At 63.6% G+C, this 115,343-nt stretch carries 95 protein-coding genes and 12 pseudogenes (1 of these 107 running past the window's edge); 59 read left to right on the top strand and 48 right to left on the bottom strand.

Features of this window, described 5'->3' with window-relative positions; genetic code table 11:
• The 17 genes from OKW37_RS36595 to OKW37_RS36515 form a co-directional block, all read left to right on the top strand.
• Nucleotides 1–333, top strand: partial view of an aromatic ring-hydroxylating oxygenase subunit alpha gene (locus tag OKW37_RS36595; protein ID WP_429402375.1) — the final stretch only. 981 nt of this gene lie to the left of the window's left edge; only the last 333 of its 1,314 coding nucleotides appear in the window; its start codon lies beyond the left edge, outside the window; it ends in the stop codon at nt 331–333.
• Between the two features lie 13 nt (nt 334–346).
• Nucleotides 347–754, top strand: coding sequence for a hypothetical protein (locus tag OKW37_RS36590; protein ID WP_184058835.1), 408 nt, complete (start codon nt 347–349; stop codon nt 752–754).
• Nucleotides 755–806: 52 nt separating this feature from the next.
• On the top strand, nt 807–1,211 hold the full coding sequence (locus OKW37_RS36585; protein ID WP_018422048.1) for a cupin domain-containing protein: 405 nt from the start codon (nt 807–809) through the stop codon (nt 1,209–1,211).
• Between the two features lie 12 nt (nt 1,212–1,223).
• Nucleotides 1,224–1,574, top strand: a complete 351-nt coding sequence (locus OKW37_RS36580; protein ID WP_429402376.1) for a cupin domain-containing protein — start codon at nt 1,224–1,226, stop codon at nt 1,572–1,574.
• Between the two features lie 9 nt (nt 1,575–1,583).
• Nucleotides 1,584–2,915: an NAD(P)/FAD-dependent oxidoreductase gene (locus tag OKW37_RS36575; protein ID WP_184058831.1), complete on the top strand. Its 1,332-nt coding sequence runs from the start codon at nt 1,584–1,586 to the stop codon at nt 2,913–2,915.
• Nucleotides 2,912–3,556: a nuclear transport factor 2 family protein gene (locus OKW37_RS36570; protein ID WP_184058829.1), complete on the top strand. Its 645-nt coding sequence runs from the start codon at nt 2,912–2,914 to the stop codon at nt 3,554–3,556. The genes OKW37_RS36575 and OKW37_RS36570 overlap by 4 nt, the downstream gene beginning before the upstream one ends.
• On the top strand, nt 3,553–4,422 hold the full coding sequence (locus tag OKW37_RS36565) for a dihydroorotate dehydrogenase electron transfer subunit (protein ID WP_429402377.1): 870 nt from the start codon (nt 3,553–3,555) through the stop codon (nt 4,420–4,422). Before OKW37_RS36570 ends, OKW37_RS36565 begins: the two co-directional genes overlap by 4 nt.
• Complete coding sequence (locus tag OKW37_RS36560; RefSeq protein ID WP_429402378.1) at nt 4,416–5,354, top strand: dihydroorotate dehydrogenase; 939 nt, start codon at nt 4,416–4,418, stop codon at nt 5,352–5,354. The genes OKW37_RS36565 and OKW37_RS36560 overlap by 7 nt, the downstream gene beginning before the upstream one ends.
• On the top strand, nt 5,351–5,776 hold the full coding sequence (locus OKW37_RS36555) for a non-heme iron oxygenase ferredoxin subunit (protein ID WP_429402379.1): 426 nt from the start codon (nt 5,351–5,353) through the stop codon (nt 5,774–5,776). Before OKW37_RS36560 ends, OKW37_RS36555 begins: the two co-directional genes overlap by 4 nt.
• 4 nt (nt 5,777–5,780) lie before the next feature.
• Nucleotides 5,781–6,857 carry an asparaginase gene (locus tag OKW37_RS36550; protein WP_429402380.1) on the top strand — a complete coding sequence of 359 codons (1,077 nt, stop codon included), beginning with the start codon at nt 5,781–5,783 and terminating at the stop codon, nt 6,855–6,857.
• A 32-nt stretch (nt 6,858–6,889) separates the two neighbouring features.
• Complete coding sequence (locus tag OKW37_RS36545) at nt 6,890–7,591, top strand: hypothetical protein (protein ID WP_429402381.1); 702 nt, start codon at nt 6,890–6,892, stop codon at nt 7,589–7,591.
• Between the two features lie 21 nt (nt 7,592–7,612).
• On the top strand, nt 7,613–8,317 hold the full coding sequence (locus OKW37_RS36540; RefSeq protein ID WP_184058822.1) for a maleate cis-trans isomerase family protein: 705 nt from the start codon (nt 7,613–7,615) through the stop codon (nt 8,315–8,317).
• A gap of 198 nt (nt 8,318–8,515) precedes the next feature.
• Complete coding sequence (locus OKW37_RS36535) at nt 8,516–9,430, top strand: LysR substrate-binding domain-containing protein (RefSeq protein ID WP_429402382.1); 915 nt, start codon at nt 8,516–8,518, stop codon at nt 9,428–9,430.
• 122 nt (nt 9,431–9,552) lie between these two features.
• Nucleotides 9,553–10,848, top strand: coding sequence for a dicarboxylate/amino acid:cation symporter (locus OKW37_RS36530; RefSeq protein WP_429402383.1), 1,296 nt, complete (start codon nt 9,553–9,555; stop codon nt 10,846–10,848).
• Nucleotides 10,845–12,311, top strand: a complete 1,467-nt coding sequence (locus tag OKW37_RS36525) for an aspartate/glutamate racemase family protein (RefSeq protein ID WP_429402384.1) — start codon at nt 10,845–10,847, stop codon at nt 12,309–12,311. Before OKW37_RS36530 ends, OKW37_RS36525 begins: the two co-directional genes overlap by 4 nt.
• Before the next feature lie 95 nt (nt 12,312–12,406).
• Nucleotides 12,407–13,825 carry an aspartate ammonia-lyase gene (gene aspA / locus OKW37_RS36520; RefSeq protein ID WP_429402385.1) on the top strand — a complete coding sequence of 473 codons (1,419 nt, stop codon included), beginning with the start codon at nt 12,407–12,409 and terminating at the stop codon, nt 13,823–13,825.
• 73 nt (nt 13,826–13,898) lie between these two features.
• Nucleotides 13,899–15,020, top strand: a complete 1,122-nt coding sequence (locus tag OKW37_RS36515) for an asparaginase (RefSeq protein WP_429402386.1) — start codon at nt 13,899–13,901, stop codon at nt 15,018–15,020.
• 36 nt (nt 15,021–15,056) lie between these two features.
• Here OKW37_RS36515 and OKW37_RS36510 read toward each other — a convergent pair whose 3' ends face one another.
• The gene (locus OKW37_RS36510; RefSeq protein ID WP_429402387.1) at nt 15,057–17,285 is read right to left on the bottom strand and encodes an SLC26A/SulP transporter family protein; all 2,229 of its coding nucleotides are present in this window, start codon (nt 17,283–17,285) and stop codon (nt 15,057–15,059) included.
• Between the two features lie 250 nt (nt 17,286–17,535).
• Between OKW37_RS36510 and OKW37_RS36505 the strand changes: the two genes are divergently transcribed.
• Nucleotides 17,536–20,829, top strand: a complete 3,294-nt coding sequence (locus OKW37_RS36505; RefSeq protein ID WP_429402388.1) for an adenylate/guanylate cyclase domain-containing protein — start codon at nt 17,536–17,538, stop codon at nt 20,827–20,829.
• A gap of 18 nt (nt 20,830–20,847) precedes the next feature.
• Here OKW37_RS36505 and OKW37_RS36500 read toward each other — a convergent pair whose 3' ends face one another.
• Nucleotides 20,848–21,153 (bottom strand): CPBP family intramembrane glutamic endopeptidase, encoded by a 306-nt coding sequence (locus OKW37_RS36500; protein WP_184058809.1) that lies wholly within the window; start codon nt 21,151–21,153, stop codon nt 20,848–20,850.
• A 285-nt stretch (nt 21,154–21,438) separates the two neighbouring features.
• Between OKW37_RS36500 and OKW37_RS36495 the strand changes: the two genes are divergently transcribed.
• Nucleotides 21,439–22,227 carry a class I SAM-dependent methyltransferase gene (locus tag OKW37_RS36495; protein WP_429402389.1) on the top strand — a complete coding sequence of 263 codons (789 nt, stop codon included), beginning with the start codon at nt 21,439–21,441 and terminating at the stop codon, nt 22,225–22,227.
• A gap of 34 nt (nt 22,228–22,261) precedes the next feature.
• On the opposite strand, the gene OKW37_RS36490 is transcribed toward OKW37_RS36495, so the two are convergent.
• The 11 genes from OKW37_RS36490 to OKW37_RS36440 are packed head-to-tail and all read right to left on the bottom strand — an operon-like array spanning nt 22,262 to nt 38,502.
• Nucleotides 22,262–23,833, bottom strand: coding sequence for an efflux transporter outer membrane subunit (locus tag OKW37_RS36490; RefSeq protein ID WP_429510090.1), 1,572 nt, complete (start codon nt 23,831–23,833; stop codon nt 22,262–22,264).
• Nucleotides 23,824–27,075: an efflux RND transporter permease subunit gene (locus OKW37_RS36485; protein WP_429402390.1), complete on the bottom strand. Its 3,252-nt coding sequence runs from the start codon at nt 27,073–27,075 to the stop codon at nt 23,824–23,826. The genes OKW37_RS36490 and OKW37_RS36485 overlap by 10 nt, the downstream gene beginning before the upstream one ends.
• A complete protein-coding gene (locus OKW37_RS36480) occupies nt 27,072–28,175 on the bottom strand; it encodes an efflux RND transporter periplasmic adaptor subunit (RefSeq protein ID WP_429402537.1) in 1,104 nt (367 codons plus the stop codon). The genes OKW37_RS36485 and OKW37_RS36480 overlap by 4 nt, the downstream gene beginning before the upstream one ends.
• A 2-nt stretch (nt 28,176–28,177) precedes the next feature.
• Entirely contained in the window at nt 28,178–29,848 is a 1,671-nt protein-coding gene (locus tag OKW37_RS36475) for a fatty acyl-AMP ligase (protein WP_429402391.1), read from the bottom strand.
• Nucleotides 29,849–29,880: 32 nt separating this feature from the next.
• Complete coding sequence (locus OKW37_RS36470) at nt 29,881–30,870, bottom strand: fatty acid desaturase (RefSeq protein WP_184033318.1); 990 nt, start codon at nt 30,868–30,870, stop codon at nt 29,881–29,883.
• Nucleotides 30,871–30,921: 51 nt separating this feature from the next.
• Nucleotides 30,922–33,666, bottom strand: a complete 2,745-nt coding sequence (locus OKW37_RS36465; protein WP_429402392.1) for a phosphoenolpyruvate synthase — start codon at nt 33,664–33,666, stop codon at nt 30,922–30,924.
• Nucleotides 33,667–33,681: 15 nt separating this feature from the next.
• Nucleotides 33,682–35,343 carry a nucleotidyltransferase domain-containing protein gene (locus OKW37_RS36460; protein WP_429402393.1) on the bottom strand — a complete coding sequence of 554 codons (1,662 nt, stop codon included), beginning with the start codon at nt 35,341–35,343 and terminating at the stop codon, nt 33,682–33,684.
• Between the two features lie 18 nt (nt 35,344–35,361).
• Nucleotides 35,362–36,444: an SDR family oxidoreductase gene (locus OKW37_RS36455; protein ID WP_429402394.1), complete on the bottom strand. Its 1,083-nt coding sequence runs from the start codon at nt 36,442–36,444 to the stop codon at nt 35,362–35,364.
• Between the two features lie 26 nt (nt 36,445–36,470).
• Nucleotides 36,471–37,388 (bottom strand): hypothetical protein, encoded by a 918-nt coding sequence (locus tag OKW37_RS36450; protein ID WP_429402395.1) that lies wholly within the window; start codon nt 37,386–37,388, stop codon nt 36,471–36,473.
• Nucleotides 37,385–37,714, bottom strand: coding sequence for an acyl carrier protein (locus tag OKW37_RS36445; protein ID WP_429402396.1), 330 nt, complete (start codon nt 37,712–37,714; stop codon nt 37,385–37,387). The genes OKW37_RS36450 and OKW37_RS36445 overlap by 4 nt, the downstream gene beginning before the upstream one ends.
• 17 nt (nt 37,715–37,731) lie before the next feature.
• Nucleotides 37,732–38,502 carry a Coq4 family protein gene (locus OKW37_RS36440; protein ID WP_429402397.1) on the bottom strand — a complete coding sequence of 257 codons (771 nt, stop codon included), beginning with the start codon at nt 38,500–38,502 and terminating at the stop codon, nt 37,732–37,734.
• Between the two features lie 591 nt (nt 38,503–39,093).
• Here OKW37_RS36440 and OKW37_RS36435 point away from each other — a divergent pair.
• The 5 genes from OKW37_RS36435 (at nt 39,094) to OKW37_RS36415 (ending at nt 44,378) form a co-directional block, all read left to right on the top strand.
• Nucleotides 39,094–40,203, top strand: coding sequence for a hypothetical protein (locus OKW37_RS36435; RefSeq protein ID WP_187611896.1), 1,110 nt, complete (start codon nt 39,094–39,096; stop codon nt 40,201–40,203).
• 161 nt (nt 40,204–40,364) lie between these two features.
• A complete protein-coding gene (locus OKW37_RS36430; protein WP_429510089.1) occupies nt 40,365–41,786 on the top strand; it encodes a B12-binding domain-containing radical SAM protein in 1,422 nt (473 codons plus the stop codon).
• A gap of 68 nt (nt 41,787–41,854) precedes the next feature.
• Nucleotides 41,855–43,282, top strand: a complete 1,428-nt coding sequence (locus OKW37_RS36425) for a tryptophanase (RefSeq protein WP_429402399.1) — start codon at nt 41,855–41,857, stop codon at nt 43,280–43,282.
• A gap of 9 nt (nt 43,283–43,291) precedes the next feature.
• On the top strand, nt 43,292–44,044 hold the full coding sequence (locus tag OKW37_RS36420; RefSeq protein ID WP_429402400.1) for a dTMP kinase: 753 nt from the start codon (nt 43,292–43,294) through the stop codon (nt 44,042–44,044).
• A gap of 136 nt (nt 44,045–44,180) precedes the next feature.
• Nucleotides 44,181–44,378, top strand: coding sequence for a hypothetical protein (locus OKW37_RS36415; protein WP_429290725.1), 198 nt, complete (start codon nt 44,181–44,183; stop codon nt 44,376–44,378).
• A 125-nt stretch (nt 44,379–44,503) separates the two neighbouring features.
• Here OKW37_RS36415 and OKW37_RS36410 read toward each other — a convergent pair whose 3' ends face one another.
• Nucleotides 44,504–44,977 (bottom strand): Lrp/AsnC family transcriptional regulator, encoded by a 474-nt coding sequence (locus OKW37_RS36410; protein WP_090811524.1) that lies wholly within the window; start codon nt 44,975–44,977, stop codon nt 44,504–44,506.
• A gap of 270 nt (nt 44,978–45,247) precedes the next feature.
• Here OKW37_RS36410 and hppD point away from each other — a divergent pair, with 270 nt between their 5' ends.
• The 3 genes from hppD to OKW37_RS36395 all read left to right on the top strand — a co-directional run bounded on the left by hppD (nt 45,248) and on the right by OKW37_RS36395 (nt 49,048).
• On the top strand, nt 45,248–46,321 hold the full coding sequence (gene hppD, locus OKW37_RS36405; protein WP_184011854.1) for a 4-hydroxyphenylpyruvate dioxygenase: 1,074 nt from the start codon (nt 45,248–45,250) through the stop codon (nt 46,319–46,321).
• A 94-nt stretch (nt 46,322–46,415) separates the two neighbouring features.
• A complete protein-coding gene (locus tag OKW37_RS36400; RefSeq protein WP_409259263.1) occupies nt 46,416–47,798 on the top strand; it encodes an amino acid permease in 1,383 nt (460 codons plus the stop codon).
• Nucleotides 47,799–47,842: 44 nt separating this feature from the next.
• Nucleotides 47,843–49,048, top strand: coding sequence for an amino acid aminotransferase (locus tag OKW37_RS36395; protein ID WP_429354995.1), 1,206 nt, complete (start codon nt 47,843–47,845; stop codon nt 49,046–49,048).
• 142 nt (nt 49,049–49,190) lie between these two features.
• Here the strand turns inward: OKW37_RS36395 and OKW37_RS36390 are convergent, their stop codons facing one another.
• The gene (locus OKW37_RS36390; protein WP_184058783.1) at nt 49,191–50,309 is read right to left on the bottom strand and encodes a patatin-like phospholipase family protein; all 1,119 of its coding nucleotides are present in this window, start codon (nt 50,307–50,309) and stop codon (nt 49,191–49,193) included.
• Between the two features lie 259 nt (nt 50,310–50,568).
• On the opposite strand from OKW37_RS36390, the gene OKW37_RS36385 reads away from it, so the two are divergent.
• Complete coding sequence (locus tag OKW37_RS36385; protein WP_429402401.1) at nt 50,569–52,602, top strand: ATP-binding protein; 2,034 nt, start codon at nt 50,569–50,571, stop codon at nt 52,600–52,602.
• 151 nt (nt 52,603–52,753) lie between these two features.
• Complete coding sequence (locus tag OKW37_RS36380; RefSeq protein WP_429402402.1) at nt 52,754–53,743, top strand: zinc-dependent alcohol dehydrogenase family protein; 990 nt, start codon at nt 52,754–52,756, stop codon at nt 53,741–53,743.
• A 251-nt stretch (nt 53,744–53,994) separates the two neighbouring features.
• Here the strand turns inward: OKW37_RS36380 and OKW37_RS36375 are convergent, their stop codons facing one another.
• From OKW37_RS36375 to OKW37_RS36360, 4 genes and pseudogenes are all read right to left on the bottom strand, one after another.
• Nucleotides 53,995–55,026: an Acg family FMN-binding oxidoreductase gene (locus tag OKW37_RS36375; protein ID WP_429402403.1), complete on the bottom strand. Its 1,032-nt coding sequence runs from the start codon at nt 55,024–55,026 to the stop codon at nt 53,995–53,997.
• Between the two features lie 142 nt (nt 55,027–55,168).
• Nucleotides 55,169–55,816, bottom strand: a complete 648-nt coding sequence (locus OKW37_RS36370) for a response regulator (RefSeq protein WP_090811511.1) — start codon at nt 55,814–55,816, stop codon at nt 55,169–55,171.
• A 455-nt stretch (nt 55,817–56,271) separates the two neighbouring features.
• A complete protein-coding gene (locus tag OKW37_RS36365; RefSeq protein ID WP_429402404.1) occupies nt 56,272–57,105 on the bottom strand; it encodes a universal stress protein in 834 nt (277 codons plus the stop codon).
• Nucleotides 57,102–57,356, bottom strand: a pseudogene (locus OKW37_RS36360) (universal stress protein); the annotation flags it as partial. The gene OKW37_RS36365 and the pseudogene OKW37_RS36360, both read right to left, overlap by 4 nt.
• 368 nt (nt 57,357–57,724) lie before the next feature.
• On the opposite strand from OKW37_RS36360, the gene OKW37_RS36355 reads away from it, so the two are divergent.
• Entirely contained in the window at nt 57,725–58,252 is a 528-nt protein-coding gene (locus OKW37_RS36355) for a flavodoxin family protein (RefSeq protein WP_429402405.1), read from the top strand.
• A gap of 36 nt (nt 58,253–58,288) precedes the next feature.
• Here OKW37_RS36355 and OKW37_RS36350 read toward each other — a convergent pair whose 3' ends face one another.
• A complete protein-coding gene (locus OKW37_RS36350) occupies nt 58,289–58,555 on the bottom strand; it encodes a hypothetical protein (RefSeq protein ID WP_429402406.1) in 267 nt (88 codons plus the stop codon).
• 120 nt (nt 58,556–58,675) lie between these two features.
• Here OKW37_RS36350 and OKW37_RS36345 point away from each other — a divergent pair, with 120 nt between their 5' ends.
• A complete protein-coding gene (locus OKW37_RS36345) occupies nt 58,676–59,557 on the top strand; it encodes a F0F1 ATP synthase subunit gamma (protein ID WP_429402407.1) in 882 nt (293 codons plus the stop codon).
• Between the two features lie 209 nt (nt 59,558–59,766).
• Nucleotides 59,767–60,048 (top strand): hypothetical protein, encoded by a 282-nt coding sequence (locus OKW37_RS36340; protein WP_429332408.1) that lies wholly within the window; start codon nt 59,767–59,769, stop codon nt 60,046–60,048.
• 111 nt (nt 60,049–60,159) lie between these two features.
• Here OKW37_RS36340 and OKW37_RS36335 read toward each other — a convergent pair whose 3' ends face one another.
• Entirely contained in the window at nt 60,160–61,821 is a 1,662-nt protein-coding gene (locus OKW37_RS36335; protein WP_429402408.1) for an AAA family ATPase, read from the bottom strand.
• A gap of 124 nt (nt 61,822–61,945) precedes the next feature.
• Complete coding sequence (locus OKW37_RS36330) at nt 61,946–62,125, bottom strand: hypothetical protein (RefSeq protein ID WP_429402409.1); 180 nt, start codon at nt 62,123–62,125, stop codon at nt 61,946–61,948.
• A 174-nt stretch (nt 62,126–62,299) separates the two neighbouring features.
• On the opposite strand from OKW37_RS36330, the gene OKW37_RS36325 reads away from it, so the two are divergent.
• A complete protein-coding gene (locus OKW37_RS36325) occupies nt 62,300–63,250 on the top strand; it encodes an acetyltransferase (RefSeq protein ID WP_429354986.1) in 951 nt (316 codons plus the stop codon).
• Nucleotides 63,251–63,481: 231 nt separating this feature from the next.
• Nucleotides 63,482–64,159: a phosphoribosyltransferase gene (locus OKW37_RS36320; protein ID WP_429402538.1), complete on the top strand. Its 678-nt coding sequence runs from the start codon at nt 63,482–63,484 to the stop codon at nt 64,157–64,159.
• Nucleotides 64,160–64,220: 61 nt separating this feature from the next.
• Here OKW37_RS36320 and OKW37_RS36315 read toward each other — a convergent pair whose 3' ends face one another.
• On the bottom strand, nt 64,221–65,942 hold the full coding sequence (locus tag OKW37_RS36315; protein WP_429402539.1) for a ShlB/FhaC/HecB family hemolysin secretion/activation protein: 1,722 nt from the start codon (nt 65,940–65,942) through the stop codon (nt 64,221–64,223).
• Nucleotides 65,943–66,357: 415 nt separating this feature from the next.
• Here OKW37_RS36315 and OKW37_RS36310 point away from each other — a divergent pair, with 415 nt between their 5' ends.
• Nucleotides 66,358–68,391: a glycoside hydrolase family 28 protein gene (locus tag OKW37_RS36310; protein WP_429402411.1), complete on the top strand. Its 2,034-nt coding sequence runs from the start codon at nt 66,358–66,360 to the stop codon at nt 68,389–68,391.
• A gap of 78 nt (nt 68,392–68,469) precedes the next feature.
• Here the strand turns inward: OKW37_RS36310 and OKW37_RS36305 are convergent.
• A pseudogene (locus tag OKW37_RS36305) lies at nt 68,470–69,719 on the bottom strand (putative bifunctional diguanylate cyclase/phosphodiesterase).
• A gap of 536 nt (nt 69,720–70,255) precedes the next feature.
• Here OKW37_RS36305 and OKW37_RS36300 point away from each other — a divergent pair.
• Nucleotides 70,256–70,825: a cytochrome b gene (locus OKW37_RS36300; RefSeq protein ID WP_311734856.1), complete on the top strand. Its 570-nt coding sequence runs from the start codon at nt 70,256–70,258 to the stop codon at nt 70,823–70,825.
• A gap of 140 nt (nt 70,826–70,965) precedes the next feature.
• On the opposite strand, the gene OKW37_RS36295 is transcribed toward OKW37_RS36300, so the two are convergent.
• From OKW37_RS36295 to OKW37_RS36275, 5 genes and pseudogenes are all read right to left on the bottom strand, one after another.
• Nucleotides 70,966–71,160: a hypothetical protein gene (locus tag OKW37_RS36295; RefSeq protein WP_260321064.1), complete on the bottom strand. Its 195-nt coding sequence runs from the start codon at nt 71,158–71,160 to the stop codon at nt 70,966–70,968.
• A gap of 101 nt (nt 71,161–71,261) precedes the next feature.
• Nucleotides 71,262–71,792 (bottom strand): cytochrome b, encoded by a 531-nt coding sequence (locus OKW37_RS36290; RefSeq protein ID WP_429402412.1) that lies wholly within the window; start codon nt 71,790–71,792, stop codon nt 71,262–71,264.
• Nucleotides 71,793–71,855: 63 nt separating this feature from the next.
• A complete protein-coding gene (locus OKW37_RS36285) occupies nt 71,856–72,293 on the bottom strand; it encodes a YeeE/YedE family protein (RefSeq protein WP_184058742.1) in 438 nt (145 codons plus the stop codon).
• 1 nt (nt 72,294) lies between these two features.
• Complete coding sequence (locus OKW37_RS36280; RefSeq protein WP_429402413.1) at nt 72,295–72,726, bottom strand: YeeE/YedE family protein; 432 nt, start codon at nt 72,724–72,726, stop codon at nt 72,295–72,297.
• 44 nt (nt 72,727–72,770) lie between these two features.
• A pseudogene (locus OKW37_RS36275) lies at nt 72,771–73,223 on the bottom strand (TSUP family transporter); the annotation flags it as partial.
• Nucleotides 73,224–73,244: 21 nt separating this feature from the next.
• Here OKW37_RS36275 and OKW37_RS36270 point away from each other — a divergent pair.
• A pseudogene (locus OKW37_RS36270) lies at nt 73,245–73,436 on the top strand (sigma 54-interacting transcriptional regulator); the annotation flags it as partial.
• Nucleotides 73,437–73,505: 69 nt separating this feature from the next.
• On the opposite strand, the gene OKW37_RS36265 reads toward OKW37_RS36270, so the two are convergent.
• The gene (locus OKW37_RS36265; protein WP_429402414.1) at nt 73,506–75,233 is read right to left on the bottom strand and encodes a tannase/feruloyl esterase family alpha/beta hydrolase; all 1,728 of its coding nucleotides are present in this window, start codon (nt 75,231–75,233) and stop codon (nt 73,506–73,508) included.
• Nucleotides 75,234–75,245: 12 nt separating this feature from the next.
• Complete coding sequence (locus tag OKW37_RS36260) at nt 75,246–76,388, bottom strand: porin (protein ID WP_184058736.1); 1,143 nt, start codon at nt 76,386–76,388, stop codon at nt 75,246–75,248.
• 369 nt (nt 76,389–76,757) lie between these two features.
• Between OKW37_RS36260 and OKW37_RS36255 the strand changes: the two are divergent.
• From OKW37_RS36255 to nirD, 9 genes and pseudogenes are all read left to right on the top strand, one after another.
• Nucleotides 76,758–77,179 (top strand): annotated as a pseudogene (locus OKW37_RS36255) (AraC family transcriptional regulator); the annotation flags it as partial.
• Nucleotides 77,180–78,077: 898 nt separating this feature from the next.
• Entirely contained in the window at nt 78,078–78,605 is a 528-nt protein-coding gene (locus tag OKW37_RS36250; RefSeq protein ID WP_429402416.1) for an SUF system Fe-S cluster assembly regulator, read from the top strand.
• Nucleotides 78,577–80,025: a Fe-S cluster assembly protein SufB gene (gene sufB / locus OKW37_RS36245; RefSeq protein ID WP_429402417.1), complete on the top strand. Its 1,449-nt coding sequence runs from the start codon at nt 78,577–78,579 to the stop codon at nt 80,023–80,025. The genes OKW37_RS36250 and sufB overlap by 29 nt, the downstream gene beginning before the upstream one ends.
• A 29-nt stretch (nt 80,026–80,054) precedes the next feature.
• Nucleotides 80,055–80,846 (top strand): Fe-S cluster assembly ATPase SufC, encoded by a 792-nt coding sequence (sufC, locus tag OKW37_RS36240; protein WP_429402418.1) that lies wholly within the window; start codon nt 80,055–80,057, stop codon nt 80,844–80,846.
• Entirely contained in the window at nt 80,843–82,165 is a 1,323-nt protein-coding gene (gene sufD / locus OKW37_RS36235) for a Fe-S cluster assembly protein SufD (protein WP_429402419.1), read from the top strand. Before sufC ends, sufD begins: the two co-directional genes overlap by 4 nt.
• The gene (locus tag OKW37_RS36230) at nt 82,162–83,415 is read left to right on the top strand and encodes a cysteine desulfurase (RefSeq protein ID WP_316251658.1); all 1,254 of its coding nucleotides are present in this window, start codon (nt 82,162–82,164) and stop codon (nt 83,413–83,415) included. The genes sufD and OKW37_RS36230 overlap by 4 nt, the downstream gene beginning before the upstream one ends.
• Nucleotides 83,412–83,867: a Fe-S cluster assembly sulfur transfer protein SufU gene (gene sufU / locus OKW37_RS36225; protein WP_184058729.1), complete on the top strand. Its 456-nt coding sequence runs from the start codon at nt 83,412–83,414 to the stop codon at nt 83,865–83,867. Before OKW37_RS36230 ends, sufU begins: the two co-directional genes overlap by 4 nt.
• A gap of 8 nt (nt 83,868–83,875) precedes the next feature.
• Nucleotides 83,876–84,244 (top strand): SUF system Fe-S cluster assembly protein, encoded by a 369-nt coding sequence (locus tag OKW37_RS36220; RefSeq protein WP_429402420.1) that lies wholly within the window; start codon nt 83,876–83,878, stop codon nt 84,242–84,244.
• Between the two features lies 1 nt (nt 84,245).
• The gene (gene nirD, locus OKW37_RS36215; RefSeq protein ID WP_090811477.1) at nt 84,246–84,566 is read left to right on the top strand and encodes a nitrite reductase small subunit NirD; all 321 of its coding nucleotides are present in this window, start codon (nt 84,246–84,248) and stop codon (nt 84,564–84,566) included.
• A 63-nt stretch (nt 84,567–84,629) separates the two neighbouring features.
• Here nirD and OKW37_RS36210 read toward each other — a convergent pair.
• The 5 genes and pseudogenes from OKW37_RS36210 to OKW37_RS36190 all read right to left on the bottom strand — a co-directional run.
• Nucleotides 84,630–84,840: pseudogene (locus OKW37_RS36210) on the bottom strand (DDE-type integrase/transposase/recombinase); the annotation flags it as partial.
• A 112-nt stretch (nt 84,841–84,952) separates the two neighbouring features.
• The gene (locus OKW37_RS36205; protein WP_429402421.1) at nt 84,953–85,294 is read right to left on the bottom strand and encodes a hypothetical protein; all 342 of its coding nucleotides are present in this window, start codon (nt 85,292–85,294) and stop codon (nt 84,953–84,955) included.
• A gap of 3 nt (nt 85,295–85,297) precedes the next feature.
• Nucleotides 85,298–86,096: pseudogene (locus OKW37_RS36200) on the bottom strand (alpha/beta hydrolase).
• Nucleotides 86,097–86,849: 753 nt separating this feature from the next.
• Nucleotides 86,850–87,158, bottom strand: a complete 309-nt coding sequence (locus OKW37_RS36195; RefSeq protein ID WP_184058723.1) for a hypothetical protein — start codon at nt 87,156–87,158, stop codon at nt 86,850–86,852.
• A gap of 196 nt (nt 87,159–87,354) precedes the next feature.
• Nucleotides 87,355–87,573: a hypothetical protein gene (locus tag OKW37_RS36190; RefSeq protein ID WP_429402423.1), complete on the bottom strand. Its 219-nt coding sequence runs from the start codon at nt 87,571–87,573 to the stop codon at nt 87,355–87,357.
• A 75-nt stretch (nt 87,574–87,648) separates the two neighbouring features.
• Between OKW37_RS36190 and OKW37_RS36185 the strand changes: the two are divergent.
• Nucleotides 87,649–87,774, top strand: a pseudogene (locus OKW37_RS36185) (IS30 family transposase); the annotation flags it as partial.
• A 231-nt stretch (nt 87,775–88,005) separates the two neighbouring features.
• On the opposite strand, the gene OKW37_RS36180 reads toward OKW37_RS36185, so the two are convergent.
• Nucleotides 88,006–89,085 (bottom strand): alcohol dehydrogenase catalytic domain-containing protein, encoded by a 1,080-nt coding sequence (locus OKW37_RS36180; protein WP_429402540.1) that lies wholly within the window; start codon nt 89,083–89,085, stop codon nt 88,006–88,008.
• Nucleotides 89,086–89,201: 116 nt separating this feature from the next.
• Here OKW37_RS36180 and OKW37_RS36175 point away from each other — a divergent pair, with 116 nt between their 5' ends.
• Both OKW37_RS36175 and OKW37_RS36170 read left to right on the top strand, forming a co-directional pair.
• The gene (locus OKW37_RS36175; RefSeq protein WP_184058721.1) at nt 89,202–89,975 is read left to right on the top strand and encodes a helix-turn-helix transcriptional regulator; all 774 of its coding nucleotides are present in this window, start codon (nt 89,202–89,204) and stop codon (nt 89,973–89,975) included.
• Nucleotides 89,976–90,402: 427 nt separating this feature from the next.
• Complete coding sequence (locus tag OKW37_RS36170; protein WP_429354970.1) at nt 90,403–93,429, top strand: ankyrin repeat domain-containing protein; 3,027 nt, start codon at nt 90,403–90,405, stop codon at nt 93,427–93,429.
• Between the two features lie 354 nt (nt 93,430–93,783).
• On the opposite strand, the gene istB is transcribed toward OKW37_RS36170, so the two are convergent.
• Both istB and istA read right to left on the bottom strand, forming a co-directional pair.
• Nucleotides 93,784–94,584 (bottom strand): IS21-like element helper ATPase IstB, encoded by an 801-nt coding sequence (gene istB, locus OKW37_RS36165; protein ID WP_266262193.1) that lies wholly within the window; start codon nt 94,582–94,584, stop codon nt 93,784–93,786.
• Nucleotides 94,577–96,100, bottom strand: coding sequence for an IS21 family transposase (gene istA, locus OKW37_RS36160; RefSeq protein WP_429402424.1), 1,524 nt, complete (start codon nt 96,098–96,100; stop codon nt 94,577–94,579). Before istA ends, istB begins: the two co-directional genes overlap by 8 nt.
• 117 nt (nt 96,101–96,217) lie before the next feature.
• Here istA and OKW37_RS36155 point away from each other — a divergent pair.
• From OKW37_RS36155 to OKW37_RS36140, 4 genes and pseudogenes are all read left to right on the top strand, one after another.
• Nucleotides 96,218–96,346: pseudogene (locus OKW37_RS36155) on the top strand (LysR family transcriptional regulator); the annotation flags it as partial.
• A gap of 470 nt (nt 96,347–96,816) precedes the next feature.
• Nucleotides 96,817–97,053, top strand: coding sequence for a hypothetical protein (locus OKW37_RS36150; protein ID WP_184058717.1), 237 nt, complete (start codon nt 96,817–96,819; stop codon nt 97,051–97,053).
• A gap of 310 nt (nt 97,054–97,363) precedes the next feature.
• Nucleotides 97,364–98,167, top strand: a complete 804-nt coding sequence (locus tag OKW37_RS36145) for a transglutaminase-like domain-containing protein (protein ID WP_090811454.1) — start codon at nt 97,364–97,366, stop codon at nt 98,165–98,167.
• Nucleotides 98,168–98,436: 269 nt separating this feature from the next.
• Nucleotides 98,437–98,685, top strand: a complete 249-nt coding sequence (locus tag OKW37_RS36140; protein WP_429354969.1) for a hypothetical protein — start codon at nt 98,437–98,439, stop codon at nt 98,683–98,685.
• Here OKW37_RS36140 and OKW37_RS36135 read toward each other — a convergent pair.
• The gene (locus OKW37_RS36135; RefSeq protein ID WP_429402425.1) at nt 98,682–101,132 is read right to left on the bottom strand and encodes a glycoside hydrolase family 15 protein; all 2,451 of its coding nucleotides are present in this window, start codon (nt 101,130–101,132) and stop codon (nt 98,682–98,684) included. The two genes, OKW37_RS36140 and OKW37_RS36135, sit on opposite strands and share 4 nt — an antisense overlap.
• Nucleotides 101,116–101,588: pseudogene (locus OKW37_RS36130) on the bottom strand (TOTE conflict system archaeo-eukaryotic primase domain-containing protein). Before OKW37_RS36130 ends, OKW37_RS36135 begins: the two are co-directional and overlap by 17 nt.
• 726 nt (nt 101,589–102,314) lie before the next feature.
• Here OKW37_RS36130 and OKW37_RS36125 point away from each other — a divergent pair.
• Nucleotides 102,315–102,413 (top strand): type II toxin-antitoxin system CcdA family antitoxin, encoded by a 99-nt coding sequence (locus tag OKW37_RS36125; protein WP_260331844.1) that lies wholly within the window; start codon nt 102,315–102,317, stop codon nt 102,411–102,413.
• Nucleotides 102,413–102,730, top strand: a complete 318-nt coding sequence (locus tag OKW37_RS36120) for a CcdB family protein (RefSeq protein ID WP_184058713.1) — start codon at nt 102,413–102,415, stop codon at nt 102,728–102,730. Before OKW37_RS36125 ends, OKW37_RS36120 begins: the two co-directional genes overlap by 1 nt.
• 340 nt (nt 102,731–103,070) lie before the next feature.
• Here OKW37_RS36120 and OKW37_RS36115 read toward each other — a convergent pair.
• Together OKW37_RS36115 and OKW37_RS36110 are read right to left on the bottom strand one after the other, a co-directional pair.
• Nucleotides 103,071–103,280 (bottom strand): annotated as a pseudogene (locus OKW37_RS36115) (helix-turn-helix domain-containing protein); the annotation flags it as partial.
• Between the two features lie 172 nt (nt 103,281–103,452).
• Nucleotides 103,453–104,867: pseudogene (locus tag OKW37_RS36110) on the bottom strand (ISNCY family transposase).
• A gap of 233 nt (nt 104,868–105,100) precedes the next feature.
• On the opposite strand from OKW37_RS36110, the gene OKW37_RS36105 reads away from it, so the two are divergent.
• From OKW37_RS36105 to OKW37_RS36095, 3 genes are read left to right on the top strand one after another with little or no spacing between them, the layout of a single operon-like run.
• Nucleotides 105,101–105,385 (top strand): type II toxin-antitoxin system Phd/YefM family antitoxin, encoded by a 285-nt coding sequence (locus OKW37_RS36105; protein WP_429402426.1) that lies wholly within the window; start codon nt 105,101–105,103, stop codon nt 105,383–105,385.
• Nucleotides 105,385–105,723 carry a type II toxin-antitoxin system RelE/ParE family toxin gene (locus OKW37_RS36100; protein WP_429402427.1) on the top strand — a complete coding sequence of 113 codons (339 nt, stop codon included), beginning with the start codon at nt 105,385–105,387 and terminating at the stop codon, nt 105,721–105,723. Before OKW37_RS36105 ends, OKW37_RS36100 begins: the two co-directional genes overlap by 1 nt.
• Nucleotides 105,724–105,741: 18 nt before the next feature.
• Entirely contained in the window at nt 105,742–106,851 is a 1,110-nt protein-coding gene (locus tag OKW37_RS36095; RefSeq protein WP_429510086.1) for an oxidoreductase, read from the top strand.
• 227 nt (nt 106,852–107,078) lie between these two features.
• On the opposite strand, the gene hydA is transcribed toward OKW37_RS36095, so the two are convergent.
• The 5 genes from hydA to OKW37_RS36070 form a co-directional block, all read right to left on the bottom strand.
• Nucleotides 107,079–108,536 carry a dihydropyrimidinase gene (gene hydA / locus OKW37_RS36090; protein ID WP_429402429.1) on the bottom strand — a complete coding sequence of 486 codons (1,458 nt, stop codon included), beginning with the start codon at nt 108,534–108,536 and terminating at the stop codon, nt 107,079–107,081.
• Nucleotides 108,537–108,578: 42 nt separating this feature from the next.
• A complete protein-coding gene (locus tag OKW37_RS36085; protein WP_090811229.1) occupies nt 108,579–110,081 on the bottom strand; it encodes an NCS1 family nucleobase:cation symporter-1 in 1,503 nt (500 codons plus the stop codon).
• A 53-nt stretch (nt 110,082–110,134) separates the two neighbouring features.
• Nucleotides 110,135–111,415 (bottom strand): NAD-dependent dihydropyrimidine dehydrogenase subunit PreA, encoded by a 1,281-nt coding sequence (gene preA, locus OKW37_RS36080; RefSeq protein ID WP_429402430.1) that lies wholly within the window; start codon nt 111,413–111,415, stop codon nt 110,135–110,137.
• A 39-nt stretch (nt 111,416–111,454) separates the two neighbouring features.
• Entirely contained in the window at nt 111,455–112,849 is a 1,395-nt protein-coding gene (locus OKW37_RS36075) for an NAD(P)-dependent oxidoreductase (protein WP_429402431.1), read from the bottom strand.
• A gap of 127 nt (nt 112,850–112,976) precedes the next feature.
• Nucleotides 112,977–114,242, bottom strand: a complete 1,266-nt coding sequence (locus OKW37_RS36070) for a Zn-dependent hydrolase (RefSeq protein WP_429510084.1) — start codon at nt 114,240–114,242, stop codon at nt 112,977–112,979.
• Nucleotides 114,243–114,585: 343 nt separating this feature from the next.
• Here OKW37_RS36070 and OKW37_RS36065 point away from each other — a divergent pair, with 343 nt between their 5' ends.
• Nucleotides 114,586–115,305: a TetR/AcrR family transcriptional regulator gene (locus OKW37_RS36065; RefSeq protein WP_429402432.1), complete on the top strand. Its 720-nt coding sequence runs from the start codon at nt 114,586–114,588 to the stop codon at nt 115,303–115,305.
• Nucleotides 115,306–115,343 lie beyond the last annotated feature (38 nt).

The following is a 115,343-nucleotide window of genomic DNA, read 5'->3' as shown; positions in this document are numbered from 1 at the left end:
GTGTTCCCGGACTTTTACGTTTCGCTGCGTCCGAACTATTGCCAGGCGTACAACTTCCGTCCGATCTCGCACAACCAGACGCTCGTCGACGCACGCGTGTACTACCCCGAAATGACGACGCCCGGCGGCCGCTTCTTCCTCGAATACATGAAAGTCGCGCTGCGCGACGTGCTACTCGAAGACTTCAGCACGCTCGAACGCACGCAACGCGCGGCCGAAACGGGCGCGAAAAAAGTGATGGTGTTGCAGGACAACGAACTGCTGGTGCGCCACGCGTATCACGTCGTCGAACGGATGCTGGCGCAAGGCGTCGCGGCCAGTGCGACGGTTTAACCAGGAATCGAACATGAGCACCGCAATGCCTACCCAGCCGGTCAATTTCGTCAGCAGAAAAGCGCCCGTCGCCCGCACGTTGCCCGCGGGTTTCGAGTCGCTCGCGCCGTTCGTCGACATCTGGGCGCTCGAGACCGAAACCGCACGCAACGCGCAACGCCACGCGGTCGGCATGGAAGCCATTCTTGCGTTTCGCGACGCGATCCTGCCGCAGGTCGACGACGTCGTCGCATATCTGAACGGCTACGCGCTCGCGACGCTCGACGAGCATCCCGAAGCGATGACCTTGATGTACCTGCTGCTGTCGCTGGCCGAGATCGCGCCTGCAATCGAGTTCTATAACCAGCCGGCCGTCATCGACGGATACGAGTCCGCGCGTTTTCGCGCCGACGAGACTTTTGTCATGCGTCCGCTGCCCTGAGCGTTGACGCGATCGGCCGGTGCGTCCGGTCTGAACCTGAAGGAGACAGCAAATGGCGAAATGCCGCGTGTTTGGCATCGATCACGGCCTGAAGACCGTGGTCGAAAACGGCCTGTACATGAAGACGATGATCGGCGCGACGATGAGTGTTGCGGTGATCAAGTTCGTCGAGCAGGAGGGTACGAATCTGCCCGCGAAGGCGCACGATCACGGCGAGGAAGCGTCGCTGCAGGTGCTCGGTTCGTGCTCGATCTTCGAGGTGCGGCCGGACACGCCCGACGTCGAGCGCACGCTCGCGCAAGGCGACGCGATGATCATTCCCGCAGGCCTCAGTCACTACGGCAAGAACTGCTACGGCGCGCAAGGCGTGAGCATGCGCTTGAACGTGGTATCGCCACCGCGCGCGGAATATGGCGCGCAGGACGACACGCCGTATTACCCGCTCGCCAATCGATGATGAGGGACGCAAATGAATAATCGCACTGACAATCTGGCCGGCGACATCGCGCAATGCACGGCAGTTCAGGCAGGTGAGCGCTGGCGCGATCCGCACGCGGAGAGCCAAACGGTGCGCGCGCAAGGCGCGCTGTTGAGCACGGAGTTCGCGGTGTTCGAGCCGAGCGAAGTGCGCGACGAGGTAGCGGGAGCGCGCGGCGAGGAAGTCGTCGCGATTCTCGAAGGCCAGTTCGATATCGATGCGGCCGGCGAGCATTACCGGCTCGTCGCGGGCGAGGCGATCCTGATTCCGCCGCGCGAGCCGCGTCGCTTTACGTGCATCGGCGCCAAGGGCGTGCTGTATCGCGCCGGGACCAGTGTGTGAGATCGAATCATGAAGCACGATCCATTTGAACCGGATGATGTGAAGCACGTCGTCGTCGTCGGCGCGGGCCATGCTGGCGGACGCGTCGTGCAGCATCTCGTGTCGCTGGGCTTCGCGGGGCGCATCACGCTCGTAGGCGACGAGCGTCATCCGCCCTACGAGCGGCCCGCGCTCTCGAAGGAATGGCTGACGAGCGAAACCGAGCCGACGCTCGCGGCGTCGCCGCTCGTTCTGGCGCCCGCAGCGTTCTGGGAGCCGTCGGCGTTGCGCGATGCGCGCATCGACCGCCTGCACGAACGTGCGGTCGCGCTCGATGCGACTGAGCGCGTGCTGACACTCGCGAGCGGCACCCAGGTGCGGTTCGATCGCCTGGTCGTGGCGACGGGCGGCGCGCCGCGCGACGGCGCGATTCCCGGCGCGAACCGGCCCGGCGTACACCTGCTGCGCACGGTCGACGATAGCCTCGCGCTGCGCCGCGCGCTGCGCGAGAGCCGTGGCCTCGCCATCATCGGGGCAGGCGTGATCGGCATGGAAGTGGCGTCGTCGGCGCTCGAGCTTGGCGTGCCGGTGACGGTGCTCGAAGCGGGCGAGCGCGTGCTCGCCCGCTGCCTGTCCCCCGTGATGTCCGAATGGCTGCTGCGCGAGCATCGTGCGCGCGGCGTGCGGGTGGAACTGGGGGTCGCCGTCGAGTCGATCGCGGACGCAGCGCAAGCGGCGCAACTTGCCACCGACGGCACGCGCTATGTCGTGCGTTGCAAACTCGTCGACACCGCGCAAACGCGATCACGCGAAGCCTTCGACGTCGCCGCCGACACGATCCTGATCGCGATCGGCGTCGATTGCGCGCCGGCGTTTCTCGCGGGCACGGGGCTCGCGGGACGCCAGGGCGTCGACGTCGACGAAACCTGCCGCAGTCCGCATGCGCCGTGGCTTTACGCGGTCGGCGACGTCGCGCATGTGCTCGATGGCGAGAGCGAGCGCGGTGGTCTGCGTCAGGAAACGTGGCGCAATGCCGAGAACCAGGCGCTCGCGGTCGCGCAGACCCTGATCGGCCGCGCGCAGGCGTATCGCGAAACGCCATGGATGTGGACCGATCAGCTCGGCAACAACATCCAGGTCGTGGGCCAGCCCGATCCGCGCGACGAGGTCGTGCTGCGCGGCGAACCGGGCGCTGGACCCTGCGCGGCGCTGAGCATGCGCGACGGTCGCATCGTCGCGGGTGTGCTCGTCAACGCGGGCCGTGAGCGGCGCTTCCTCGAAAAGCTTGTCGCCAGCGCGATGCCCGTGGACGTCGCGCGCCTCGCGGACCCCGGCACGTCGCTCAAGGAGCTTGCCGGATGAGCGCGATTTCGATGGGAATGGCCGACGCACGTACCCGCAACGACACGCCCACATACAGCGGCGCGCAGATGGCAGCGCTTGCGGAACGCGTCGAACGGCTCGAAGCGATCGAAGCGATTCGCGCACTCAAGGCGCACTACGGCGCGCTCGCCGACGCGAAGTACGGTGGCGACTACCGCAAGCTCGACCGCGAAGCGCTCGCGGACATCGCACGCCAGCAAGCGGCCTGCTTCACCGGCGATGCCGTCTGGGCGGGCGGCAACGGTTTCGGCGGCGACCTCGTCGGACGTGAAGCGATCGAGCGCTGGTTTCTCGATTCGCCGTGGCGCTTCGCGATGCACTACTACGTCAGCGAGACGCTCAAGGTGGATGTCGCGCGCGGCGTGGCGCAGGCGAACTGGCGGCTGATGCAGGTGGCGCTGCGCGAGGACGCGGACACGCGCGCAGGCGCGGTGTGGCTGGGCGCGGTCACGACCGAACACTACCGGCGCGACGCGGCGAGCGGCCTCTGGTTGATCAGTTACATGAAATTCGAAGCGCTCCACATGATGACCCTGGCGGATGGGCCGCTGCCGATCGCCAGCAATTTCGCGGACCTCGACGCGCTGCGCGTCGACCGCACCGAGGACAATCAGTCATGACAGAAGTCATTGCGTCGCCCTGCGCGACCCATACGGATTCTTGCCGCGGTACTGTCGCGCTCGATATCGCCGAGCACGCGTGCCGCGTGCTGCAGAACATACCCGTCAACGCGGAGTATCGTCACATGATCGTCGCCGCGCCGATCGGGGCCGCGCTCGCGCAACCGGGCCAGTTCTTCCATCTCGCGTGCCCGCCGGGCGCCGCGGGCACGTCGTTTCTGCGCCGGCCGATGAGCGTCTACGGCGCCGATCCGCTGCGGCACACCGTCGAGTTTCTCTACAAGGTGCAGGGTATCGGCACGCAAGGGCTGGCGACGTTGCGGCCAGGCGACACGCTCGATGCGCTCGGACCGCTCGGTCGTGGCTTCGAATTGCCTGAAGAGACGCGCCATGTCTTGCTGCTGGCGCGCGGGGTAGGCCTTGCGACGCTCGCGCCACTCGCGGCGCATGCCACCGCGCGGGGCGCGTGCGTGAGCGCCGTGCTAAGCGCGCGCAGCCAGGCCGTGGTGATGTCCGCCGAGCGTTTGCGCGTGGCGGGCGCGACGGTTCATATCGTCACCGACGAAGACGGCAGCAGCGATCCCGCGCGCGTCGCAGCGCAACTCGAAGCGCTGCACGCCGAAGCGCCGTTCGACTTCCTGTCCACCTGCGGCTCGAACCGGCTTCTGATGCTGCTCCAGAAGCTCGGCAAGTCGTGGGGCGTGGCGGGACAAACCGCGATCGAGCAGCACATGGGTTGCGGAATCGGCTCGTGCTATGCGTGCGTGCGTCCATTCCGCGCGCATGCCGATTCCGACCGTCTGACCTTCCGGCGCGTGTGCTGGGAGGGCCCCGTGTTCGATTTGCAGGAAACGACATCATGGTAGATCTGAGCGTCAAGGTGGGCGGACTCACGCTCGCCAATCCCGTCATGCCCGCGTCCGGCACTTTCGCGGACGGCAACGCGCGCGTGTTCGATCTCAATTGCCTCGGCGCGATCGTCACCAAGACGATCACCGCCGACATTCGCGAAGGCGTACCGCCGCCGCGGGTCGCCGAGTTCAAGGACGCGACGCTGTTTTCGATCGGCATTCCGAGCAAGGGCGCCGACTATTACATCAATACGACGGTGCCGTTCTACCAGCGCTATACGCCGCCGATCGTGGGCAGCATCTCCGCGAATTCGGCGGCCGAGTTCGGCGAGCTGGCGGAGCGCATCGGTACGAGCGGCATTGCGGCGATCGAGGCGAACGTGTCGTGTCCGAACCTGAAAAAGAACGGCAAGGCGTTCGGCATGGACCCCGAGGCGACGTATCAGGTCGTGCGCGCGATGAAGTCGAGCATCCGCGTCCCCGTGTGGGTCAAAATGACGCCGAACGCCGGCAACCTGGTCGAAGTCGCGCTCGCCGCGCAAGCCGCCGGCGCCGATGCACTGGTGTGCTGCAACGCGATTCTGGCGATGGCGATCGACGTGCGGACCTTCAGGCCGCGCGTCGCGAACGTGATGGGTGGCCTGACCGGCGCCGCGACCAGGCCGATTCTGCTGCGCATGGCCCACCAGTGCGCCGAGGCCGTCGAGATTCCCGTGATCGGCTGCGGCGGCATCAGCACGGCGGAAGACGCGATCGAGTTCATGCTCGCGGGCTGCGCAGCGGTCCAGGTCGGCACCGCCAACTTCATTACGCCGAACGCGATGCCGCGCGTGATCGATGGGCTGCGTGCGTTCTGCGAGCAGCGCGGTCTCGCGCGCGTCGCGGACCTGATCGGCGCGATGCAGCGTCATGACGTGATCAATCTGCAAAAGGACTATGCGCTATGAAGGTCATTCCTATTGCCTCGGTATGCGGGCGCACGGTTCACGCGCCTGCGCACGCGGCTGAGGCGGCGCTCGCGAGCGGCGGGGCGCCGGCACTATCGATGGCCGCCGACGCGTGGCATCTGGTCGGCGAGCTCGATCGGTGTTTTGACGGAAACGATTGTCTGGGCGTGACGATCGACACCGTGAAGGTCGGCTTGTTTCGCGTCGCCGGCGCAATCCATGCGCTCGACGATATCTGCACGCACGGCAACGCGTTGCTGAGCGAGGGCCTGCTCGACGGTCACGAGATCGAATGTCCGTTGCACGCTGGCCTCGTCGACGTGCGCACGGGCAAGGGCACGACCGCGCCGATCGTGCGCGATACGCGGCGCCATGAGGTCCGGATCGACGGCGGCAATCTCTACGTTCGGCTGCGCCGCTGAGACGATGAGCTTTTTATCGACTGCAACCAAAACCGCGCGCGGGCCGAAAATCGCCGTGATCGGTACGGGCGGCACATTTGCGATGCACGCGCGTGGCCCGTTCGACTGGGTCGAGTATTCGGAAAGCGGCGTCGTGCATCCGCTCGACACCCTGCTCGCGACGCTCGGCGAGCTCGCGCCCGACGTCGAACTGCTACCCGTCACGTTTCGCAGCCTCGGCAGCGTGGCGATCCAGCCGGCGGACTGGGTGGAACTCGCTCGGCTGATACGGCACACGGCGCTCGCCGATCCGTCCATCACAGGGTTCATCGTGACCCACGGAACGGCGACGCTCGAAGAAACCGCGTGGTTCCTGCAACTCGTGCTCGACATCGCGCGGCCGGTGATCGTCACGGGAGCGCAGAGGCCCGCAAACACCGCGGGCAGCGACGTGCTCGCGAACCTGCGCGGCGCGATTGCGGCAGCGCGCGATCCGCTGAGCGCGGCACACGGCGTGCTGGTCGCGATGGACGGCTGGCTGTTCTCGCCGCGCGACGTGACCAAGGCGGCCAGTTTCGAACTGAACGCGTTCGAGTCGCCGGGCTACGGTCCGCTCGCGCGCATCGAGCCCGACGCGCGTGTTGCGTGGCGGCGCGGTGCGATTGCAACGCGTCGCGGTAGCGAATCCGCATGGTTCTCACGAGCGCTGCTGGAAGCGGATGCGCCATTCGCGCTGCCGCGCGTCGATATCGCGATCTCGTATGCGGGTGCCGACGGTGTGGCGATCGACGCGCTGGTCGCGGCAGGCAGCGCCGGCATCATCAGCGCGGGACTGGTGCCGGGACGGCCGGCGGCAGCCGAGGCGGCCGCATATCGCAAGGCGGTTGAGGCCGGTGTCGTGGTCGTGCAGTCGAGCCGCGCGGCGCGTGGCGTGGTGCCGCCTCAGGCGTTTCTGGCACGCGACGGCGTAGTCGCGGGCGGCGATCTCGCGCCGCACAAGTTGCGCATTGCGTTGATGCTCGCACTCACGTTCGATGGCGATTCGCGAGCCGATTTCGCGCAACGGCGCGAACGCATTCAAACCATTCTGCTCGCGTTGTGAACGCTTCGGCACGCAAGGAGGCATTTCGAATCATGCAGTTCTCTTACCTCGTGACCTGGGTGCATCCGGACCCGGCGGCATGCATCAGCGCCGACGACCTCGAACGCATCGCCGCGATCGTCAACTCGACGCCCGCGCTGCGCCGCTCCCGCCTTTACACGCCGGAATCCGCCGAGGATTACTACACGCGGGACGGCGCGTCGCCGATCTTCGCGATGCAACTCGACTACGACTCGGTGTTCGATCTCGAAGCGCCGATCGCGGCAGGCGGCCATTTGCAGGCGCTCGCCGCGGCCAATCTCGCGAGCCTCGCCGGATGCCGCGTGGAGCAGCAGGCGATGCTGCGCCGTCCGTTTCCGGTGGCCGATGCCGACGCGCGCGTGCCAGCAGGCAGCCTGCCATGCCAGTTCCTCGTGCACTACCCGGGCCACGCGCTCGACTTCGACGAATGGATCAACTACTACCTCACGCATCATCCGCAGATCATGTTCGACTTTCCGGGCGTGCGCGAGATCGAGATTTTCACGCGCATCGACTGGCTCGACGCGATGCCATGGACACGCGTGCACTACATGCAGCGCAACAAGCTGATGTTCGACAGCGCACGGGCGATCACCGAGGCGATGCACTCGCCGGTGCGCCACGCGATGCGGCAGGACTTCGAACGATTTCCGCCGTTCGAGGGCAGCAACATCCATCATCCGATGGCGGCGCGCACGACCTTCTTCGACTAACGCGATTCGCAAGGGGCAAGCATGAGCATCGGGTTCGGTCATCTCGCGCGTATCGGGCATCTGTACCCGTCGGGTGGACTGTGCGACTTCGAGATTCAGGCGATGGCGCCCGACGGCGTGCAATTCGTCACGACGCGTTTGCCGTTTCGCGACACGTCGATCGAATCCGATCGCACGTTGATCGACGACATCGAACAGCACGCGCAACTGCTCGCCGACGCGAAGGTCGACCTGATCGCGACGAATTGCACGGCGGCGGGCGTCGTGAACGGACCTGACGCGATCAATGCACGGGTGACGGCAGCGACGAACATCGCGGCGGTCACGACGATCGAGGCCGTGCTCGCCGCGTGCGACGCGCTGGGCGCGAAGAAGCTGGGACTCGTGACGGCTTACGGCGAACGCGTCGTCGCGGCGGAGCAGGCATTTTTCGAGCAACGCGGGCTGAGTGTCGTCGCCGAAGCGAGCCGCGCGTGCCGCACGCCTTTCGAGCAGGGCACGGTGCAGCCCGAGGTCTGGTCCGACATCGCGACGCGACTACCGGGCGATTTTGACGCGTTGCTGATCAGTTGCGCGGGCATTCGGGTGAGCAGCGTGATCGCTTCGATCGAGACGGAAGTCGGACGCCCGGTGATCAGCAGCAATTCCGCGCTGTTGTGGTACTGCTTGAGGAAGCTGAACATCTCTGCGAAGTCGCCGGGATATGGCGTTCTGTTAAGCGATTGAGACGGTCCCTTTCCTGCCTGCTGCACCTGGCGCGCCAGGGCGCGATATCGGCCGCATCTGGCGCGTGGCGGAGCAACTCGAAGTACCTGTGCATGGCGGTTTGACGCAGGTCCGATAGTCAGCGTGCGGCACGGCCAGGCGTAGAATCGCGGGCGCAGCGGCGAGTCCATTCGTCGCCGGACCGGAGACCGATGGCTGATGGAAATCAAGTGGATCGAAGACTTCATCGCGCTCGCCCGCTATCAGAGCTTTTCCCGGGCGGCGGAGTTTCGCAACGTCACGCAGTCGGGTTTCAGCAGACGGATCCAGTCGCTCGAACAATGGGTCGGCGCCGATCTCGTCGATCGCAGCGGCTTTCCGCCGACCCTGACCCCGGCAGGGCAACTGTTTCGTGACGCGGCCGAAGACATCCTCGACAAGCTGTTCGACACGCGCGCCATCATTCGCACCGAACAGCGCATCGCCGGCACGAGCCTGCAGATCGCTGCCGGCCACACGATCGCGCTCAACTTCCTGCCCGCGTGGCTGCGCACGCTGTCCAAGCATGTCGGCGAAGTGCGCGCGCGCGTGATTCCGGCGAACGTGCACGATTCGATACTGATGCTGGTCAACGGCAACTGCGAGCTGATGTTCGCTTATCACCATCCGCAGCTGCCGTTGCATCTCGATCCGACCAGGTATGAATGCGTGACCGTGGGCGTCGATACTTTCATGCCGGTATGCAGGCCCAATCAGCGGCTTGCGCACGTGTACCGTTTGCCCGGCGTGATCGAACATCCGATGCCGTTCATCGCCTATACGGAGACGAGCTACTTTGGGCGCTGCTTCGCGTTGCTGATGGAGCAGAGCAAAGCGTCGCCCGCCTTGCAACTTCACTATGAATCCGACATGGCCGAGGTCGTGAAGAAGCTCGTGCTGGAAGGCGAGGGTGTCGCCTGGCTGCCGAAGAGCTCGATCGCCGCCGAACTCGACAGCGGCCAGCTTGTCGACGCCGGCCGCTCCGAATGGCAACTGGAGCTGGAGTTGCGCGTGTATCGCGACCTCACGGACCGCACTGAACTGCTCGATACGCTGTGGCGGCATCTGCGGGCCTCGTCGGGGTCAGCCGAATAGCGCCGCTAGGGTTATCCCGCGTTATGCGAAACTTGCATAGCCGTATGCAACACTAGCATTCACGTCTTTTCTGCCGTCTCTAGAATTCCGTCCAGTCACAAATAATCTCAGGACGGAGACACATGAAGAATCGGCTTACCCTCTACATCCTCGCCGGCATGCTGCTCGGCGTGGCCGTCGGTTATGTCTGCCATCGCACGGCGGCCGATGCCGCGCAGGCGAAGGAGATCGCCGGCTACTTTTCCATCGTCACCGATATCTTCCTGCGGCTCGTGAAGATGATCATTGCGCCGCTGGTGTTCGCCACGCTCGTGTCAGGTCTCGCCGGCATGGAAGGCACGAGCGACGTGCGCCGCATCGGTCTGCGCTCGATCGCGTGGTTCCTGTGCGCGTCGCTGTTCTCGCTCGCGCTCGGCCTCGTGCTCGCGAATCTGCTGCAACCGGGCGCGGGCTTGCACATGTCCCAGACGAGCGCTGACGTGGCCACCGGCCTCAACACGTCGAGCCTGAACTTCAAGGACTTCGTCACACACGCGTTCCCCACCAGCATCGTCGATGCGATGGCGCGCAACGATATCCTGCAGATCCTCGTCTTCTCGGTGATGTTCGGCATCGTGCTCAGCGTGATCAAGTCCGACCCGCGCGTCGCGCCGCTGATCGCGGGCGTCGAAGGGCTCGTGCCCACCATGCTGAAACTGACCGACTATGTGATGCGTCTCGCGCCCGTCGGTGTGTTCGGCGCGCTGGCATCGGCGATCACGGTGCATGGCCTCGACGTGCTGACGACGTACGGCAAGCTCGTCGCCAGCTTCTATACGGGGCTCGCGCTGCTGTGGACGGCGCTGATCCTCGCCGGCTACGCGTTTCTCGGCAAGCCGGTCTGGGCCTTGCTCAAGGCGATCCGCGAACCCGCGATGCTGGCGTTCTCCACCGCGAGCAGCGAGGCGGCGTATCCGCGCCTGACGGAGAAGCTGGAGGAATTCGGCGTCGACAAGAAAGTGGTGGGCTTCACGTTGCCGCTCGGCTATGCGTTCAATCTCGACGGCTCGATGATGTATCAGGCCTTCGCCGCGATCTTCATCGCGCAGGCGTTCGGCATCGACATGCCGATCGGCACGCAGATCGTGATGCTGCTCGTGCTGATGGTGAGCAGCAAAGGCATGGCGGGTGTCGCACGCGGCTCGGTGGTGGTCGTCGCGGCCGTGGCGCCGATGTTCCATTTGCCGCCATCGGGCGTCGTGCTGGTGCTCGCGATCGACCAGATTCTCGACATGGGGCGCACGGCGACCAACGTGATCGGCAACAGCATCGCGACGGCAGCCATCGCGAAGTGGGAGGGCCAGCGCGTGACGCGGCAGGAACGCCGCACGGCGATGGCGACGGCTTCGTTCGGCCAGCTCGAAGGCGAGACGAAATGAGCGGCATCGACGCAACGTCTGCCACGAGCGCGCGCAAGTTCGGCGTGGTGGGCGGGCTCGGCCCGCTCGCGAGCGCGGACGTGTTCTTCAAACTGATCAAATCGACGCCGGCCACGCGCGACGCCGAGCACTTCGATGCGATCTTCGAGCAGCAGCCGTTTCGCAGCGCCGATGCCGACAGCGAGACGTTGACGCAGCGCAAGCTGTACATCTTCGATCTGATCAGCAGCTTCGAGAAGCGCGGCGTGACGACGGTCGTGCTGCCGTGCTTCCTGAGTCACACGTTCATCGACGAACTGAAAGCCAATTCGCCGCTGCAGATCGTCGACATGATCGATGCGGTGCGCAGCCACGTGCGCAGAAGATTTCCCGCGGTGCGCCGCGTGGGCGTGCTCGCGTCGGCGCATACGCGGCGCAGGCGCCTGTTCGAGAAGTACTTCGCGGCGCCCGAGTTCGAAGTGATCCACCCGCGCATCGGCGACGGCATCGATTTCGTCACCGAGGCCGTTTATGGCGAGGATGGCGTGAAGAGCGGCAATCTGCGTGGCCGTCCGGCCGAGTTGCTGCGGGCGGCGTGCGAGGACCTGATCGAACAGGGCGCCAACGTCATCGTGCCGGGGCTCACCGAGATCGCGCTGGTCGCGGACGAACTCGGTGCGTTGCGCGTGCCGCTCGTCGATTCGAACCTGGCTTATGCGCAGTACGTGGTGTCCGGCCAGTACCACACGCCCGAGACGATCTTCAAGGTCGGCGTGGTGGGCGGCGTGGGTCCGGCGGCCACCGTCGATTTCATTCACAAGATCGTGCGCGCGACGCCCGCGCGGCGCGATCAGGACCACCTCAAGCTGCTCGTCGAGCAGAACCCGCAGATCCCGGATCGCACGGAGAATCTGATCGGCGATGGACCCGACCCGACCATCTCGCTCTATGCGACCTGCAAGAAACTCGAAACGGGCGGCGCGGATCTGATCGCGATCCCGTGCAATACGGCGCATGCCTTCGTCGAGCGGATACAGCCTTATCTCGGCGTGCCGATCGTCAATATGCTGACGGTGACGGTGCGTTATCTGCGCGAGTCGTTTCCCGCGCTGCGCTCGGTCGGCGTGCTCGCGACTTGCGGCACGCTCGCGAGCGGCGTCTACGAAAAGGCGCTCGAATCGCACGGCTTGCGGCAGGTCGTCCCGGCACCCGCGCTGCAGGCGCGCGTGATGGACGCGATCTACGGCAAGGAAGGCGTGAAGGCCGGATTCACGGCGGGGCAGTGCCAGCAAGACCTTGCCGCGGCGATCGACGGGCTTATCGCCGACGGCGTCGAAGTGATCGTTCTCGGCTGCACGGAACTGCCGCTGTTGATTCGCGAGCCGTATGTGATCGGCGCGAACGGCGCGCGCGCGAGCGTGGTCGATCCGACCGACGTGCTCGCGAAGCAGTGTGTTGCCTGCGCGACAGCGCCGCCTCGATAACCCAACCGCATCACCCAGTCAATGCGACGGACCTGCACACGAGGTGTGCCGGATGACCCCGCTCGCCTGTCGATTTCAGAACCTGAGAGGTAATCATGCTTGCACCGACCGAACGTATCGAACACGACCTTCTCGGCGATCTCGCCGTGCCCGCGACCGCGTACTACGGCGTACACACGCTGCGCGCGCTGCAAAACTTTCCCATCACGGGTATTCCGATCTCCGTGTATCCGAACCTCGTCAACGCGCTGGCGAGCGTGAAAGAAGCCGCCGCACTCGCGAATTACGATCTCGGCCTATTGAGCGCAGTGAAAATGCAGGCCATCGTGCACGCATGCAGGCAAGTGCGCTCAGGCACCGCGCACGAGCATTTCGTCGTCGACGTGATTCAGGGCGGCGCGGGCACGTCGACCAACATGAACGCGAACGAGGTGATCGCCAATCTCGCGCTCGAACATCTCGGGCAACAGCGCGGCGAATACGCGGTTCTCCATCCGAACGAGGACGTGAATCTCGGCCAGAGCACCAACGACGTCTATCCGACCGCGCTCAAGATCGCCACGTACGCGGGCATCATGCAACTGGTCGACGCGATGGGCGTGTTGCGCGCATCGTTCGAACGCAAGGCGGTGGAATTCGGCAACGACCTGAAGATGGGCCGCACGCAGCTTCAGGACGCCGTACCGATGACGCTCGGCCAGGAGTTCAGCACCTTCGCTGTGATGCTCGGCGAAGACGAAGAGCGGCTGAAGGAAGCGGCCCAGCTCATCTGCGAGATTAATCTCGGCGCGACGGCGATCGGCACCGGCATCAATACACATCCGGAATACGCGCAGCTTGCATGCAGGCACTTGAGCGAAATAACCGGTATCGCGTTGACCACGTCGCCGAATCTGATCGAAGCGACGCAGGATGTCGGTTCGTTCGTGCAGCTCTCCGGCGTACTGAAGCGCGTCGCCGTAAAACTCTCCAAGACCTGCAACGATCTTCGCCTGCTTTCGAGCGGTCCTCGCGCGGGCCTCGGCGAAATCAACCTGCCGCCGGTGCAGGCGGGTTCGAGCATCATGCCGGGCAAGGTGAATCCGGTGATTCCGGAGGTCGTCAACCAGATCGCGTTCGAAGTCATCGGCAACGATGTGACGGTGAGCTTCGCCGCCGAAGCGGGGCAGCTCCAGCTCAACGCGTTCGAGCCGATCATCGCGCACAGCCTGTTCAAGAGCGTCGCCCATTTACGCGCAGGGTGCCTCACGCTCGCGTCGAAATGCGTCGACGGCATTACCGCGAATCGCGAGCGGCTGCGCGCGATCGTCGAGAGCTCGATCGGCATCGTGACCGCGCTGAACCCGTACATCGGCTATACGCACTCGACCGAAGTCGCGAAGGAAGCGCTTGCGTCGGGCAAAAGCGTCGCGCAGATCGTGATCGACAAAGGGCTGTTGAGTCAGGCGCAGCTCGACGAGATCCTTCAACCCGCCATGCTGACGCAACCAAGAAAGATGTCGTCGGCGGCGTGAGCGACGAAGGTTGTTCCGGTCACAGGTCGCGTGCATACGCACGCGACTCTTTTAAACGATGGAGGAGAGAAAGATGAACGGCAACACGATCAATCGAAAAGCAAGGCGGCTGTGCGGTTCGGCGGCACTGCTGATCGCGGCACTTGCCGCGGGTACCCGCGCACAGGCTGCCGACGCGCCATCGCAACAGGCAAGCGCCGTCACGGCAACGCCGCGTGTTCTGGTGCTGGCCACCGGCGGCACCATCTCGGGAACCGCCGATCCCCGTTCGGCGATCGGCTACAACTCGGGCAACGTGAAGGGGCAGGAACTGGTGCGCGGCGTGCCGGGCATCGAGAAGCTCGCGAGCATCAGCGCGGAGCAGATCTCGAACGTCGGCTCGCAGGACATGAACGACAAGATCTGGTTGCAGCTTGCGCGGCGGATCGACGAGGTCTTCGCGCGGAACGAGGCCGACGCCATCGTGATTACGCACGGCACCGATACGATCGAGGAAACGGCGTTCTTCCTGAGCAACGTGCTGCGCTCCGACAAGCCGGTGGTGCTGGTCGGCTCGATGCGACCGGGCGGTTCCGCGAGCGCCGACGGTCCCGGCAATCTGTACGAAGCCGTCGAAGTGGCGGCGAGCCCGCAGTCGCGTGGCCGAGGCGTGATGGTCGTGATGAACGACCAGATTCACGCGCCGCGCTGGATCACCAAGACCAATACCACGGCGGTACAGGCGTTCGCGTCGCCGAATGCCGGCGCGATCGGTTATGTCGATCCGGCGAGCGTGCGCTTCGTGATGCCGGCGGTGCAATCGACGCGCGCTGCGCTGAGCCTGCCCGCGAGTGGGCAATTGCCGCGCGTCGATATCGTCTACGCGCATAGCAACATGGATGGCCGCCAGATCGATCATGCGATCGCCGATGGCGCGAAGGGCATCGTCGTCGCCGGCGAAGGCGATGGTGACATGTCGAAGGAAGCCCTCGCGGCGCTCGACCGCGCGGCGGCAAAAGGCATCGTGGTGGTTCGCTCGACGCGCCTGGTGTCGGGGTTCGTGAACCGCAACGTCGAGGTGGACGACGACAAGCGCGGATTCGTCGCATCGCTCGATCTGAATCCGCAGAAGGCGCGATTGCTGACGCAATTGCTGGTGGCCAACGGCGTGACCGATCCCGTCAAGGTACAGCAGGCATTCAGCGGGACGTGGTGACGGGTTGGGGGCGCCGCCGGTCAGGGGCGCTGCCGCTTACAAAGCCGCGCGTAATGCCTCGTCGGCAACGGCAAGACGCAACGCAATGGTCTTCACGAGAAACCGATGCAACTGTTGCGCCGTCGCCGGATCCTGCTGTTCGAGTTCGAGCAGCCGGGAGATCGACAGGCGGTACACGCGCGTCGGTGCCTCGGCAATCACATCCGCGCTGCGCTGTTGCTGCGTGTACACCGCCATTTCCCCCACGACCGTGCCCGGGCCGAACGAGCGCAGACGCGCCGAGCGGCCATCGCCGAGCGGCAGCGAGATCGCGACACGTCCTTGCTCGACGAAATACAGCGCGTCGCCCGGCTCGCGATGACGAAACAGCGCCTGCCCCGAAAGCAGATCCTGCACCTCCAGACACGCGATCAAGCCGTTCAACGCGCCCGCCGTGAAATGCGGCTCGAGCATCGCCCGCAGATCGCCGCCATGCGCGATCGCGAGCGAGTTCGACGCGAGCAGTTTGTCTTCGATCCATTCGAGACCCGCATCGAGCGTATCGAATTCATGGATCTTCAGGTTGAGCGTGCCGGTCTTCACGAGCAGATCGCGCGAGCGCGGCGGCAGCGCGGTCAACACGAGGTCCACGCTTCTTGCTGCGCAGAGCTGCCTGAGTTTGACGAAGCTGATCGATACGGATGCATCCATGCCATGTGTCGCCGCAAAGTCGAGCACGACGAAGCGGACCTGCGACGGATCCCCGGCGCCGAATCGCTCGCGAAGGCGCTGCAGAATGGAATTGGCCGTGCCGAAGAAGAGAAACCCTTGCAGGCACATTCCGCATACCTGGGGGCCGATTGCGCGCAGAGCCTGGGTGTCTTCGATGCTGCGCTCAACATTCGAGGTCCGCGCGCGCAGGTCGAACTCCATGCGTATGCAGCCGACCCGACCGTAGAGCAGCGTGAACATCACACATGCTGCAACGACGCCCACCCCTACGCCGACGATCACGCCATACGCCGCGATAGTGCCGAGAATCACGGGCACGAGCAGATACTCATACCAGTTGAGCTTCGTCCAGGCGCCCGCGAGCCAATGCACGAGCAAGCGCAGCCCCATGAAGAGCTGAAGGCCGACCAGCACCGGCACCGGAAAGAGCGCCACGATGCCCGGCGAAGTGGCGAGCACGACCACGCACGCGAGCGAGGCGAACACGCCCGCCACCCGGCTCGTCGCGCCCACCCGCGCGTTGAGCATCGAGCGATTGAACGACTGGTAGCCGACCATGCCGCCCAGCAGTCCGCTCGCGAGATTGGCGAGGCCGGCGGCGCGCATCTCGCGATTGAGGTCGACGTCCTCCCCGGTGGCCGCGCCGATCGCCGTTGAATTCATCAGGATCGTCACGGCCGATACCGAGGTCACCACCAGACTCTCCGGAAGATGCGCGCCGACCGCCGACCAGTCGATGCCGCCCCGTCCGAGCCTAGCGGCCAGGTGCAACTCCGGCAGCCCGGCAAGGTGCAGCTTGACGCGCGGCAGCAGCAGACCCATGCCGCGCGCGTCGTCGATCGAAACTCCGGCAACCTGCAGCAGAACGTAGAAAAGCACGACGCCGAAGGCCAGCGTGAGCGGCAGCGCGGCAATGTGCTGCCACGTGCGCATCAGTACCGTGGCCAGCACGCCGACGACCAGCGCCGGAACCCATGTGAGCCAGTGAAGGTGCGCGAGCAACGCGAGCGTGTGCCACTGCAGCGGCTGGCCCGTCAGCACGCGGAACGCCCCGGCGAGCAGCAGGTAGCCCGTGCCCGCGAGAAATCCACCGAGCACCGGATAGGGCAGGAACTGCAACGATCGGCTGCGCTTCGACGAGCCGATCGCATAGAGCACGATGCCCGTCATGAGCGAACAGAGCGCGATGGCGATCAGCACAGTGAGGATCAGCGTCTGCGGTGAACCGCCGTCCGCGCGCACGCTGCTGGCCACCCCCGCCGCCACGCCGGCGAGAAAGGCGGCGGCGTTGCTGTCGGGGCCGCCAATGTTGACGCGCATCGAACTCGTCAAGGCGATCACGAGCGCCGTGACGACGCAGCTCACGAGCGCGGTGGGCACGCCCAGCATCGCGTAGCGGGCAAGATCGGCGCTAAAGATCATCGTGCCGAGGCTCATCGCATAGCACAGCATGACGAGCGTCGAAACGGCGCCCGCCGCCACGTCGCCTGGCAGACCCGCCAAACGCGAGCGCAGCGGAATCTCGGAGACGGAAACGGTCTTGCCCGGCTTCACATGGATTCCCGGTCGAATGCAAGGGCGCCGTGAGGCGCGCCAGCCAGTATCCTGCGCGGCTCGAACGGCTGTCAAACGCGATGCAGCGTGCTTATCGGACACCTACACTGGTTATTCATCGGCCCCGTACCTGGCGAGCTCCACGCAAAGGCCGTGCAGTTCCGGAGCCGTTCACACCGGCGGTCGGCAGGCGCGCTATTCGTCTGAGCTTTTGCCCGCGGGGCCACGCATCGGAGGCGGGGCGACGAACATGGATATCGAGAAATGGCTGCGGGACCTCGGGCTCGAGCAGTACGCCCAGGCGTTCGCGGCAAACGACATCGACATGTCGCTGCTCGGGCAACTGACCGACGTTGACCTGAAAGAGCTGGGGGTACAGTCGCTCGGCCACCGTAAGCGCATTCTGGCCGCGGCGGCAGGCGCCCTAACGGCAGCCGCGCCGCTACCGTCCCAGACCTCCGCCGACAACGAGGTGCCCGCGGACGAGCGCAGGCAGGTCACGATTCTGTTCGCCGATCTCTGCGGCTACACGATGCTGTCCCGCTCGCTCGATCCCGAAGACTTGCGCGCGCTGATCGGACGCTACACGGCGCTGGTCGACGGGATCGTGCTCGCCTATGGCGGCACGATCGACAAGCACATCGGCGACGCGGTGATGGCGCTGTTCGGCGCGCCCCGCTCGCACGAGACGGACACGCTGCGCGCCGCCCGTGCCGCTCTCGACATTCACGACGGCCTGGCGCGGCTGGCCGCGCAGACCGGGCGGCCGTTGCAGGCGCATATCGGCATTGCGAGTGGCGAGGTCATCGCGGGCGCGCTGGGCCGCGCCGACGCGCAGGACTACACCGTGCATGGCGATCCGGTGAACCTGGCCGCTCGGCTCGTGGCAGCCGCGGCCGCCGGCGAAACCTGGATATCCGACGACGCGGCGCGCACGCTCGGCGACGCCGCCAGTTGCGAAGCAATCGGCGAGCGGCGCTTCAAGGGCATCGACACGCCGGTGCGGGCATGGCGGCTCGTCGCGCTTGGCAGCGAGCCCGTCAGGACGAGCCGCAGCCGCTTCGTCGGACGCGAAGCCGAGCTCGAACAGTTTCACGGCATCCTTCATGCGTGCATGGCAAGGCGAGCAGGGCATGTCGTTCATGTGCGAGGCGAAGCCGGGATCGGCAAGACGCGGCTCGTCGACGAGATGCGCCGCCATGCGCAGGCACAGGGCTTCACGCTCCATCGAAGCCTCGTGCTCGATTTCGGTGTCGGCAAGGGCCAGGATCCGGTGCGGACCATCATTGGAAGCCTGCTCGGCTTACCGGCCGGTGCATCGAGTGAAGCGCGGCAGGCCGCCGCCGCAGAGGTCGCGACCCAAGGTATCGTCAAGGCCGAGCAGATCGTGTTTCTGCACGACTTCCTCGATCTCCCGCAGAGCGCCGAATGGCAAACCATCTACGAGGCCATGGACCACGGCGCGCGCAAGCGCGGCAAGCAGGCGCTCGCCGTGAGGCTGACCGAGGACGCTTGCGCCCATGCGGCGACGCTCATCGTCGTCGAAGACCTGCATTGGGCCGATGCCGAAGTCATCGGCTACCTGTCGGCGTTCGCGTCAGGCATTGCCAACGGCACGGGCCTGCTGGTCACGACTTCGCGCGTGGAAGGCGATCCGATCGATGCAGGCTGGCGCGCACGTTGCCGCGACACCCCGTTCGCCACGATCGATCTCGGACCGCTTCGCAAGGACGAGGCCCTGAGCCTGGCGGGCAATTTCATCGATGCGACCCAGCGCGTCGCGGTGGCCTGCATCGAGCGCGCGGGCGGCAATCCGTTGTTTCTCGAACAGCTGCTGCGCAACGCTGAAGAAGGCAGCGGCGGCAACGTGCCCGCGTCGATCCGCAGTCTCGTGCTCGCGCGGATGGACCGGCTCGCGCCCCGTGACCGCCTGGCGTTCCAGGCGGCCGCCGTGATCGGCCAGCGTTTCGATCTCGCGCTGCTGCGAGAATTGGTGGACGATCCTGGCTACGTCTGCGACGGCCTGCTCGTCAATGCACTCGTGCTGCCGGAAGGCGAGGACTTCCTGTTCGCCCACGCATTGATCCAGGAGAGCGCTTACTCGACGTTGTTGCGCGCGCGCCGCCGTGAACTTCATCTGCGCGCGGCCGAATGGTTCGCACAGAGCGATGTCACGCTGTACGCCCAGCACCTCGACCGCGCCGAAGACGAGCACGCGCCGCACGCCTACCTGGGCGCGGCGGCCGCACAGCGTGCCGCCCATCGTTTCGAAGCCGCGCTGCGGCTGGCCGAGCGCGGCATCGAAATCGCGCAGTCAGAGGCAGACCGCCATGCACTGAGCTGCTGCAAGGGCGAACTTCAGCGCGACCTGGGCGACATCGCAGGATCGATCGTGACGTACCGCACTGCACTCGCCGCCGCCACCGGCGACGCCGCCCGTTGCGACTGCCAACTCGGGCTCGCGGAGGGTCTGCGTGTCAGCGAGGGTCTCGACGAAGCACTCGGCTTACTCGCGCAAGCGCAAAAGATCGCGGAGCGAGACAACCGGCTGGCCGAGCTTGCAAGCCTCCATCATCTGCGCGGCAACATTCTCTTTCCGCTCGGCAAGATCGACGCCTGCAGCGCCGAGCATGAGCGCGGTCTTGGCTACGCGCGGCGCCTCGGTCTGCCCGAGGCAGAGGCTCGCGCGCTCGGCGGTCTGGCGGATGCGGCGTATGCGCAGGGGCGCATGCGGACCGCGTTCCATCATTTCAGCGAATGCGTAGCGATGAGCCGCGAACACGGGTTCGGCCGCATCGAGGTTGCCAATCTGTCGATGCAGGGCTTCAGCCGCATTTATCTGAACGACGCAAGTCAGGCTCGCGAGGACGCAAGCGCCGCCGCCCGCGCCGCCGAGTTGATCGGGCAGCCTCGCGCGCAATTGCTGGGGGAGACGCTGGGGGTGTTCGCCTGCCAGGAACTAGGCGATGCGCAGGCGGCCGGCAAGCATCTGGTGCAGGAAATGCGTGTGATCCGGCAATTGGGCGCGCGCCGCTTCGAAGCGCAGAATCTGGAGATGCAGGGGCGCCTGTTACTGGACGAAGGATGCCGTAGTGAAGCAGTGGTGGCGCTGCGCGAAGCACTCGCCATCTCACGCGAGGTAGGGACTCAGTTTTCCGGGCCAAAGGCCTTGAGCGCACTGAGCCGTGCGGTTGACGATAACGGCGAGCGTACGCGGCTACTAGCTGAAGGCGAGGCGCTGTTGCGCCTCGGCGCGGTCGGCCACAATCACCTGTGGTTTTATCGCGACGCCGTCGAAGCGATGCTGGGGGCGGGCGATCCTGCTGGCATGCTGCACTACGTGGACGCACTCGAGGCCTATACACAGCGCGAACCGTTGCCGTGGTCCGAGCTTTTCGCGGCGCGCGGCCGTGCGCTTGCACTCGCGCTTCAGGCGCCGCTCAGCGAAGCCACGCGACATGAACTGCTGCGACTGCGAGAGGCGCTGCAGCAGGCCGGCTTTCGCAATTACGTAAGCGCGGTCGAAGCGGCCCTTGCAGCTTGAGGCGCGCGTAGCCGATCCTCAGCGTGGCGCGGAATCGTCGTCGGGCGGGTCCTTGTGGACGACCTCCATGTCGATGGTGCGGGCGTCGTCGCCATACGAGACCGTCTGCCGGCGCAACGCGCGCATCTTCCACCACAGATACCCGACGACGATCGTGCCGACCGCGAACAGCACGGCGAACAGCACGATCGACAGCATCGCGGCCACCACGAACAGGATCGCGCTCAGGGCGACGGCCAGCAACCGGCCGAACCAGCCGGGGCCGCCGATCCGGATCCCTTTCTCATATGTCACCCGCCGCGGCGGGGGTCTGTCGTTTTGCATCGCTCGTCTCCCGGCCGCCGTCCGGCGGATGATGCGGGTAAATCCTCATGCGTGGTCATTATGCAGGATGCGAACCGCTAACGTCGCCGGCGCGGCTCAGCGTATAGTCGACTGACGTCGTTAAGAAGCCCACGCGTTGGCTCGTTTAAGTTCGGTAGCAAGTTGCCGCTCGCCAAGGCTGACAGGCCCTAGCGTGCAGGCCTTCTCTGTCTACCCGGTTGCACCCCTGCCAGGGCACGTTATGAAATCCGCCGGTTTTCAGTTACCTCGGTTGCCCGCGTGATCATGCGACGCCTGCATCTGCTCGAAATCGAAGACCAGCCGTGGTGCCCACGGGCGATCCGTGACGGCGGGACGGACTGGCTGCATTTCCTGGCCAATACCCTCAAGGGTTTCAACGTCATCGCGGGCAAGCTGCGCGAAGCGATGCGGCGGGTCGGCAACGACCGGATCGTCGATCTATGTTCGGGCGGCGGCGGCCCGTGGCTGACGCTTGCACCGTTGCTCGCGCAGTCCGGACGCGTGACGGTGCAGCTGACCGACTTCTATCCCAATCGCGCCGCGTACGAGCACGTATCCGCCGGGGCAGCCGGCCGCGTCACCTATGTGAGCGAACCGGTGGACGCGATGGACGTGCCATCGGGATTCGACGGTGTGCGCACGATGTTCAACGCTTTCCACCATTTTCGGCCGGACGATGCGCGGGCGATCCTCGCCGACGCGGTGACGAAGCGCCGCGCGATCGTCATCGTCGAGGGTGCCGACCACCGGCTGCTCGGCGTCGTGTTCATCCTGGCGATGCCGCTGATGATGCTCGCGCTGACTCCGCTGATCCGACCGTTTCGCTGGTCGCGACTAGCGCTCACCTATGTGCTGCCGGCTATCCCGCTGCTGTGTCTGTTCGACGGCATCGTGTCGATGCTGCGCATCTACAACCCCGACGAATTGCGTGAGATGGTGGCGCGTATCCCGGACCAGCAGAGCTTCGAATGGGACATCGGCACGCTGCCGGTGCAGGGCTCGCCGATCGGTCTGACTTACCTTGTGGGCGTTCCGCGTCGACGCGCCGGCTGAACGCAAGCGGGCGCCGTCGGCAGCGGCGGGCCGATCACTCGCCGGCCAGATGGTCAGGTGTCTGGCTGCTGCCCGCCGGCAGTTCGCCCATCGCCTGAAACAGCGTCGCCGTATCGGCCAGGCGCCGGCCGATCAGGCGGATTTCTTCGAGCCTCGCTGCTTCGTACTGCTGCTCGCCGCCGCGGGCGGATGCAGCGGGCAGCGCGCCGAGCCGGTGACGCGACGTGGCATCGTCGAACGCCTCGCGTGCCTCACGGGCAGCGCCGCTCGCCGCGTCGAGCGCCTGCGCGTCGTGTTCGAGCGACGCAAGCGTGTCCGCGACGTTTTCGAACGCCGCCAGCACGGTCTGCTTGTACTCGAACACGGCGGCCTCGTAGGTGTCGATTGCCGCGCGCCGCTGTGCGACGAGCGCGCCGCCATGAAAAAGCGCCTGCGACATCGTCGCGGCGATGCTCCAGATCGCGCCTGCGCCCGACAGCGCGAGCGGCCAGTTGAAGCCGCCTTGTCCCATCGAAGCGTTCAGCGTCAGGCTCGGAAACAGCTGTGCCGTCGCGACGCCGACGTCGTCTGCGGCGGCCTTCAGCGCCGACTCGGCGGCCGCGATATCGGGCCGCGCGCGCAACAGGTCCGATGGCAGCACGACGGGCAGGTCCTGCGGCAAGTGCAGGCTCGCCAGCTCGGGCTCGGGCGGCGCCGCGTCGGGCGTGCGGCCGAGCAGCACCGCAAGCGCATGTCTCGTCACCGTCAGCCGTTGCCGCAGATCGGCCACGCTGACCTCGAGCGCGGCGATGCCTTGCCGGGCAGTCGATACGTCGCCGCGCGTCAGCGATCCGAGTTCGTAATGCCGTTCGGTATCGTGAGCCTGATCGCCCGCAAGCGCGATCAATCGCTCGGTCGCGTCGATCTCGGCGCGCAACATCGCCGCCGCGATCGTCGCCGTGACGATGTTGGTGGCCAGTGCGCGGCGCGCGGCTTCGCGTTGATACGCGTCGATCTCGACACGCGCTGATCGGGCCGCGTTGGCTTTACGCACCGCGCCGAACAGGTCGAACGTATATTGCGCCTGGACTACGCCGATGAACTCGTTGTAAAGCAGCGTATTCGGGCCGCCGGGAACCGGAATGCCGAGATCGCGCCCGCGCGAGGCCTGCCCCACCAGATCGACCGACGGCAGCAGCGAGGCCCCGATCTGCGCCCGCAGTTGTTCGTGCGCGGCGGCCAGGTGCTTGTCGGCGGCGGCGAGCGTCGGGCTGTTGCGCAGACCTTCTTCGACGAGGTCATTCAACGCTGTCGATTCGAACAGCCGCCACCATTGCGGCACAGGCTGCGCGCCGGTGGCGAAGTGCTGCGCGACACCGAGCGCGGCGACCGTTTGCGTGGGCTGAGGCTCGACGCCGTAATGGGCGGGAGAGGGCATCGCGGGCGGCTTGCCGCCCGGACCGAACGAGCATGCGCCAAGCGCGATCGTCGCGGCCGCGCCGAACGCCGCGCGCCAACCATGGATCGCCGCTGCCCGCGTTCGACCCGGCGCGCCGGCGAAATGCGGCGCGCTCGCGAGCGCCGGCCCGTCGACGGGGTTGCAGTCTGTGCCCACGATCAGCTCCACGTAGATTCGATTGTCGGGGTCGCGGTTCGCACACCGCGTTCGAAGTGCCGCACCTTGAATGCGGTCGCGTACAGAGCGGGAACGAAGAACAGCGTCAACACCGTGGCGCCCGTGATGCCGCCCATCAGTGCGGTCGCCATCGGTCCGAAGAAGGCCGAATGCAGCAGCGGGATCAGCGCGAGCACGGCCGCCGCGGCGGTCAGCATGATCGGGCGGAAGCGCCGGACCGTGGCACCGACGATCGCATCGAAGCGCCCCTGGCCCGCGGCGATATTGCGTTCGATCTGATCGACCAGAATCACCGAGTTGCGCATGATGATGCCGGACATCGCAATGACGCCGAGCATCGCCACGAAGCCGAACGGCTTGCCGAACAGCAGCAGTGCGGCGACCACGCCGATGAGCCCCAGCGGCGCGGTGAGCACGACCATCAGCACGCGCGCGAAGCTGCGCAGTTGAATCATCAGCAGCGTCAGCACCACGACGAGCATCAGCGGAAGCTGCGCGATCACCGACGCCTGCGCCTTGCCGCTGATCTCGCCCGCGCCGCCGGTCTCGATCCGGTAGCCGATCGGCAGCGACGCGCGTAGCGGCGCGAGCGTCCGATCGATCGCCTGGGTCACGTCGATGTCCAACGCGTTGCCGCGCACGTCGGCCTGGACCGTAATCGTCGGTTGACGGTCGCGGTCCCAGATCACCGCGTATTCGAGTTCGTTGTTGAGGTGGGCGAGCGCGCCGAGCGGCACCGGGCCGTTCGGCGTCGGCATCGCGAGGTTCACGATCTCGTCGGGGTCGACCCGCTCGCGCTGGGGCGCACGCAGATCGACACTGATCAAGCGGTCGCGGACCCGGTACTGCGTGAACGTATAGCCCGACAGCGTCATTGCGAGGAAGCTCGCCACGTCTTCCGACGTGACGCCGAGCTCGCGCGCCTTCTGCTGGTCGATCTCGAAGCGCACCGAGCGTTCGCCGGGTTCGTCCCAGTCGAAATGGACGCCCGTTGTGCGGGCATCGGCTTTCATCGTCGCCGCGACCTTTTCCGCGATCTCCCGCACGGTGGCGAGGTCGCTTCCGCTGACACGAAACTGCACCGGATAGCCGACCGAGGGGCCCGTCTGGAGCGGCGAAACGCGCGCGCGCACGGCGGGAAAGCTGTTTTGCAGCGTGCTCGCGAGCCAGCGTTCGAGCTTTGCGCGATCGTCGACGGACTTCGCGGTGATCACGAGCTGCGCGAAGTTGGGCTGGGGCAACTGCACGTCGAGCGGCAGGTAGAAGCGGGGGGCGCCCGCGCCGACGAAGTCGACCAGATGATCGATCTCGGGCCGGCCGGCCAGCGTCTGTTCGAGGCGCGCGGCTTCGCGCAGCGTCGCTTGGAACGACGCGCCTTCGGGCAGCCGCATGTCGACGAGCAGTTCGGGCCGCTCGGAGCTCGGGAAGAACTGTTGCGGCACGAACGCGAAGCCGGCCAACGCGGCAACGAACAAGGCGGCCGTGACGCCGAGCACGACGAGGCGCCGCTTCACGCACCACGCGATGCAGTCGCGCAGGCGGTCATGAAAGCGGCTGGCGCGCGGCGCCGCCACCGGGGTCCGGCGCGTCTGCGCGTCGTCGCGCCGGCGGAGCTTGCGAAGCGCGCGCCGAGGCGTCTCGCGTGCGGTGTCCTTGCGTTCGGGTAGCAGGTGATAGCCGAGCAACGGAATCAGCATGACCGCCGCGAACCACGAAGCGATCAGCGCAATCGCGGACACCTGAAAGATCGAGCGCGTGTATTCGCCGGTGGCCGATTTTGCCAGCGCGATCGGCAGGAATCCCGCCACCGTGACGAGGGTTCCCGTCAGCATCGGAAATGCGGTACTGCTGTAGGCGAACGCCGCGGCCCTCGCGCGGCCCCAGCCCTGCTCGAGCTTCACGGCCATCATCTCGACCGCGATGATCGCATCGTCGACGAGCAGGCCCAGCGCGAGGACCAGCGTGCCGAGCGAGATCTTGTGCAGGCCGATGTCGAAACCGTTCATGCATAGCGCGGTGACCGCGAGCACGACCGGGATCGAGATCGCCACCACCACGCCGGCGCGCCAGCCCAGTGAGATGAGGCTCACGGCCAGCACGATCACGATGGCTTCGGCGGCGGCCCGCAGAAAACCGTTGACCGAATGCGAGACCGCGTGCGGCATGCTCGACACCTCGACGAGTTCGAGCCCCGCGGGCAGACGCGCACGCAATTCCGCTGTCTGCGCATCGAGCCGCTTGCCGAGCTGAATCACATCGCCGCCTGCCTGCATCGTGATGCCGATGGCGAGCACCGCGCGGCCGCCGGTGCGAACCTGCGAGACCGGCGGATCGTCGTAGCCGCGCCTGATCGAGGCAATGTCACCGAGACGAACCAGGCGGTGATTGATGTCGATCAGCGTGTCGGCCATCGCCTTCAGGTCGGTGAACTGGCCGCTTGGACGTACGTACACGCGGTCGAACGCGGTGGTCAGCGTGCCGCTCGGCGTGACCGCGTTTTGCGCGTTGATCGCCCGCGCGAGCTGTTGCGGCGTGATACTGAGCCGCGTCAATTGCGCGTTGGGAATCTCGATCGTGATGTGCTCGTCGGGGTCGCCGAAATAATCGACTTTCGCGACCCCGGGCACGCGCAGCAGCACGCCGCGCAGTTCGTCGGCATAGTCGTGCAATTGCGCCGGCGAGAACCCGTCGCCGGCGAGCGTATAGATGTTCGTGTAGACGTCGCCGAACTCGTCGTCGAAGTACGGCCCCCGCACGCCGGGCGGAAGCGTATCCGCGATGTCGGCAATCTTCTTGCGTACCTGGTACCACGTCTCGCGCACTTTGTTCACCGGCGCGGAGTCTTTCATCGTGAAGACGATCAGCGATTCGCCGGGACGCGAGTAGCTGCGCAGATAGTCGAGATGAGGCGTTTCCTGGAGCTTGCGGCCGATCCGGTCGGTCACCTGTTCCTCGACCTGGCGTGCGGTCGCGCCGGGCCAGAAGGTCCGGATCACCATCGCGCGGAACGTGAACGGCGGGTCCTCGGATTGTCCGAGCCGGGAATAGGCGAGCACACCGAACAGCGTCGCGAGCACGACGGCGAAGATGACCAGCGCCTGGTTACGGATCGCCCACGCGGACAGATTGAAGCGGCCGGTATCGTCCGCTGCCGGCCGCCGCGGTCCGCCCGCTCCGCCGGGTCCGCCGGGTCCGCCCGCTCCGTCGGGCCCCTGGCCGAACGGCGCTCTCATGATGCGAAGTCCTCGGGATGCAACGGCGCTACCGCGCGCACGGTTTCGCCGGCGCTGACGGTATGCACCCCTTGCAGCACGACGCGCTCGCCGTCGTTGAGGCCTCGCGCGACCGAGATCGTGCGGTCGTCGTAGCGGCCAACCTGGACCCGGCGCAGTTCCAGCGCCTGGTCGCCCGGCCGAACGACCCAGACGGCCGGCGCGTTGCCGTCGTGAAAGAGCGCGCTCGCGGGCAGCGTGATCGGGTCGTCCGCTTGCGCCTCGCCGGCCGCGGCGAACGTGACGATGGCCGTCATGCCGAGGCGGACCTCGGGGCCTGGCGCATCGAGCGTCAGTTTCGCGCGATAGGTGCGGCTACCGGGGTCCGCAGCCGGCGACAGCTCCCGCACGTGTGCCGTGAAGCGTCTGCCCGTGGCGGCCGGCAGCGAGACGCTGGCCGCGCTGCCGATCGCCAGCGCGTTCAGCAGACTCTCGGGCACGTCGCAGAGAATATCGAGCTCGCCGGACCAGGCGAGATGGTAGACCGCTTGTCCCGCCGCGACGTTCTGCCCGGTATCGGCGTCTTCGGCGGTGATGACGCCGGCATGGTCCGCCGTGAGGACCGTGTACTGCGTCTGATTCTGCAGCAGCGCGAACTGTTGTAGCGCCTGATCGCGCTGCGCGGCGGCCGCCACATACGCATCCTGGGTCTGCTCGAGCTGCGCTGTCGAGATCAGCTGTTCCTGCGCCTGCGCCCGGTCGCGATCGAGTTGCTGCTCGGCGAAGGTGAGCCGATGCTGCGCCGCCATCAATTGGGCCTGCGCGCCCGCGAGGCTGCGTTGCGCGTCGTCGGCATCGAGCCGCGCGATCGCCTGGCCGGCCGTGACCGTATCGCCGAGCCGCACCTTCCGCTCGATCAGCTTGCCCGCGATGCGAAACGACAGCGGCGTCGCATAGCGCGCGTTGACTTCGCCCGGCAGCGTCGCGAGCACGGGCTTGCTGTCCCGATGCACGATCACGGCGATGACCGGGCGCGGCAGCGTCACCTCGGCTTCTTTCGCGTGACAGGCGGCGAGCGAGAGCGCGCCCGACACCGTCAGCATGATCTCGCGCCAGCGCATGCTCACGAGTGTTCCTCCAACTCGCCGGCTTCGAACTGTGCCTTGGTCCGGCGGCGCTGCACCTTGCCGCTCGAAGTCCGCGGCAAGCTGCCCGCCTGCACGATCGCAACGTGACCGACCTGCAGGCCCGCGCATTCGGCGACCTTCTGCGCGATCGCACGCCGCAGCGCCGTGGCCTCCGCCGGCTTGCCCTCGGCACAGACGACCAGTGTCTCGTCGCCGTCGCGCATCACGCTGAACGCGATGACACCGCGGCTTTGCACGCTCGGCAACTCGGCCACCGCCCATTCGATGTCCTGCGGATAGAGGTTCGAGCCGTGAATGACGATCAGGTCCTTGCTGCGGCCGCAGATATACAGCTGGTCGCCGGCGAGGTAGCCGAGATCGCCGGTCTGCAGCCAGCCGTCGCGGTACGCGTCGGCGCTCGCGTCGGCCTGGCCGTAATAGCCCACGGTGATGCTGGGCCCGCGCGTGACGATTTCGCCGACACAGCGTTCGGGCAACGCGCGCCCGGATTCGTCGACGATCCGCAACTCGTGGCCGGGAAAGCAATGGCCGCAGCCGACCAGTTCGATCGTCCGTAAGCCGTTATCACGCGCAGCCGGTATCGCTCGACCAAGCCCCAGCGCGGCCGCATAGACGACGTCGGTGACGAGCGGCTGGCCGTGGTCGTGAAACGTGATCGCGAGGGTTGCTTCGGCCATCCCGTAGCACGGCAGCAGCGCTTCGGCACGAAAACCGGCCGGCTCGAAGCGCGCGCAGAACTGGCGCAGCGCTTGCGCGTTGATCGGCTCGGCACCGCAGCCGGCGACGCGCAGCCGCCGCAGATCGAGGCCTTCGAGGTCCTGGTCGCGGCTACGGCGAGCGGCGAGCGCGTACGCGAAGTTCGGCGCGAAGCTGATGGTGCCGCGGTATTTCGTGATCGCCTCCATCCAGAGGCCGGGCCGGCGCACGAACGCTTCGGTTGCCAGCAGCACGCACGGCAAGTCGCAGATCAGCGCGCCGAGCACGCTGATGAGCCCCATGTCGTGGTGCAGCGGCAGCCAGCTGACATAGACGTCCTGCTCGCGCAGATCGATGCCGCGGGGTCCGAGGAACGCCGTCGCATTCGCGACCAGATTGCGATGCGTGACCATCACGCCTTTCGGCAGCGACGTGCTGCCCGACGTGTATTGCAGGAAGCACAGGTCATCGGGATGCAGCGTGGGCAAATCGCACGCGGGAGGCTCGCCGTCGAGCAGCGCTTCAATGGTCACGATACGTTCGAGACCGGTGTCGACGGCGAGCACGTCCTCGATGGTCTCTCTTGTCGAGTTCGACGTGAGCAGCATCCGGGCGCCTGCCGAGCGCACGATGTGACTGACAGTTTCGGCGTAACGTGTGCGGGTCCTGAAGTTCAGGCTTCCGCGCGGAAATATCGGTACCGGGACGAGACCGGCGAACGAGGCGCCGAGGAAGCTCAGGATGAACGCTTCCGGGTCGAGGACCACGAGCGCGACGCGCTCGCCCTTGTTCAGCCCCAGTGCCACGAGCTTTTTCGCGTGGTTGCGCGCCTCGCGTTCGAGCGCCTCGTAAGGATAGTAGTGCTCGTCACCGTGCGTGGAGACGAAGCGAAGGCCTCGAGCGTCGCCGCGCGGCAGCGCTGCAACGGCATCGACTAGCGTCTGGTTCATGGTGACGGGGTCCCCTGTCAGGTAATCGAGATTCAGTGATCGAGCGAAGCAGCGGGCGTCCAGTCGCGGATCGGCTGCAGACGGCGACGCAGCAGCGCGATCACCTCGTCGTCGCTGCGCACCGGCGCGCCCGGCAAGCGCACGAAATGCGTGGCGAGCTTGCGGTGCTGGCGCGTGACGAGCAGCAGCCAGATCTGCGCGATGTCGATGCGATCGAACACGACCGCGTCCTCGCGACCGTACTTCTCGAGGTTCGCCGCGAATTCCTTCGTGAGCTCGCTGAAGTGCGTGCCTTTGCGGACGTGGTGGTAGATGTGATAACCGGCGTTGAAGACGCGCGCATTGAAACGCGAGTCGATCGTATTGGTGCTGCTCGTGTACGGGTTGTCAGGCTGATCGGGGTCGATGAACGCGTGCTGGACCCAGTTGCCGATCATCATCATCAGCCGCACGAACACGAACGGAAACACGAACACGACCAGCGTCGCCCGCAGGTTCCAGTACGCGGCGGCGGCGACCGCCGCGTAGAACGCGACCTCACCCACGAGCAGTTGCCTGATCAGCTTCGTATTGCGCGAGCGCCACAGATAGACGGACAGATCGAGCGGCACCAGCGCGGCGAAGCGCAGGTAGTAGTGCAGAAAGCCGATGACGCTATCGCGCTGAAACCGCATCGTGGAGCTCAGGTCGCGTGGCAGGTTGTCGTCGATGTGATGCATGCCCATGTGATGGACATAGAACGTGCCCGGCGTCTGACCGAAGAACGGACACAGCACCCAGTCGAGCAGGATTTCGAGCGCGCGGTACTGCTTCCTGAAGAGCCGCCGATGCAGCGTGCAGTGGTAGCTCATCGTGAAACGGTCGCCGAACGCGTTCCAGACCAGCACGTATGCAACGCCCAGCCACCAGGGAAAGCGGCCGAGCCCAAACAGCACGGCTGCGGCGGGAATGAATATCAGCGCGCACTGGAGGTAGAGCCGCAGATGCGGCAGGTCGCGGCGATCATTGAGCAGGCGGTACATGGTGGTTTCCTTCAGGGGCGGTTTCAGTGGTCAGCGGGCGGTCAATTCATGTCAGGTCGGCTCGGGCAGCTCGATCACGCCGCTATGGCCATCGACCTTGAGCTGCATGCCCGACTGCACGCGCGTGGTGAGGCCCGGAATCTGGACGACGGTCGGGATGCCGATTTCGCGGGCGACGATCGCGGCGTGGGTCAACGGACTGCCACGCTCGATCAGCAGTCCGGTCGCCGACGCGAATACGGGCACCCAGCCGGGGTCGGTCCGATAGGTGACGAGGATCCCGCCGTCGAACTCGTTCGCTTCGCGCACGACCTTCGCCCGTCCTTCGGCGAAGCCCGGCGAGCAGGGCGTGCCGCGCAGCGTCGCGCCGGCCGCGTGGGCAGGCGCCGCGCGCAACGCGGCGAGGTTCGCCGGGTTGCTGAGCCAGGCCGCTACCGGGCCATGCGTGACGAAGCGTGGCGGCAGGTCAGCCATGTCGCGATAGCTGGCATCGTCGCGCTTGCGCTGCTCGATGAGCGGGCGCAGTTCGCGGTGGGAGACGGTGCCTTCGAAGCACCCGCGAATTTCCTCGAGGCGCAGATGGAAGATGTCGCGGCCCGTCGCCAGCACGCCGTCGGCGGCGAGACCCTCGCCGATTGCGCGGAACATCCGGCGCGCGACCCCGAACGCGCGCGAACGGCAAAAGCGCACGGTCTCGCGCGCCCGGATCGCGGCGCGCACGCGGCCGCGCGCGCGTGCAAAAATCCAGCGCTGCAGCGGATTGAGCCGCTCACGCAACAACGCGTCGATGCGCGCTTCGGTGGCGCTGCGATCGATCGATACGGCACCATGCGCGAGCGCGGCCTTCAACATATCGAACAGCACGCCCGGGTCTTCGCGCAGGTCGGGCTCTTCGAGCTTCAGTTCGTTGTTGCTGCGGTACGCGAAGTCGGCGAGGTAGCGCTCGATGTCGGCGACGATCTCGGGCGCGCCGCATCCGCGCAGCGCCGCATACGCAACGGCAGACGGCGTGTTGCGGATCAGCGCTTCGACCTGAGGCTTCGCCCGCACGGCTTGCGCAATTGCGCTCAGCCTGCGGACCGGCTCGATCGACTCGATGTCGTCCATGCCGCCGATCACCGCCACTTCGAGCCAGTCGGGCGCACCGGGCATCCACCGCTTGATCAGCCGCCGGACGACGCCGTAACTTAGACCGATCGCCGATTCGAGCACGATCATCATGCCCCAGCGTGCTAGCAGCGCCTGCTCGAAGCGGCAGTAGTGCGCATAGACCGCGTCGGCGGGAAGCGAGCGATAGTCGAGCGCGTTGAACTCGTCGTAGACCGGATAGAAAAACGCGCGGAAGCGCTCGACGTTGCGCGCGAGACGCGCGAAGTGCCACGCGAACTTCGTGCCGCTCAAGGCCCGGATGCAGGCGAGTCCGGCGCGCGAGCCGGTCTTGTACGGCGCGATCAGCGCGGCGAAGCTCGCCAGATCGAGCGGCTCGTCGACGCCCATCTGGACTTCCATCATCTTGCGCCCGAGGTTTTGGAACGGCGCGAGCCCGGAAAGCTTGTACCAGTGCAGCAGGTTGTAGTACACGCGCCCGTTCAGGAACGCGAGCGTCGAGCCGAGGAAGCCATCCATCTCGCGGCGCTGCTTGTGCGGAATCGCGAGCAACCGGCAGAACTCGCGGAACACCTGCGCATAGACGTGCTGCGCGAAGGTGAAGGTCAGTTGCGTCGTCACGCCGGGATAGTTCTCGACGATGTTGGAGTTGTCCCATAGCTGAAATTCGCCGGTCCGCGATGGGGCCGGTGCGATCGGCGTGGTCACCGGGCGCGCCTGCAGAATCCACAGCTGGTGCTCCGCGATACACCATTCGATATCGAGCGGCTCGCCGAGCTCGCTTTCGAGCGTGCGGGCCGCCGCCACGACGCGCTCGATCTCGTCGTTAGAGAGGGCCGCTGCGTCGCGCAGCGCGGCCGGCACCTCGCGGATGTGGCGGCCGTCATGACGCTCGCGTTTTTCACCGATCACCACCTGCCTGGGCTGTCCGGTGTGGCGGTCCACGGTGATCGTGTCGGCGTCGACCGCGCCCGACACGAGTCCCTCGCCGAGCCCGTAGACGGCGCTCAGCACGAGCTCGTCGCGGTTGCCGTTGGCCGGGTTGATCGTGAACACGACGCCGCTCGTGTCCGCCTGAACGAGGCGCTGCAGGATCACGGCCATACCGGCGCCGGCGATATCGAGTCCGTGCTGATGCCGGTAGCGCAGCGAGCGCTCGGAATACGCGGAAGCCCAGCACCGGCGTACGTGTTCGAGCGTCGAGTCGAGCCCGCGGACGTCGAGGAACGTGTCGAACTGGCCTGCGAACGAGAAGCTCGCGCTGTCTTCTTCGATGCCGGACGAGCGCACCGCGAGCGGTCCGTCTCCAATGATGTCGTGCGCGCGAGCGATGTCGGCGCGCAACGCGGCGCTGATGTCGCATGTCAGCACGGCCTCGCGGATCGCGCTCGCGATCGCGGCGGCGTTCGCAGGCGTGAAGTCGCGCAATAGCGCGGCGATGGTCTGATCGAGGCCGCCGTCGCGGCGGAACTCCGCGAAGCAGTCGGTGCCGAGAATCGCCCAGTGCGGCACCGCCACGCCGAGGTTGGCAAGCCGATGGAGCGATCGCCCCTTGTTGCCGGCGAGCCGCTCGATCGTTTCGGCCGGACTCGCCGCGGTCAGGATCACGCGTGGCGATGCTGTCGGGGCGGCGCAGCTTTCGGCCGATTCGAATTCGCCGCGTGCGCGCGTAATGGTGTCGAAAGTCATTGAGGTCCCCGTTGCTCAGGTGCTCGACGAAGCGAGCAGGTCTCTTGCTTCCTCGGCTGTACCGCGCCCGCCGTGAGCGGTCTGCGGGAAGCGCGCGTGCAGATGCGCGCCGAGGTTGATCCAGTCGTAGGCGGCGTGGATCGTTCCGCGCCAGCCCGACGCCGTATCGAAGCTCGCCGGAAACCGCGGGTCGCCGCCGAGGTCGCGCAGACGCTGCGCGAGTTCATCGGCGAGCGCGACGTAACGCTGTGCATCGCGAGCCGATCCGATCGAGCACTGTTCGAGTTCGCGGATGCCGTCGATCAGCGCCGCATCGAGCGGCAGCAGCCGGATCGCGTCGAGCGTCGCTTCTTCCATCGTCGACTGCGGCGTCACGCCATGCGCGCCGAGCGTGACCATGCAGGCGGTCTGCATCATCCGTTGCAGCGCGTACTCGAGCACCTTCCATTGGCCGCGCTGGAGTGCGCCCTGGGCATCCTCTCGCGCGTTCTCGAGACCGATGTTGGCCCAGATCATCTCGAGACCCGCTTCGGCGAAGCGCCCGGCGGGCATCGGGAGCAACTGGGCACCGCTCGCGCGGCCGCCCGCGAGGCGCGCGCCGTCGATCGAAATCAACGGCGCGCGCGACGCCGGCATCGACGTCGCCTGCTGACGTGCGTGGATTTCTCCGCTGCCCTTCCAGCGCAGGCTGACGAGACCCAGCCGGCTGAAGTCCGCGATCAGCGCGCGCTGCCGGCTCGCCGTTTGCGCGTCGCCACGGCTGGCGATGGCCTTGCATGGCGTGTCGAATGTGATCACTCGCCAGGCCTGGGTCGCTTCGTCGTCGAGCGCAAAGACGTCGCTACCTCGCAGCACGTGGACCCGTTCGCCGATCTGCCAGGTCGTCGTGTCCTTGCCGGGGCCAATCAGCACGTTGTCGGCCATGAGGCTCACACCGTTGACGCCGAACTCGCGGATCAGCGCGACCCCCGCCGCGAGGAACCCGCTTTCGGCGCCATGCTCGCGCGGCGCGTGCAGCAGGCTCCACAGACGGCCGACGCGGCCGGCGTCGACGGCCGCGCGTTCGAGTTGCAGCGACAGCCATTTCGGACTCATGTAGCACTCGCCGAGGCGTGCCACGTGACTCTTCGCCGCATGAAACGCGGCGGTCCTGATCCAGGCGCGTGCGTAGTCGGGCTCGCCGAGCGCGAACATCGCCACCGCATAACGGCCGGTCTGACGCGCGAAATCCTCGAACCACAGCGCCACCGCCTCGCAGAGCGCCTCGCGGCCAAGCTCCGCTTGCAGCGTCTCGATCAACGCCGGGTTGTCGATCGGCAGCGCGCCGATAAAGCGCTGGCACCGTTCGAGCAGATTCCACGACAGACGCGCGACCGCGCGCCGGCCTTTGCCGAGCGCTGCGCGAGCCTGCGCGAGTTCGCGGCGCAGCCGCGCCGGACTCAGCAACCTGACCTCGACGCGGCGGCCGTCGATGAACAGGATGTACGGCATCGTGGCTGGCTCCAGCCCGCTATCGACGATCGCGACGAAGTCGACGTCGGAGCGCTCGTTGCCAAAGCCTTCGGCGATCGAGCCTTCGAGAAACACGGCGCTCGGTGCCCGCTGTTCGAACTGGGTGCCGAGCGCGGCCCGCGCTTTTTGCCAGAGTTCGGCGAGCATCGGATCAGTCATCAACATGGTTAGGCTCCCTGAGCGTCAAGCCGTGCGCGGCACGAAGTAGCCCGCCGCGATCCCGTAACGAAAGATCCTGCGCAGCAGCGTTTTGCCCGTCGCGCGAGGCAGGGCCGGCAGGATCGCGGCGGTCGCGTCGCGTGCAAAGCGCACCTGGCGCGTCAGGTACGACTCGTACAGTTTCACGACCTCGTCGTAGTAACGCCGCTCGAGCGGTTTCATCGCGGCGGCGTCGAAGACATGCCGCGGCACATAGCGAGGCACGTGAAACGAGGGAAACTCCGCGCAGACGTCATTGATTTCGCGCAGCGTCGTCGGCGTGCCCGAGGTCAGATGCAGCGTGCGTCCGCGCACGAGCGGAAACTTCGCCAGCGCTTCGACGACGCAGTCCGCGACCCAGTCGATCGGCACGATGTTCAGCGTCGCGCCGTAGTCGCCCGGCATCGTGCGCACGAGTCCCGCGGCCGTCAGGCGCACGACGGTGTACAGCGTGTCGAACTTGCGGATCACGCCGCTCGCCGAGTCGCCGACGATGATCGACGGGCGCAGCACCGCCGCCGGCAGACCGCTGCGCATCGCCGCTCGCACCGACTGTTCCGCGCGGTACTTGCTCTGCTCATACGGGTTGCCCAGACGCTGACCGAGTTCGAGGTCGTCCTCGCTGAATACGCCGGGGCGCTCGCCGCAGACATAGGCGGTGCTGACGTAGAGCAGCGGAATCGGCGCGTCGCCGCTACCTTGCGCGAACTCGACGATGCGCTCGGTGCCGCGAAAGTTGATCGCGTCGTAGACCTCGGGCTTGCGCCCGAAGCTGGTTAGCGCGGCACAGTGCACGATCGCGCCCGTTGCCGCGCGCAGTGCCTCGTAGGTGTGTGGAACGAGTCCAAGCCTGGGCTCGGCGACGTCGCCTCGCACACATGCGAAGGTTCCGGCAGCGGGCGTGTGGCCGCCGTACGGTGTTGCCGCGAGCGGTGTGCCGTCGTTGCGGACAACCGGTCCATCGGAGCGCAAGAATGCGACGACCGGGTACCCCATTGCCGTCAGCCGGGCGATCACTTCGGCGCCCAACAGACCTCGCGCACCGGTGACGAGAACGTGCTTATCCATCGTGGGTGACCATCCAGGGTTGCGTGTCATTTGAGGAGAAGCCCGGCCAGCAGTCCGAGCTCGACGGCGACGATGAAGCGGGTGCCAGCCCAGCGTGGCCGGCCCGGTCTGCTCGCGGGGCCCGGCCAGCTCGCGTTGAGCCACACGAGCCACACGAGCGGCAGCGTTGCGGCATAGATCGAATACGTTTGCGACAGGCTTGCCAGGCGCGAGAGCGACACGTTGATGCCGAGCGCCAGAATCAGCAGGGCATTCAGCGCGACCCGAATGGCGCGCGCCGACAGGAGATAGGGCTGCAGTGCGGTGGTGCCGACCTTGCGCGAGAACTTCCAGAATTCGTAGCCGGTCCACATCGAACCCGCTACGCACACCACGACGTAGAAGCTCAGTTCGCGCCTAGCAACGTCGCGCCACAAGAAAAAGCCGTACATGAAGATGGCGAAGGGCGCGCCCTCGAAAACGGGTAGGCACAGCAGCGGGTGGGTCGCGAGCAGCCGCTTGAAGACGAACGGCGCAGCGAAGGCCAGTGCGGTAGCGGCAGCGGCGGCCGTTCGCGCGTGCCCCATGCCGGCGTTCAGCGCAACGAGCAGGATCGCGCTTGCCGCGAGGCTGGCGACGAGGCGTGTGCGTCGCGCCTCGCGTCGCGCCAACAGCGCGTGCCCGGCGGGATAGTCGCGTTCGAGGTCGTCGAGGTCGTCGATCAGGCGAAGCTGGACGAACAGCAAAAAAAACGACGCAAGACCGGCCAGCAAGCGCCAGCCCGGTTCACTGGCGACGCCGGCTATCCGTCCGTATAGCAGCAGCGAGCAGACGAACGCGCCGGCGATCGGCACCGCGTCGGCCGCCAGAGGCAAGCGGCCGAGCGTGTGACCGAACGCGGCTGCCGCAGTGGCGAGCCGGCCACGTCTCGCATGCGCGGTGACCAGCGAAAGGCGCGGGCTCATGTGCGCAACCCGTCATTGGCGTCTACACGGACGGCGGCGTGCCGGATGCACAGGTCCACTAGCGAGCCGACCGTGAAATACGTTTCGGCGCGTTCTTCGTTCAACGCTTCTAGAGGCAGACGCTCGATGCCAAACGCCTGCTCGATTGCGACCACGGCTTCGACGAGCGACAGCGAGTCGAGGCCAAGATCGGCGATCAGCGAACTGTCGAGGCGAATCTCCGTGTTGAAATCACGCTGATGCTCGCGGCAGACGCGCAGTAACTGCGTGCGTACGACTCCGAATACGGTGTTGCGCGTCGACGCATTTTTCGATGTGCTGGCCATGCTGGATCCCTTTCCGTTCACGCGTTGCTCGACGCGGCGTAGCGCCACGGCAGTATCTGGCCGCCGGCCAGGATGCCCTGTGGATGCGCGAGCGCGACAGGCTCGATCGCCAGCTCCAGGCGGACGGCTTCGAGTGGCCGCTGCAACGCTTCTTCCCAGCGGTAGGAAAGGGGAATGCGCGCGCGCTTGCCACGCAGCCACGCGCGGCGCAGAAAACGATGGACCCAGAAGTTCGGCCACCACGGCGCAGTCAACGCGGTGCCGAGCAGACCGACGATGCGCGCGCGCATCGGTTCGAGCCCGCAGTCGAATGCGAGAAGCGAGGTCTCGCCGGCCCAGTCCTGGCCATAGCCCGTCAACACGTGCAGCAGGTCATGAATGCAGCCGGTGCGCTCGATGAACCACTGACGGTCCGGGCCGGGGAGGATTTCTTCGAGGCCCGCGGCCAGCCGGCTCGCCTGCAGCAGACCATCGGCGCTGTAGCCGCTGTGCTCCATCATCGCCATGTAAGCGCAGCCGAACGAGCCCGGCGGCAAGCGCAGCAGCGTGTCGGAATCCGCGAGCGTGCCGAGCAGTGACGGCTGCTCGGCAAGCAGCGCGCCGGCGCCGGGCTCGCCGAGAAAACGCTGGTACATCGCCTCCATCTGGCCGCCGTCGAGCGCGATCATCACTTCGTAGGCATGCTGAATATCGTCTACGTTCGCCCTCAACGCCTTGATCGCCCGCAAGGCGCGCGGCCAATCGATGTGGCGTCGCGCCAGCGCGTCGTCCTTCAAGGTTGCTGTCATCTGCGGCTCCCGGCAAAGATCAAGAGGGCGAGTCACGAGTGGCAATCGACCGGTGCCTCGCGATTCGGGTTCGGCTACGGCAAGAAGGAATCGAGGCAGGCCGGCCACCAACTGTGGATGCTTTTTGCAGGGTTCATGCCAGTCGTGCGTCGGCAGCACGAAGGTCCTCCTCATTCCCTGCAAGAACGGACCGAGGTGCCCAGATCTCAAAAGGCCGCGCGGGTTTCGCGCCGATTGAAGCGGAGTCTGCGATTTGCCGACGCCCGTTCGGGGCGAGCCCGTCGCAGCCTGCTGGTTGTCGGTGCCGGGCCAACAGGTGAAGCGCATCTGTTGGTTGAGATCGACTGCGGGACGTTCGATACCGGCCCGGTACGCATGCCGACGTCCAAACATCTAAACGTGCGCATGTATCGCGCTGCCCTTTGAAATCTGGCTGCCCGCTTGCGTCATTGCTTCTGACGAGGACTCACGTCGCGCTGCAAGAGCGTGCCTGGCACGAACCGTGCGCCAGGAGCGCGAACAGTGAGTGGTGCGTATTGATGGTCGCGAAACGTATCGCTTGGGAATACTCACGAGGATGGAGGTAGAGCAATGAATCAGGCATGGAAGGCGAAAGCGGGGCAGTTCCTGCCGGGTGCGAATCTGACTGTGCTGCCGCACTGGGAGCGCGACGCGGTACCGAGCTACGATCGTGCCGAGGTCTCGGTGCCAGGGCGCCTTCACTTCGCGGTATTCGACTTTATGCAAATGGCGCCCGGCTTCGGCGGCGGCGGACTCGGCGTATCGACGAGCACGGTCGGACACCGGATCACCGTCACGAAGACGACCAACGGCGAGGGCGGCTGCGACGTGCCGAGCGGGCGGCACATGCTCGAGTTGTTCAAGCGAGCCGTCGGCTACGCACGTGACGACATCCGCGTCGATCGGGTGCGCAGCATCCAGCACCAGCACAGCGGCTTCGGCTCGAATGTCTCGTTCAATACCGCGACGCTCGCCGGCTTGAACGCGTTGTTCGGCTCACCGTTTTCGCCGCACGACATGTGGGAAATGATCACCCGCAACTACGTCGAGACCGCGAAGGATGACGAGCACGTGTATTTCGGACTGGAGACCGGCGTTGGCGAAGCGTGCCTGTTCTTCGGCGGTCTGGTCTGGGTCGACGAGAAGCACGGCAACGGCCGTTTTCTCGGCAACCTGAGTTCGGAAAACCTGTGGGTGACCACCGCCGTTGGCAACTACGACACGCTATCGACCGAAGCGCTGCGCGCCCATGGCGAAGGCGCGGACATGTCCGGCACCACCGAGGCAGGCTTCGTGCCGACGCATTTTGTCGAGTGGCAGAAGCGCTACGGCATCGCGTGGCGCAACTTCATCGAGCAGAAGTTGCGGCCAGCACTGCATCGCAACGACCTGTTCGCGTTTCTGAAGCACGGCTGGGAACTCAACAGCATGAGCAACATGAAGGTGCTCGAAGGCATTTTCCGGACCGACGTGATGCGTGAGTTCGACGAGACGATGCAACGCGAGGGCGCGGTGTACGCGGGGATGAGCAGCGCGGGTCCGGGCTTCTATGCATTCTCCGACTGCGAGGACAAGGCGAAGCACCTCGCGGCGGTGATGATGCATCGGTTCAGTGATTTCATGAGCGAGATGACGGTGGCCCGCGCGGGCCAGAAGCTGTCCATCGACGTCGCCGTCTAGGCGCATTCCTGCGAGCCCTCGCGAACCTTTCCACCGAGACCGATCGAACATGGCCAAGCGCGTCACCTTCGTCAACACGAACCAGATCAAACCGGCGATTGCGCCGATTGCGTTCGACTACCTGTCGGCGCCGATGGAGGCGAGCCGGGTTCGAGCTCGATTTGCTCGACCTGTGCTTCTCCGACGATTGCGAGGCGGCCATTGCCGCGCACTGCCGCACCGCCGCGCCGGATTACTGGGGGGTGACGCTGCGAAATACCGACGACGTCTATTTTTCCAGCGGCTACAGCTTTCTCGACAGAATCAGGGACATCGTCGCGTTGCTTCGGCGCGCGCGCGCGGTTCCGGTCGTGATGGGCGGCGCGGGCTACTCGGTGATGCCGGAAAAGCTGCTTGCTTACCTCGACGCCGACTTCGGCATCGTCAGGGAAGGCGAATTCAGCTTTCCCGAGTTGCTGACCTGCCTCGAAGAAGGCAGGAGTTTCACGCACATACCCGGCGTGGTCTACCGCGATACGGCCGGGGTGCGCGCTACGCCGCTCGCCCCGAACGCATGCGGACCGCTGGCCAGCATCGGGCCTCACAAACGCGAGCTGGTCGACAACCCCCACTACTTCGCCAAAGGCGGCCAGATCGGCATCGAAACGAAGCGCGGCTGCAATCGCTCCTGCATCTATTGCGTCGAGCCGCTGATCAAAGGCCGCACGGTGCGCATGCGCGAACCCGATGATGTCGTCGCCGAGATGGCATCGCTCGAAGAACGCGGGGTCAACGTCTTTCACATCAACGACTCGGAATTCAATCTGAGCGTCGCGCATCCTCTTGCGCTGTGCGCGGCCATCATCCGGCACGGGCTCGCCGGCAAAATCCAGTGGTATGCGTACGGTATGCCGCGGCCGTTTCCCGATGAACTCGCGGCTGCGATGAAAGCAGCCGGTTGCGTCGGCATGAACTTCGGCGTCGACACCGCCAGCGAAACGATGCTGAAGATACTGCGCCGCACCTTTAGCGCCCACGACATCGAGCATGCGGTCAATACGGCGAAGCGCCACGGCCTCGAGCACATCATCGAGCTGCTGTTCGGCGCCCCCGGCGAGACGCAGGAAACCGCGCGCGAGACGATCGAGTTCATCAAGCGGGTCGATCCGGAGCGCGTTTCGGTGACGGTCGGGCTGAGGATTTTCCCCGGCACCGAACTCGAGCAGATGATTCGCCGCGAAGGCCTGCACGTCGGAAATCCGAATCTTCACGGCCATATCGAAGGCAACGACGATCTGCTGCATCCGGTGTTCTATCTGCCGACCGCATTGGGCCCGGACCCGCAGCAATTCATTGCCGAACTGATCGGCAATGATCGGCGGTTCTTCGGGACCAACGCGAGTCTGTTCAACTACAACGCGAACGACGCGCTGGTCGAAGCGATCGCGCAAGGCGAACGGGGCGCGTATTGGTCGATCCTGAACCGGATCGAGAAACGCTTCGAAGCGGCCCACGACGCTCGCGGTTGTCACCGCACGTCCGCGGCCGGCGGCGATGCGGATCGGGCACCGATCGAGGTTGTGCCGATCGAGCAAAGTGCCTGATGCGGTGTGCGATGCCCGAAGCGGCCAGTCATCCAGTGGCCTGCGTACTTTCAACCCAGGAGGAGTGCATGCTTTTAGAAAACAGCCAGCCTGAGCCGTACAGAATCAAGATGGTCGAGCCGATCAGGCTGATCGACCGCGAGCAACGGCAGGCGCGGCTTGTCGCCGCCGGGTACAACGTCTTTCGCCTCGAAGCAGACGACGTCTACATCGATCTGATGACGGACAGCGGCACCTCCGCGATGAGCGCGAACCAGTGGGCCGGCATCATGACCGGCGACGAATCATATGCCGGTTCCCGCAGTTTCACGAAGTTGACGCAGGCCGTGCGGGACATGCTCGGCTTCGACTACGTATTGCCAACCCATCAGGGCCGGCCGGCCGAGCACTTCCTGTTTCGGACCCTCGTGCGCCCAGGCCAGGTGGTGCCATTCAACGCGCCGTTCGATTCGACCGAGGCACACGTATCGATTGCCGGCGGGACCGCGATACCGTGCGTCGCCGAAATCGGCTACCAACCCGCTGTCGAGCACCCGTTCAAGGGCGACGTGGATGTGCAGAAGCTGCGCAACGTGATCGAAAGCGAAGGGCGCGACAATATTCCGCTGATCATGGTCTCGCTGACGAACAACGCGGGCGGCGGCCAGCCGGTGTCGATGGCGAACCTGCGCGCGGTGAGGGCGTTGGCCGATGAGTTTGCGATTCCGGTCTACTTCGATGCGGCGCGCTGCGCGGAGAATGCTTACTTCATCCAGCAGCGCGAGAGCGGGTATGCGAACCGGTCCGTGGCGGAAATTCTGAAGGAGCAGTTTTCCTATGCCGAGGGCTGCACGTTCAGCTGCAAAAAGGACGCACTGGTCAACATCGGCGGCTTGCTCGCGACACGGTCGCGCACGCTCTATGAGCAGGTCGTGCCGCTGCTCGTGCTGTACGAAGGTTTCGTCACCTACGGAGGGATGGCGGGCCGCGATCTCGAGGCGCTCGCGATCGGTCTGCGCGAGATGGTCGACGACCGATACCTGCAACACCGCGTAGGTCAGGTCGAACGGCTAGGGGACACACTGCTTGCCGGCGGCGTTCCGATACTGAGACCGACCGGTGGACACGCGGTGTACGTCGATGCGGCCGCCTTCCTGCCGCACCTGCCGCGCTCGCAGTTCCCGGCCGAGGCGCTGGCTGCCGAGCTTTATCTGGAGGGCGGCGTGCGCGCCGTCGGTCTGGGCTCGTTGGCGTTCCTGAAAGAAGATCCGTCGACGGGCAATGTCAGCGCCCCGAGGCTGGAACTGCTGAGGCTGGCCATTCCTCGCCGCGTCTACACCGATAGCCACCTCGCGGCGGTTGCCGCCGCGTTGATCCGGGTCTACCAACGACGCGATGCGATCCGGGGAATGCGCATCGTCTCGGCACCGTCGATGCTCAAGCACTTCACCGCGGTCCTCGCGCCGATCGAGGCCCGTGACGAGATGCTCGCGGAGTCTCGGGAAGTTATGGTCTGAGGTGATTTCATGTCGAATGGTGTCTTCGAAACGCTCGAGCTCAAACCGCATGCTTATCCGGGGGTTCTGGTCACGTTGTGCGGTGTGGATGGGGCAGGGAAGTCGTCACTGATGGAAAGGCTCGAAAGCGCGTGCACGCGTGCGGGGCTCAACTGCGTGACGACGTTTACGCCGACCCGTCGAATCCGCAAAGATGCGCTGTTCCGGGATATGGTGGACAGCCACTGGCATACATCGAGCGCCGGTGCCGGACTCGACGTAAACCGACGGCGCGTCGACATGCTGGGCATTCTGCTGTCCATCATGGGAGACCTCGTCCAGCATCTGACCGACACGGTCATACCGGCACTGGAACGCGGCGACGTCGTTTTCTGCGACCGCTACGTGTTCACCTCTCAGGCTGAAATCGGCACGCGTTCCGATCCCGCTGAGACTGCGCCTGTGCTCCGCAGCATCGCCGGTCACTTGCTGCGTCCCGATGTCGCCTTTGGTCTGAACGTTTCCGGCGCGACTTCACACCGTCGCGTGCGGGCAAGGAACGACAAGAACGACCAGCCGCCGCCGATGAGCTTTCTGACGCGTCAGGTGGCGGCCTACCGCGCCGTGTTCGAGGTCAACGGCGTTGTCGCGCTGGATGCGGAGCGCAGTCTCGACGAGACGTTCTGTCAGGCACTCAGTCATCTCGTGGCGATCGACCGTGTTGCGGGGCGGTTGGGCTCTATCGGGGCGGAACCTCCTGCACGAAGCGTGGCGGCATGCTGAGGCTTCGACCTGCGCCCGGGAAGCCGGAATCGGGCATCGAGGTATGCGACAAAATGCGCGTCGACACGTTTTGATGAGCATCTATCCTTCGAGGAAGGACCATGATGCATGGAACATCAGAGCCAGGGAGACGACGATGCTTAGCCCACATGAGATCGCAACGCTCATGCTTCTCGAGACAAACCCCCGTCCAGAAAATTTCGATCCCGGCGATCTCGACGCGTTGTGCGAGCGCCAACTTGTATTTCTGGAAAAGCTCGCGTCTGGATACGCGCGAGGGCGTCTGACCGCGCAAGGACGCTCGGTATTGCGGTCGGTCGGGAGGGTGAACTAGTGCCTCGCTCTGCATCGCCTGGGAACTGTGACCTTCAGGAGCAAAATGATCGTTGAAGCGCACGCACGCATGCGGGAATAGTGGGCAGCACCGGAATGTGACGGGCGACGCTCGCGCTCAGCGGGCTAGGCCGCCAACGGGACAGCGCCCGTACATTTGATTTCATCGAGGCAAACGCTGGACTTGACTCCGCTCACGCCCGGAATGCGCATCAGCGTATCCAGCAGAAACTCCGACAGCGCTTTCAGGTCTTGCGCCACGACCTTGAGCATGTAATCGATATCACCCGTTACGACGAAGCATTCCTGAACCTGGGTGAGTTCCGAGATCATTCGCTTGAACTTCGACAGGTCGCGGACATGGCCTCGCTCCATCGTCACCTGGATGAAGGCCACTACGCCAAAGCCCAGCAGCTGCGCGTCGAGCCGCGTCTCGTAGCGTTTGATCACACCCATTTCCTCGAGCCGGCGATGCCGCCTCAGCGTTTGCGCGGGCGACAGTTTGATCGCCTCCGCAAGTTCGAGATTGGAGATGCGCCCCTGGGACTGAAGAATCTCCAGTAGACGCACGTCGATACGGTCGATGTCGATTGCCTGCACTTTTATTTCCTCGTTCTCCAGTGAAATGAAATATTAATGCACAAATCAGGGTTTGTCTGCGTCTGCAAGGAAATCCAATTGCGTCGATAAAAACTTACACTGAATCCAAATGGCGCTGCGACGACGCCGGAAAATGCGTTGAGAGAGTGGTCCGAGGACGCTGCCTGCGTGGCGATTGGAGAAATTTGCTTTCATTTTTCCGACACCCGGCACCACTCGGTGCCGGTTGCTCGCCACAAATCATTCACCCTCTGCTGAACCTGAGAGATCATGGCCGACCTGTTTGACAATCCAATGCAACTGATGGGCTTCGAATTCGTTGAATTTGCCTCGCCCGTACCCAATGTCCTTGAACCGCTGTTCGAGCAGATGGGCTTCACACTGGTGGCTCGCCACCGTTCGAAGGACGTGCTGCTTTACCGCCAGGGCGAAATCAACTTCATCGTCAATCGCGAGCGCAACAGTGCGGCCGCTTACTTTGCCGCCGAGCATGGCCCGAGTGCGTGCGGCATGGCATTTCGCGTGAAGGATTCGCACAAGGCCTACGCCCGCGCGCTGTCACTAGGGGCTCAGCCGATCGAAATCGCAACCGGTCCAATGGAGCTGAGATTGCCGGCAATCAAAGGCATTGGCGGCGCACCGCTTTATCTGATCGACCGCTTCGAGGACGGCAAGTCGATCTACGACATCGATTTCGAGTTCATCGAAGGTGTCGAGCGGCGGCCGGCCGGTCATGGCTTGCGCCTCGTCGACCACCTCACGCACAACGTCTATCGCGGCCGCATGACGTATTGGGCCAACTTCTACGAGACGCTGTTCAACTTCCGTGAGCTACGCTACTTCGACATCGAGGGCGAATACACGGGTCTCACGTCGAAGGCGATGACGGCGCCGGACGGCAAGATCCGCATTCCATTGAACGAGGAATCTGGCAAGGGGAGCGGGCAGATCGAGGAATTCCTGATGGCCTTCAATGGCGAGGGCATTCAACACATCGCGTTCCTGACGGACGATCTGATAACGGTTATCGACAACCTGCAGATGGCAGGCGTGCCGCTGATGACGGGGCCCAACAGCTACTACTACGATGCGCTCGAGACGCGCTTGCCGGGCCACGGTCAACCGGTGGGCGAATTGCAATCGCGCGGCATCCTTCTCGACGGAACGACGGCAGACGGGTCGCCGCGCCTGCTGCTGCAGATTTTTTCCAAGCCGCTGCTTGGCCCTGTCTTTTTCGAATTCATCCAGCGCAAGGGTGATGAAGGTTTCGGCGAAGGCAATTTCAAGGCGCTGTTCGAGTCGCTCGAACGCGATCAGATCGAGCGGGGCACGCTGAAGGTTTGACGCGCGTACAACCCCGTTGATAGCTCTCGACCAGAGCAGGCGAAAAGCGAGGCGTGGCGTCCAGAACCAACCGCAGGACAGAGGAGACAACATCGTGGCACACCAGCAACAGGGCACGCTACAGCGCGGCCTGAAGAATCGTCACATTCAGTTGATCGCGCTAGGAGGCGCAATCGGCACCGGCCTCTTTCTCGGCATCGCGCAGACCATCAAGACGGCAGGGCCGTCCGTGTTGCTCGGGTACGCGATCGCGGGCATCGTCGCCTTCTTCATCATGCGGCAACTCGGCGAAATGGTCGTCGACGAGCCGGTTGCGGGATCCTTCAGCTACTTCGCAGGCAAATACTGCGGCCAATTCTCCGGCTTCGTGTCCGGCTGGAACTACTGGGTGCTGTACGTTCTCGTGTCAATGGCAGAACTGTCGGCCGTTGGCATCTACATGCAGTACTGGTGGCCCGGTCTGCCCACGTGGGTCTCCGCGCTCGTCTGCTTTTGCGTCATCAACGCGATCAACCTCACCAGCGTGAAGTCGTACGGCGAGCTCGAGTTCTGGTTCTCGATCGTCAAGGTCGCGGCGATCGTCGGCATGATCGGCTTCGGCGGCTACCTGTTGATTTCGGGCCACGCAGGCCCTGACGCGGGCGTGGCCAATCTCTGGCGCCACGGCGGCTTCTTTCCGAACGGCGTGTCGGGCCTCGTGATGGCGATGGCTGTCATCATGTTCTCGTTCGGTGGACTGGAACTCGTCGGCATTACGGCCGCCGAGGCGGAAGATCCTTCGCACACCATCCCGCGCGCGACCAACCAGGTGATCTACCGGATCCTGATTTTCTACGTCGGCGCACTCGGCGTGCTGCTGTCGCTGTATCCGTGGGAAAAAGTCGTTACGGGCGGTAGTCCGTTCGTGCTGATCTTTCACGCGATGAATAGTAACTTCGTCGCCAACGTGCTCAATGCGGTGGTGCTCACCGCCGCGCTGTCGGTGTACAACAGCGGCGTCTACTGCAACAGCCGCATGCTTTACGGCCTCGCAGGCCAGGGCAATGCGCCGCGCGCTCTGCTGAAGGTGAACGCCCGCGGGATTCCGCTCGTCGCGCTGGGTGTTTCCGCCGTGGCGACGGCCACCTGCGTGGTGATCAACTACCTGATGCCCGGCAAGGCATTTGAACTGCTGATGGGGCTCGTCGTCTCGGCGCTCATCATCAACTGGGCAATGATCAGCATCATTCATTTGCGCTTTCGCAGCGCGAAAGCGCGAGCCGGTGAGACGACCGTATTCCGCAGCCTGGGCTATCCGCTTACCAACTATCTGTGTCTGGTGTTCCTTGGCGGCATCCTGGTGGTGATGTGGCTGATACCGGATCTGCGCATGTCGGTCTACCTGATCCCCGTTTGGCTCGTTGCGCTGGGCGTCGGCTATCGCTTGCGCAATCGACGCGCGGACGCCTCGGTACCGGTTGGTGTGCCGATGCGCTAGACACCCCGTTTCTGCAACCATTTGGCCTAATCCAGGGAATCAGCATGTTTGAACACATCGATGCCTATGCGGGCGACCCGATCCTCACCTTGAACGAGAACTTCGCGAAGGATTCGCGCGACCATAAGGTCAATCTGAGCATCGGCATCTATTACGACGATCAAGGCCGCTTACCGGTGATGCAAGCCGTACGCGAGGCCGAAGGACAACTGCTCGCCGAGCTCGGTCCAAAGCCGTACCTGCCGATGGCGGGCTTCGCCCACTACCGCGATGCCGTGCAATCGTTGGTGTTCGGCGACGACTCGCCGGCACGTACCGAGGGGCGCATCGCGACTGTGCAGACCTTGGGCGGCTCGGGCGCGCTCAAGGTCGGTGCGGATTTCATCAAGCGCTATTTTGCGGGCTCACGGGTATGGGTCAGCGATCCGACGTGGGAAAACCACCGTTTCATCTTCGAGCGCGCGGGATTCGAAGTCGACACGTACCCGTACTACGACGAATCGAGCGGCGGGCTCAAGTTCGAAGAGATGCTATCGGCCATCGACGCGCTGCCGGCGCGCAGCGTCGTCCTGTTGCACGCGTGCTGTCACAACCCGACGGGCGTCGATCTGAACGACGCGCAATGGGTGCAACTGATCGAGGTCATCAGGAAGCGGACCCTGCTGCCATTCATCGACATGGCGTATCAGGGCTTCGGCGCGGGCATCGACGCGGACGCATTTGCGATTCGTGAACTCGTGCGCCAGAACGTGCCGGCGTTGGTGGCCAATTCATTCTCGAAGAACTTCTCGCTGTATGGCGAGCGCTGCGGCGGACTGTCGGTGATTTGCGAGTCGCCGGATGTTGCCGGGCGCGTATTGGGTCAATTGACGAGCGCTGTGCGCGCGAACTACAGCAATCCGCCGACGCACGGCGCAAAGATCGTAGCGCGCGTGCTGACAACACCGGCAATGCGGCAATCATGGCAACAAGAGCTTGCATCGATGTGCCGGCGCATCATGCGTATGCGTGCGGAGATCCATGAACGCCTGCGCGGCAAGGTGCCGGACACGATGCTCGCGCGCTACCTCGAGCAGCGCGGTATGTTCACGTACACCGGGTTGTCGGCAGACCAGGTCGACACGCTGCGCGAACGGCACGGCGTCTACTTGATCCGGTCCGGGCGCATGTGCGTCGCCGCGCTCAATGACAACAACGTTGCGACGGCTGCGGAGGCCATCGCGAGGGTCATCTCGCGGGCAGGCGATTGAGACTACTGCCGCAAGCCTGGAGCCGCGGCTGGACACGCGATCAGTCCGGCTAAGGTGCGCGCGATGGCGGATCGGTTCCAGACCGACGTCGAAGCCGTCGCTAACGCTCTCGATGCGGTGCGCAGCATGGAAATCGTCCTTTTCAGTTTCGTCGCGCGCTCGCGTTGCCGCTGTGCTTGAGCGTCGGATCGAGCAACGAACCCTTGACATCGAGCGAAGACGCTTGCCCGAGTTTCGCGTAGTCGTTCTCGAGCCATACGTTCGCCACTTCGCGGCCACGCTCGAAGAGCGTTTTGAGCAATGACCAGGACGTGCTGCTCTTGGAAACAAAACCGAACTTCGCGAGAAAATCGTCGTCGCGAATCAGGTGAAACCTGACGGGCTTGAAGCGGCTTTTGCGCGCCGCTTCCTCGCCGACCGAGTCGAGCACACGGTTGACCGCTTCGATCGCGTTGATCTCCAGTACGACGGACGCGTTGAAACCGATTTCATTGAGCCGGTCGAGAATGCCGCGCGCGTCTTTAGGCGGCATGTCGTGGCGCACGAACGGATTCGCGAGAACGAGAATCAGGTCCTGGGCATGGGCGATCAACGGCGCCAATGGCGGGTTGCCCAGATAGCCGCCATCCCAGTACGGTATGCCGCCCACGCTGATGGTGCGAAACTCGCTCGGCAGGCATGCGGAAGCGCGCAATACGTCAATGGAAATCTCGGGGCGGGTGAAGATTGCGCGTTGGTTGGTTCGTACGTCGGTTGCGCAAATGAACAGTTGCGGGCCATCGCGCGTGGTATTGAGCGCGGCGAGATCCTGTTCGGGGAGGGCGGAACGAATCACCGGCCCGAGCGGATCGCGGTAAAACGGATTGCCGTAAGGCGAAGCGACGAGTCCCACGGCCTCCAGCATGATGGCGGCGGGATTCCAGTCGATATTCCAGCCGCCGAATGGGCCGGGTTCGGAAAAGCCGAGGAGCGCGTTGCCCGCCAGCGCGCCGGCGCGCGATACCGCTTCCCAGAAGGCGCGCAGCATCTCGCGTGCTTTCGGTGCGCCGCTGGTTGCGAGACCCGCCGCGCACAGCGTCGCATTGATTCCGCCCGCGCTTGCGCCGCTGATCGCCGCGATATCGAGCGGGGTTGCCTGCGACGAAGCCTCCAGCAGACGGTCGAGCACACCCCACGTGAAGGCGCCGTGCGAACCGCCGCCTTGCAGGGCAAACGCGACCTTGGGGCCGTTCTGTCGCGTCGGGTTCCGGGGTTCCTCCATCGCCATGGCTCCTTCGCGTCTTCATCGCGTTCCCGGCAATCTTACGCGCACGCGAGGATACTTGCGTCGGAAACGTCTAGCTTTTAATGCTTCGTCCTGTCCCGCATGCCATGGCGGATCGCCCTGGATGCTGCGATACTATTTATAAGCGCGCGCTGCGTAACCTACTAAAACGGTCCATGACAAAGAGGTTGACTGACACAAACCGGTGTGCCGCGACGGCATCGCGAGCTCACAGCTTTTGTCCGGGGGTACCTGGATGAAACGGCATCTCGATCTGGATTCCCGAGGCGCGATCACGCTAAACGGGCTGGCGCACAGGCTGGGGCGTGCCCGTGAGCAACTGATGCATCGCTGGATCGCCGAGACCTCGGAGCAGGCCGCGCACACCGATGCGGACAGCGGGCAGGAACTCATTGGCTGTTTCGCCTATATGCTGGCCGAAGTTTGCGCCGCCCTGCTGGTCGCCGAGAGCGACGCGTCACTATCCGCGCATGTGGCTGTCGCGTACCCCGGCAGGTTCTGGCCAGAGAGCTGGCGGGTCACGGATCTGTTTCGCAACATCGATCTGATGCAGCGCTTTCTGAAAGACGAGATCCGCGCGTATTTCGGTCCGGTTGCGGCTTCCGTCGACGTTCACATACGGGCACACGACATCGTCGAGCGCACGTTTCGCGCGATGATCGAAAACGCCATCGAGGCGCAAATGCAACGTCAGGCGGCCGAGGTGGCGGCGGCGCAGGACAGCCTGCACACGGCGCTGACCGCGCTGAAGCTCACCGAGGAGCGGCTGCGTGTCGCCACGAGCGCGGCCGGCATCGGCATCTTCGAGTGGTGTGGCGCCTCGCGACAAGGCGTGTGGGAAAACCGCCAGATGTACGACATCACCGGGCAGCCCGAGGAGAGGGGGCCGTTGACGGAAACCGAGTTCATGACGTCGGTCGTTCATCCCGACGATGTCGAACTGCTGAAATGCCATTTTCAGTCCCGGCTGGTCTCCGGCGAGCCGGTGCATGTCGCGTTCCGGCTGCACCGCGTAACCGACCGCGCGCTCAGGACCGTCGAAATGTTCGGGTATCTGCGTCCGCCCGTTCAGCAGGACGATTACACGTTCATTGGCAGCTTGTGCGACGTGACGGAGCGGACTGACGCAGAGGCGAAATTGCAGGACGCCGATCGCCGCAAGGACATCTTTCTGGCCACGCTCGCGCACGAGCTGCGCAACCCGTTGGCGCCCGTGCGCAACGCCGCGCATCTGCTGGGCCACGGCGCGGGAGCCGATCCCGCCAAACGTGAGTGGCTGCGCAATGTGATCGAACGCCAGACCGGCCACCTGTCGCATCTGATCGACGACCTGCTCGATGTATCGAGGATCACCACCGGCAAGATCGAGCTGAAGCGCGAGGTCTTCGATATCAGGCTGGCACTCGACCACGCTCTCGAGATCACGATGCCGGCTGCGTTGCAGCGGCATCACGACATCGTGCGTCTGCCGCTCGCGCACCCAGTGTACGTCCACGGTGACCCGGCGCGGATCACCCAGACATTTGCCAATCTGCTGGATAACGCGATCAAATACACCGACGAGGGCGGCCGGATCGTCGTATGCGCGACGCTCGTCGGTCAGGAGGTATCCGTTACCGTGTCGGACACGGGCACGGGTATTTCGGGCGACGCACTGCCTCACGTGTTCGATCTGTTCGTACAGGGTTCCTGCCACGGCGAGCCGTCCAGGGGCGGTCTTGGGATCGGGCTCTCGGTGTGCAAGACGCTGACCGAGATGCACGGCGGGACCATTGTCGCCAGGAGCGAAGGCAAGAACAGAGGCAGTGAATTCGAAATACGTCTACCCGTTTGCCAGGGCAGCAACCAGCAGGCGAAAGACGGTGCCGAAGCAGGTCGACCGCCGTCCGATCCATTGCGTGTTCTGATCGTCGACGATAACAGCGATGCCGCGCTGTCGCTCGCAATGATTCTCGACGCGCACGATGTGCGCACCGCACACAGCGGGGAAGAAGCGCTTCAGATTGCCGCTGCCTTCGAGCCGCAGATCGTTTTCCTTGATCTTGGTCTGCCGGGAATCAGCGGCTATGAGGTTGCGCGTCGGCTGAGGGACCGTCAGGCGGCCGGCAAGCGCCTTGAAATCGTCGCCGTGTCGGGCTACGGACAGCCTGAGGACGTGGCTCGCTCAGCGGGAGCGGGGTGTGATAGTCATCTCGTCAAACCCGTCGATATCGAAGAACTGCTCGCGATCATCAGGCGAATGACCAGCGAAAATCCGTCCACCGCGTAGTTTTCGATCGACCCTCTTTGTGCGAGGCGGCGTTCTGGGGCGACGACGAAAAGCACTGTTCGGATTTCCCCGCTTATCAGTCGAATTCCCTCGCGGGAACGACGTGGCAATTTTCGCAATGCTCTACCATCAATCCATCCAGGAGGTAGTGATGTCACGGACTGTCAGGTTTGCCGAGGCCGGTGGGCCGGAAGTGCTTCGATTCGTCGACGAATCGGTCCGCGGCCCCGGCCGCGGTGAAGTTCGCATCAACGTGAAAGCGATCGGTCTCAATCGCGCGGAATCGATGTGGCGCACCGACCGGTACATCGAACCAGTCCGCTTTCCGGCCGGACTCGGGTACGAGGCGGCCGGCATCGTCGACGCGGTGGGCGAGGGCGTCGGCGGTTTCGCGCCCGGAGACGAGGTCAATGTGATCCCGTCGTTCTCGATGAATCAGTACTTCACCTACGGCGAAGTCATCATCGTGCCGGACCATGCAGTCGTCAGGCATCCGAAATCTCTTTCCTTCGCCGAGGCCGCGTCGGTGTGGATGATGTTCGTCACCGCATATGGCGCGCTGATCGAAGATGCGAAGGTGGGCGCCGGCGACTATGTCGTCATACCGGCCGCTTCGAGCAGCGTTGGACTGGCAGCGATCCAGCTAGCGAATTACGCTGGGGCGACGTCGATCGCGGTCACGCGCCATGCTGGCAAGCGACAGCAGTTGCTCGACGCGGGTGCCGCACACGTGGTCGTCACGGACGAGTCGGACCTTGTCGAAGCGATCATGCGGATCACGAATGGCAAGGGGGCTCGCGTCGCTTTCGATCCGGTCGGCGGCCCGAACTTCGCGAAACTGGTCTCGGCGCTGTCCTTCCAGGGGATCGCGTATCTGTACGGCGCGCTAGACGAACGTGCCACGACGCTGCCCGTGCTGCAGATGATCGCCAAAATGATTTCCGTGAAGGCGCACAACATCTGGCTGACGAGTGGCGACCCGACGCGCCGAAAGGCTGCGGTGGAGTTCGTGCTCAAGGGGCTCGAAAGCGGCTCGCTGAAGCCGGTCATCGATCGCACCTTTGGGTTCGACGAGATCGTCGACGCGCACCGCTACCTCGAAACCAACGGGCAGTTCGGAAAGATCGTGGTAACGGTCTAGCCCGCGAACCGACATTGAGGTGAGGCAACGCGCTGCTTTTCCGCTTGATATTGTCGCTGGCCGCGTTCGCTCAGGCGCGGCCATCGCGAAGTGCTGAGGTCCAGTTCATGCAGCATGTGGCGGCATTGGGGTAGCGCATGACATGGCGATTCTTCGGTCGGATCGCGCATGCCGGCGTTGGTCTGGCTGTCGCGCGACCTTCATCACGGGCCCATCGGTACCGTTTCCACGCGTGCCCGGACTCACGCGTGTCAGGACACCACATCGGCCAGCGGCCGCCTCGGCGCATGACTGACGCGCGGGCCGCGGCCGACGCGGAGCAGAAGCTGCGGAATCGCCTCCGTTCCCAGCAGCGTCCGGAGCCGCTCACGCAGCGGGTCCACTTCGATCGGCTGGTTCAGGTAGGAAGCGGTCAGTCCCGCGGACGCCGCGACCAGCAGCATCCGCTCGAGCGCCTGTCCCGCCGCGAGCCATGCCTCGCGGTCGTCGCGCATCGTGGCGATGCCGACCATCAGCGGCGAGCCTTGCACGAGGTGCTGATGCGTGGCGGGCTGTCCCGCGCCCACATCGAATACGCGGACGGCCAGGCCGACGAGCGGCGCCGCGAAGTCGAGCAATGCTCCGAGAGCGGTACCGTAAGCCGGCATGCCATCGTCGCGCCGGCGCGGGTGGATCCAGCTGGCGAGCTCGCGACGGAAGCGTGGGTCCGCGAATTGCGCGTGATCGGCGTCGGCGATCAGTTGCGCAAGCGCCTCGCGCGCGGTCGTTTGCTCCACGCAACAGGCAATCGCGCCCTCGTCGTCGCAGGCGTCGCTGAGCTTGCGTTGCAGTGCCGCCGGAACGGCTTCGTCGACGAACGGCGCACGCGTGGTCACGCGCGCCGTCAGCGCGTCGAAGAGTTCGCACAGGTGGGGATCGCGGAGCCCGTCGCGCGACACGCGCACGAGCGCCACGATGTCGGGGTCGGCTTCCGATGGAAACAGCGTGATCGCATAAGCGAGACCGAGACGGCACAGCGCCACGCGAAGATTGAGCAACGCCGCGCCGCAGCTCATCAGAAGTTCGCGATCGAAAGGATCGACCACGGGAAGCGCGCGCATGCGGTCGGCGCAGATCTGTACGGTCTCGCCGTCGACGATGAACCGCCACGGTTGCGTGTTGTGATTCGACGGCGCGAGCACCGCATAATGCAGCGCAAAGCGCAGCTGCTGTTCCAGTGGCGTGGAGGCGTGGAAGTGCGGTTCGCCGATTTCCCACGCGTCATGTTGGGCGGCATCGTTCATCTCGAAGTCTCCTTTCGGATCGTTCCCGCGAGCACGCGGTTCGTGTCGTCATCGTGTCGCCGGGTACCGTGGCAGGTTTGTGGCAGGTCGACGTTTCAGATGTCTCGCGTACGCTTTGCGCGGGTCTCGCAGCGGAGAAGCGCTACAGGTCGTTTCCGTCGTCGAACAGCTTATGGCGGATCGCATAGCGAACCAGCCCGTTCTCGTTCGGCATCTGCATTTTTTCGAGGATGCGCGTCTTGTGCGTGCTGATCGTCTTCACGCTGACGCATAGTTCGTTGGCGATCTCGGTGATGCTCTCGCCTTCGACCAGGCGCCGGAACACGTCGAATTCGCGATCGGACAGCCGCTGGTGCGGCAGCGCGTCGGCAGGCTCGTTCAGGTTCTGGGCAAAGCGTTCGGCCATCGCGAGGCTGACATAAACGCCCCCTGACGCGACTTTCGTCACCGCGCCGACCAGTTCCGCGCTCGCGCTTTCCTTGGTCAGATAGCCGGACGCGCCCGCCTTGAACGCTCGCACCGCGTATTGCTGCTCGGCGTGCATCGTCAGCACCAGAATCCGCAGGCCGGGTTTTTCCTCCTTGATCTGCTTGATCAGTTCAATGCCATTGCGCCCCGGCATCGACAGGTCGAGCACGAGCACGTGGGCCTGCGTCGCGCGAATCAGCGCGATCGTCGTCGCGCTGTCGCAAGCTTCGCCGGCCACTTCGAAGCCGCTCGCCTGCTGCAGGATATGGCGCAGTCCGTCGCGCACGAGCGTGTGGTCGTCGGCCAGCAACACCTTGATCATGGGGTGATCTCTCCCGGTTGCATCCATTGCCAGGGAAACCTGACCGCAATCGCGAAATCGGCGTTTTGCGCTGTATCGATCCGCATGGAGTCGCCGAGCATCGGCGCGTGTTCGCGCACGCCGACCAATCCGAACGGCATTTTGTGACCGCTGGCTCCAACCGTCTCGCGATCGGCGTCTCGCGATCGGCGTCTCGTTCACGATCCATTATCCGCTATCCGTGGCGGGCAGTCGGGCCGTTTGTGTGAGATGTCACTTCGGCCGTGTTTCGCCTTCGCATGGCGGCGACCTTATTCAGCGCTTCCTGAACGAGGCGGAAGGACGGTGTCGCGTTTCGCCGTGAATGGTTCGCATTGAGCGGACCGAGGCGGCGCGGGAGTTGATGCGCGGCGCGCAGGCGCGCGGCGTGTACCGCCCCACGCCGCGCAGCAGCGTTCGTTCGGCACGGCGTCCTGTCAATGCGCCATTAGCACGGGCACCGTCATCGATTCGAGCATCGTCCGCGTAACGCCGCCCCACACGCGCTCACGCGCACGCGCACGCGAATGGCCATACGCGCCCATCACGAGCAGATCGGCATGTAGATCCGACACCCGGTTCAGCAGCGTCGCGCCCGTGCCGGCGATGCCGAGGCGCGGCGTCGTCGAGAACGACGCGCGCACGCCGTGCGCTTCGAGCCATGCCGCGACGTCGATCGCGCTGGGTCCCGCTTCATGGTCGTGCGTGGGCTCGACGACGGCGACGCCAACGAAGCGCGCCCGTTCGAGCAGCGGCATCGCGTCGGCGATCGCTCGCGAGGCTTCGCGGCTGCCGTCCCACGCGATCAGCACGTTCTCGCCGAGCGTCGGCACGGCGCCCGCGCGCGGGATCACGAGCGCGGGACGCCCCGCGCCGAGCACGACCTCGCCGACGAAGTGCCGGTCGACGTAGCTGGCGGGATCTCGCGGGTCGGGCTGGCCGAGCACCAGCAGGTCGGCGTGCCGCGCGTGAAGCGTCGTCACGGCGACGGGGGAGCCCTCCGGCGCGCGCCATTGCGCTGCGCGGCCGGCGCGCTCGGCCGCGGCGAGAAATGCATGCCGCGCCGTCTCGCGGCGATCGGTCGTCAGTGCGGCGCGTTGGGCAACGAAACCGTCGTCGGTGCCGAACAGCGGTTTCGCGAGGCCCTCGCACACGACATACAGACCGATCAGGTGTGCATCCCAACGCTGCGCAAGATCGAGCGCGAGCGCGACGCGAGTGTCGCAGCGGCGGCTGTCGTCGATGTGAACGAGCAGGGTCTTATAGCTCATGTCAGTTCCTTTTCGGCTGAGGCCGGGACGGAATGGTCGGCTGGTTCGACGCCTGCATGGGCCGGGATCGTCAGAACCGGGCAGCGGGCACTGCGCAGCACGCGCTCGGCGACGCTGCCGAGCATCAGTCGTTGAACACGACGGCGGCCGTGCGTGCCCATCACAATCGCGTCGGCGTGCCATTCGAGCGCCGCCGCGACGATGCGCTTCGCGACGTCTTCGCCAGGTGTCGAGGCTTCCACCGTGCGTGGCTTGTAGCTCATCGCCAAAGCGCCGTGACAGAACGTGGGGACACCGGCGTAAGCCCGTTGTCAAATGGAGTCTATGGGCCGGCCCGGCGCGACTATTGACGCAGATCAAGCGCGCCGATGCCGCACGCCAGTTGATGTAGGTCAAGCTCTGCCGGCTGCGCGCAAATACAGTGATAGCAGCGGACGTCGCGCCGTAGCGGTGCCTGCAGTTGCGTGCCGTCTGTGGAGGGCAACGATCACGGCCAGGGAATGTTCCGGTTAATCCGGGCTGAGTCCATACCCCGGCTCGGCGTGCGCGCTTCGCGCACGCAACGAGTGACGCCCAATTGGCGGACGGAGCGCCCAGTGTCTGCTGCCGGAGAAGGAACATGACCGAGCGTTGCAGGATTCTGATCGTTTACTACTCGCGAACCGGCACCACGCGACGTGTTGCCGAACTGCTCGCGTCCGAACTCGACGCCGACATCGAACCGATCCGCGAACGCGCCGGGCCACGATCGCGTGATGGCGCACGCGGCTACGTCAGATCGGTGATCGATGCGCTGTGCCATCGGCGCGCCGCCGTGATGCCGGCGGTGCTCGACGTCGCCGCGTACGACCTGGTCATCGTCGGCGCGCCCGTCTGGGCAGGCGGCGCGTGCGCGCCGGTTCGGGCGTGGCTGGAATCGAACGGAGGACAGATCCGTCACCTGGCGCTGTTCTGCTGCGAGGGCGCGCGCGGCAGCGGATCGGCGCTGAAGCAGATGTCGGAGGCGGCGGGCAAGACGCCGCTTGCGGCCTGCGTGATCAGCGGCAGCGATCTGTACCGCCGCAGGGACGCGAACAAACGCGACGCGTTCGCGCAGAAGATCAGGCAAAGAATGGCGGCGCGGCGGGAGACGGAGTGGCTGGTGTAGCTCGGGCGGTCGCACGCGCGGTCGGGAAGGATGCAACTAAACCCGCAGCGAACCGCGCAACGCGCCGAAGTCGGTGCGTGGATGACGGTGCACCGGCGTTGCGTCCGGTACCGTGAAAGCCGGCTTGTCGAGCTCCGGACGAATGACATTCGCGAGGTCGAAAGGAAAACGGTGACGCGCCGCGTCGTAGCGCCGTGCCGCTTCGTCATAGCGGTCGCACGCGGTTTGATCGTAGTCAATGGAACGTGGATCGGCATTGCCGTGCGGATGTCTCCGGAGGCCGTGGCTACGCGTCGCTCGCAAGGTTTGATCCGGAGCAGCTTGCATGCTGGGCGGGCCGCTATCGTGAGGGAGTTGCGGAGCCGCTCGTCGAGCGCGCGATGCACGAACGTGCGCGCGCGGCGCAAGCAGCAGGGAGTCCCGATGAGCAGCAAGCTCAGTGAGATCGAAAGCCGCACCGCTTCGGCGAGGCAACTCGAAACGGTGATTGGCGCGATGCGCGGCATCGCCGCCGCGCGCGAGCGCGAGGCGCAGGCGCGGCTCGCGGGCATCCGCTCGACGGCGGCGACCGTCGGCGAGGCGATCGGGATGGTGCTGGCTGCCGCATCGTCGGCACATGCGGCGCAATACGCGCCACCGGAAGGCACCGCGCGCATTCTGATCGTGCTATGCACCGAGCAGGGTTTCGTCGGCGGCTTCAACGAGCATCTGCTGGCGCGCGTCGAACGATTGAAGGCGGACGAGCCGGGCGAGATTTTCATCGTCGGCACGCGCGGCGTGATGCTCGCTCAGGAACGCGCATTGCATTACGGCTGGTCCGTGGGAATGGCCTCGCACGCGGAGGACGTGATGCGCGTGGCCAGTCAGCTCGCGGACGCGGTGTTCGCGCGCTTTCGCGATCAGGCGTCGTCGCAGGTGTGGCTCGTGCACGCGACGCCCGGCCCCGGACTCGACGAACGCATCGTGACGCGGCGGCTGGTGCCGTTCGATTTCACGCGCTTCAGGGTGGCGTCGCGCGGGCAGGCGCCGCTTTTGAACCTGCCGCTCGACGGCTTGCTGAGAGGCCTCACCGAGCGCTACGTGTACCTCGAACTGTGCGAAGGCCTGATGCAGTCATTCGCGGCGGAAAGCGCGGCGCGCGTCGGGGCGATGCTGGCGGCGAGCCGTCATGTGAAGGACCGGCTGCAGGAACTCACGCGCGACTATCGGATCGTCCGGCAGGACGAGATCACCGCCGAAATCGCCGAACTGGCCGCGACGGGCGCCTGCGTGCCGCCGGCTACGTCGTCACAGGGGCAGTCGTGAAGCGCGCCGCGTGCTGGCTCTGCGTGTCGCTGCTCGGTTCGGTGACGTGCGTTTGAGCCTCGGCGGTGGAGCACGGACCGTGTCGTCCGATCGTTCAACTGGGGTCAGCCGATTCCTACGACCGGCGACGACGGACTAACCCCGTTTCCGCCGTCGCTGATTTAGATAACGCCAGCCGTTGCCGATAATAGATTCGACGACACGCCGCGATGTCCGGCGCCAAGGTCGGCGAGTCCAGGGAGGCGGCAATGAACGACACCATCATCCCGCTGCGCGCACTGGTCGAGAAATGGCTTGCGCCGACCGGCACGACACCGGCGCACGTGGTGCGCACGGGCCGCCTGGCGATCACCCGGGCGCGGTATGTCTGGCTCGAAGGCGCGATTTCTTCGAGACCGCTGACAATCGTATTTTTCCGGCACGGCAAGGGTTCGTGGGACGTGTTTCCGCCCGTTGAACAGGCACCGGCAATGAGCGCGCGCTACTTCTAAGCGCCCACCGGTATCAACGGATCTGGTGAAGCATCGGCCAGCCGTGATCGACGCGGACGCGACCTCGATCACGCGCGCAGATCAATGACCCCGCTTCGCGTCGGAACACGATCAGCGGGTCGCAAACGGCGCTGACTGCATCAGTGCAAGCACGGGTCGCCAGAACGCGGGGGAGTCGAACGCCGCCATCGGTACCGCGGTGTCGAATGACAAGGTCAACGCCTGTTCCGCCGGCGTCAGTGCGTCGGCGCTCGCGAGTTGACGCGCGAGCGTCGCGGTGTCGGCGTCGGATAGATCGCGCGGACCATGCCGGCGCGCTTCGATGCGTTGCGCGAGCACCGTTGGTTCGGCACGAAAGTCGAGAATGCGGGCCGGTACGCCAAGCCGTTGGGCGAGCGCGAAAAACGTGTCGCGGTGACGGAACTCGAGAAAGGTCGCGTCGACGATCGCGCTGTGGCCGCTTTGCAGCACGCGGTGCGCGAGTCGAAGAAGGTGGTCGTAGATCGCGTGACGTGCGGCTGGCGTGTAGTGTTCGGCGCCAAGCGAGGTTTGCGCGTCGGGCGCCGGCCGCGGACGCTTGCGTTCGGCATCGCTCGACACTCGCACCGCGCCGCACAGGTCCGCAAGGGCCCGGCTCGCGACCGATTTTCCCGAACCGGAATAGCCATGACACAGCAGCAAAACGGGTCCCGGCTTCTGCGTTTGCGCGCGTGCCACCTCGAGGTAGCGCAGGGCCGGATCCGGGATGGCGACGCTGCGGCCCGCTACGTATCCCGCTTTCAGGCACGCGACCCACGCCCGCACCAGCGCGCGATAGGCGACGTACAAAGGCATCAGCGACAGCGCCGCATAATCGCCCGACGTTTCCAGCCAACGGTTCAACAGTCGATTGGCCAGACGGGGCTCCGCTCGCGCGCACAGGTCCATCACGAGAAACGTGACGTCCGCTGCGACGTCGATCCAGCGTAGCGCATCGTCGAAGTCGATACAGTCGAACATCGCGATTGCGCCGCGCCAGCGAACCACGTTGTCCAGATGCAGATCGCCATGGCAACCCCGCACGAAACCCTCGGCGCGGCGCCGCCCGATCAGCGGCGCGAGTTGGTCGAGCTGTCGCGCGCACCACGCGGCAATGCCGGGCAGCGCGGGATGGCTGCAATTGGCCAGCAGCGCCGCGTTGATCGTTTCGATCTGCGTTCGCACCAGCGTGGCGCTGCCGTAGCGCGACGACGGCGCGTTGCGGGGCGCCCTCAGGTGATAGTCGGCGAGCCGCTTCGCCGCGCCGTCGATGTCGCGCGGCGTCAGTGCTCCCTTCGCCGCGAGACTCGAAAAGAGCATCGCCTCGTCGAAGCGGCGCATCTTGACCGCGTGATCGACTGTCACGCCGACGTCCCCGAGTGTCAGCACGCCGGCGTGGCGCGCAATCGGCAGCACGCCGGCGTAAATACCTTGCGCGAGTGGCCGGTTCAGACGGAGCTGGGCTTCGCAGCAGCGCTTGCGGGTCGCGGTGGCGGTAAAGTCCGCGAAACCCGGGGCGACGGGTTTGATGATCTTGTACGCGAAGCGCCCGGCGAGATACACGACGGATATGTGCGTTTCGACCCGGACGATCCTGCCCGCCGGATGACGGTACGTGCCCGGCCTGCGCAGCGTCGCGTCGAGTCCGCGCACGCTGCGGCGCGCGGCGCGGACCCGGTTGGCGAGATGCTGGATGCCGCGCATGCCTGCATTGGCGCGTGGTGAAGAAAGCTTGCGGCTCCGTGGCGAACTCATGCCGGACTCCACCTCGCGGGCAGCTGCGCGCCCATTTCTTCGTGGCGACCGCTCAAGTCGACCGAGCCCGCGACAACCAGACCGGAATTCGCGAAGAGCGGCACGCCGGGCGCGCGTTCGACGATCACGCCGCGGCCGCCGAAACCAGGCTGACCTTGACGGCCTCGGCGAGCGCATTGATGCCATCGAGCAGCCATTGCCGGGCGTCATGGTGAAGCACGAGCGTCTCATTCGGCACGGTTGACCTCCGCGTGGTGGGACGGCCGGCGCCCGCCTTGCGCGCGAGCCGGAATCGTCTACTCATTTAAGCCATCGGGTATGGTAACCGGCTTGATCTGTATCAACGAGGCGGTAGCCGGGCATCGCCAGTCGCTCGGCAACTGCCTGCACGCTTCCATACGAAATGGAGCGTGGGTCACCGATTGACCGCAGTCAAGCCGCGTGCGATCGTGGCAGCAACGCGCCGGTGGAGCAGCGGATGAAGCGATTCGATATTTTCAATGGCGATGCCGACGGCATCTGCGCGCTGCATCAGTTGCGGCTCGCCGAGCCTGCCGACACCATCCTGATCACGGGAGCCAAGCGCGAGATAACGCTTCTGCAACGCGCGAACGCGCAGCCGGGCGACAGCGTGACCGTGCTGGATATTTCGCTCGACTCGAACCGCGAGCCACTCATCGCGTTGCTGGATCTTGGTGTAAAGATCGACTATTTCGATCATCATTTCCCCGGTCCCATCCCCGCACACGCGCTGCTGACGACGCATATCGATACGTCACCGGATAGGTGCACTGCGCTGATCGTGGACCGCCATCTTCAAGGCCGGTACACGCGATGGGCGGTGGTCGCGGCCTATGGCGACAACCTGCATCGGGCCGCGCATCGGGCCGCCAGTGCGTGCGCGGTGAACTCGTCCGATGAGCGCAAACTGCGCGAACTCGGCGAAGCGATCAACTACAACGCCTACGGGGACAGCGTCGTCGATCTTGCCGTCGATCCTGTCGAGATGTATCGCGCCATTCAACCCTATTCGGATCCGCTCGAGTTCATTGCGTCGACCGGCGTGCTGCCCGAACTGCAGGCGCGACGAACGGAAGACCTCGAACTGGCCTTGGGACTCGCGGTAACGCGGCGGCTCGCCAATGGAACGCTGCACATTCTTCCCGACGCGGCGTGGGCGCGGCGCGTGCGAGGCGATTTCGCCAATCTCGTCGCGCGACGCGACCCGGCGCGAGCGCACGCGGTGCTGACGGCCGGCGCCGATGGCCGATACACGGCGAGCGTACGGGCTCCGCTCGATTGTCCGCGAGGCGCCGACGTCCTTTGCAGGAAGTTCGGAGGAAACGGCAGGGTCGCTGCCGCCGGTATCGACGGGCTCGATCGCGCGCGGCTCGACGAATTCGTGACAGCGTTCAGCGTTGCGTTTTGACGCGACGTTCGTGGAGCGCGTGACCGGTAATTCACCGCCGCATCGCAGTCGGCAGTGCGAATTCGCCAGGTGACGCATCGAGCGCGAGGTAGCGGCCATGGAAGCATGCCCCTGTACCGGCATCGCCGGCGAGACCCGTGAAAACTTCTCCGTTCAGGAGGACGCTTGCTGCGGCCGATTGATGGCATAGTGGCTCTGGCAACGCGCACCGACGTTGCGGGAGGAAAAGCGATGGGCAACCTGTTTCGCGACCGCGCCGACGCTGGCAGACAGCTGGCCCACGCACTGCGCGACTATCAGGGTCGCGGCGATCTGGTGGTGCTGGCTCTGCCGCGCGGCGGCGTTCCTGTCGCGTTCGAAGTTGCACGGGCATTGCACGCGAAGCTCGACGTTCTCGTCGTCAGAAAGCTTGGGGCGCCGCAAGACGAGGAACTGGCGATGGGCGCCATCGCGACGGGGGGCGCCCTTCATCTGGAAAGGTCGGTGCTTCGCGAACTGCAAATCAGTGACGCCCAATTGGCCGACGTGATCGCGCGCGAAACAGCCGAACTCGCGCGCAGGGAACTGGCGTACCGTGGGGAATGCCCGCCGGTGCCAGTACAGGGCAAGACGGTGATCGTGGTCGACGACGGCATCGCGACGGGGGCATCGATGCATGCGGCGCTCGACGCACTCCGCAGCAGACATCCCGCTCGGATCGTGGTGGCGATCCCGGTGTCGCAATCCGATGCGTGCACGGCATTCGAAGGAATCGCGCACGCGTTCGTGAGCGTGCTGCAGCCGGATTGGTTGATGGGGATCGGCGGGTTCTATGTGAATTTCGACCAGACGACCGATGAAGAAGTCCGCGCCTGTCTCGCCGCCGCGCGCGATTGGGAGCCCGAGCAGGGCTCGGACTCGGCCGGATGACGGCGCAACGAAGGCAGACACGGCGGCGGGCCGTGTCGAACATGGGGCATCTATCGACGGCTCACGTTCCGACCGACACGTACAAGAGCACGATCGGCGCCTTCGAACCATTTGGTGTCGCCGAGCGTAACGGCGCGCCATAGGTGCAGCGCAAATCCACGAATCTCGACCATTGGACGCGCACGCCCGCGCCGATGCCCGCGAGCAGACCGGGGTTAGTTTCGGCTGGCTGGTCGATCGTGCTCCATACGCGGCCCGCATCGAAAAACACAAAGGGTTGCACGACTGCGTTGCTCGCGCCGAGCGAGATCGCAGGCGTGCGCACCTCGGTCTGAATGTTCCAGCCGCGATCGCCGAGCGTGACGTATGGGTCGTAGCCTCGCACACTGGACTCCCCGCCGAGCCCCATCTCCTCGCTCGGTAATAACGTGTTCGGCGTCCACTGGAACGTTCCGTTCGTGATCAGCGTGAAGCCAGCCCCAAGCGCGGTGGCACGAGACGCTGTCAATTGCATATAGACGTAGCGGGCCGTCGCGCCCTGCCGCGCGGCGTTAAATGCCGAATCCTGATTGTTGCCATCCAGTCCGCCCGGACTGGCGACGAGTGTCGCCGCGGCGTGCGCCGTGCCAGCCTCGGTCGGTTTGCTGATGTCGTAAGACAACACGAACTGATGTATGTGCGTATTCGAGTTGAAAACCTGGGAGCCGCCAAATTCCAGATCGTTGTTGCTGCGCTTGAAGTCGTATCCGATCTGGATCAACTGTGTCGTGTCCGTGATGGTCGGCAGACGCAAGTCGTAGCGAAAGCTGAGCTGCGCAGAAATGCCCGTTTGCCCATACGTGTCGGGCAACCGTGGCGTGCTCTGCGCGTAGACGCCGAACAACTCGATACTGTCGAGCCAAGGCAGCGGCGCCGTATAGTTCAGCGCGTGCGCGGTGAAGCGGGCGCGGTTCGGGCGGCCTTCGATATTCGGATTGCCGCTGAAAAAATCGTTGCTGGCCGTGAATTGATAGGCGATCTGCTGATCGAGACCAAGCAGGTTGCCGTAGCCTATGCCTGCAAAGAACCGATCACGACCGAGCTCCGGCACGCCTTCATTGTCATAACCCGCGCTTACGCGAAGCGGCAGCCGGTCTTCGGTTTGCAACACGACGTCGGTCGTGTCGGCGGCCTCACCGGGCGCAAAAACAGCATCGACCCGTCGGTAAGGATTCGCGTTGAGCACCGCAAGTCCCTTCGAGACCGCCGATTGCAGGATCGGTCCGCCGGGCTCGAGCGGCATTTCACGTTCGAGAAGCCTGCTCGAAAAGTAGGTGTTGCCGCTGGCGTGAACCCGACCCAGTTTGAATTCGGCAATGGCGATACGCACGACACCCGAGCTCACGTCCTGTTCCGGCACGTAGACGTCGACGAGCGGCTTTCCCGCCGCCCGATAACGCGCGACCACGGCGCGGCGTATCTCGGCGAGGCGGCCGAAGGTCAGCGGCTTGTCGAGGTCCGTGGCGAAGCTCTGCAGGAAGGCGGCGTCGAGTACGGGCAATCCTTGCGCGACGATACGACCTTGCTGCCTCGGCGATGCCGCCGCGGACGCGCCGGCTGGTTCGAAGACGAGCCCGGCAAGCCGCTCGACAGCGACCCGTGCAGACTCGGCCTGCGCTTCCGGGGAGGAGGGTGACGACGCGCTTCGCGGCGCCTGCGGTGCGGGTTGCGGCGCGAGGTCGCGCCATGCCTGTGCCGCTACTGGTGAGGTCTGCATGATGCCCGCAATGCACGTTGCGATCATCAGGACAGCAGTGCAGGCGGCGGATCGCGATTTCATCGATCGCTTATATGCAAAGCGCTGTGCCTATTGGCAGGCTGGCCGCAGGCTGCGGCGACCAGCAGGCCGCCGCCCTCAACCCGATGTCGCGCATGCAATACGAGCCTTCCGTCGTTCATGGCGATACCTATTAACGGGTGTGGTGCATCGAATCCGGAGCCGCACGTCGAAATTATTCTAGTCGAAGCGCCCGCGCCAGTTTCCAAAAGCGATCCGAACCCTCTTCACACCTCGCGAATGCTATCGAGGAAACATTTAGTAAGGGTTTCCACGATATGTACTGACCCGCGTCTTGTCTTTACTCTTCTAGACTTGTCATACAACATGCGCGATGACGATTCTCTCGTGCGCCTACAACTATTTGTCCGGAGGGGACTCCATGTCCAAGCTGTCGTGCGATCTTGATAAAAATGCGCCCGCAACGGGCGACACCTTGCGCATTTCGCGCCGTGGCTTCATTGGCCTCGGAGGCGCGCTCGCCGGCAGCGCACTCCTGCAGGCTTGCGGCGGCGGAGTTTCCGCTTCCGCGGCAGGCGGAAGCAGTAGTTCCACGCCAGCGACGGGAAGCACGCCGTCAACGGCTGCGGCCGACCCGATCTGGGGTCCCAACGGCTCAGCGACGAACATCATTAATGCGCTGCAGAAGATCACGCAGAGCGCGTTCCCGGCCGTCGATTTCCAGGTCGAGCAGTACGGTGCGCAACCGTGCGCGGTCATTGCCCAGGCCAACCCCTACACCGGCAGTTCATCGCCCCTGAGTACGGGGGCCGGCGCGACCAACGCACCGGGATCGTTCGATTCACGTCCCGCTTTCCTCGCGGCAATCGCGGCCTGCAGTGCAGCCGGTGGCGGCCGGGTCGTGGTGCCGGCGGGCACGTGGTATTGCGCGGGTCCCATCGTGCTGCAGAGCAACGTCAACTTCCATCTGAGTGCGAACTGCACGATCTATTTCAGCCCGAATCCCGCCGACTATGCGAAGGACGGTCCGGTCAACTGCGGCGCCAACGGCAATCTTTACTACAGCCGCTGGCAGGCGAACGACTGCCTGAACTTCGGCTCGCCCGTGTACGCGCGAAATGCGAACAACATCGCGGTGACTGGCGAAGGCCCGACCTCGGTGCTGAACGGTCAGGCGATGACGCCGTTCGCCGGAAGCGGAAACACCAGCACTTGCTGGTGGACCTACAAGGGTTCCAGCGGCGCATACGGCTGCGCGGGGTCGACCACGCCGTCCCAGGCCTATACGAACCCGAACAACGTCGATCTGATGGTGGTCGCCCCTACCATTCCGGCCGCGCTCTACGCGATGTTGACCAATCCGGCTACGCCGTGGCAGCAAGACCAGAACTACCTGCCGGCGCTCTCCGAAGCGGGCGTGCCGGTCGCGCAGCGAATCTTTGGTCTCGGCCACTATCTGCGGCCGTGTATGGTTGAGTTCATCGGTTGCACGAACGTGCTGATGGAAAACTACCGAACCAACAACACGCCGTTCTGGCAGCATCATCCGACGGACTGCACGAACGTCGTGATCCGTGGCGTGACAGCCGACAGTATCGGACCGAACAACGACGGCTTCGACCCCGACGCCTGCAACACGGTGCTGTGCGACAGCGTAACGTTCAACACCGGCGACGACTGCATCGCGATCAAGTCAGGCAAGGATCTCGACACGGAGTACGGACCCGCGCAGAACCATGTGATCCAGAACTGCATGATGAATAGCGGTCACGGCGGCATTACGCTCGGCAGCGAGATGGGTGGCGGCGTGCAGAACATCTACGCGCGCAATCTGACCATGCTCAATCAGTTCTGGGCAACGAATTCGCTGAACATCGCGATCCGTATCAAGACGAACATGAACCGTGGAGGCTACGTCAAGAACTTCTACGTGAATGGCGTCACGCTTCCGCACGGCGTGAGCCTGACGGGTGGAGGCTACGGCAGCAAGATGCTGACGGGTAGTCCGATCAACGGCACCGTGCCCATCGGTGTGGCCACCGCAACCGCCGCCAACCCGTCCGCGTCTCAAGGCGGCCTGATCACGTTCGATTGCGATTACCAGCCTGCCGCCGATGCGATTCGCACACGCCCCGCGCTCATTGACAACGTCAACATCACGAACGTCAATGCTTCGAACGTGACATTGGGCAGTACAACCGGCTCCTGTTTCCAGGCCATCGTTGCACAAGGTCCAGTTGCGTTCGACTACAACGGTCCGGCGCCTGCGCCGAGCGTACCGGCAATCACGGGAGTGACGATTTCCAACTGCGACTTCGGCACGCCTGTGGCCGCAGGCCCCGCGAGCGCCAGCACGCCGGGTCCGATCTACCTCTACAACGTGCACGACATTACGTTGCAGAACGTGATCATCGCTGGGCAGACGCTCAATCAGACGCTGTCGGATCCGCGTTAAACACGACGCACCAAAGAGCGGCGAGGCGCCGCTCTTTGGCGTCGCACAGCTAAAGTGAAGTCGTCGCGCGGGGGGCTCTCAAGACGAGCCACATTGCAGCTCGCTCATTAGGCTCGCCGCGTAGGCCGGAATATTCGCCGCTGGCTGTGGCGCGGCGAAGTAGTATCCCTGAACGATCTCGCAGCCGGCCTCGGCAAGAAAAGCCAATTGTTCCGCTCGTTCGACGCCTTCCGCGACGACTTAGAAACGCAGATTGCGGGCGAGTGCGATGATCGCACCGATAATCGTCTCATCCACGAGACTGCTGCCAATGCCGCGGATGAACGGCATGTCGATCTTCAGACGGTCCGCGTGAAAGCTGCGCAGGTAAGCCAGGCTCGAGTAACCGGCGCCGAAGTTGTCGATCGCTATGGACACGCCAATGTCGTGCAGGGCGCGCAGGGTGGGCAGGGCGCCCGGTGCAACCAGGCCTCCTTCGGTAATCTCCAGTTCGAGCCGGTCCGCGGCCAATTGTGACGCCGCAAGAGCACGACGCACGACGGCGCCGAAATCACTCGAAGTAAGCTGGCTGGGCGACACGTTGACCGACATGCGCAGCCCCGGCAGCACTTCCTCCCAGCGCTTTGCCTGTGCACAGGCAGTTTGCAGTACCCATTCTCCGATTGACGCAATCAAACCGATGTCTTCGGCCAGGGGTATAAACGTCGTTGGGCTGACCGTGCCGAAGTCCGCGTCGTGCCATCGGATGAGCGCCTCGACTCCAGTCAGCCGGTAGCTGCGTATGTCCACTTGCGGCTGGTACGCCAGTTCAAAGCCGTTCTGCTCGACGGCGTTGCGTAGCTTGTGCGATAGCGCGATACGCTGAGTCGCCGCATGCGCGAGCGAAGGGGCAAATCGCTCGACGCCGTTACGCCCGCCTGCCTTGACGCGATACATCGCAAGGTCTGCATGTTTCAGCAAAGTTTCGCACTCAGTGCCGTCTTGCGGATAGCAGCTGACCCCGATGCTCATCCGGACCCGCAGTTGCATGTCGTCGATTTGCACTGGCTTGTCCAGCGCTTGCGCACGCGCGTCAACAGCGCGGAGAGTTCGTCATCGTCGGTTGAACCCTTCAACATCGTCACGAACTCGTCGCCGCCATATCGCTTCACCACGCCATCCGTTCCGACCGATGTCGACAACCGCCGCGCAACTTCTTGCAACAGGCGATCGCCTGCGCCATGGCCCAGGCTGTCGTTGATGTCCTTGAAATGATCGAGGTCGATGAACAGCAGCGCGAATTCGTGACCATCGAGAATCGCCGTGTCAATCAGCTCACGCAGCGTCACGCGGTTCGGCAAATCCGTCAGCCCATCGCGACGTGCCTGCCTGACCAGTAGATCGCGCGACTCAATGAGTTCCGTCAGGTCGCTCACCACGCTGATGTGATGCGTAACCTTTTCCGCCTCGTCACTCACCGGTGCCACGTACAGCTGATACCAGAACTCTGTTCCGCTCGCGCGCCGGCTGTTCGTCAGCGTGGTTGCCTCGCGTTTCTCGGCAACAGCGGTACTGATCTGTTTCCACAATCCAGGTGTTTCCGGCCGCGCGGAATGATCTGCGATCTGCGGGCGCTCGCCACGCGACCGGCTGCACACCGCGCCGCCTGGCTGGACGGAGAAGATTTGAAACGTGAGCCGCCAACAGCTTGAGATTTCACCAAGAGTTTGCGCGTAGAATCCATTCACGAATCCAATACGCCAGCGTCCGGCCAGCCATGTATGCCACGTCACGATACGATGCAGCTGCGTGTGTTATCCACTGGCTTGCCGTTGTCGCGGTCGTGCCTACCGTTCGTCGATGGGCACACATCGGGAGCGCTATAGTGAAAAGCTCTGCCACACGCTACGGTTCAATTGCCCAATTCCTCCACTGGTGCACGGCAATTGTCGTGCTCGTGACGTTCATGTATGGGCCCGGCGGATCTGAACAGCGCGTCTACTCTTCGGTGCACGAGTTCGACCGGCGACTGCACGAGACTTTGGGTTTGTGCGTGTTCGCGCTCACCCTCGTCCGCCTGCTGTGGCGAGCATACGACGCGCGTCCCGAGACACCTCCAATTTCTCGCTGGATAGCTGTGATGGCAACAACCGTTCGATGGATGCTGTATCTGCTTCTCCTCGCGCTTCCGCTTACCGCCATCTCGGGCGCGTGGCTCGAAGGGCATCCGTTGACGCTGATCGGCGGTTACGATATTCCGCCTTTACTCAGTAGTTCGCATGGAGCAGGCTCAGCCCTCGCATCGCTGCACGCGTGGCTCGGCGACGCCATTATGTGGCTTGCGGGGTTGCACGCATTCGCGGCTATTTTTCATCATGCCTTCCTTAAAGACGACGTCCTGATCGCGATGCTTCCACGCTGGTTTCCGGCGGGACGGGCACGTACTGGCCGATAAGCCCCGAATGCCACGAGGCGAGATTGGGCGACGATGGTCCTTGAACACCCGTGGTTGGCCCGCCAGCTTCACCGAGAATCAGGTCGCTTGCGTTCCCCAATGATCCTGTCGACACAACGGAAATCAATGTTGTCCGATGCTCAGTGGCCGATCCTGTCGGTGATCTTGCCGGCGAGGAAGATGCTGGCTGAATCGAAAATCGGCAGACCGTCTTTGGGAGAGACGATATTGCCGCTAGCATCATGGTTGAGCCTCGTCCTGGTCACGTCGAGCATCGCCATCACGGCCACTGGAATCGTACGTTCACCGAAGGTATATCCGTTCAGCTTGAACATTCGACCGTACGGCATCAGTTCGGGAAACTGTCCGCCCGCGTGACATGCCACGCAGCTTTGCCCTGTTTGACGGGCAAATATAGGCAGCGCTCGAACTACCGCTAGATCTTCATGCGCTGCAGAACGCGGTCGCCGGCGACGAACTGATGAAACATCGCCGCTGCGATATGCAAGCAGATCACGCCGAATAGAACCCAAGCGAGGACGCCGTGAACATCGCCCATCGCATGTCCGAATGACGAACCCGGTGCCGACAGTGAGGGCAACGAAGCAAGTCCGGCGAGGCGGACCGTCCACGTGCGCGACGAAGCGTTGATCCAGCCGAGCAGCGGCACCAGCACGAGCAGCACATACAGCGCGAGGTGCGTGAGCTTCGAAGCGGCGCGAAACAGCGGCGGCAGGCTGTCCGGCGGCGACCGATGAGTCACGCGCCACAGCACCCGCAACACCATCGCTGCGAGCAGTGCGGTGCCGACGCCAAGGTGCCAGGCGATTTCGCCGTCCGGCACGGTATCGCGGTGCACGTCCGGCATCGTCCAGCCGATCACGAACTGCGCGGCAACCAGCCCGACGACGAGCCAATGGAGCAAACGTGCGACGATATCATAGCGGTGTTCAGTGGAGACTTGCATAGGGGAGCCTGTGAGTTGGATTCAGTCGAAACAGATCGTACACGGCCGCGCCTTAAGGCCAGGTTAAGGGGCAGTCGCCAAGGCCGCCTGTCTGCGCCGTTCCAACCACTCGAAGACCGCCATCCCCGCGATCATCGCCGCCACGAACACCCACGCTTTCACCGACCCGAGTCCGAGCGCAACGAGCGCCGGGCCGGGACAGAACCCTGCAATTCCCCAACCGACGCCGAACGCGAGGCTGCCCACCATCAGCCTTCGCGTGACGTGCGTTGACGCGGGAATCTGCATCGGCAATCCGAGCAGCGACTTGCCGCGGCGCTTCGCGATCGCGAAGCCGATTGCTGCGACAGCCACCGCGCCGATCATCACGAACGCGAGCGACGGGTCCCAGCGTCCTGCGAAATCGAGGAAGCCCAGCACTTTGGCGGGGTTGGCCATGCCCGACAACAGCAGGCCGAAGCCGAACAGCAGCCCGCATACGAATGAAACGACTGTTGCCATCCTATGCTCCGAGAAGATGTCGCATGATATAGACGGTGACGAAACCGGCCGCCATGAACGTCGCCGTCGCTACGAGCGAGCGCATGGCGCCGCGTGAAATCCCGCACACGCCGTGTCCGCTCGTGCAACCGCTGCCATAGCGGGTGCCGATGCCGACCAGAAAGCCGGCCGCGATCACGGCCGGCCACGACGCGTCGACGGTGATCGCGACGGGCGCACCGACCGCGCGCGCGATTACCGCGGCAGCGACCAGCCCGGCAACGAAGGCGACGCGCCATGCGCCGTCTCGCCTGGTCCAGCGCAGCAGGCCGCCGACTATCCCGCTGATTCCGGCGATGCGGCCCAGCAAAAGCACCATCGCCGCAGCCACGGCGCCGATCAGCAGGCCTCCGCACAGGGACGCGAGCGGGGTGAAATGGTCGAGATCGATCATCGTTCAGGTTGACTGTCGTGTGGGTTGGAGGGAAGCGGCAGCGCTCAAATCAGCGCCGCTTTGACCAGCAGGCCGAGCGCCACGCAGACGAGGATGCTCGCAAAGCCCAGTTGCACCTGACGCGCGGCGATGTGATGCGATGCAAGCCGTCCGCTGAGCATACCGGCGGCGGTGGCGCCAGTGAACCACAACGCGACTTCGAGTGGAAGCGTTGCGCCGTGCGTGGCCGTCGCGAGAACGCCGCCACTGTCGACGAGTGCGATCACCATCAGCGAAGTCGCGACGATACCGTGCATCGACAGGTCCGTCAGCTTGCGCATCATCGGCACGATGATGACGCCGCCGCCGACACCGAGCATCCCCGTCATCAATCCCGTCAGCGAACCGGTGGCCGCGAGCGCGGCTGCGGTCGGCCAGGTCCAGCGAAAGTGGCCGGTCGCCGGGTCGACATGCGCGACGCAGATTGACGATTGTGCCTCGCGCGACGCGCGCCGGCGGCGGCTGATCGAAACTGGCACCTTCAGGCGCCTGTCCGGCTCGTCGCGGCCACGCACAAGCCGCTCGAGCGGATGGTCGCGGACGGCCAGTTCCGTGCCGATCTGTATTTCCGGATCAGTGCGTTTCCGATTCATTTGCCCGCGGGGCGCGAGCGTGTCGACGACATCGCGCTGCTCGCGGATTCGATCCTGCGGCGCATTGCGTCGGCGCGCGCCGGATCGTCGCATAAAGCGTCGATTTCCACGGATGCGATGGCGCTCCCCCCTCACACGGTCAGTGGCTTAGCTGCAAGTGAAACTGCTTGCCGAGTTCACGTCTCCGCTGGTATAGCGGGCCACCTTCGGATACGCGCAGAGCGGACGCGTGCGCCCGGCACCCCAGCTAGTCGGCACCTCGCCATTCGGAATCGCGTTGGTCGTGTCGCGAGCCGTTGCGATGACCCGGTTCGGCGCTTGCCCTTGCTCGACCCATGCCACCATAGGCGTCAGCATGTCGAACTGATCGGCCGTCGGACCGCCGCTGCAGTGGTTCATCCCTGCTACCGTGAAGAGCCGGGCGAAATTGCTCGCGTCACCACCACTAGCCGTGGACAAGCGCTGATACCAGTCGGTCGTATCGTTCGACGAGAACACTGGATCGCTCGTCCCGTGATAGACGATCAACTTCGCGCCCCGGCTCCTCAGACCGCTCAAATCAGTCTCGTTCGGCGGGGTCATGAATGACCACGAAGACTCGGAATAGACACCGCTCGTTGCGAAGATCTTCGGCGCGTCACTGTCCATGTTGAAGTTCAGAGCGTAGGCGCCGATGGAGCTGAGCAGCGAAGCGCTCTGCGGCGGCGACGTAAATACGAAGGCCGCCGCGGCCGGGTCAAGGCTGATCGAATTGCCTTGCTTCCACGCGGCCCAGCCTGATCCGTTGACACCGACGTCATACGGAAAGCTCGCATAGAGCGCAGTGCCAGCGCTATTTTTCGCCCCAGAAAAAATATTTCCAACGGCTTGCTTTTGAGCCGCCGTGAGACAGGTGCCGTCGCGTCCATTGCTCGAACATGTCGGTACGTCCGTGGCCAGGTCGAAGTTCGCCTGGCACGCTTTGATGTCTTGCACCATCCCGTCCGCTACACCATCCAGCGAATCGCACTTCGCGATGATCTTCGACGCGATGAGCTGCCTTTCAGCAGTCGTCAAGCCGGTGGTGATATCGGCAATTCCGGACGACGTTTTGGCGGTCGCGACGGTAGCTAGCTGTTGTGCGCTCCACATCTGCCCGATCGCCGCCTTTGGCAAATGAAAGCCGGGATCGCCGGCAATGATGCCGTCGTAATCCGCGAAAGACCTGGCTGCCGCCACCATCGCATGACGGCCGCCGTTCGAGCAACCTTCGAAGTAGCTGCGGTCGGGGCCCTTGCCATAGGCCAACTTGATCACCTGCCTGGCCATTGGCGTGAGCGTAGCAACGGCGTTATAGCCATAATCGAGGCGCGCCTGGGGATCGAGACCAAACAGCGGGTTTTGCGACCCGGAATGACCTGCATCCGAACTGATCACGGCGAAGCCCATGTTTAGAGCGTTGTTCAGCGGGCCCCCGCCACTGAGCACCCCCGTCGCCGGTGTCACATTACCGTCGAGACCACCGTTGGCCTGATAGAAAAAGCGACCATTCCACGCGATAGGTAGCCGCATTTCAAAACCAATCGCATAAGTTTGGCCGTCAACGGCGCTCGTGCGTTGATTCATTTTCCCTTCGATCACGCAATGTTCGGGCACGGACTTTCCTGCCACCGTGAGCGTTCCGGCCGGCACGTCGGTAACGGACGTGAACGTCGTGGCCGCAAACGTCAGCCTGGCGGCGAGCGCGCTGCAGTTTCCTGACAGCGTCGCGGGTTGTGCTGCGGAAAGCCGAGGCAATTGTGTCGCACTGGTGGAGAGCGAGTCGGAACCGCCGCCGCAGGCCGCCAGCATCGCGGACACTGCCGATACGCACATAGCAATTGAAGTTCGTTTCATTCTCGCCCCCTATCAGAACATGTGTTTAATGCCGACCATCACGCCCGTTTGACCCATGCCCGCGCCTGGCGTGGTCCCACCGCCGCCACCGCTGACCGAATAGCGCGCCTTCGCGCTGTTCGCCAGATACGCAGCCTGCGCATAGACCGACGAACGCTTGCTCAGAAGATAGGTGGTGCGTAACGTTCCCATCGTGGCGCGGGTATCGTGGTCGCTATTGATGATCCGAAACACTTCGCCATCGAGGAGGAACGCAGGCGTGACCATGTACGAAGCGCCCAGGAAGAACAGATCCGAACGGATATTCGGTACTGTCGGCGACTGGGTCACTACGCGGCGTCCAATCCAACCTGCGCCGATCTTCGCGCCTGCGTACTGCGCATAGGCGCTCAGTTGGGTACGGGCGTCCTTGTCCGCGGCGTTGATGAGAGGTGTCGGCGCAATTCCGTCGAAGAAGTTGGCGGCTGCGGTCGCGCCGCCGCGTTGCTCCTCGTACGACGCAGCAGCGCCGAAATATTGAGAGTCGTACTTGAGCATTGCGGACCAGTCGCGGCATTCCGTGGCGTGGCCTGGAACCGAGCCGGTACAGGTTCCTTGTCCCGGCGAGTTGCCGGTACCCGCCGCGTCCCGTCCGAATGAATAGCCCGCGCCCAGCGTAAAGCCCTTGTACGAGCCAAGATAGGTGATGGAGTTGTCGGCGCGTGCGTTGGGCACATAGGCATCCAGGGAGCCCATGCCGTAAATGTCCGGACCGATGATGTCGGCGCCCTGAACCGCAAGATAGGTCATCGTGTACTGACGGCCGAACGCGAGCGTTCCGTACGGGCTTTTCATGCCGACGAATGCCTGGCGTCCAAACAGCCTCCCGCCCTGTCCAGAACTGCCGTCGCGCACGTTAAAGCCGCTTTCGAGCGTGAAGACAGCGCTGTAGCCGCCGCCTAGATCTTCGTTGCCGCGCAGCCCCCAGCGTGATGGGAACTCTCCGGTAACGGATGGCATGCGAAAGACGCTGTCGCCCTTGGCGTTCGCGTGCGAGACATACTCGATCCCCGTGTCCACGATGCCATACAACGTGACGCTCGATTGCGCAAAGGCTCCAGTGCTCAGCGCGCATAGCGCACCGAACATGAGAACGTGAGTCGACTTCAATTGCATGGTGATGTCTCCAGACCAGTTGTATGTTTTTTTGTTGAACTGCGATTGAGGGATCTTCGGTTTCAGGCGATTGCAGCGATGAGCGTGACGGGGATGCTGGCGCCGATCACCGTTGATGCAATATCAGGCAAGCTGATATAAAGAACAAAATAAAGCGCGTCCTGGAAGACGCGCCTGTCCGTCGCGATAGTTACGTATTTGATATCAGGTATCCTGACAACGCAAGCATGAAATGTTCGGTAGATACCCTATGCAGCGGGATGGATGCGAGGCGAGCATTGATCCGTGACGGCTGCCCTTCCGACGAGCAGCGCAAACTGTACGAGCTCCCCTACGCGCAGGTCGACTTCAATATGGACGCTCGCCGGCTCGCTGGTTTCGCCCACGCTGGCGCTGCGCATGCGGTGGGGCGAAGCTTGCCCGCAGGCCATCCTGCGTATCGAGCGCGATGTGCTCGAGCGTCATGCACAGCGTCATTTCGGCGACGCGGCGGGTGGGGAAATCGAATTCGAGCCAGAATTCGCACTAACGTCGGCACAGGGGTGTGCCTGATGCAGTTGCTGCCGATGCTCGCGGAAATCATGAGTACGGAGGCGCATCCGCTGCGCTATCCACTCGCATTTGAGCAGTTCGAGTCGACACTGCTGAACGCGCTTATCTACGGTCAACCGAACAGCGTAGGAAGCGGCATGACGCGCGAGCGCAGACCGCTTGCGCCGTTTTATGTACGACGGGTGGAGGAATACATCCGTGCGCATTTGCAGGAGCCGCTAACCATTGAGCGGCTCTCGCTGACGGAGTGTGGGCTGACGATACATCCTGAAAAGTCAAAGATCTTGTATTGCAAGGACAGAAGTCGCACCCAAACCTACCCGAATGTGACCTTCTGGAGTTGACCCGCTTTCGTGGACACCTATCTTTGGAACAGGAGGTGTCCATCATGGGTAAACGCCTACTTTGTAAAATACTTTTTCTGAAAATGAAATAATCAGAATTTATCGGCGCAAAATTGTTAATTGCCTGTACGCCTTGAAGAGCAATCTCATGCGGGCACGGACGAAAGGGGCCGTCATCGTTAGCGCACGTAAACGTCCGAATCTTGACGGGCGATTATTCATCCGACAGCGACAACTGGCAACGGTGACCGGTGGATTCCGGGCTTCCATGTAGGCGCTGAACACGTAGGCCGAGGGCAATGAGCGCGTTCGACATTCAGTCCGCGCACCTGCTCAACACTCCACACAACCACAATCACCAGAAAGATCGGGCCGTAGCCCCACTGGGTCCGGATGCCACAACAGCCCAAAGTACTATGCGGCGGGCCTCTCCCGAGATAGGCGATGCACATCGCGCATCCTTCACGCGGATTCCGGCTTTTAAATCAGTTTTCGATATTCTGGATATCAAACAATTGATGTCTCGTCGGGCGAGTGGGTATTCGCCGTCGACGGAGCGTGGCTCGCCAGAGCGGTCCGTCACGAAGACCAATACACTGACAAGGTTATATATACAGGTCTAGAATGAAATTGGCGTTGGGCCGTTCGCGAAATACTTCTCCCGAAACGGAAAGCGATTCGCGACGTGGCCAGGAATCCCCACACAGGACAGTGTCGCTCACTCCAAACGTGCGGTTTTCGTTTCGATGTAATCTGGACCAAAAGGGTCCTGATTAAAACGGGAGATGTTCCGATGTTGCGCATGAGCAAACTTGCCGATTACGGCACGGTGATCATGACTGCGATGGCGCGCGATCCCGATGCCGTCCACAGCGCAAGCAGTATTGCGGCGGCGACCGGGGTCGCGATGCCTACGGTGTCAAAGGTGCTGAAAGTGCTGACGCGCGGTGGTGTCGTGGAGTCGCTGCGCGGCACAAACGGCGGCTACCTGCTGCCGCGGCCGCCTGCGCGGATCACGCTGGCGGAGGTGATCGCCGTCGTCGACGGCCCGATCGGGATGACCGAATGCAGCACTACGCCAGGCCTGTGTATCCAGGAGGCGGCGTGCGCGGTGCGCGCCAACTGGCAGAAGGTCAATCGCCTGATTTACGAAGCGTTGCAGCAGGTCACGCTGGCGGACATGGCGGGCCCCACCTTGCGCGCGGTCGATATCAGCGCGATCCGCGCGCGTAGTATCTCCACCCATCGCGCGGGCGCGACGCCCGCGCCAAGTCGATTGACGGAGGCCACGCATGAGCGCATCCACAACCGGTTTCGATGAACTGATCAGCCGCGAATACCAGCACGGTTTCGTGACTGATCTGCAGGCCGATGCGCTTCCGCGCGGGCTGAGCGAGGATGTGGTCCGGCTCATTTCGGTGAAGAAAGACGAGCCGGCGTTCATGCTCGAATGGCGACTCGCGGCCTATCGCCACTGGCTCACGTTGACCGAGCCGCATTGGGCGACGGTCGAACACCCGGCGATCGATTATCAGAACATCATCTATTATTCCGCGCCGATGACGCAGAAGAATCGTCCGAAGAGTCTCGATGAAGTCGATCCGGAACTGCTGCGTACCTACGAAAAGCTGGGTGTGCCGCTGAGGGAGCGCGAACTGCTGGCGGGCGTAGCGGTGGATGCGGTATTCGACAGCGTGTCGGTAGCGACTACGTTCCGCGAAAAGCTGGCGGAACTCGGCATTGTGTTCTGTTCATTCTCGGATGCCATACAGCATCATCCCGAACTGGTGCGAAAGTATCTCGGCTCGGTCGTGCCGCACACCGATAATTTCTTCGCCGCGCTTAATTCCGCCGTGTTCAGCGATGGCTCGTTCTGCTATATCCCGCCGGGCGTGCGCTGCCCGATGGAACTGTCGACCTACTTTCGTATCAACGCCCAGAATACCGGGCAGTTCGAGCGCACGCTGATCGTCGCGGACAAAGGCGCGTACGTGAGCTATCTGGAAGGCTGCACCGCGCCGATGCGCGACGAAAACCAGCTGCATGCCGCTGTGGTCGAGCTGGTCGCGCTGGAAGGGGCGCAGATCCGCTATTCGACCGTGCAGAACTGGTATCCGGGCGATGCGTCGGGCAAGGGCGGCATCTACAACTTCGTGACCAAACGTGGCGACTGCCGCGAGGCCAATTCGAAGATTTCATGGACTCAGGTGGAAACCGGTTCGGCGATTACGTGGAAGTATCCGAGCGTGATCCTGCAGGGCGATAACTCGGTCGGTGAATTCTATTCGGTGGCACTGACCAACCACTATCAACAGGCCGATACCGGGACGAAGATGGTTCACCTCGGCCGCAATACGCGCAGCACGATTCTGTCGAAAGGCATTTCGGCGGGCCGCGGAAAGAACGCGTATCGAGGCCTCGTGAAGGTCGGCCGTGCGGCGGAAGGCGCGCGCAACTACACGCAGTGCGATTCGCTTTTGCTCGGAAACCGTTGCAGCGCTCACACATTCCCCTACATCGAGGTCAAGAACCCGACCGCGAAGGTCGAACACGAAGCATCGACATCACGCATCGGCGAAGACCAGTTGTTCTATTGCCGGCAGCGTGGGTTGTCGCCGGAAGATGCGGTGTCGATGATCGTGAACGGCTTCTGCAAGGAGGTCTTCAAGGAGCTGCCGATGGAGTTTGCAGTCGAGGCACAAAAGCTGCTCGGCGTCAGCCTGGAAGGCGCCGTGGGATAACCCACAGCGATTCGCGAGGGATTCGGACCATGCTTGAAATCAGTAATCTGCAGGTCGAAGTCGACGGCAAGAAAATTCTGCGTGGCATCGATCTGGATGTAAGGGCCGGCGAGGTGCACGCGATCATGGGTCCAAACGGCTCGGGCAAGAGCACGCTTGCCCAGGTGCTGGCCGGGCGCGAGGACTTTGCTGTCACGGGCGGCGAGGTCTCGTATCTCGGCCGCGACCTGCTGGCGCTCGCACCCGAGGAGCGCGCACACCAAGGACTGTTTCTCGCGTTCCAGTATCCCGTCGAGATACCCGGCGTGAGCAACGTTTATCTGCTGAAGGCGGCGCTGAATGCGCAGCGGCGGTATCGTGGCGAGCCGGAGTTCGATGCGATGGAGTTTCTGCAACGGGTCAAGGAGAGGATGACGCTGATGCGGATGGACGAGAGTCTGCTGTATCGCGCCGTGAACGAAGGGTTTTCCGGCGGAGAGAAGAAACGCAACGAGATTCTGCAGATGGTCGTGCTGGAGCCCCGGCTCGCCATTCTCGACGAAACGGATTCCGGACTCGACATCGACGCATTGCAGATTGTCGCGCAGGGCGTCAACAGCATGCGCAGTCCAGAACGGGCGATCGTGCTCGTGACGCACTATCAGCGGCTATTGGACTACGTCGTGCCGGATCGCGTGCATGTGCTGGCGAATGGCCGGATCGTGAAGTCGGGGTCCCGTGAACTGGCGCTGGAGCTGGAGCGTAAAGGCTATGGTTGGATCGACGATGAAGCGGTGCAACCAGAAAATACAGCAAGCCAGGAAAGTGCGGGGCATTCATGAAAAACGAATCTCTTGACTATTTCCATCAGTTTGGGCAACTCGCGAAGACGTTGCCCGGCGTTGAGTTTCCATGGCTGCGTGCCGCGCGCCGAAGCGCGTTCGACCAGTTCGACGCGCTGGGTTTGCCGACCACGCGGCACGAGGACTGGAAATACACGAACGTGTCGGCGATTGGCAAGCGTCCCTGGCATTTCAAGGCACAACGCACGGACGATAGCGACGTGCGGCACGTCATCGATGAACTCAAGCTGGACCCTGCCGCGCATCGACTGGTCTTTGTCAACGGTCGGCATGTGCCGCGGCCGTCGAAACTGAATGGTTTGCCACACGGGGTATTTGTGGGCTCGCTCACCCGGGCGTTGAGAGAAATGCCACAACAACTGGAATCGGCATTCGCCTCGCAGGCGTATTCAGATGGCTTTGCCGCGCTAAATACGGCGTTTATGACGGATGGGTTTGCCATCGTGCTGCCGCCTGGCGAGGTCATCGAACAACCGCTGCAGATCCTGTTCCTGACCGACGAAGCGGGTCTTGCGGTGCAGCCGTTCAATGTCGTGCTTGCAGGAGCACGCTCGGGCTGCACGATCGTCGAGCATTTTGTAGGGCTGAGCGACGACGCGTACTGGACCAATGCGGTTACCCGCATCGTCGCAGACGAGCAGGCAGACGTGCAGCACTACCGGTTGCAGCAAGAGGGCCAGAAGGCTTTTCATATCGCGTCGGTCGCCGCTGCGCAGCAACGGGGCAGCTGTTTTACCTCACATGCGTTCGCGTTCGGCGCCGCGTTGTCGCGCACTGGTATCGGCACAAGCCTGAACGCCGCGAACGCGGAAGCGACGTTGAACGGTCTCTATTTTGTCGGGGGCCGGCAGCACGTCGATCACCACACGCGCATCGATCACACAGAGTCGCATGGCACGAGTCGCGAACATTACCGCGGGGTGCTCGACGGCGCAGCGCGCGGCGTGTTCAACGGGCGCGTCATCGTGCATCGCGATGCACAGCAAACGGACACGCATCAGGCGAATCACAACCTGCTGCTGTCACGCGATGCGGAAATCGACACGAAGCCGCAACTCGAGATCTACGCCGACGACGTGAAATGCACACACGGCGCGACGGTCGGTCAACTGGACGACAACCAGCTGTTCTATTTACGTGCACGAGGTGTCGAAGAGCGGATGGCACGGGCGCTACTGACATACGCATTTGCGCGCGACATTGTCGAAGGTGTGCGCATCGATTCGCTGCGTGGCCGGCTCGAAAACCTGCTGTTCGCGCGCACCCCGGAAGGCGAGCGCATCAGGGAGTTGCTATGAAGCCGATCGAACAGATGCAGACGCCCGATCCGCGCAATGTCGAGCACTGGCGAGCCGATTTTCCGATTCTGGGCGAGCGCGTGCATGGCCGTCCATTGGTCTATCTCGACAATGGCGCCACGACGCAAAAGCCTGCCTCGGTCATCTACGCGGAAAACGCTTACTACCGGCATAGCAACGCCAATGTGCACCGCGGCGTGCATCTGCTGTCTCAGCGCGCGACCGATTCATTCGAGGCCGCACGCGCGAAGATTGCACGCTTCATCAATGCGCAGCGTCCGGAGGAGATCGTGTTCGTGCGTGGCACGACCGAAGCGATCAATCTCGTCGCCCAGAGCTATGCTCGCCCGCAGATCAAGCCCGGCGACGAAATCCTGATTAGCGCGATGGAGCACCATTCGAACATTGTGCCGTGGCAGCTCGTCTGCGAGCAGACGGGCGCGGCGCTGAAAGTCGTGCCGATCGACGATACGGGCGCACTCGATGCCGGCGCGTACGAGCGCTTGTTAAGCGAACGTACGCGGCTGGTCGCGATGACGCACTTGGCCAACGCGCTCGGCAGCATCAATCCGGTGGAGCGCATCGTTGCAGCGGCACACGCGCGGGGCGTGCCGGTGCTGCTGGATGGCGCACAGGCAATCACGCATCTGCCGGTCGACGTCCGCGCGATAGATTGCGATTTCTACGCGTTGTCCGGGCATAAGGTGTACGGACCGACTGGCATTGGCGTGCTATACGCCAAGGCCGCACTGCTTGAAGCGATGCCGCCATGGCAGGGCGGCGGCGACATGATCCGATCGGTAACGTTCGAGAAAACGGAATACAACGCGATTCCGTGGAAGTTCGAGGCGGGTACGCCGAACATTGCCGGCGCGATTGCGCTGGGCGCGGCGCTCGACTATGTCGACAGCATCGGCATGGAAGTCATCGCCGCGCACGAGAACGAACTGCTCGCCTATGCGACGGCCGCCCTGCGGGTGATACCGGGCTTGCGTTTTATCGGTAGCGCACGCGACAAGGCAGGCATTCTGTCGTTCGTGCTCGACGGCGTGCATGCCCATGATGTCGGCACGATTCTCGATCATCACGGCATCGCGGTGCGTGCGGGCCATCATTGCGCGATGCCGGTGATGCAGCGCTTCGGCGTACCGGCGACCGTGCGCGCGTCGCTCGCCCTCTACAACACGCACCAGGATATCGACGCGCTGATCGAAGGTCTCGGAAAGGTCAGGGAGATATTCGGAAAATGAGCGATCTGCGCGATCTGTATCAGGAAGTCATCTTCGACCACTACCGGCGGCCGCGTAACTGTCATGGACTGTCCGGTGCCAATCACACGGCTGAGGGCTATAACCCGCTGTGCGGCGACCGGATTACGCTTTATCTGCGAATCGAGGACGGCATCGTCAAAGAAGCGAGTTTCGAAGGCGCGGGCTGTGCAATTGCGACAGCATCAGCGTCGCTGATGACCGAGGCGCTGAAAGGCAAAACGGAAGCAGAGGCCGAAGCGCTGTTCGGGCGCTTTCACGACATGGTGACAACACCCGCTGCAGGGCAGGCGACAGCCGCGCCGGAGATGGGCAAGCTGGCGGTGCTGTCCGGTGTACGTGAATTTCCCGAGCGTGTGAAGTGCGCGACGCTGGCCTGGCATACGCTCCACGCCGCGCTGCACGACGAGGATCGCCCCGTTTCGACAGAGTGAGGCAGACGATGAGCACATTCGACTGGCTGAAGCGCGCTGAGGCCGCACAACCCGGCAGTGGCACGACAACAGAAGGTCTTGAAGAACGCGTGATCGATGCACTGCGCACCGTGTTCGACCCGGAGATTCCGGTCAACATCTACGATCTGGGGCTTGTTTATGGTCTTGACGTGGACGAAGCCGAAGGCCGCGTTGGGATCCGCATGACGCTGACCGCGCCCGGCTGCCCGGTCGCGCAGACCTTCCCGGCGACGGTGGAGGATGCGGTGTTCTCGGCGATCGGAGTGAACGACGTGCACGTTGAACTGGTGTGGGATCCGCCGTGGTCGAGAGACCGGATGTCGGATGCGGCGCGCCTGCAATTGGGGATGCTTTGACATGTCCGACTGGGTCGATGTCGCTGCGATCGGGGATTTTCCGGCCGGGTCTGTTCGCAGCGTCGAGGTCGATGGCGCGCAGGTTGCTGTGTTCAACGTCGACGGCACCTGTTATGCAATCGAGGATGTCTGCCCGCACGACGGCGGCATCCTGACTGGCGGTGTGGTGGAAGGCGACGTGGTCGTCTGTCCGCGCCACGGTGCACGATTTTGCATCAGGACCGGAAAGGTGCTGGCGCCGCCGGCATATGAGGATGTGGTGGCGTTTCCGGTGCGGATCGAGGCGGGCGTCGTTCAGGTGCGTGACGAGCGGTGGGATTGAGGTGCGCTGTCGACCGGCTCTCGTTCTCAGTAAGCGGCTCAGCTGGGCCGTTCGTCCATTCGCGCGCGCGTGAGGCGGCATAGCCATCCAGTGCGATGGTCTTCGGCGGCTTGCCCTGATGTTTGAGAGCTTTCCTGAAAAAGGCTTTGGCCGCCTTCACGTCGCGCTTTGCACGTAGCATGAAGTCAACTGTCTGGCCGGCCCGATTCACCGCCCGGCGGAGCTACACCCACCTGCCGCGGATCTTCAGCTACGTTTCATCGACACGCCACGACGGCTCTCTATTCGTTCAGCAGGACACTCTAACCGATTCGCTTGCGCCGTTTGCACCATGTATGGACGACTCCCTGGGGTTACGACTCCGCAGAATCGTCGTGCTGTAATGGTCACCGCCCTGTCATTATCCGGAGGATTTTCTGCACGATGCGCTCATGCTGCTCCAGCGCCTCATCAAGCGTACTTGCTCCGTAGCTCCTGTTGTCTTGCGCCTGCATTCCGGCGACGCGCGTCACGAACAGCAAAGCCTCCCCGGTTTTCGGTTTGGACACACCACGGAAGCGGGTCGTGACCGTTACACCGTAGTCGTCCAGCAGTGTGCGGCGGAAGATCAGTTCGTTTTCCGTCATCCAGCGCGACCACGCGCCGTGGTCGAACACCTCGACAGGCCTGTTCTTCGCATCGAGAACATAGATGCGCTCCGAGTTGGACGAGACCGGTGGCGTCTTCATATTTCAATGCAAAGGCGTGAGAAGGAAGTCGGTCGCCTCCCGCCACCAAGGTTTCGTCGACCTGGCCAATCCAGTCGTTATGGTCAGCCGCCTTCACCACCACGAGTTTTCTCGGTGCGGACAGCGAGTTGTAAAGCGCCTCGCCGTAGCGCGTAGGGACGATGCTGTCGCGTTCCGCAACCACGAGGAGAATCGGGCGGTCGAACGACGCCAGATGGGTCACGCTGTCGTATCGGTCGCGCAGCAGCCACCTCACGGGCAGCCACGGATAGTGGTAAGCGGCGACGTGCTCGAGCCGATCCCATGGCGTGATGAGCATCATGCCTGCGATCTTGTCGCGTTCACGCGAGCCGGCCGCAGCCACCACGCCGGCCCCAAGCGATTCGCCGATGAGCAGCAGCGGCGCTCCATAGAGGCGATGTGCGAGCGCGATGGTTTGTTGAGCATCGTCGACCAGACTCGCTTCGCCTAATGCACCGGTGCGCGGCCCGTAGCCTGGATATTCGGCGAGAATCACGCGCAGCCCGAGCCGGGTGAGCGCCGCGGCATAGAATGAGCGGTGGCCGGCATGCCCCGCGTTGCCATGAAAGACGATGACCGTGGCGCGCGCGGACCCGGCCGGCTCCGCCACGAGGCCCCTGAACGCCTCAGGTGTCGGCCAGGCGCGCAGTCCGCCGGAGGTGACCTCCTCGATTGCGGCTTTCTGAGGGAAGTAGAGAAAACGATCCTGCAAGATGGCGACTCCGGCTAACACGATCATGTACGCGACGGCGAGGCCGACCATCATTCGGGTGAATTTCATCGTCTTGCGCTCGACCCACCGAACTTTTCGATAGCACACACCCAGTTTAGCGCGCGGTCGCCACCGCTCATATTCAGGCGTGTCGTCAGGATGTGGGCGTCTAAGTTATGGTACGGAGAGTATCTCCCTGCCTTGTATCCTCGATATTTTCCGAGCGACGCGACCAGGCGCGGGGTTGGTCCGTACGAAGCAGCCCAGAACAGACTGAAATCGAGCGCGACCGACGCTAGCCGTGCGAAACAATGCTACGTCCCGGCTCGTGCGCCCGCTTTTTGGCGCACCTCGCATCGGACGAATCCGGACCCCTTATCCTCAAAGCCGTCATCCGCATGGCTGGTTCTCCAGAAGACCTGCCTGATAACCGTCGCGTACACTTCGGCCATAGCGGTCGGTTGCCGATCGGGCAGCGTGCGGCGGCAGCAGGTCGCTTTGCTGACCTTCGCAAGCCGGTGCCGATGAATGTCTGCTAAGTCATGGATGGATGAGTCTTGCCGACCCAGAGCCGACTTCCGGCATGTCGAAGCATCAATGGCTCTTTGAAGAGTGAAGCGGACTTTCGTCGCGGAAAGGCTGCTGGTGGGTCATCGGCCTGAGCCGACGTTCGCCGATCAAATTGGTGCGGCTGTCGCGTATCGCGTTGCTGACTTTTACAAACTGGCGTCGGCGAATGTCAGCTCTCTGTCCATCAACGCGTCTTACCGACCCGTCCAGACCTTTCACAGTCCGATCGCCGACGGCCTCAAAGGTATGCCGTCAAAGGTGCGGCAAATCGTCAATGCATTTTTCGACATGATCGCCAGGGACATCCGTGTCGATCCCGGCGGTTCCGTCGGTGTGAGAGACAGACACAATTTTTGGCCCGAGATACCGTGTGCCACCAAGCGTAAAAAGGGACCAAACAACATCTCCCCGACGGATCGCGGCGACGACTTCGACCACCTCCACAATCGCAGGGGGGGACAGCCATTCACGCGTCGCCGGATCGACGGGAGCCCAACGCACATGAGTAAACCTGTCGTTCGTCGGGTTGATGCGAACGGCGTCGATAGCAAAAGTTGTCACATCTACCTCCATCATCCTGACAAAGGGATGTGTGCATTATGCGCCGCTTCTTTTGCCGGGGATCAGCAGGATCGGTCGTGAGGGCCGTTGTCAGCCCTTGCTGCACGTATCGCTCTCGCCTGACGCGTGCCCCCGAACTGGATGTCTGGTGCGTGCGGCGAATACTCCGGGACAGCCCGGACCTGGATAGTGAAGCCTAAGTGGAGTTCTCGTCGCACCACTGAATCGCCCAACGCTGCGCCGCCTCAATGGCATCCGCGTCGGAGGGGTAATCGCCGAGGTCGCCCGAATACTTTACCTCGACGGCATCGCCACTCGCCGAGGCGCGCCGGTAGATCTTTGCGCGAGCGTAATAGCGGCCGCCTTCATCAAGAGGTGACGCGTCGATGTGGAATTGTTGGTAGTCGAAATGCATGGCTGTCTCCAAACGATTGCCCTAATCGTCGTCGCGTTGGACGAGGTGGACCTCGTTGTCACCGCCAAGGTCGCTCTGTCAGTGTATTCGCAGGCCAAACTCAACGCTGTGGCAAGACGACTGAACGAGCGTCCAAGAAAGACACTGGACTACGAGACGCCCGCCGAACGATTCCAGCAAACTATTGCATCCACCGGTTGAATCCGCCGGGCGGACCCGCCGTCTGAATGTCTGCGCGACGGAACGGACGAATGACGCTTGATGGCCGGCAGTACGCGTTCACACCAACCACGGGAAAGCTGCCGTTGAGAATTCCAACGTCACCTCTGTAAAACGTTCATCGAACTGGTGCTATCGGCCATGACCGGTCACTCGACATTGGGGGCTGAATCGTCGACAAAGTATGTCCGGCGTGAGGCGAGAGTCCGCCGTCTAAGGACGGATCACCGTCATCCTGTATGGGCCGCCGTTCGCAGCTGCGTGAGCCACCGCGTCGTTAGCGTCATCAAGGGGGAAGGTTGTGACGTCAAAGTGGCCGAGATCCAGCAGCCCGGCACGGATCAAGCCCGTCATGCGCGTCACTGCTGCGGGCGGATACATCCATTTGCCGCGTATCGTGATGTCGTTGCGCATGATCCACGCATAAGGCAGGTCAAGCCCTTCGCCGCCGAGCATGCCGACGCCACCCATCAGCACGACTCGTCCATAAGCGCGGACGGTCGTGACCGTCGCGCGCACCGTGGTCGTGCTAACCGACGGCGGCATCAGATCAATCACGCAATCGATCGGACAGGGCGCCGCCAGCCGCATCCGTTCGCGGTCCTCTTCTTCACGACCCGAAAGCTTCACGGTCCGGATGCGCTCGCCGAAGCGGCGTTCCAGATCCGCGAGGGCCTGTTCGTTGCGTCCCGGCGCGACCACGCAGCGCGCGCCCATCGCGAGGGCGACGGCGACGCACGCGCTGCCGAAGTTGCCTGTCGCGCCGCTCACGAGCAACGTCTCACCTGCCTGCAAACCAGCTGCGAGCAGTCCGCCGTAGGGCACCAGCATGACATTGAGCGCACACCACCGGGCGACATCGGCCGGATCGATCTCCCCGATGCGAACGGCGTTTTCCGTCGGCACTCGCACCTGTTCGGCGAAGGGGCCATCGTGAAAATGCCGTTGCAGACGTTTGCCGCCGTCCCCGCGCGCGCTCCAGCCCTGTAGTGCGATGTCGGGGATCAGGGCGTCGTCGCGCGAGCGCACGGTCGGATCGCAGAACACCCAGTCACCCGGCTTCAGGTGCGTGGCGTCCGGGCCAATAGCACGCACGCGACCAATCGCGCCGCAGCCGGGAACCATCGGCAGGTCAATTGGGTATCGGCGTTCGCCGCTGAAGACTTCGTTCGCGTAGGGCAGCACGGGGGCGGCGGCGACATCGACAATGACCTCGCCTGTGCCGATCAAGGGGGCCGGCATGTGTTCGATCTCGAGTGGCATGCCGAGCGTCTTCAGAATCGCAGCTTTCATTGTCGGTCTCCGGTCAGGGTAATTGGACGAGACCATTCTGGCAGGCGTAGCATTCGTAACAAGGCCTAGCACTATCCTAGGACTTCAGCGTGCCTCCCAAGGCGAAAACGACAATCATGACGACATCGAGTCGAAACGAATTTGGCGATTTCCTGCGCTCACGCAGGGAAAAACTGAGTCCGGACGCGGTCGGACTCAACGACGATCGGCGCCGCCGCACACCGGGCCTGCGACGGGAGGAAGTGGCGGAACTGGCGGGCATCGGCGTGGACTGGTATGTGCGGCTCGAGCAGGGCCGAACCGTCAGGCCGTCCGATACCACCCTCGACGCGCTCGCTCGCGCCCTGCGCCTCGGCAAGGTCGAAACAGCACATTTGCGGGCGCTCGCGGGCAACGGCGATCGGGTCGCGTTCACGCGCGAGAGCGTCACTCCGGCGATCGAACGTCTGGTCGCGCGCCTTGATGTGCCGGCGTACGTAACCGGCAGGCGCTGGGACATCCTGACGTGGAACACCGCCGCTGCGGACCTCCTGGGCTTCGACCGTTTCGCCGAAGCGGACCGCAACATCCTGGTCTTCATGTTTATCGAGCCGGAATCGCGGCGGCTCTTCGGGGTCACCTGGTCCGATGAAGCCCGTCGAATGATTGCGCTCTTTCGCGCGACCCACGATCTCCATGCCGACGATCCGGCGTTTATCGAACTGGTCGAGCGCGTGCGTGCCCGTAGCCGGGAGTTCGCGCGGTGGTGGGACGCGCATGACATCCGCAGCAGCGTGGCCGGCCAGAAAGTGCTCGCGCACCCGCAGCGAGGCACGCAGCGCTACGAATACACGACGTTTCAGGCGAACGATGACCCTGCACTAAAGTTGGCGATCTACACGCCTGTCTGAGCGGTCGTGTGGCGGGAAGCTTGGTGCATTCCGGGGATGGCTCAGCGAGATGCGTCCGCCTTGCTCCTTCCTGTGACGCCACTGCGCCTGGCGCCAGGCAAGCCCATGGGCGAATGCGAATTTGTTGCCAGGTCGTCGCGATATCTGAAAGCTGGTCGCGTACCAGCTAAACAGTTCCGCACATAGCTTGGACGACCGTTATGGAGAAAGGGGACCGGCCCTTGTGGGTCGACATGAGCCAAAGCGTATCGGGCAGTAGACGGCCCGAACCGGTCATTCAGCATGAGGAAATACCCTGTCGTAGGGCGTCCGGTCCAGGTCGGATAACTGCCGTTCAGGAATGACCGGAAAACTTGCTAGAGAGGTTGGCAGGCCAGACGGCCATGAGAGAATTCTTTCTTGCTCTTGCACTTGTCCTCATCGCCTCATGAAGATTCTCGAATACACAGGCCTCGACACTTCACGCGTCAAGGCCAGCTACGACAAGGTGTCCGCGGCCATCGCTCGCCACGACTTCCGTGCTGCCCAAGTCAAGAAGCTTGCCAATCTGAGCCACGGCAAGTTCTACCGGGCGAAGCTGGATGACGCCGACCGGCTGCTGTTCTCGCTGGTGCGCCACGGGGATGAAGTCTGCGCACTGATGCTGGAAGTGATCGCCAATCACGCCTACGATAAGTCACGTTTCCTGCGCGGCGCGGCGATTGACGAGAGCAAAATTCCAGACATCAGCGCTGATGACGCCATCAGGGAGGCGCAAGCTCTACGCTACCTTCATCCCGAGCGTACCGGCATTCACCTGCTCGACAAACCGATCTCGTTTGATGACACGCAGGAGACCATTTACCGACAGCCACCTCCCCTGGTTGTCGTCGGCAGCGCTGGCAGCGGCAAGACCGCACTGACGCTTGAAAAGCTCAAGCATGCCGAAGGTGAGGTCCTCTACGTCACTCACTCCGCCTTCCTGGCGCAGAGCGCCCGCGACCTTTATTACGCCAACGGTTTCGAGCATGGCGCTCAGGATGCCGTATTTCTGTCCTACCGGGAGTTTGTCGAGTCGATCCGCGTTCCGGCAGGACGCGAGGCTAGCTGGCGCGACTTTGCGGGCTGGTACTCGCGTATACGGCAGAACTTCAAGGATGTCGATGCCCACCAGGCTTTCGAGGAGATTCGCGGCGTGATTGCCGCCGGGTCGGGCGGTGTCCTGTCGCGCGACGAGTATCAAGCACTGGGGGTGCGTCAATCGATCTTTCCCGTAGAACGGCGCGACCAACTCTACAATCTGTTTGAGAAGTATCGCGCCTGGCTGGCCGAGGCAAAGCTCTACGACCTGAATCTGGTCGCCCAGGACTGGCAAGCGCTGGCTGCGCCGCGCTACGACTTCGTGGTTATTGACGAGGTGCAGGACATCACCACCGTGCAACTCGCGCTCGTGCTGAAAACCATGAAGAAGCCTGGCCATTTCATGCTCTGCGGGGATTCCAACCAGATTGTCCATCCCAATTTTTTTTCCTGGAGCCAAGTCAAGAGCCTGTTCTGGAAGGATCCGAAACTGGCCGAGCGGCAGGAATTACGCGTGCTAATGGCCAACTTTCGCAACGGGCTGGAGGCCACTCGCGTCGCCAATCAGTTGCTCAAGATCAAGCAGCGGCGCTTCGGCTCCATCGACCGGGAGAGCAACTTCCTGGTCCAGGCCGTCGGCGGCGAAACCGGCCAGGTTACGCTGATACCCGACAAGGACGCCACCAAGCGGGAACTGGACCAGAAGATTCGCCAATCCGCCCAGTTCGCCGTCCTGGTAATGCGCGATGAGGACAAGGCCGACGCCCGCAAGCACTTTGCCACGCCGCTGTTGTTCTCGATCCACGAAGCCAAGGGTCTCGAATACGAGAACATCGTGCTCTACCGTTTCATCTCGGATCACCGGGGCGAGTTCAACGACATTGTCGAGGGCATCGCCAAGACCGATCTGGCGGTCGAGACACTGGATTACAAACGCGCTAAAGACAAGAGTGACAAGTCGCTCGAAGTCTATAAATTCTTCGTCAATGCCCTGTATGTAGCGCTGACGCGCGCCATCAAGAACATCTACATGATCGAGTCGGACACAGGGCATGATCTGTTCGGGTTGCTGGATCTGATCGTCGGCCAGACCAGGATCGAGGCCAGGCAATCCACGCTCGAAGACTGGCAGAAGGAAGCACGCAAACTTGAACTGCAGGGCAAGCAGGAGCAGGCGGAGGCCATCCGCCGCACCATCTTGAAGCAGGTCCCGGTGCCGTGGCCGGTGTTCGATGAGGCCAAGGTCAGGGAACTGCTGATCAAGGTCTTCCGCGAGCAGTCTCCGGGCAACAAGGGCAAGCAGCAACTCTTTGACTATGCCACCTGCTTCGATGAACCGCAGCTCGCCGAGTGGCTGGCAGTCGAGGCGAAATTCGAGCAGGCACGAACCTTTGATCAGCAGCGCGCGGTGTTCGCCCGCAAGAGCTACGTCCCTTTCTTCGCCAACCGCTTCAAGGACATCCTCAGGCAGTGTGACCAGCATGGCGTCGATCATCGTCTGCCAATGAACCAGACGCCGCTGATGGCCGCAGCGGCTGCAGGAAATGTGGCGCTGGTGGAAGCCCTGCTGGAGCGCGGTGCCGACCGCGATGCCGTCGATCACTATGGTCACAATGCCCTGCACTGGGCTTTGCGTCAGGCATTTGGCGATGCAAAGTTCGCTGCTGGCCCGCTGGCGGCAATCTATGAATGCCTGGCTCCGCCCTGCATTGATGTCAGAGCGGGCGATCGCTTGGTCCGCATCGACCGGCATCTGTCTGAATACTTTCTGTTCCAGACCCTGTGGGTATTGTTCAAAGCACGATTCAGCAAGATACGAGGCAATACAGACAGCGCGTTCCAGACCCAAATCATCCTCGATGCCTGGCAACACTTACCCGCTAACATCGCGCGGCCAGAGCGCAACAAGCGCCAGCATCTTTCTGGCGTGCTGGCGAGGAACGAAATCGACAGAGACTATGCCTACAATAGATCCCTGTTCCTGCGCGTATCCACCGGGCGGTACCAGTTCAATCCCAAACTCGCTGTGCGTCGCCGCCAGGGCGAAGAAGAAAACTGGGTCCCGATCTACACCGCACTCAACCTCCCGTTGATTAGCGAGTTTGCCTACAACGACGGCTGGATCAGCACCTGGGACAATATCGACAAGCTTGTGGTCCTTGCTGGACTACCTGAACGAACCACACCCATCGCGGCTGAACGCTTCGCCGAACGGCAAGCGGCCAAAATGAGGGAGCTGGACGAACGCAGAGCCAATCAACTTGCTGCCAAAGCACGCATTCGTGCAGCCGCCGAAGCCACCCAGAACAGAGCGCCACGATGGGGAACAAAGGAAGCTAAACGGCTTGAAATCGAACGTGTGAAACAAGAAATCGAAAGACGAAAGAAGGGTTGACTTGCCGATATTTCTTTTGGGGCGGCTTTCGGCCCATCAACTGTCGTTCGCTCAGCGATCCGGGCGGACATTCGAAGATCCGCTTCGCTCAGTTATCGCAGCCGGCAGGCTTACGCATTGGGGTGACCTGGATGGCCCTGACATCGCACTATGGGTGTCCGCGCCGAATGAATTTTGAGCCGCCGCGCCGATCGAGTTTTGAGCCGGGGTGGAGACCGGTCTGAAGAAGGACCGGTTGTGGATAAGTGTATGTGTTTCGGGAGTGCTTGTCCTCCTTCGTGTGAGGCCTCATTGCGCAGTGGAAGCTGCGAAGGGCGTAGCCCGTTGCGGCTTCCACTGCGCGGCAAGCGACGATCAGGCCGATTCGTTCGCGCTCGCACCGTCGGCTCTGCGCGCTGCTTCACGCGAGCGGATACGCTTCTTTGCACTGGCGCTGCTATGGCGGAAACGGTAGCTTTCGTTGCCGGTTTCCACGATGTGGCAGTGGTGCGTCAGCCGGTCCAGCAATGCTGTGGTCATCTTCGCGTCGCCGAACACACTGGACCATTCGGCGAAGTCCAGATTCGTTGTCACCGCAACGCTTGTATGCTCGTACAGGCGACTCAGCAGGTGGAATAGCAACGCCCCGCCGGCCTGGCTGAAGGGCAGATATCCGAGTTCGTCCAGAATGACCAGGTCGAGGCGCAGCAGGCTCGCCGCGATCCTCCCGGCGCGTCCCTGCGCCTTCTCCTGCTCCAGTGCGTTGGCCAGATCCACGGTCGAGTAGAAGCGCACCCGCTTGCCGTGGTGCATGATGCCGGACACGCCGATGGCGGTCGCCAGATGCGTCTTGCCCGAGCCCGGGCCGCCGACCAGAACCAGGTTGTGCGCGCCCTCCGTGAACGTCATGCCGGCCAGTTGCGTGACGAGCTGGCGGTCGACCGGCGAGCCATCGAAGTCGAAGCCGGCGATGTCGCGATGCACCGGGAACTTCGCCGCGTTCATCTGGTGGCTGACCGAACGCACGGCCCGATCCGCGACCTCGGCCTGCAGCAGCCGTTCGAGCAGCCATTGCGAAGACGCCGCCTCGACATTCACCTGTTCAAGCAGTTCGGCCCAGCCGGCAGCCATGCCGTGCAGCCGCAAGTGTTTGAGTTCGACGATCAGATCACGCATGACCGGCCTCCGGCTGTTGCAGCGCCGGGCGCAGCCCGTCGTAGCGCGATGTGTCGGCCAGCGGTGGTGTCGTCAGTTGTAGCGCAGTATCGATCTTCGGCGGCATCTGCACGCTGCGCATGCGCGACAGCACGTTCACCACATGCTCGACGCTCACGCGCCCGGAGGGCGGCGCCTGCTCCAATGCGAGTTCGACTGCAACCACTATGGCATCCAGACCGCTTTCCGGGACCAACGCCAGAACCTTCGCCATTACCCGGTCACCACCTGGCTCGCGTAGTAACGCCCGACGCAGGCGTTGCAGCGGCTCGGGCATATCCTGGAACGGCGCACCGTTGCGCAGGGCGCCAGGCTTGCGCTGGATCAGCGGGATATAGTGCTGCCACTCGTATCGCACCAGTCCTTCGTCGGCCAGTCGATCGTGTTCGGCTACCACCGCGTCGTCGCTCACCACCACAACACGGCCAGGATAGAGCCGCGTGCTGAGCATCTGGCCTGCGAATTCGCATGGCACCGAGTAGCGATTGCGGCCAATCACCACCAGGCAGGTCGACGAGACTCGTGCCGCACGCTCAACATAACCGTCAAACGGTGTCGGCATCGGCATCAGATGGGCGCGCTCCTGCTCGAACACGTCGGCGACGCTCAGGTCACGATAGTCTGGATGCTTCACCTGATCCCACAACGACCGGCACCGGGTCGCCAGCCATGCATTCAGATCAGCGAAACTGCCGAAGCGTTGCGCACGCGCCTCAATCCAGATGCGCAGACGGCTGTCCTGCACGTTCTTCTCGACGACGCCTTTCTCCCAGCCACTGGCGACGTTGCAGAAGTCCGGATCGAACAGGTAGTGCGAACACATCACTGCGAAACGCGGATTGACCGTGCGACCCTTGCCTTTGTGAACCTTGTCTACGGCCGTTTTCATATTGTCGTAGATGCCCCGGCGGGCCACCCCGCCGAAGGCCGCGAACGAGCGCGTATGGGCATCGAACAGCATCTCGTGCCCCTGGCTCGGATAGGCAACCAGCCAGAACGCCCGCGACGCACATAGCTTCATGTGCGACACCTGCAGCTTGCGGTAAATGCCGCCGACAACCAGTCCTTCCTCGGACCAGTCAAACTGGAATGCCTCGCCCAGCTCGAATCGCAACGGCACAAACGCCGATTTCGAAACCGCCTTGCCTTCGCCTTGCCGCCAGGCCCGGATGAAATCGGTCACCCGCGAGTAACAGCCGTCGTAGCCGCCCGCCTTGATCTCCTGGAACAGCATCCAGGCGGTGCGCCGCTCCTTCTTCAGTCGCCGCGCGTCGACACTGAGCGCCTGCACCAGCACCTCATGAAACGGCGTCAACCGGGTCGGCTGGGCGCGCCGCTGATACTTCGGCTCCTCCTGAACATCCATGTTCAGATATTTACTAATCGTGTTGCGCGACAGGCTTGTGAGACGTGCTATCTCGCGTACCGACTTGTTCTGGCGGTGGAACATCCGCCGCACCTTGCCAATCATCGTCATCGGGATCATCCCCAAACACCCTGCCAGAAAAACTAGCAGAAAAGGTTGATTGCCCGGCTCAATTTTCAGTCGGCGCGATCCCTACATGTGGCTGAATTTTCGGTCGGCGTAAACACACTATGGGCGCTTTATCCTTCGCGGCGCTTGCTAAGCCCTCGCGTTTCCGCCTTTCTCGATCACATTAAGGAAGCATTCCCCCTGGGAAAACCCGAGGAATTGGCTGGATTTATAGGATCGGAACCGTGAGACCGGTGCGGACCACAGGTCGCTCTTACGTTGAGTGCTAACGGCTGCGCGCCACCGCGTATGACCATCTCGTGTCATCGGGAAGCGCGCGGCAAGGCATGGGCTTCCCAGGACCGGGCCATCGGGCACAAGTCGGCCATCAAGCCGCCCTTCACGGGGCAAGCGAAAGTCGGGAATTGCGAATTCAGGTACCAGCGGCTCACGGCCGAAGGGTCGGGGAATCTTGAAGCATCTGGTGCAGCCGGAAGGAACGCATCTCGCGGCACCCGGTCCCTTCCCGACGCTCGGCACGTCTGTCAGGACCATCAGTACTCGGCGCGCAGTTCAACCAATAGGCAATTGCCGTCTCGAACGCCTCCGCAAGCAGAATTACGACGCCGGTTACCGACCTCGTACGGGATCAGCGCCTGTAGCCGGATGAACCATGCAACGTTCGCGTGTTAGTCTCCGATAACGACATGGAGGCTTTCATGCAACGAGTGATCACCTATCGTGGCTTCGAGATTCACGTCGAGTTGACTCCGGCTGCGGAGGACACGTTCAACGTGACTGTCCAGATCAAAGGCGGTACCAACCTCGAAGTGCTCGGCGCGCGGGGGGGCCGGATCGCGCTGCGCAACGGCCCTTTTACTGAACGATGGGCCTACCTGGTTGGGGAAGTCGCCGGTCAAGCCGCAATCGACCTGCTGCTTGGCCCGACTGGCTGATTCCATTCCTGTTTCGCCGCCTCGACACACTCACTCGTCCCGCCGAGTACGGTCACTAGCTGCGTTCGACGTCGCACGCACGACGGTCGTCGCCGTTGAGAGCATTGGCGTCAGGCCCAATCTCTCACCGGGAGACGGCGTTCATTTCATTTCAACAGACCATAGGGCCGCTCAGGCCAGGTAGCGGCGATTGTTTTTGAATGCGAGCGTGACGCCCGGCGTCGTGGGATCATCTGTTGTGGCTGTCTCGGGCCGCACGCCTTTGAGTTGCCAGCCCCAACCTCCGGGATCAGACGAACAGGATAAATATATGAAGCTTCGCGTCGGATACGAACTGTCGTACGAGTGCTCACAACCGACGCCGATGATGCTGATGCTGAACACGCACTTTTCGCATGCAAAGGATATTGTCGAGGCAGATCTCCTCGTTACCGATCCGCCGGTGGCGACGAGGCAGTACCGCGACTTGTTCGGCAACCTGTGCACGCGGATAATCGCGCCCGCCGGGCGGGTTGGCTTGAGCACGACCGCGCTTCTGAATGTGCCAAATGCGATGGAAACGCGTCCGAAAGACGGTCGGGGCCATCCAGTCGAGCAGTTGCCCGACGATACGCTCGTTTTCCTGTTGGGCAGCCGCTATTGTGAAACCGATTTGATGGTCGACGTCGCGTGGAAGGTTTTTGGACAGTGCGCGCCGGGCCGCGAGACTGTTCTCGCAATCTGCGACTTCGTGCACCGGCATATCGCATTTGATTACCGGCACGCGCGGCCGACCAAAACCGCAGCGGACGTTTACCGCGAACGAAGAGGCGTCTGCCGGGACTTCGCCCATCTGGGCATCACGCTATGCCGCGCCATGAATATTCCGGCTCGCTACTGCACCGGTTATATCAGCGATGTCGGTTTGCCCCCCGTCGCAGCGCCAATGGATTTCGCGGCGTGGTTTGAGGCCTACGTAGGGGGTAGCTGGCAAACCTTCGATCCGCGTAACAACGCACCACGCATCGGGCGCGTTTTGATGGCATACGGTCGCGACGCCGCCGATGTTGCGATAAGCAATGCGTTTGGGGCCGCCGTGCTAACGCACTTCAAGGTGCATTGCGATCAGGAATAACCGCGCACAATTGGCCATTGCTGAGCCGACGGGGAATTTTTGAATCCCCTCCCGGTAACGTAAGCATTTTGGACCGCGCTGGCCTAATTGATTGCGCGCCTGAGCGTCACCGCGTCGTTCACCCGTTCCACGCGTCAGTCGTTCGGTGGACTATGGGCGACCGGATGCGCGGCGGAGTATGTCCAGCAAAGTTACTCGGCGAATGAGCGCTGTGCTCCTGGACGGAGACGGCGAGGCCCCTCGAAACGCTTGACGGACTGACTCAGGGCGTGAAGTGGTTTAACCGGCTGGCCAGCGCCCGCAACTTCATCGCGCACATCGGCGCGTTCTATCTGGCCCTCGACATCACCGAGCCCGCTTGGGACCTGCTGCTCGTCAAAGGGAATACCAAACAGTTCGATGACCCGCGTACCTACGTGCGTTTCTCCAGCGTCATGGAGATCATGGACGGCTTAGATGAAGTCGTGTGTTTCTCCATGACGGAAGCAATTGTCTGCCGTTGGCGACGCATCGCTTAGGATTGGAGGGCGACGGAAAAATTCTGCCCTTGCCACGTCTGACTCGAGGTCCAGAAGAAGGTGAATGCAAGCGATGAACCGGCCTGGGCTGCTTGCGTGACCAGATCGACGTAGTAGATGCCGAGCGCCGTTGCGGTGGCTTCGCTGTCCTCCGACGTGGCCCAGTCATCGATCGTCCAGCGCAGGCGGAAAGGCGCAGCCAAAGGGATCCGAATTGTCGTGGCGGCCGGAATCGACGGCAGCGGGCGGTTGAAGTTCCAGATTTCGATATTGCTGCGAGCGCGCGGCGCCTGGCCGGGCTGAGACTGATAACGATCGGCGACGACTTTCAGGTGGTTAAAGACCTGACCGTCCGAAGCGGAGCGAACGAGCTTGATGTATTCGGCGTGGGCCCACGCAAGCGGCATGGCAGAGCCAGTCGGCCCGCCAGTCACGAAGGGCGGGTCTGCCAGATCGGGCAGATCCCACACTTGCTCGGGAAGCAGAGCGCGCGTTCCGGCGAACGCCTCGAGAGCGCGGATGTAGGGGGTGGGGTCGCCACCGGCGGCCAATTCGTAATGGCCGCGTTCGCCAGTGAGCAGCGGCCAGGGTCGACCAACGCCGAAGGTAGCGCCGTCGTACCAGTCCTCGCCGAGATTGCCTTGACCATAACCGTCGTGGTTGTATCGGTAAAAGGCAGGCCCCTGCGGCAGAATTTTTCTGATTACTGCATCGACTACCTTGACCGAGTTGACGATGATCGGATCGTTCGCGGCCCGAATGCCATAGCGCACCAGTTCGAGAAAACCCGCGTCCACGATGGTGTTTGCGTTGTAGTCTTTGTTCCAGACGGTTACTTGGGCGCTATCTGGATCTTCTGGAAAATTAAAGACGCCATTGACATGCGTCGGCAAGATTCGAACGTAGTGCTGCGTCACGCCCGGAACCGGTGAGCCTTCCGCAGCGACGCACCATGTCTCTAGATGCGATTCCAGAAAATCCGCGTATTCGAGCAGGAACTGGGCGGTGCTGGCGTCCGCCCATTTAGTAGCCGCACAGACTAGCGCCGCGATGTTCGATGCCAGTGTCGAAGGGGAGTATCCTTCGAGTTCTTCCCATCGTTCCTGCTGAGTCATGGGGCCGTTCTTGATCAATGCGCCTGCTGCGGCCAGCACCATGCCGGTGGGATCGAACTGACGCAGCAGACCGGCTTCGCTCAAGTGATAGGCCAGAATGATTGGAAAGGAATATTCGTCGAGCTGCGAGGCATTGTCCCGCCAAGGCTCGCCGTCAATGAAAAACTTTTGCGGAAAGCTACCATCCGCCAATTGCGACGCAGCGAGAAACATCAGCCCGCGTAGGGGCGCATCCTGCGCGCCCGCGGCCAGCAGCGCGAGTGCGCTTTGGCACATGTCACGCGGCCAGACCATGTGGTAGCCGGCAGCGAGGTCCCGCATCGTCTGTCCCCACGGGATGCTCAATGAAGCCACCAGTGCGCCGTCGGCCGTCTTGTCCTCATGCGCGAGCAACACGTTGCGGCTCATGTTGAAAAGCGCATTGCCATCGCCCGTTATGTTCGCCTTGGGCTGGAACGGGTCGCGAACAGCGTCGTTCCATCCCTGGATGAACGCTTGCTTGTGGCTGTATGGGTCGGCGGGTCCGTCGAAGGGGTAGGCCAGCGCCTCGGATACGGCGGTCAGCGCCTTGTTGGGCGTGCTCTGCGTAATCGGCGTCGGTTCGTCGACGCAAAACGCCAGTGCCAGAACGAATTGATTCTGCCCTGCGCGGTTGATCTCTGCCGTCACGGCGACGTATCCGTCCTTTGCTGCGTCGTAGTTCCAGACCGGCAAGCGCTTGTTTGCGAGGATGTCGGTCCAGCCATCGTTCACTCCCACGAAGCCGCAACTCGTCGTGCCGAAGCCGCAGTCGGCGCCCAGCGCGAGCCAGTAATGGTCACGCGTCGCGACCAGGCGATCGCCATTTGCGGTGCTGACGCGATGCGCGGTGTTGCCAGCGCCGTATCCCGCCATGTGAGGCGTCAACAAGGCATAGACGTGCAGTGTGTTAAGGAAATCCTGGTCCCCCTGCAGTGTCGTGCGAACCAGCACGCAAGCCGAACCCTTCTCGGCGATCACGTCCTGCACGACGGTGTAGGGTTGCCCTTTCGCCTGGGATGTGAGCCGGCAGGATAAGGCGGGCGGCTCCGGCCATTCGCATCGATGGTCGAAGTCCTTCTGCGCGTCGTGATAGAAGGTCGACCCGTCGGTAATGATCAGCTGGAAGTCTCGTACCTGAGGGGTGTCGACATCCGGGAAGTAGATTTCCGTGAGGATGCCGCCTGCTGTCGTGTACCAGACCTGGCTCGACAGCGAGTACGCCGTTCCGACGGCGTCTTTGTCCGCGCGGCTCCAGTTCAGCGGATTGCCAGGTGCGCCCGGAGCCGGATTCGATTCAAGCAGATTTGCCATCGCATCTCACTCCATATCTTTGCTTCGATCGATCAGAAATCCACGTGATGAGCAGAAGAGCGGGCATGCTACGCATTGTAGCTATCGAGGATAGCGCTTTTGACGTGCATAGAGAGGCACACGTGAGGCCGCTCAACTGCCGGAACGCCATCGCATCGTCCCGCCAACTCTCCTCGTCGAAGTCGACGGCGAGCAGGTAACAGGTACCGTCCGCCATTAGCGGGTAAAGGCCCACGGTACGATCGCCGGAAAGATGCGCATCGAAGACCTGATCGTCGGTGACAGCAGCAGCCGATGCGTGCAGTCCGCGCAGCGGATGCGGGGCTTTTCGCAGATGCACGCGCGCCACTCGTTCGCGCACACCGGCGCGTAACCGGATTTTCCGGAATTGCGGCTTTCCCACCGAAGCGGATAGACGTCAGTTCGGCCGCGGAAAAGCCTCCGGAAAAGTTGCACTTTCTGTAGTGGGGAAGTGGGGAAAGCGAGGAAGTGCCTGCATTTTGCACAGCCGGCGAGGCATTACGCGGGATCGCTTGCCCCGGGTTGCCTGGTACCGGGCACGATGGCTCGCAGCATGGCAGCGAGCCGGCTGTTTTCGGCCTGCAGACGGGCGAGTTCTGCCCGCAACTCTTCGCGCGTGAGATCGTCCCACTCTGGGCGTGACAGGTTGCCGTCGTTCGTCGCCTCGTCCGTTGCTGTCCGAGGGGTAAGACATGGGCGACCGGGCTCTTGGCCGTGTCAGCCGCGCGGCCAGGCGGGGTCATCAAGATTCGGCTGAGACCTGGCCGCGTAGTCCCTGCCCGCCATAGTAGACGCCGAGCATCGCGACCGTCTCGCCCAAAACGCGGTATGCGATCACAGCACGGCCGCGGGGAGGGTATCGAGCTCGCAGAGTGTGACGATGGCGTCGACGTATTCGGCCGCCTTCCGTGGGGCGCCTGCGGTCGCGATTGCTGCCTCCAACTCGCCAGTTGATCGCATGCGTCCGGCGCAAAGACCACACAGCTTCAAGTGCGGCAGCGACCAGCCCGACCGAATCGCGCAACCGGGCCTCGATAGCACGTTCACGTAAAGCGAGTTCGGGCAGGCCGTCGTGGATGACTTCTGACTCCGTCGCGTTTCACCGCTCCGGACGCGCCTGCGGATTTCCTCGGCCATTTCGTTCGGAAGCGTGATGCTCATTTGCCGGGTGGTTCGCATGAACACGCCGAGTTCATCAGGCACACGAACCAGTGGGTCGAAGAGAACGGACTTCCTTTGGCGCAATACCGGATGTTCTGATGGCGCGATTCGACGTCTATGCCAACAGCGGTAGAGGCCGCGCCAGTACACCGTATCTTGTCGACGTGCAAAGCGACTTTCTAGAAGGTCTGTCGATCCGCGTCGTCGTACCGCTGATTCAGGCTGATGCTTTTCCGCCCGGGAAGCTCCCGGCGGACTTCACGCCATCATTCGATATCGGCGGCATCCGGTGCATCCTGCATCCGGCGTTTGTCGCGGCCGTGCCCTTAAGCGAACTGGGGCCGAAGACCGGTTCGCTTGTCGAACACCGTGACCGGATCACGGCCGCGCTGGATCGCCTCCTGGGCGCTTACTGATTATTCTGGACGGTAGACACGCCGGGGCAGGACATTCCCGCTATCTCAGGCGGGCATACCAGAGTCGCCGAGCTGCGCCGTCTAGCTTGTCGAGAAGTGTGGCAGCGTGCGAGCACGGTATTTATGCAACGGGCTGTTGCACAAATTCCCAACGGCGAAAGGCTTGCGCGCGCATGTACGCATGTATTTGAGGCCGCCGGGCGAGAACCCGCGCATGTTGGGAAACACTGCCTCGAGATCGCGCGCGAGCCGCTCGACGGCACTGGCACCCTCAGCCTGGTTCCTTCTGCAGGTCGAGGATGTCCCGTCTGATCTCCCTGTACAGTGTGACCAGCTCACCGTTTGCGCTGGCCATGGCGCGCCGACCTGACACGAGTCCTTGCGGTCCGTGTTCACGCAGCCGGCCGACAAGACGACGGATTTGCCGCGTCGTCAGCCCAAGTCGCTTCGCAGCCCGCCACGGTCTGAGCACGCCATCGGCAACATCCTGAATCACTTTGTACCTGTCCAGTTCGCGCATCGTCATCGTGATCGTCCCAGATGCGTTCATGGCCGGCGCTCCTTAAGGAATGCTGGCCACCAGCCTGAACCCGCAAACACGACATTTCAATTTAGCGGAAACGCGACATTTCTAAAAAGCCCTGACACATCATGTCGAGGCCAGATAGAAATGTCCGGGTTGCGACTTTTTAGAAATGTCCGGTTTTGAGGTTCAGAAATCTCTATGTTAGGGGGCTTTTGAGCACCGAGCCAACCCGCATTCCGGCAGTTGCCAGAATCGCTTCATTCAACTGCGCCCGGGTCAGCTCGCGCTGCGTGCGGGTGCCCACCTTGCGCTCCTTCGGCCGCGGCGCTTCGCCCTGATTGGTCCTCGATGGCGAGCCCGACGCCCGCCGGTCATCACGCTGCGCCTGAATGACCTGCGCCATCTGCAACGTGTGGCCCAGCCGCTTGTGATCGACCACCGCCGCCTGATCGATCTCCGAGAGCCGGTCATACGGCACACAGGGCAGGGCAGCGCCATTCACCCGGATCTCGATGCGCCCATCCGGATACTCGAACACATCCAGATAACGGTGAATCAGGCGGCGGTTCGCCACCGTATCCTCCAGCAGCCAGATCACCCGGTCGTACTGCACCGTCAGCACCTTCGACACGCGCCGCGGCACACGAACCGTCAGGATCAGATCGAGATCGTCATCCACCCGCAGCGGCCGGTGCGCATCGAACGTGCTCCGCGGCATCTTGCCAAACCGACCATTGAAGTCGGCGATGAAGTGGGGCGCGTAAGCGTTGGCCGCCTCCTTCGTGCTGATCCCGCGAAGCCGTAACTCCTTGACCAGCCGGTCCTGCAACGTCAGGTTGGCGCGCTCGACACGGCCCTTCGCCTGGCTGCTACTGGCGCAGAACGTATCCACATTGAGCTCGTACAGCGCGCGGCCAAACTGCGTCACACCCTTGCCAGGCGTCGCCGAATGGCTGTTGCAATGGAAGACGCTGGCCCTGTCGCTGTACAGCGCCACCGGCTTGCCATGCTGTTCAAGGTACGCGCGCATCGCCTCGAAGTAGCTGAAGGTCGATCGGTCGCCGTAAAGTGCAGTGCCATCAGCCGGCCTGTTGCATCGTCGATGAACACCAGCAGCGTGCACGCTGGCGCGCGTTCCTCAAACCACCGGTGATCACTGCCGTCGATCTGCACCAGTTCGCCCAGGCATGCCCGCCGGTTTCTCGGCTGGTGAAGCTTCGGCGGCCGCTGCTTGCGCGGAATCCACAGGCCCGCATCGCGCATCCAGCGTCGCACGGTTTTCTTCGCCAGCACCACGCCATGACAATCGGCCAGCTTCTCGCAGGCCAGCGTCGGCCCGAAATCGGCATAGCGTTCGCGCACCAGCGCCATGGCCCGCGCACGGACATCCACCGGCAGTTCGCGGTTGCTGGGCTGTCCACGCCGCGCTGAAACCAGCCCGGCCGGTCCCGCCGCCTCGTAGCGCCGCACGAGCCGGCTGACCTGACGCTCACACAGCTGCAGTCGTTCAGCCGCCAGTACGCCCGTCAGGCGATGCTGGACGACCGCCTCGATGATCTTCACGCGCTCGAGCTCGTGCATGCTGATCGTGATGAATCCACGTCCGTTCATGGTCTGGCTCCGGGCTGACGGTGATGCCGCAGCATGCGCCACAGCAGCCAGCCCGGAGCAGGAAACCGGACATTTCTAATGAGCCAGAACCGGACATTTCTAAAAAGCTCTGACATCAAAAATGTTGATAAATTACATTATGTCAAATCTAGCTGCACATGGACGCACCGGAGATCGCCGCCGGACGTTAATGGTTTAAATTTGGTCCTATGTGAACCTCACCGGAGCGCTTGATGCATCTCGCCGATCATGTGAAGCCAATCAGCTACCTCAAAAGCGAAGCGGCGCGAATCGTCAAGGACCTGACTGATTCGGGAGAGCCGCTCATCATCACGCAGAACGGTGAAGCGAAGCTCGTCGTCCAGGATGTGCGAAGCTACGAATCGACGCAGCAGACCCTCGCGCTCCTGAAAATCCTGGCTATCGGCCAGAAGCACATCGAGCGCGGGGATCACGTCGATGGCGACGAGTTCTTTGCGGAACTCAACGAGCTCGATCGTCAGGAAAAGCTCCGCTGATGGCGGCACCGCTGCTGAAATACCGCATCCTCCCGACGGCGCGGATCGGCATTGACGAACTCAGAAGCTATGTTGTCCGCACATTCGGATGGGAAATGTGGCGTCAGACATCGACGCAACTGCAGGAGACGATCACGCACATTGGCCAGTCCCCCGCTAGCGGTCATGCGCCTGCCGAGCTTGAGGGCTTCTTCGAGGACGGTTTCCGGCAAGGCCTTTCCGGCAAGAACCGGATCATTTATCAGGTCCGCGACGAGACCGTTTTCGTTCATCTCATGGTCGACGCTCGACGCGACCTGCCCTCCCTCCTTCAGAGAATCGTGCTTCGGCTGATGTAACGGGTCAGGACGGCCGCCTTGCGTTTCACACGCATTGCATGCGCGCGCTGCGCGCCCGACTCAGGAAGCCGCCGGACCCGTGCGAAACCCGAAAATGTCCAGCACATGCGGCGCGCGTGCAACGGGTATGCTAATCAGCATTCTCTCCCGCTAACGGCCTTCCCTCGACAATCGCCAATGAACCAGAACAAACAATGGAGCATCGACGACATCACGCCTCAGCACGGCAGACGCGTCATCATCACGGGGGCTAACAGCGGCATCGGCTATCACGTCGCTGCAATACTGGCTCGCACAGGCGCGGAAGTCGTACTCGCCTGCCGTGACGAACAGCGCGGCGCCGATGCCCTGTCCCGTCTGCAGAGGGAACTGCCCGCCGCCCGATTGCGGCTTCAACGACTGGATCTCGCAAGCCTTGCTTCGGTGCGCGCCTTTTGCGATCGCGAACTCGCGCAATGCCGGCCGCTCGACATCCTCATCAACAATGCGGGCGTCATGGCGCCCCGCCGACGCCTCGAAACGGTCGACGGCTTCGAATTGCAGTTTGGCACCAATGTACTCGGGCATTTCGCCCTGACGCGCCTGCTGTTGCCTGCGCTCGAGATGGCGGCAGGAGCGTCTGCCGAGCGGCCGCGCGTGGTCACGGTTGCCTCTATCGCACACAAGACCGGGCGGCTCGACTTCGACGACCTTCAGGCAACCCGTCGTTACCGGCCGATGACCGCCTATCGACAGTCGAAGCTCGCCAACCTCATGTTCGCGTTCGAACTCGATCGCCGGTTGCGCGCCGCACGATCGCGCGTGATGTCCGTCGCCGCGCATCCCGGCGTTGCCAATACGAATCTGTTCCGTGCCGATCATTTTGCCGCAAGCCCGATCGTCCGCTCTGCACTAGGCGGACTGATCGATATCTTGTTCAACAGTGACCAGACCGGCGCGCTTTCCACGCTGTATGCCGCAACCGCGGCCGATGTCGTCGACGGCGGCTACTATGGTCCGCTCGGATTGTTCGAAACACGTGGTCGAGACGTGGGACCAGCGAACGTCGCCAGTCAGGCAAGAAACGGAACCGATGCAAGACGCCTCTGGCAGGCCTGTGAATCGCTGACTGGAACAGCGACCGGATAGCGCATGGATCGCGGAACGCGGGAAACACTAACCGCGAGATACGGATTACTCATTCAACCATGACCGCACCCCGGCTCGCGCTGTTCTTGTATCTGATCGCTCGATGGCGAACTCCGACGCAGATAAAAAGCGCCGACCGGTTTGCACTCGAACTACCGGGGCGCAACGCGAATCCTGTCGCGTCGAGCCCCCGATATCCCCTGCAATGCCTCCACGCGTTGCCGTGTTTATTGTGGTGCGTCACCTTCGCGATGCACCGGCTGCGTCTGCTTCAGGCTCTTCGCGAGGCGCGAGGCCTGCAGATAGCCGGGATTCGCGGGCCGCTTCAGATAACGCCCGGCTCCGCGCCGCGCGCGCAGGTCGCCGTCCGCCCACACGAGTTCGCCTTGTGAGACGGTGTATGTCGGCACGCCGCGAACCGTCATCCCTTCGAACACGTTGAAGTCCACGTTCTGATGATGCGTCTTGACCGATATCGCGCGCGTGGCCTCGGGATCCCAGACGACGAGATCGGCGTCGGCACCCACGGTCACCGTGCCCTTGCGCGGGTACAGGTTGAAGATTTGCGCCGCATTGGTGGAGGTGACGCGCACAAATTCGTTCGACGTGAGCCGGCCGGTGTTCACACCTTGATCCCACAACACCGCCATGCGATCTTCCACGCCGCCGCAACCATTCGGAATTCTCGTGAAATCATGGCGGCCCATGGCTTTCTGCGAAGCGCAGAACACGCAGTGGTCGGTTGCGGTGGTGTGCAGCAGGCCGCCCTGAAGCCCGCGCCAGAGCGCGTCGCGATGCTCCTGGGTACGGAACGGCGGACTCATCACGTGGGCGGCGGCGCGCGTCCAGTCCGGGTCGCGATAGACCGACTCATCGATCACGAGATGCCCCGCGAGCACTTCGCCGAATACGCGCTGCCCTTCGCCGCGTGCGCGCGCGATCGCCTCGAGCGCGTCTTTCGCCGAGACATGCACGATGTACACCGGCACGCCGAGCACCTGCGCGATGCGGATGGCGCGATTCGCTGCCTCGCCTTCGACTTCGGGTGGCCGTGAAAGCGGATGCGCCTCGGGCCCCGTGAAACCGCGCGCAAGCAACTGGCGTTGCAACTGGAATACGAGCTCGCCGTTTTCCGCATGCACGGTAGGCAGCGCGCCCAGTTCGAGTGAGCGCGCAAAGCTGTTCACGAGAATCTCGTCGTCGGCCATGATGGCGTTCTTGTAGGCCATGAAGTGCTTGAAGCTCGATACGCCATGCTCGTTCACGAGGAGCCCCATGTCCCGATACACGCTTTCATCCCACCACGTCACCGCCACGTGAAAGCCATAGTCGGAAGCGGCTTTCTCTGCCCAGCCGCGCCACTCGCGAAAGGCGTCCATCAGCGGTTGCTTCGGGTTGGGGATGACGAAGTCGATGATCGATGTCGTGCCGCCCGCAAGCCCCGCCGCCGTGCCCGTGTAGAAGTCGTCGCTGGCGGTCGTGCCCATGAAGGGCAGCTCCATATGCGTGTGCGGATCGATGCCGCCAGGCATCACGTATTGGCCACCGGCGTCGACCACGGTCGCGCCCGCAGGCGCATCGAGGTTCTCGCCAACGCTCTGGATCACGCCGTTTTCGCAGAGCACGTCCGCACGCCAGCTCTTGTCTGCATTGACGACGGTGCCGCCTCGAATCAGGATCGCCATGATGCCAAGTCTCCTTCAGTTGAACATTCACGCTTGAAACGCTCACGCGCTCGCAACACGTGGGCGCCGGCTCTTGCCGAGCTTCATCATCACGCCATAGACGAGCGCCGCAATGGCGAGCCCCACGAACCACGCATAGGTGTAAATGCTTTTGAACGCATCGGGCACGGCGGCAAACGCATTCGGGAACGCGACATTGAGAAAGCCCGGCAGGTTCGGCAGCACGCCTGCGATCAGCGCGATCACGGCAGCCGGATTCCAGCCGTTCGAGTAGGCGTATTCGCCGTTTTCCTCGAATAGCTGGGCCGTGTCGAGGCGTGTGCTGCGAACGAGAAAGTAGTCGACCATCAGGATGCCGGCCACAGGCCCAAGCAGCGCCGAATAACCGACGAGCCACGTGAAGATGTAGCCCTGGGTGGTGGCAAGGATCTTCCACGGCATCATCACGATGGCGATACCCGCGGTGATGAGACCGCCCGTCTTGTACGAGATGCCCTTGGGCCAGAGGCTCGAGAAGTCGTAAGCTGGCCCGACGAGATTCGCGGCGAGATTGCAGCACATCGTGTCCAGTGTGAGGATGATGAGCGCGATGCCCACACCGACGCCCTCCATGCGACTCGTGAGGTCGATCGGGTCCCAGATCGCCCTTCCGTAAATCACAACCGTTGCCGAGGTCACGACCACGGAGACCACCGAGAGCAACGCCATCGGAATGGGCAGGCCGATGGCCTGGCCCACGAACTGGTCTTTTTGCGTTTTTGCGAAACGCGTGAAGTCGGGAATGTTGAGCGCGAGCGTGGCCCAGAAACCCACCATGGCCGTGAGGCTCGGCCAGAACGTCGCCCAGAAGAGGCCCGCCTTCTTGCCGCCGGCGGCGAACTGCGACGGTTGCGACAGCATCGAGCCCACGCCGCCTGCCTTCGAACATGCCCACCACACGAGCACTGCGCACATCACCACCTTGATGGGCGCGGACCAGCTTTCGAGCCAGCGGATCGAATCGGTGCCGTGCAGGATGAAGTACAGCTGGAACACCCAGAAGACGAGGAAGCAGCTAGCCTGTCCGATCGAAATGCCGAGCCACGGCAGTGCGTCGCCCACCAGCGCGTTGTGCGTGAGGATGTTGACGAGCGTGTAGATGGCGCTGCCGCCAAGCCATGATTGAATGCCGTACCAGCCGCACGCCACGACGGCGCGCAGCATGGCTGGCAGCTTCGCGCCCTGGGTGCCGAACGACGCTCGCACGAGCACCGCATAAGGAATGCCGTACTTCGTACCCGCATGACCGATCAGCAGCATCGGCATGAGCACGATCAGATTGCCGAGCAGCACGGTTAGCACGGCCTGCCATGGCGCCATGCCCTGCTCGGTAAGGCCGGCGGCGAGCATGTAGGAGGCAATGTTCATCACCATGCCTACCCATAGTGCCGCGAAGTGATACCAGCGCCATGTGCGCTGCGCAACGCCGGTGGGCGCGAGATCATCGTTGTATAGCTCGCTTTCGGCGCGGCGCGCATTGGCGTCGACTGCAAAGGGCTGGCTCATGAGGTGGGTTCTCCGTGCTTGTCGTGGGTCCGGCTCGATCCGGCTTCGAAATGTCAGGCGGCTTTCGGGTCGGCGACACGCGCCGGGTTGTTCGGGTGCGTGGTCCAGTTCTCGTAGCGCTCGCCCGAATCGACACGCTCCATCGTGATGCATTGATCGACCGGGCAAACATGCATGCATAGATTGCACCCGACGCAGTTCGCATCGACCACCTCGAAGTGGCGCTTGCCGTCGCGCGTGGCGGTGATCGCCTGATGCGAGGTGTCTTCGCAGGCGATATGGCAGAGCCCGCACTCGATGCAGCGGTCCTGATCGATACGCGCCTTGATGTCGTAGTTGAGGTTCAGGTATTGCCAGTCGGTGACGTTCGGCACGGCGCGGCCGCGAATCGCGTCGAGGCTGGCGTACCCTTTGTCGTCCATCCAGTTGGAAAGGCCGTCGATCATGTCGCTGACGATCCGGAAACCGTAGTGCATCGCCGCGGTGCATACCTGCACGCTGCCCGCTCCCAGCACGATGAATTCCGCGGCGTCGCGCCAGTCGGAAATGCCCCCGATGCCAGAGATGGGCAAGCCTTGCGTTTGCGGGTCGCGCGCAATCTCCGCGACCATGTGCAGTGCAATGGGCTTCGCGGCAGGACCGCAATAGCCGCCATGCGTGCCCTTGCCGTCCACGGTGGGCAGCGGCGCCATCACGTCGAGATCGACACCGACGATCGAATTGATGGTGTTGATCAGCGAGACGCCGTCCGCACCACCCTTCATCGCCGCGCGCGCGCCGTGACGAATGTCGGTGACGTTCGGTGTGAGTTTCACGAGGCAAGGCAAGCGCGTGCCTTCCTTCACCCAGCGGGTGACCATTTCGATGTACTCGGGCACCTGACCCACCGCCGCGCCCATGCCGCGCTCGCTCATGCCGTGCGGACAGCCGAAATTCAGCTCCACGGCGTCCGCGCCAGTGTCTTCCACCTGAGGCAGAATCCACTTCCAGTCGTGCTCGTTGCAAGGGACCATCAGCGAGACGATGAGCGCCCGGTCGGGCCAGTCCCGCTTCACCTGCGCGATTTCCTTTAGGTTCACGTCGAGCGGCCGGTCGGTGATGAGCTCGATGTTGTTCAGGCCCGCCATGCGCTGGCCGCGCCAGGTGGTGGCGCCATAGCGCGAGCTTACGTTCACCACGTGCGGGTCGAGCCCGAGCGTCTTCCAGACCACGCCGCCCCAACCCGCCTCGAAGGCGCGATTGACGTTGTAGGCCTTGTCGGTGGGCGGCGCGGAAGCGAGCCAGAACGGGTTGGGCGATTGAATGCCGGCAATCGAGCAGCGCAAGTCGGCCATGATGCGACTCCTTCGTTTTATCTGGATTCGGTGTAGCTATCACGCGGCTCGGGCGGCCCTGGCGGACTGATTCGCAAGGAAGCGGTCGATCGCATGCGCGGCAAGCTTGCCGTCCTGCACGGCCTGGACGGTCAGATCGGTGGCGCCGTGGCCGGCACAGTCGCCGCCTGCGAAAACGCCCGCAAGGGACGTGGCGCCGTTCGCATCCACCGCGACGCGCCCGCCTTCCTCGGTGAGTTGCAACCCGTCGAGGCCTTCGGGTAACAGCGTTTGGCCAATTGCCTTCAGCACCATATCGGCCTCCACGCGCACGAGCTCCCCAGTGCCGCGCAATGCGCCGCTCATATCGAGCCCGGTGCGCTCGAATTCCACGGCCCGCACCTGCGTGTCGCCGACGATTCGCAGCGGCTTCATCCACTCGGCCAACGTCACACCCTGGCTACGCGCGAATTCCAGTTCGGCCCAGGTGGCGCTCATCTGCGCCGCGCCGCGACGATAGGCGAGCGTCACTTGCTCCGCGCCCAGCTTGCGGCTTTGCACGGCGGCGTCGATTGCCGTATTGCCGCCTCCGAGCACCACCACCTTGCGACCGACGGGCACGCTGGCCAGATCGTCGGCCTCGCGCACGCGCGCGATGAAATCCACGGCATCGAGCACGCCGTCGAGCAGTTCGCCTTCGATGGAGAGCGTATGCGTGCCGCCAAGGCCCACGCCGATGAACACCGCGTCATACGCCGCGCGTAACTCCGCAAGCGTCACGTCATGCCCCAGTCGCTGGCCCTGGCGCAGTTCTATCCCGCCAACGGAAAGAAGCCACCGCACTTCGCGCTGCGCGTAGTCGTCGACGGTCTTGTACGCGGCTATGCCGTACTCGTTCAGGCCGCCCGGATATTCGCGCGCGTCGAAGACGCTCACGCGATGCCCGGCAAGCGCGAGCGTGTGCGCGCAGGCGAGACCCGCGGGACCCGCGCCGACCACGGCAACATGACGGCCTGTCTCGCTGGCGCGCTTGAAGAGCGCAGGGGCACCGGCGGCTTCGCGGGCCATCTGGAAGTCCGTGGCATGACGTTGCAGCGCGCCGATCTGAACGGGCTCGCCATCCTGATGATTTCTCACGCAGGCGCCTTCGCAGAGAATCTCGGTCGGGCACACGCGTGCGCACATGCCGCCCAGCGGGTTCGCGCTGAGGATATCGCGCGCCGCGCCCTTGAGATTGCCGTTGCCGATCTTGCGGATGAAACCGGGAATGTCGATGCCCGTGGGGCACGCGTTCACGCAAGGCGCGTCGTAACAATAATGACAGCGGTCGGCGGCGATCACGGCCGCATTCGCGGAAAGCGGCGGCGCGACGTCGGCGAAATTGCAGCCCAGTTGCTCGGCACTGAGACGGCCTGGCGCGATGCCGTTGGCGGCATTCGAGGTGGTCTGGGACATCCGGATGCTCCTTGCGAGGCAAGACACGGGTCCGCCGGCCGTGTGCGTGACGTGCGCGGCCGGTACGTGGGGAATCGTTGGAAAGACAGCGCGGCGCTGAGACCGCTTGCGTTCGATCGAAATTGCGTCAGCCGGGCTCGTTCGCGCGTTCGAGCATGGCGTGCAGCAACACGTTCGCGCCGGCTTCTATCCATTCGATCGTCGCGTCCTCGACTTCGTTGTGGCTGATGCCGTCGATGCACGGTACGAACACCATCGAGGTCGGCGCGACCGTCGCGAGATAGCACGCGTCGTGACCTGCGCCAGAAACGATGTCGCGATTCGAATAGCCGAAGCGCTCGGCCGCCGCGCGCACGGACTTCACGCACGCCTCGTCGAACGGCACGGGCGCGTAGTAGAAAATCTGCTCGACATCGGCTTCGAGCTTGCCCTGGTCCGCGATCTTCGCGATGCCTTCGCGCAGCTCGGCGTTCATCTGCGCCAGCACCTCGTCCTGCGGATGGCGAAAATCGATGGTGAAGAACACGCGGCCCGGAATCACGTTGCGCGAATTCGGATGCACCTGCATCATGCCGACCGTCGCGCACGCGAGCGGCGCATGACGCAGGCCGATTTCGTTGACGAGCTGCACGACGCGCGAGGCGCCCAGCAGCGCGTCGCGGCGGCGCGGCATGGGCGTAGGCCCCGCGTGCGCCTCCTGGCCCGTGAGCACGACTTCGTACCAGCGCTGACCTTGCGCGTCGGTGACCACGCCGATCGTCCTGTTTTCGGCCTCGAGTATCGGCCCCTGTTCGATGTGCAGTTCGAACGCCGCGTGAATCTTGCGGCCGCCGCACGGCAACGCGCCCGCGTAGCCGATGCGCTGCAATTCCTCGCCGATGGTCTTGCCGTCGACGTCCTTGCGCGACAGTCCGTACTCGAGCGCAAACACACCCGCAAATACGCCCGAGGCCACCATCGCCGGCGCGAAGCGCGAGCCTTCTTCGTTGGTCCAGATCACCGTTTCAACAGGGCGCTCGGTTTCGATGCCGTAATCGTTGAGCGAGCGAATCACTTCGAGGCCGCCGAGCACCCCATAGATACCGTCGAAGCGCCCACCGGTTGGCTGCGAGTCCGCGTGCGAGCCGGTCATCACGGGCGGCAGGTCGTTGTTGCGCCCCGCGCGGCGCATAAACACGTTGCCCATCTGATCGACACTGATCGTGCAGCGCGCCTCTTTCGCCCATTGCACGATGAGATCGCGGCCCTGCTTGTCGAGGTCGGTCAGCGCCAGACGGCACACGCCGCCTTTGGGCGTGGCGCCAATCCTGGCCATCTCCATCAGGCTGTCCCACAATCGCTGACCGTTCACGTGGATCGCGGTCGTCAGCGCGGCTTCGCTTACTGCGTTCATGCGTGTTCTCCTGTCCGTGCTCGTCAAACGTGCATGCATGCCACCGTGTTGGGCGCGAAGGATCACGACGGTGCACGTCTCGATGGCACTGCGCGGCCCCTGAAACCCAGCCCTTCGAATCCTGTCCGATTGGACAGGTTTTAGACGAGAAACTTCGCGAATTCAATGCGGAGTTACGAGCGAGAAGCGTGCCACTGATGCTGCAGTGCGCGAAAAAACCAGGCGTCCGTGCTGCGCGTTTCTCCTGATGTCGGTGAATTCGCGGCGCACTTGCATCGTGGCTACAATGATTCCGGCATGCGCGCGGCCGCCGCGCTCCTTTTCTCTTCCGAATGGACCGAACATGCGCGACGACGAACCCACCACGCGAGCCGCGCCCCTCGCGACGCGCGGCACCGTGCAGGCGCAACGAGCCGCCGACACATCGCACAAGCCACAGCGGCGCAAAGCCTCCATTCGCGCGTCGAATGAATCCCATCTACTCGCCTGTGCCGAAGCCGTGTTTGCCGAACGCGGATTCGAAGGCGCGAGCACGGCGCTGATCGCCGAGCGCGCGGGTTTACCGAAGGCGAATCTGCACTATTACTTCCCGACCAAGCTGGCGCTGTACTGGCGCGTACTCGACGATGTGTTCGAGGAATGGAACGCCGCCGCCAACCTGTTCGATGCAAGCGACGATCCGGTCGCGGCGATTGGCGGCTACGTGCGCGCCAAGATGGCCCTGTCACGGCGCCGCCCACTTGGATCGAAGGTGTGGGCCAACGAAATAATCAGCGGGGCGCTGCACATGCAAGAGATCCTGCTCGAACGCGTGAAGCCGTGGATGGACACACGCGTGAAGCTGATCGAGCGATGGATAGCCAAAGGGTTGCTCGCGCCCGTCGACCCCCGGACGCTCCTCTTCATGATCTGGGCGACCACGCAGCACTACGCCGATTTCGAAGCTCAAATATGCGCGCTCTCGGGCAAACGCGCGCTCTCGACGAAGCGCTTCGAGGCTACGACGGAAGAAGTGGTGAGCATGATCCTGCGGGCGAGCGGAGCGCGATCGCCGGTCCGATGAATCGTCTAGGGAGTTTCCCTGATGACGTCATTTTCTCG

This window comes from Paraburkholderia sp. MM5482-R2 (assembly GCF_050436125.1).
In the GTDB taxonomy this organism is placed as follows: Bacteria; Pseudomonadota; Gammaproteobacteria; order Burkholderiales; family Burkholderiaceae; genus Paraburkholderia; species Paraburkholderia tuberum.
Note: the sequence above shows the minus strand (reverse complement) of the source record. Positions and strands in the feature narration are given on the sequence as shown.

Coding starts and splice junctions, on each gene's coding strand:
- OKW37_RS36590 (WP_184058835.1), top strand. CDS start 347: ATGAGCACCGCAATGCCTACCCAGCCGGTCAATTTCGTCAGCAGAAAA.
- OKW37_RS36585 (WP_018422048.1), top strand. CDS start 807: ATGGCGAAATGCCGCGTGTTTGGCATCGATCACGGCCTGAAGACCGTG.
- OKW37_RS36580 (WP_429402376.1), top strand. CDS start 1,224: ATGAATAATCGCACTGACAATCTGGCCGGCGACATCGCGCAATGCACG.
- OKW37_RS36575 (WP_184058831.1), top strand. CDS start 1,584: ATGAAGCACGATCCATTTGAACCGGATGATGTGAAGCACGTCGTCGTC.
- OKW37_RS36570 (WP_184058829.1), top strand. CDS start 2,912: ATGAGCGCGATTTCGATGGGAATGGCCGACGCACGTACCCGCAACGAC.
- OKW37_RS36565 (WP_429402377.1), top strand. CDS start 3,553: ATGACAGAAGTCATTGCGTCGCCCTGCGCGACCCATACGGATTCTTGC.
- OKW37_RS36560 (WP_429402378.1), top strand. CDS start 4,416: ATGGTAGATCTGAGCGTCAAGGTGGGCGGACTCACGCTCGCCAATCCC.
- OKW37_RS36555 (WP_429402379.1), top strand. CDS start 5,351: ATGAAGGTCATTCCTATTGCCTCGGTATGCGGGCGCACGGTTCACGCG.
- OKW37_RS36550 (WP_429402380.1), top strand. CDS start 5,781: ATGAGCTTTTTATCGACTGCAACCAAAACCGCGCGCGGGCCGAAAATC.
- OKW37_RS36545 (WP_429402381.1), top strand. CDS start 6,890: ATGCAGTTCTCTTACCTCGTGACCTGGGTGCATCCGGACCCGGCGGCA.
- OKW37_RS36540 (WP_184058822.1), top strand. CDS start 7,613: ATGAGCATCGGGTTCGGTCATCTCGCGCGTATCGGGCATCTGTACCCG.
- OKW37_RS36535 (WP_429402382.1), top strand. CDS start 8,516: ATGGAAATCAAGTGGATCGAAGACTTCATCGCGCTCGCCCGCTATCAG.
- OKW37_RS36530 (WP_429402383.1), top strand. CDS start 9,553: ATGAAGAATCGGCTTACCCTCTACATCCTCGCCGGCATGCTGCTCGGC.
- OKW37_RS36525 (WP_429402384.1), top strand. CDS start 10,845: ATGAGCGGCATCGACGCAACGTCTGCCACGAGCGCGCGCAAGTTCGGC.
- aspA (WP_429402385.1), top strand. CDS start 12,407: ATGCTTGCACCGACCGAACGTATCGAACACGACCTTCTCGGCGATCTC.
- OKW37_RS36515 (WP_429402386.1), top strand. CDS start 13,899: ATGAACGGCAACACGATCAATCGAAAAGCAAGGCGGCTGTGCGGTTCG.
- OKW37_RS36505 (WP_429402388.1), top strand. CDS start 17,536: ATGGATATCGAGAAATGGCTGCGGGACCTCGGGCTCGAGCAGTACGCC.
- OKW37_RS36500 (WP_184058809.1), bottom strand. CDS start 21,153: ATGCAAAACGACAGACCCCCGCCGCGGCGGGTGACATATGAGAAAGGG.
- OKW37_RS36495 (WP_429402389.1), top strand. CDS start 21,439: ATGCGACGCCTGCATCTGCTCGAAATCGAAGACCAGCCGTGGTGCCCA.
- OKW37_RS36485 (WP_429402390.1), bottom strand. CDS start 27,075: ATGAGAGCGCCGTTCGGCCAGGGGCCCGACGGAGCGGGCGGACCCGGC.
- OKW37_RS36480 (WP_429402537.1), bottom strand. CDS start 28,175: ATGCGCTGGCGCGAGATCATGCTGACGGTGTCGGGCGCGCTCTCGCTC.
- OKW37_RS36475 (WP_429402391.1), bottom strand. CDS start 29,848: ATGAACCAGACGCTAGTCGATGCCGTTGCAGCGCTGCCGCGCGGCGAC.
- OKW37_RS36470 (WP_184033318.1), bottom strand. CDS start 30,870: ATGTACCGCCTGCTCAATGATCGCCGCGACCTGCCGCATCTGCGGCTC.
- OKW37_RS36465 (WP_429402392.1), bottom strand. CDS start 33,666: ATGACTTTCGACACCATTACGCGCGCACGCGGCGAATTCGAATCGGCC.
- OKW37_RS36460 (WP_429402393.1), bottom strand. CDS start 35,343: ATGTTGATGACTGATCCGATGCTCGCCGAACTCTGGCAAAAAGCGCGG.
- OKW37_RS36455 (WP_429402394.1), bottom strand. CDS start 36,444: ATGGATAAGCACGTTCTCGTCACCGGTGCGCGAGGTCTGTTGGGCGCC.
- OKW37_RS36450 (WP_429402395.1), bottom strand. CDS start 37,388: ATGAGCCCGCGCCTTTCGCTGGTCACCGCGCATGCGAGACGTGGCCGG.
- OKW37_RS36445 (WP_429402396.1), bottom strand. CDS start 37,714: ATGGCCAGCACATCGAAAAATGCGTCGACGCGCAACACCGTATTCGGA.
- OKW37_RS36440 (WP_429402397.1), bottom strand. CDS start 38,502: ATGACAGCAACCTTGAAGGACGACGCGCTGGCGCGACGCCACATCGAT.
- OKW37_RS36435 (WP_187611896.1), top strand. CDS start 39,094: ATGAATCAGGCATGGAAGGCGAAAGCGGGGCAGTTCCTGCCGGGTGCG.
- OKW37_RS36425 (WP_429402399.1), top strand. CDS start 41,855: ATGCTTTTAGAAAACAGCCAGCCTGAGCCGTACAGAATCAAGATGGTC.
- OKW37_RS36420 (WP_429402400.1), top strand. CDS start 43,292: ATGTCGAATGGTGTCTTCGAAACGCTCGAGCTCAAACCGCATGCTTAT.
- OKW37_RS36415 (WP_429290725.1), top strand. CDS start 44,181: ATGCTTAGCCCACATGAGATCGCAACGCTCATGCTTCTCGAGACAAAC.
- hppD (WP_184011854.1), top strand. CDS start 45,248: ATGGCCGACCTGTTTGACAATCCAATGCAACTGATGGGCTTCGAATTC.
- OKW37_RS36395 (WP_429354995.1), top strand. CDS start 47,843: ATGTTTGAACACATCGATGCCTATGCGGGCGACCCGATCCTCACCTTG.
- OKW37_RS36390 (WP_184058783.1), bottom strand. CDS start 50,309: ATGGAGGAACCCCGGAACCCGACGCGACAGAACGGCCCCAAGGTCGCG.
- OKW37_RS36385 (WP_429402401.1), top strand. CDS start 50,569: ATGAAACGGCATCTCGATCTGGATTCCCGAGGCGCGATCACGCTAAAC.
- OKW37_RS36380 (WP_429402402.1), top strand. CDS start 52,754: ATGTCACGGACTGTCAGGTTTGCCGAGGCCGGTGGGCCGGAAGTGCTT.
- OKW37_RS36375 (WP_429402403.1), bottom strand. CDS start 55,026: ATGAACGATGCCGCCCAACATGACGCGTGGGAAATCGGCGAACCGCAC.
- OKW37_RS36370 (WP_090811511.1), bottom strand. CDS start 55,816: ATGATCAAGGTGTTGCTGGCCGACGACCACACGCTCGTGCGCGACGGA.
- OKW37_RS36365 (WP_429402404.1), bottom strand. CDS start 57,105: ATGAGCTATAAGACCCTGCTCGTTCACATCGACGACAGCCGCCGCTGC.
- OKW37_RS36355 (WP_429402405.1), top strand. CDS start 57,725: ATGACCGAGCGTTGCAGGATTCTGATCGTTTACTACTCGCGAACCGGC.
- OKW37_RS36345 (WP_429402407.1), top strand. CDS start 58,676: ATGAGCAGCAAGCTCAGTGAGATCGAAAGCCGCACCGCTTCGGCGAGG.
- OKW37_RS36340 (WP_429332408.1), top strand. CDS start 59,767: ATGTCCGGCGCCAAGGTCGGCGAGTCCAGGGAGGCGGCAATGAACGAC.
- OKW37_RS36335 (WP_429402408.1), bottom strand. CDS start 61,821: ATGAGTTCGCCACGGAGCCGCAAGCTTTCTTCACCACGCGCCAATGCA.
- OKW37_RS36330 (WP_429402409.1), bottom strand. CDS start 62,125: ATGAGTAGACGATTCCGGCTCGCGCGCAAGGCGGGCGCCGGCCGTCCC.
- OKW37_RS36325 (WP_429354986.1), top strand. CDS start 62,300: ATGAAGCGATTCGATATTTTCAATGGCGATGCCGACGGCATCTGCGCG.
- OKW37_RS36320 (WP_429402538.1), top strand. CDS start 63,482: ATGGGCAACCTGTTTCGCGACCGCGCCGACGCTGGCAGACAGCTGGCC.
- OKW37_RS36315 (WP_429402539.1), bottom strand. CDS start 65,942: ATGATCGCAACGTGCATTGCGGGCATCATGCAGACCTCACCAGTAGCG.
- OKW37_RS36310 (WP_429402411.1), top strand. CDS start 66,358: ATGTCCAAGCTGTCGTGCGATCTTGATAAAAATGCGCCCGCAACGGGC.
- OKW37_RS36295 (WP_260321064.1), bottom strand. CDS start 71,160: ATGTTCAAGCTGAACGGATATACCTTCGGTGAACGTACGATTCCAGTG.
- OKW37_RS36290 (WP_429402412.1), bottom strand. CDS start 71,792: ATGCAAGTCTCCACTGAACACCGCTATGATATCGTCGCACGTTTGCTC.
- OKW37_RS36285 (WP_184058742.1), bottom strand. CDS start 72,293: ATGGCAACAGTCGTTTCATTCGTATGCGGGCTGCTGTTCGGCTTCGGC.
- OKW37_RS36280 (WP_429402413.1), bottom strand. CDS start 72,726: ATGATCGATCTCGACCATTTCACCCCGCTCGCGTCCCTGTGCGGAGGC.
- OKW37_RS36265 (WP_429402414.1), bottom strand. CDS start 75,233: ATGAAACGAACTTCAATTGCTATGTGCGTATCGGCAGTGTCCGCGATG.
- OKW37_RS36260 (WP_184058736.1), bottom strand. CDS start 76,388: ATGCAATTGAAGTCGACTCACGTTCTCATGTTCGGTGCGCTATGCGCG.
- OKW37_RS36250 (WP_429402416.1), top strand. CDS start 78,078: ATGTTGCGCATGAGCAAACTTGCCGATTACGGCACGGTGATCATGACT.
- sufB (WP_429402417.1), top strand. CDS start 78,577: ATGAGCGCATCCACAACCGGTTTCGATGAACTGATCAGCCGCGAATAC.
- sufC (WP_429402418.1), top strand. CDS start 80,055: ATGCTTGAAATCAGTAATCTGCAGGTCGAAGTCGACGGCAAGAAAATT.
- sufD (WP_429402419.1), top strand. CDS start 80,843: ATGAAAAACGAATCTCTTGACTATTTCCATCAGTTTGGGCAACTCGCG.
- OKW37_RS36230 (WP_316251658.1), top strand. CDS start 82,162: ATGAAGCCGATCGAACAGATGCAGACGCCCGATCCGCGCAATGTCGAG.
- sufU (WP_184058729.1), top strand. CDS start 83,412: ATGAGCGATCTGCGCGATCTGTATCAGGAAGTCATCTTCGACCACTAC.
- OKW37_RS36220 (WP_429402420.1), top strand. CDS start 83,876: ATGAGCACATTCGACTGGCTGAAGCGCGCTGAGGCCGCACAACCCGGC.
- nirD (WP_090811477.1), top strand. CDS start 84,246: ATGTCCGACTGGGTCGATGTCGCTGCGATCGGGGATTTTCCGGCCGGG.
- OKW37_RS36205 (WP_429402421.1), bottom strand. CDS start 85,294: ATGAAGACGCCACCGGTCTCGTCCAACTCGGAGCGCATCTATGTTCTC.
- OKW37_RS36190 (WP_429402423.1), bottom strand. CDS start 87,573: ATGCATTTCGACTACCAACAATTCCACATCGACGCGTCACCTCTTGAT.
- OKW37_RS36180 (WP_429402540.1), bottom strand. CDS start 89,085: ATGAAAGCTGCGATTCTGAAGACGCTCGGCATGCCACTCGAGATCGAA.
- OKW37_RS36175 (WP_184058721.1), top strand. CDS start 89,202: ATGACGACATCGAGTCGAAACGAATTTGGCGATTTCCTGCGCTCACGC.
- OKW37_RS36170 (WP_429354970.1), top strand. CDS start 90,403: ATGAAGATTCTCGAATACACAGGCCTCGACACTTCACGCGTCAAGGCC.
- istB (WP_266262193.1), bottom strand. CDS start 94,584: ATGCGTGATCTGATCGTCGAACTCAAACACTTGCGGCTGCACGGCATG.
- istA (WP_429402424.1), bottom strand. CDS start 96,100: ATGACGATGATTGGCAAGGTGCGGCGGATGTTCCACCGCCAGAACAAG.
- OKW37_RS36150 (WP_184058717.1), top strand. CDS start 96,817: ATGCAACGAGTGATCACCTATCGTGGCTTCGAGATTCACGTCGAGTTG.
- OKW37_RS36145 (WP_090811454.1), top strand. CDS start 97,364: ATGAAGCTTCGCGTCGGATACGAACTGTCGTACGAGTGCTCACAACCG.
- OKW37_RS36135 (WP_429402425.1), bottom strand. CDS start 101,132: ATGGCAAATCTGCTTGAATCGAATCCGGCTCCGGGCGCACCTGGCAAT.
- OKW37_RS36120 (WP_184058713.1), top strand. CDS start 102,413: ATGGCGCGATTCGACGTCTATGCCAACAGCGGTAGAGGCCGCGCCAGT.
- OKW37_RS36105 (WP_429402426.1), top strand. CDS start 105,101: ATGCATCTCGCCGATCATGTGAAGCCAATCAGCTACCTCAAAAGCGAA.
- OKW37_RS36100 (WP_429402427.1), top strand. CDS start 105,385: ATGGCGGCACCGCTGCTGAAATACCGCATCCTCCCGACGGCGCGGATC.
- hydA (WP_429402429.1), bottom strand. CDS start 108,536: ATGGCGATCCTGATTCGAGGCGGCACCGTCGTCAATGCAGACAAGAGC.
- OKW37_RS36085 (WP_090811229.1), bottom strand. CDS start 110,081: ATGAGCCAGCCCTTTGCAGTCGACGCCAATGCGCGCCGCGCCGAAAGC.
- preA (WP_429402430.1), bottom strand. CDS start 111,415: ATGGCCGACTTGCGCTGCTCGATTGCCGGCATTCAATCGCCCAACCCG.
- OKW37_RS36075 (WP_429402431.1), bottom strand. CDS start 112,849: ATGTCCCAGACCACCTCGAATGCCGCCAACGGCATCGCGCCAGGCCGT.
- OKW37_RS36070 (WP_429510084.1), bottom strand. CDS start 114,242: ATGAACGCAGTAAGCGAAGCCGCGCTGACGACCGCGATCCACGTGAAC.
- OKW37_RS36065 (WP_429402432.1), top strand. CDS start 114,586: ATGCGCGACGACGAACCCACCACGCGAGCCGCGCCCCTCGCGACGCGC.